The following is a 115,343-nucleotide window of genomic DNA, read 5'->3' as shown; positions in this document are numbered from 1 at the left end:
GCTGGCGCTGCGCCGCGCGATCGTCGCCGCGCTCGCCGGGGTGCTCGGCTTCCTCGTCGCCCTCGGCGGGCTGCGCGACGCCGGGCACGCCTACGAGGGCTTCCTACTGATCATCGCCTACTGGATCGGCCCCTGGCTCGGCGTGATGCTCACCGACCTGGTCCTGCGCCGCGGCCGCCTCATCACCGCCGCCGAGGTGATGCCCGGCCACCGGCGTTGGCAGGGCGCGACGGCGATGGCGACCGGCATGGTCGTCTCGATCGCCCTGTTCTGCAACCAGTCGCTGTACGTCGGCCCGATCCCGTCCGCCGTGCCCGCCATCGGCGACATCACCTTCGTCGTCGGCTTCCTCCTGGCGGCCCTGCTGTACGCCTTCCTCCCCGGCACCCGCCCCACCGCCTCGGTGCCTGTCGGAGAACTTCCAACCCGTTGACGTGTCAGGTGATTTGCCGGGGGTGAAATCTAGGGGTTGCCCGCCCACAGGCTATAGGCGACAACCATGTCGCGTCTGGCGAGAGCCTTGATAAGCGCCACGACAGCGGTGTTTCCGTCGCTTGTGATGAAACAAATGGTAGAGCCCGTTGCCCCTTTTGACTGGTTTAAATGCTGTTAGCGCAGGTTGCAAGATCCGCAGTCTCAAAAGGCGGGGAGGTATCCGAAGATTCGGGACACGAGAGAAGGACGACGGCTCTTCAGGAAGGGGGTGCCGCCGTCGGTGTTGAGCTGATCGCAGGCTCTTGGCCTGTCGACGCCCCTTCGTTGACAACGATCATTGTGGCCACGAGGGTGGTCAACGCACCGATCATGGCCGCGATGATCGCGATAACAAGGGCGGTATTCCGTGGAGGCTCGGAATCCGGAGTGTCCGGGCCCGGCGTGTGGAAAGGCGGAGGTGTGGACATGGCCCTACATCATTCTGAAACGTGGGGTTGGTGTGGTGGATTCGCTGAACAGCGCCATAAGCAGTACTTCGTGAAAGACGGCTGAATCTCCTGTTAATCTAGGCCCAATTTAGCATGATATGATCGGTTTTGCGAGTTATCAACTCAGGGTGAGGCGGGTTCACGCAGCGAAACAATGCCTGCGGGCTCGGTGACGTCGCCGCCAAATGAGCCGGCGCAGGTGATCCGTGAGACCAGTGGCGTCGCCCGAGCGCTCGGCGATGCTCCAGCGGCTCCAGCGGCTCCAGCGGCTCAAAGCGGCGCCTGCGGGGGCGGAACCCGCCGTGGGCCCGTCGGGTCGTGAACCGCACGTGTTGAACACGTGGCCGCGCGTTCACCCGCCGTTTCAGGCGGTGTAAGCGTGCGGGGCTACGTTGATCGCGTCGTGAACAGGTCTGTGACCGGCGTGGAGAGCAGCGGGCGACGCCACGTGCGGGAGGAGCGGTCGGCCGTCGCCTGGGCGGAGTCCCCGCTGCAGTTGCTGTGCATCATCGAGGCACGGTACGCCGGGCTGGTGGGCGCCGGGACGCGGGTCGTCTGCCGCCCGGGGCTCGCGGCGCTGCGCCGTACCCGGGCCGAGCTGAAGCGGCTGGACCTGCCCGACGGGCTGGAGCTGGTCACCGGCGAGGACGGGATGCCGCGTCCGCGCCGCGACGCCGCCTGGGTGTTCGGCGACGCCTTCTCCGGGCGCGTCCAGCTCACCTGGCTCACCGGCGATCCCGGTCGCGTGGTGCTCGTCGACGACGGGCTCGCCACCATCCACCTGCTCGAACTGCTCGCCGCCGACCGCGTGACGCCGCTGCTGCGCGCCCGCGCCCGCGCCGGACTCGGCCGCCGGGCGCTGGGACTCGCCGCCGCGTTCCGGCTGCGCGCGGCGGCCCGGTCCGGTCGCCTCGCCGTCTTCACCGCGCTCCCCGTCCCCGCCGCCCTCGCCGAGGCCGTGACCGCACGCGGCGCGATCCTTCGCACCCACGACTTCGGCTGGCTGCGCTCGCAGCCGGCCGCCCATCCCCCGCCCGACGAGCGCACGGTCGTGCTCGGCACCTCGCTGGTACGCAACGGCCTGGTGCGCCGCGACCGCTACCTGGACTGGCTCGGCAGGCTGTCCGCCGAGGAGCCGGTGGCGTACTACCCGCACCGTCGCGAGGAGCCCGCCGACCTCGACCGCATCGGCCGCATGCCCGGCGTCGCGCTGCGCGAGACCGGCGCCCCCGTCGAGATGACCCTGCGCGACCTGGCGCCCGGCCAGCGCGTGGTGAGCCTGCCGTCCACCGCCGTGACGTCCCTGCGCGTGCTTCTCAGGCCGCGGGGCGTGCCGGTGGACGCGGTCGAGGTGCCGGGCGACTGGTGGACCCCGCTCGCCACCCCCGATCTCCGTTCCCATCTGCAAATGTTCGCCCATCACGACTCGGGGGTCACCGGTTGAAAGTCCTGGCCGTAGCCGACTCGGACTCCTATTTGAAATGGGCCGCCGGACTGCTCGACGAGCTGCCCGCCGGCTGGACGACCCGTCTCACGGTGGTCCGCACGCCGATCGCGCCCTCACCCGACCAGATCCGCGCGGCCGTCAGCGGCACCCGCTCGGCGCGCGGCGCGAGCGGCGGCGGGACCGGTGGAGCGCCGGACTCCGACGCCGAGTACGGGCTGCCTCCGGCGGTGTCGGCGCGGGCGCTGCACCGCATGGCCGAGCGAATGCGCCCCGACATCGTCCTGGTCGCGTGCACCGGCCCGGTCGTGGACGTGCTGGTCGCCGAGGTGCTCGGCGACCTGCTGCCGCGCCCGGTATTCGTCACCGGCCTGCCGGGGATCTCCATCCCCGCCACCGAGAAGGCCTGGCTGTTCCGCAGCGGCTGCGACCTGTTCATCGTGCACAGCGGGCGCGAGGTGGAGGAGTTCTCCCGGATCGGCAAGGACCTGGGCGCTCAGGGCTCGGTCGCGCTGGCGCGCCTGCCGTACCTGGACCACGGCGCGCGGGGGAGCGCCGAGCCGACCACCAGCCGTCATCCCGTGCCGGTCGCTCCCCACGGGGAACCCGGTGCGGGCGCGGCCCTCGGTGAAGTGCACGACATCGGCCGGGAGGGTTCGGACACCGTTTGGGGAGTGCGCGACAGGGTGATCTTCGCGACGCAGGCGAAGGTGCCCAAACGGCGCGAGGAGCGTGAGCGCATCCTGCTCTCGCTGGCGGAACTCGCCGCCAATCGCCCCGACCTGAAGGTGGTCGTCAAACTGCGCGCCCGCGACGGCGAGCGGCAGACCCACAACGAGCGCCACCCCTACGACCGGCTGTGGCGCGGCCTGGTCGCCGAGGGCCGGGTGCGTGACGGTCTGCTGACCTTCGCCGCCGGGCCGATGCACGAGCACCTGACCCGGGCGGCGGGCTTCGTCACGGTCAGCTCGACCGCGGCGCTTGAGGCGATCCAGCACGAGGTGCCGCTGCTGATCCTGTCCGACTTCGGCGTCAGCGCCGAGATGATCAACGTGGTGTTCGAGGGCAGCGACTGCCTGGGCACCCTGGACGACCTCGCCGCCGGCCGCTTCCGCACCCCGGACGAGGGATGGTGCCGGTCCAACTACTTCCACGACCCCGCCGCGAACGACGTGGTCGCCCAAATGACCGCCCTGGCCGAGCGGTCCGCGGCGGGCCTGCTCGCCCCCGCCCGCTCGCTCCTCGACGGCCCCGCCCACGCCGCCGCCCGCCGCCGCGCCCGGCTCCGCCTGGAGATCCCGCCCCGGGTGCTCCGCGTCGGCTACCGCGCCAAACGCCGCATGCGCCGCTACCTCAAAGCCCTGGGGTGACCTCCGCGGAAACGGGCGGCGGGCCCGGGGCACGCGCCGGCATGCCCCGGGCGGGCGCAGAAGACGAGGTCGAAGGCGCCCGGGCGGTCGAAGCCGAGCAGGTCGGCGCGGACGAAGGCCGGACGGCGCGTTCCGGACGCGAGCCGTGCGCGGGCGAGCGCCCGCCCACCAGCCGGTCGAGGCGATCCACCGTCGGCCGCGGCTCACTTCCTCTTTTGCGAGAAGTAAGGTCACGGAAGACATCCATGGAGGGATTACATGGTTATGTTGACGAGATGCCCGGTGAGCCATTGAATCGACGGTCGGGGAGACCGCGGAGGAGGGCGGGATGGTCGTTTTCGCGCACGTCAGTGACACCCACTTCGACGGCGGCGAGCGGGCCCGGGAGCGGGCCGAGCGCGTGATGGCCTTCCTCAACGGCCTGCCCGTGCCCCTCGACGCCGTGCTCGTCACCGGGGACATCGCCGACCACGGGTTGCCGGAGGAGTACCAGGAGGCACGCAAGGTCCTCGCCACGCCGTACCCGCTGATCACCTGTCCGGGCAACCACGACGTGCGGGCGGCCTATCGGGAGGTGATGCTCGCCGACGACGGGCCGGGCGGCGGCGACGAGCCGGTCGATCGCGTGTACCGGGCCGGCGGCGCGGTCTTCGCCATGTGCGACTCCACCATTCCGGGACGACACGACGGCATGCTGCGGGACCAGACCCTCGAGTGGCTCGACGGGGTCCTCGCCGACACCCCGCACGACACGCCGGTGTTCGTCTGCTTCCACCACCCGCCGCTCGTGTTGCACGCCCCGCACGTGGACGGGATCCGCCAGTTCGGCGAGGAGCGCCTGGCCGCGGTGCTGACCCGGCACCCGCACGTGGCCGCCGTGCTGTGCGGCCACGCCCACACCGCCGCCGCCTCCACCTTCGCCGGCCTGCCGCTGATCGTGGCCCCCGGCGTCGTCTCCACCGTACGGCTCGCCGTCGAGGACGGCACCGTGGACCTCGACGCCCCGCCCGCCGTCGCCATTCACGTCCTCGACGACGACCGCCGCCTGGTCACCCACTACCGCCCGATCGTCACGAACCTTCCCGCAGGTTGACGCCCATCCCCGCCATCGGCCATCGCATCCCGCGCTCCCCGGAATGGACTCGCCCCACCCGCCGGTCGGCACGGCGGCGTTGCGCGGCCGGGCGGAGGATCAGCGTGCGCAGTTCGTCGGCGATGACCGCGCCGACCCGGTGGACGAACGTGTCCGGGTCGTCCGGCGACGCGGGGATCACTCGGTCCACGATGCCGTCGGCGTACAGGTCGGCGCAGCCGATGCGCTGCTGACGGGCGAGTTCCGCGGCGCGGTCGGGAGTGCGGTAGAGGATGGCGCTCGCGCCCTCGGGGGGCAGCGGGGAGAGCCAGGCGTCGGGTGCGGCCACCACCCGGTCGGCGGGGAGCAGGGCGAGTGCGCCTCCGCCGCATCCCTCGCCCAGCAGTACGCACAGCGACGGCGACGGCAGGGTGACCATGTCGTGCAGCGTGCGGGCGATCTGCCCGGCGAGGCCGCCCCGCTCGGCCGCCGCCGACAACTCGGCGCCCGGCGTGTCCACCACGGTCACCAGGGGCAGGCCGAGTTCGGCGGCGAGGCGGATGCCTCGGCGGGCGGCGCGCAGCGCGCCCGGTCCCAGCGGCAGGTCGCGGCGGGCGTGGTCCTCGGCGACCACGACGCAGGCGATGTCCCCGAAACGGGCCAGCGCGATGGTCACCGGGCCGGAGACCTCCCCCTCGGCGCTGCCGGGCAGCGGCACCACGTGCGTGGCCGCGACGCGCAGCAGGTCTCCGGCGCCCGGCCGGTCGGGTCGCCGGGTGCGTTCGACCGCCTCCCAGACGGCCTCGGCCTCCAGCGGCGTCCCGACGGGGACCCGGCCGGCGCCGGGCACGTCCGGGCCCGGGCGGCACATCACGTCGAGGACGCGGTGCACGAATTCGCGCAGGTCCGGCAGCGGCAGCACCGCGTCGACGAGGCCGTGCTCGTGCAGGTGCTCGGCGGTCTGCACCTCGTCGGGGAAGTCCTCGCCGGTGAGCAGTCGGCACACGCGCGGGCCGAGGAAGCCGACCAGCGCGCCCGGCTCGGCCATGGTGAGGTGTCCCAGCGAACCCCACGAGGCGAACACGCCGCCGGTGGTCGGGTGCCGCAGATAGACCAGGTACGGCAGGCCCGCGGCCCGGTGCGCCGCCACCGCGTCGGTCACCGCGACCATCTGGACGAACGCCGCGGTGCCCTCCTGCATGCGGGTGCCGCCGGACACGGGCGCGGCGAGGAGCGGCAGCCCGCGGGCGGTGGCGGCGCGGACCGCGGCCACGACGCGGCGCGCGGTGCCGACCCCGACCGACCCGGCGAGGAACCCGAACTCGCCGACGAGGGCGGCCACCGGGCGGCCGTTGATCGTTCCCTCGCCGGTGACGATCGCCTCGTCCCGCCCGCTGTCGCGGCGGGCCCGGTCGAGGACCTCGCGGTAGCCGGAGAAGACGCCGGTGTCGTGCCGGACCGGCCTGTCCCAACAGGTCCAGCTTCCGGGGTCGAAGACCCGCTCGATGAACGCGGCGGCGTCGGCTCGCGCGGTCATGACGCCTCCCGGTCCTCGGCGTCGAGCCAGGCGCGGATCGCCTCGCCGTGCCGGCCGAGGGTGGGCGGCGGCAGGTGATCGGCGCGCCCGCCGTCGTCGAAGCGGACCGGTGGGCCGGGCAGGGTGATCCGGCCCAGCGTGGGATGCTCCACGTCGAGCAGCAGGCCCTGTGACCTGGTCTGCTCCCACGTGTACACCTGGTGCAGGTCGCGGACCCGGCCGGCGGGGACGCCGCACGCGTCGAGACGGGCGAGCAGTTCGTCGGCGGTGTGCCGGGAGAACGCCTCGACGATCGCGGCGGTGACGCGTTCCCGGTCGCGGACCCGCTGCGCGTTGTCGGCGAATCCCTCGGCGTCCGCGGGGAGCCCGAACTCCTTGGCGAACCGCCGCCACAGCGTCTCGGAGCCCACCGCCACCTGGATCGCCCCGTCGGCGCAGGGGAACATGCCGTACGGGCAGATCGACGGATGGCTGTTTCCGGTACGGCCAGGAAGCTCCCCGGCCACGGTGTACCGGGTGCCCTGAAAGGCGTGCACGCCGACGATGGCGGACAGCAGGCTGGTGCGGACGACGTCGCCGACGCCGGTGCGGTCCCGCTTGCGCAGGGCGGCCACGACGCCGTACGCGCCGTACACGCCGGCGAGAAGGTCGCCGATGGGGACGCCGACCCGGGTGGGCTCGGCGTCGCCGGTGAGCGACATGAGCCCGGCCTCGCCCTGGGCGATCTGGTCGTATCCGGCGCGGCCGGCCTCGGGGCCGTCGTGCCCGAACCCGGTGATGGACAGGATCACCAGGCGGGGGTTGAGCTCGCGCAGCCGGGGCACGCCGAACCCCAGCCGGTCGAGCACCCCGGTGCGGAAGTTCTCCACCAGGACGTCGGCGCGCCGCACCAGGCGGGTGAGCAGGTCCTTGCCGTCGTCGGTCTTGAGATCGAGGGTGATCGACTCCTTGTTGCGATTACAGCTCAGGAAATAGGTGGATTCGCGGCGGTCGTCGGGGCCGACGAACGGCGGCCCCCAGCGGCGGGTGTCGTCGCCGCCGGGGCTCTCGACCTTGATCACTCGGGCGCCGAGGTCACCGAGCATCATGGCCGCGTGCGGCCCGGCGAGCGCCCGGGACAGGTCGACGACGAGCACGTCCTCCAGCGGTCCTCCGGATGCCCCCATCATCCGCCTCCTTCGGAAACGCCGGCGCCCGCCGCCGCGAAGGCGTCCGGGGGCCGTGTCGCGTACCGGGTCGCCTCCTCCAGCGCGCGGGCGAACCGCAGCGCGGTGAGATCGCACCGAGGCCCGGCCACGATCTGCACCCCCACCGGCAGCCCCTGTGCGGTGAACCCGGCGGGCAGGCTGAGCGCGGGCAGCCCGGTCGCGGTGATCAGATAGAGGTGCCGCATCCAGTCCAGGTACGACTCCATCGCGGTGCCGCCGACCGTCTCCGGGTGCCACCGCTCGGCGTCGAACGGGGCGACCGGGACGCACGGCATCACCAGCACGTCGTACCGGGTGAAGAACTCGGCGACCCGCGCGATCAGCGCGGAGCGGGCGATCTCGGCCCGTCCCAGCGCCGCGCCGTCGAGCTCAAGACCGGCCCGGGTGTTGGCGGCGGAGAACTCGTCGAACACCTCAGGCCGCTCCCGCAGCAGGTCGCCGTAGGCGGTCGCGTAGTACCAGGCGCGCCACGTCAGGAACGCCTCGCCGGCCCCGGCCAGGTCGGGCTCGTCCTCGGTGACCTGCGCGCCGAGCCCGTCGATCACCGCGCCGAGCCGGTCAAGCACCGCGCGGACGTCGTCGTCGAGCGGCAGCCCGCCGATCGCCGGCGCCCACGCCACCCGCAGCCGGGACACCGCCGCGTTCATCGGCGGGGCGAACCGTTCCGGCCCCGCCTCGACGCTGATCGCGGCGCGCGGGTCGGGCCCGGCGACCGCCGACAGCAGCAGCGCCAGGTCGTCCACGGTGCGGGCCATCGGCCCGGCCACCACGTACGGGAACCAGGCGGTCCGGGTCGGCAGGAACGGCACGAGGCCGGGCGACGGCCGCATCCCGACGACGTTGCAGAACGCGGCCGGGATGCGCAGCGACCCGGCCATGTCGGTGCCGGTCGCGAGCGGGATCTCGCGGGCGGCGAGCGCCGCCGCCGAGCCGCCGCTGCTTCCCCCCGCCGACCGCGACGGATCGTACGGGTTGCGGGTGACGCCGAACAGCGCGTTGGCGGTGTGCCCGCCGGTGCCGAACTGCGGGGTGTTGGTCTTGCCGACCATGACGGCCCCCGCGGCGGCGGCCCGCGCGACGATGAGCGAGTCCTCGGCGGGCACGTGGTCGCCGAACGCGGCCGAGCCGTACGTGGTCCGCACCCCGGCCGTGTCCAGCAGGTCCTTGTGCAGGATCGGCAGGCCGTGCAGCGGCCCGAGGCGCTCGCCGCGGGCGCGCCGCTCGTCGGCCCGGCGCGCCTCGTCGTGCGCGCGTTCCGCCGAGAGCGTGCACACGGCGTTGATCGCCGGGTCGCGCTCGGCGATCCGGTCGAGGTGGGCCCGCAGCACCTCGCGGGCGGAGACCTCGCCGTGCCGGAGCATGGCGGCGAGCTCCACCGCGGTCAGGTCCGCCAGGGAGATCCCGCGGCGGGCCTGACCGGGGGCGCAGGGGCGGCGTCGGATCACTTGGCGCCCCCGCCCGCGGCGACGTGGGCGTGCAGCAGGGACGGGCTGAGCGGCACCGACCGCAGCGGCGGCAGGTCGAGCGGGCGCAGCGCGTCCTCGATCGCGGACGCGATGACCTGGGCGACCGGGATGGTGCCGGCCTCGCCGACGCCCTTGATGCCGAGCGGGTTGAGCGGCGACGGCGTCTCCTGGTGGAGGATCTCGATGTGCGGGATCTCCGTGGCGTACGGGATGAGGAAGTCCATGAACCCCGCGTTGCGCAGTGCCCCGTCCTCGTCGTAGTCGAGCCACTCGTAGAAGGCGCCGCCCATGCCCTGGGCGACGCCGCCCGCGACCTGCCCCTCCACGATCATCGGGTTGATCATCTTCCCGCAGTCGTGCACGCACACGTAGCGGTGCACGGTGATGCCGAACGTCGTCGGGTCCACCTCGACGATCGCGCCGTGCACCCCGTACGCCCAGGTGGCGTGCGGCGGCGAGTAGTAGTCGACGTCCTCGATGCCGGGGTGGGCGCCGGCGGCGAGCGGCGGGCCGTCGCTGCGGGCGGCGGGCGCGAACTGGGTGGCGCTCTGGGCCGCCTTGTTGAAGGCGTACCGCAGCGGGTTGCTCGCGGTGGCGACCTCGGCGAGAGTCACCCCGTGCTCGGGGGAGCCGACGACGAACGCGCGGCCGTCCCCGAGCTCGATGTCGTCGGGGTTCGCCTCCAGCATGTTCGCCGCGGCGTGGATCACCTGCCGGCGCACCTTGACCGCGGTGTTGTGGATGGCGCTGCCGCTCACCACCGCGGCGCGGCTGGCGAAGGTGGCGACGCCCCAGTCGTAGGCGCCGGTGTCGCCCTCGACGACGATCACGTTCTCCGGCGAGGTGCCGAGCTGGTCGGCGACGATCTGCGCGAACACCGTCTCGTGGCCCTGCCCCTGCGTGGTGAGCCCGGTGTTCACGTACACCTTGCCGGTGATCGGGTGGATCCGGATGTGGCCGCCCTCGTACGGGCCGAGGCCGGTGCCCTCCACGTAGAACGACAGCCCGAGTCCCAGGTAGCGGCCCTCCTGCCAGGCGGCCTTCTGCCGCTCGGCGAAGGACTGCACGTCGAGCGTGTCCATGAGCGTGTCGAGGGCGCGTTCGTAGTCCCCGGAGTCGTAGGTGACGGCGAGCCCGTCCGCGAAGATCAGATCGGGCCGCGTGTACGGGAACTCGTCGGGCTGGATGAAGTTGCGCCTGCGGATCTCGAACCGGTCGATCCCGAGGTCGGCGGCGAGCTGGTCCATGGCGCGTTCCAGGGCGAAGTTCGCCTGCGGACGGCCGCAGCCCCGGTACGGCGTGACCGGCACCGTCGGCGTGTACACGCAGGAGAACTCGACCTCCACGTTCGGGATCCGGTACGGCCCGGCGATCTGGCAGGCGGCGACCTGCGCGACCGCGATGCCGTACGGGATGAACGCGCCGGTGTCGTGCAGGAACCGGTCCCGCAGCCCGAGCACGACGCCGTCCTTGGTGGCGGCGAGCTCGATCTCGTGGGTCTGCCCGCGCTCGTGCGTCATGTGCACGAAGTTCTCGGCCCGGTCCTCGATCCACTTCACCGGCCGCCGCAGGTCGCGGGCGGCGAACGGGACCAGCACCTCGTTCGCGTACGGGAAGTGCACCTTGGGGCCGAAGCCGCCGCCGACGTCGGGGGCGATGACCCGGACCTTGTGCTCGTCGAGGTCGAAGAGGCTGGCGAGCGCGCCGCGCAGGCCGATCGGGGCCTGGGTGCCGTCCCACACGGTGAGCTCCTGGGACACCTCGTCCCAGCGGGCGGCGGTGGAGAGGCACTCCATCGGGGCGGCGGTGCCGCGTTCCACCCGGACCCTCACCGTGGTGACGTGGTCGGCGGCGGCGAACGCCGCGTCGGGGTCGCCGGACCGCTGGGCGAGCCGGGCCGCGATGTTGCCGGGGACGTCGGCGTGCACGAGCGGGGCGCCCGGCTCGGCCGCCTTCTCGTAGTCGACCTCCACCGGCAGCGGCTCGTAGCCGACCTCCACGAGGGCGGCGGCGTCCTCGGCGATGTACCGGTCCTCGGCGACGACGAACGCGATCGCCTGCCCGACGTAGAACACCTCGTCGCGGGCGAGCGGGTACTGGGTGCGGCCGTGGGTGATGCACGGGTGCGGAATGAGCAGCGGCATCGGCACGTCGAGCGCGCCGATGTCGGCGTGGGTGTAGACGCGCAGCACGCCGGGGACGGCGAGCGCGGCGGACACGTCCACGTACGTGATCCTGGCGTGCGCCACGGAGCTGCGGGCGAACGCGCCGTGCGCCGCGCCCGGCAGCGGGAGGTCGTCGACGTACCTGCCCTTGCCCCGGATCAGCCGGTCGTCCTCGTTGCGCTGCACGCGGGCGCCGAACTGTCGTGTGGACACCTGCGTCACCCTCTCTCGTCGGGGGTCATTTCGGGGGTCTCGTTGACGGTCTCATCGGGGGTCTCGCCGGCCAGCTCGGCCGCGCGCCGTACGGCGGAGACGATGTTCAGGTAGCCGGTGCACCGGCAGATGTTGCCCGCGATCTGCTCGCGGATGTCGTCGTCGGCGGCGGTGCGCAGGTCGTCGCGCTCGGTGATGAGGTGGGCGACCGACATGAGGAAGCCGGGCGTGCAGAAGCCGCACTGCAACGCGTGGCACTCCTTGAACGCCCGCTGCACCGGATGGAGGGTCCCGTCGTCGGGGGCGAGGCCCTCCACGGTGCGCACCCGGTGGCCGTCCACCTGGACGGCGAAGGTGAGGCAGGAGCGGGCCGGCTCGCCGTCGATGTGCACGGTGCACGCGCCGCACACGCCGTGCTCGCAGCCGACGTGGGTGCCGGTGAGCCGGAGCCGGTGCCGCAGGAAGTCGCTGAGCAGCAGCCGCGGCGGCACCTTCTCCCGCACCGTGGTCCCGTTCACCTCGACCTCGATCTCCACGAGGTCGTCGGGGCCGTACTCGGTCGCCTCGGCGGCGGTCGTCGTCTCGGTCATCGCCTCTCGCCCGTTCTGCTCAGCGCGGTCCGCAGGGTCTTCTCGACGAGCCCGGCGAGCACGTGCCGCCGGTAGGCCGCCGTGGTGGTGCTGTCGTCGGAGACGGTGACGGCGTTCTGCGCGAGCCGTCCCGCCTCCGCGAAGACATCGGGGCCGGGGGTCCGCCCGGCGAGCAGTTCCTCGCACTCGGTCAGCACGACCGGTACGGAGGAGACGCCGCAGGCGGCGAGCCGGGCGCGGCCGATCCGGCCGTCGTCGTCGAGCAGCAGGGTGACGGCGACCCCGGCGACGGCGAAGTCGCCGTGCCGCCGCGCGAACTCGCCGAACGCCCAGCCCTCGCCGGGTTCGAGCGCGGGGAACTCCGCCTCGACCAGGAGTTCCTCCGGCTCCAGCGAGGTGGTGAAGATGAACTCGAAGAACTCGGCGGCGGGGATGACGCGCCGCCCGGCCGGGCCCTGCGCGGTGACGGTGCCGCGGGTGGCCGACAGCAGGGCGGGGAGTTCCGCCGACGGGTCGGCGTGGGCGAGGCTGCCGCAGATCGTGCCCCGGTTGCGGATCGCCGGGTGGGCCACGTGCCGCAGCGTCTCCCGAATGAGCGGGTTGGCGGCGAACACCCCCAGGTCCCGCTCCACCGCGCGCTGGCGGGCCATGGCGCCGACGCGTACCGAGCTCCCGGCGACGTCGATCCGGTCGAGTCCGGGCACCCGGCCGAGGTCGATGACGACCTGCGGGTTGGCGAGCCGGAAGTTCATCGTCGGGATGAGGCTCTGGCCGCCGGCGAGGATCACGGAGTCCTCGGCCTCGGCGCGTACGGCGATCGCCGCCGGTAGCGAGGCCGGCACCGTGTATCGGAAGCCGGATGGTTTCACGGGGTCACACCTCCGAGGGTCGCGTGCGCGGTGTTCCTGGCCATCACAGCCCCTTGAGCACGTCGTTGAACTCCGGGTAGCTCAGCGGGGAGGTGGTGAGCAGTTTGTCCTTGTTTGAGGTAGTCATCATGTCTTGGAACACTTTGTTTTCGAAGGTGGGCTTTCCGCCCTCCAGTACGGTCCGAACCGTGCGCCCGGCGAGCAGCCCGGTCTCGGCCGCCGAGTAGTAGCGGGTCGCGGCCAGGTACGGCGTGCCCAGCCAGTCGAGCATCTCGGCGTCGGCGTCGCTGGTGACGTGCGTGATGTTGGTGATGTTGTTCTGCTTCAGGTAGGAGGCGATGCCGTCGCCCATGGCCGCGGCGTAGGACACGATCGTCGTGGCGTCGGGGTGCGCCTGGAGCGCCCGTTCGACCACCCCGATCGCCTTGGTCCGGTCGAAGTACCCCTGTTCGCGGACGACTATCGTGAAGTCGGTGCCGTCGAGCGCCTTGTCGAGCCCCTGGTCGATGCGCTCGGAGAAGCCCTGACCGACCACGCCCTGGACGACGATGACCTTGCCGGGCTTGGCGTTCGCCTTCAACCACTCGCCGATCATGGTGCCGCCGCCGATGGAGTCGACGAAGGAGACCCCGGCCACGTATTCGTCGAGCGGTCCGGGCGCGGCCCACAGCGCGATCGCGGAGGGGATGTCGGACTGCTTGGCCTGCTTGACCCCGGTGAGCACGGTGTCGACGGTGTTGGGCAGGATGACCAGGCCGTCCACCCCTTGGGAGATGAGGCTCTCCAGGTTCTTCAGCTCGGTCTGCACGTCGAAGTTGGCCTGCACGACCTTGAGCTGGTACTCGGTGCCCTCCATGGCCTTGGCCACGCCCTGCGTGACCTGCTTGGTGTACTCGACCAGGCCGTTGAGGGAGACGCCGATCGTCTTGCCGGCGCCGACCGGGCCGCCGCCGCCCTGCGCGGTGGTGCCGGCGTCGCCGGAACCGCACGCGGCGAGGATGGGGGAGATCAGGCCGAGGCCGCCGAGGCCGAGCGCGCCCGCGAGGACTGATCTGCGCGTGGGGGCGGAAGAGGGCGTGGTTCGCATGGTGACTCCATCAGGTCGCCGCGGCCGTGGGGCGGCGGCGCGTTGAACGGGGGGCGATCTTGGGCCGGGTGGCGGTCCCGCTGGTTTTGGGTACGGCGAGGGGTGGTGACGGAGTGGGTTTGAGGTGTGGGTCAGAGGTGTGGGCCAGAGGTGTTGGTCCTGACGCGTGAATCTTGAGGTGTGGGCGCGTCCCGGCGTCAGGCGCGGAGGCGGACCCGGCGTCGCCGCCGGTACTCGGCGACGGCGGTGACGGAGACGGCGGCGATGAGGATCGCGCCGAACACGAACTGGTCGTAGGAGTCGGGCACGTTCAGGAAGGTGAGCGCGCTGGTGACGACGCCGAGCACGAGCACGCCGAGGAGGCTGCCGAGCATCGAGCCGCGGCCGCCGGCGAGCGAGGCGCCGCCGAGCACGATGGCGGCGATCACCATGAGCTCCAGGCCGACCCCGGCGCGCGGGTCGCCCGCGCTCACCCGGCCGGTGATCACGACGGAGGCGAGCCCGCAGAGCGCGCCGTTCATCACGAAGATCACAATCTTGGTGCGGGTGGTGGCGACGCCGGACAGGAAGGCGGCCTCCTCGTTGGCGCCGAGGGCGAACACGTTGCGCCCGAAGCGGGTGAAGTGCAGCAGCACGCCGCCCGCGACGAGGCAGAGCAGCCAGATGAGCACCGGCCCGCGCAGCCCGGGAAGCACGTCGCCCTGCATCCAGTCGAGCCCGTCCGGCACCGAGATCGGGGTGCTGTCGGCCAGCGTGAGGGCGATCGACGAGAAGACGGCGAGCCCGCCCAGGGTGAGGATGAACGGGGGCACGTTGAGCAGGGAGACGAGCAGCCCCCAGATCACGCCGACGACCGCCCCGACCACGATGGGGATGATCAGGACGAGCGCCGATGGAACGTTCCCCAGCACGAGCTTGGCGGTGATCACGCTCCCGACCGAGACGAGACTGCCGACCGACAGGTCGAGTTGGCCGCCCACGAGCAGGAACGTCTGCCCGACGGCGAGGATGCCGAGCACCGCGCTCGCCACGAGCATGCGCTCGATGTTCCCCGTGGACAGGAAGGCGTCGTTGTTCGCCGCGGCGATGGCGCACAGGCCGACCAGGATGGCGATCAGCGGCACGTAGACATACAGGTGCTCCCGTACGGCGGGGGTGACGACCCGGCGCGCCGAGGCGGTCCCCGCGCGGCGGGTCGTGGTCGATGTGGTGTCCATGTCAGGCCCCCAGCTCCAGCTCGAAGATCCGGTGCTCGGTGGCGTGCTCGCCGTCGATCTCTCCGACGATCCGGCCGTCGCGCATCACCAGGACGCGGTCGGCGACACAGCGGATCTCCTGATACTCGGTCGAGAACAGCACCACCGCCCGGCCCTCGGCCGCGCACCGTCGAAGTAGCCGGTAGATTTCGAATTTCGATGGGATGTCCACTCCGGCGGTCGGCTCGTCGAGGATGAGCACGTCGCTGTCCACCTCGAACCACCGGGCGAGGACGACTTTCTGCTGATTTCCGCCGCTGAGCGCCCCGACCGGGCCGCGGACGTCGGCCATCTTCACCGCGAGCCTGCGGCAGGCGCTCTCGGCCCGCTTGACGGCGTGCCCCGGGTGGTAGAACGGGGCACGGGTGAGGCCGTTCTCCGCGAGCAGGGCGTTCTCGACGATGGAACGGTCGAGCATCAGCCCCTCCCGCTTCCGGTCGGCGGGCAGGAAGGCGACGCCGGCCGCGGTGGCGGCGCGGCGCCCGCGGCGCGGCCCGCCGTGCACGCGCACGGTCCCCGAGGTCGGGGTGAGCGCCCCGGCGGCGAGCAGGGCCACCTCGCGGCTGCCGCAGCCGACCGCGCCGGTGACGGCGAGCACCTCGCCGCGCCGCGCGGTGAAACTCACCGAGCGCACCGCGCCGCCGAAGCCCACCCGGTCGAACTCGACGGCGACGTCGCCCGGGGAGGTGTCGCCCTCGTGCACGTCCTCGCGGCGCAGCGAGACCTCGTCGCCGAACATGTGGCCGACGAGGGCGGCCGGGGTGACGTCGGCGACGAGCCCTTCGGCGACCTTGGCGCCGTCGCGCAGCACGGTGTAGTCGTCGGCGAGCTCCATCACCTCGTCGAGGTGGTGGCTGATGTAGATGACGGCGATGCCGCTGTCGCGGATCTGCCGTACCACGCGGAACAGCTGCTCGATCTCGGCGCGGTGCAGGCTCGCGGTCGGCTCGTCCATGATCACGCACTTGGCCTCGGCGCAGACCGCGCGGGCGAGCTCCAGCACCTGCATCTGGGCGACCGTCAGCGTCCACGCGGGGGCGTGGGGGTCGAGGTCGGCGCCGACCCGGGCGAGCCGTTCCGCGGCCTCCCGGGCCGTCGCGCGGGCGGTGACGAGGCCGAACCGCCCCGGTGTGGGGCCGTCGAGCAGCACGTTGTCGGCGACGGTGCGGGTGAGCGCGATCTGGCGTTCCTGGTGGAGTACGCGGATGCCCGCCGCCTTGGCGCTGCGGGGGGTGAGCTGCATCGGGACGCCGTCCAGCAGGACGGTCCCGGCGTCGGGCCGCACCGCTCCGGAGGCGATCTTGATGAGCGTCGACTTGCCGGCCCCGTTCTCGCCCAGCAACGCGTGCACGCGGCCGGGATGGGCGGCGAGTGACACGTTCTTGAGGGCGCGCACACTGGTGTAGGACTTCTCGACGTTGCGCAGTTCCAGCGTGGCGGTCATGACATCCTCAATGTTCGCCTAGCGGATACGATGTTCGTCTGACGGTGATGTGAAGTCTTGGGCCGGATTCGTGCGGTGTCAAGGGTGAAATATGATCCGCCCGAAACCGGCCGTCCCTGGTACGAGGGCAGCACGAAACGCCGTTACCCCAGGCCACGCCGCCGCACCGCGGACGTGGCCCGACAACGGCCGGGAAGAGGCGGCGGGACGCCCGCCTTTCAGGAACGCGGCGCGGCGTTGCGCATCGGCTGCCAGCCGAGCCCCAGCGACAGCGCCTGCGTCAGCCGCAGCACGGTGTCGACCACGACGGCCTCGTGCGGACCCTCGTCCAGATGCGTCCGCGACACCACCGCGCACACCGCCGCGACCACTTGGCCGTCGGCGTCGAACACCGGCGCCGACACCGACCCGGTGAACGTCTGCACATCGCCCACGGTGCGCGCGAACCCCTGCCGGCGCACGGTCGCGAGGATCTCCCGCAACCGGTCGGGGTCGGTCACCGTGCTCGGCGTGAGGCTCACCAGGCTCCCGCTCAGGTAGTCCTCGATGAACTCCTCGGGCGCGTACGCGAGCAGCACGTGCCCCTTGGACCCGGTGTGCAGCGGGAAGTGGTAACCGTACGTGGTCCGGGTGATGATCTCACCGGACTGCGCCTCGTGCGAGTACAGCACGACCGCCATGCCCTCGCTGCGCTCCACGAGCTGGAACACCGCGAACGGCGCGTCCTGGGAGGCCCGGGAGAGCATCGGCATCGCCAGGTCCAGCAGGCGGTGCCCGACCAGGTACGTCGAGCCGAGCAGCCAGGTGCGCTTGCCGATGCGGAACACCCCGCCCGCGTCGCGCTCCAGGAACTCGTCCTCTTCGAGCTGGGTGAGGGTGCGGTGCAGGGTGGCCCAGGACATGCCCAGCGCCTCGGCGGCCTCCGAGGCGCGCATCGGGCGCCGGGCGAGCAGTTCCATCACCCGCAGCGCGCGGGACACCCCCTGCAGCCTCGGCTTCGCGCGCGACGCAGACGACGACGCTCCCGCGTCCGAACTGCGGCGTCGCGTCACGGTTCCCCCACTTCCCCGGCACCGGAACCCGGCCGCGCGATCCCGCGGCCGGCAAGCGTTTGTGATTGTACGCACCCGGCGGCAGCGCACGGGACCGAACCATCCGGCCCCGTGCCGCCTCGGCGAAACGCCCTCGGGTCATGTCGCGGCGGTCGACGCGGCCTCCGCCGGCGCCGCGGACCAGTCGTCGGGGTCGCTCCACCCCTCCGGCCAGACCAGCCCGCCGTCGCTGCGCACCTTCCGGTAGTACTCGCCGCGGTCGAACATCGGCAGCGACTCCCGGTCCCGCCGCCGCCGCTCCCGCAGCCGCTCGGTGGCCTCGACGTCGACCGTGGCGTCCGCGTCGCCGGCGTCCGGGGTGAGGATCACCCCGTAGTCGGCCTCGGCGGCCTGCCTGGTCACCAGGCCGCAGCGCACGTCGTAGGCGACCAGCTCGGGCTCCCGCTCCAGCGGGTCGCCCCAGCCGCCCCCGCCGGAGGTCCACAGCCGCACCACGTCGCCGGCCCGCACCGGCACGTCGTCCACCATGCCGGGCAGCGAGCGCACGTTCCCGTCGGCGTCCTCGATCGAGACCCCGTACGGCCGGCCGGCGAGGCCGCCGTTGACGCCGTAGGGGGAGAGCTCGGAGCGGTCGGCGTTGGACAGCAGCATCGAGTCGCGCAGCACCCTGACCCGCTTGTCGTAGCCGAACCCGCCGCGGCGGCGGCCCGCGCCCGCGGAGTCGGTGCGCAGCGCGAGCCGTTCGACCATGACCGGGTAGCGCTGCTCGGAGAACTCGGCGGGCAGGTTGCGGGAGTTCGGCACGATGTGCACCACGTCGCTGCCGTCGGCCCACGGCCGTCCCGGGCCGCCGCCGCCGAGCACCTCGCGGAACAGGCTCAGCCGTCCGTCCGCCTCCCGGCTGTGCAGGCCCCAGATGCGGATCGTCTCGTGGTCGGCGGGCATCCGGCCCCCCGTCGCCTTGGCGAGCGCCCCGGCGAACACGCCCAGCGACCGGATCAGGATGAAGAACCGCAGACCGGTGGGGCGGCCGAAGTGCGGGGTGACCAGCGTGCCCTTCTCCGGGAACACCACGTCGATGACGTCGAGCACGCCCTCGTTGATGTCGATCTCGGCGGCGCGCTCCGGCGAGTCGGCGAGGCACCGCAGCACCGGCCCCATCCACTTGCGGACGAAACGCCCCTCGCAGTAGTCGATCGCCCAGTTGATCGGGCCCTCGGCCTCCGGATCGGTGCCGGTGAAATCGAGGATGATCTTCTCGGGGGTCTTGGTCATGGTCAGGCGCAGCGCGTACAGCTTCCGGGTGAACCCGTCGCACTCGATGTAGTCCTCGAACGTGTACACGCCGTCTTCGATCTTGGGGAGCAGCTCGGACCGGATCGTCGCCGCGCAGTTCTCGATGATCGCGTCGAACGCGCCCTCCAGCGCCTCCACGCCGTACCGGTCGGCGAGCTCGATCAGCCGGCGCGAGCCGAGCCGGCAGGCGCCGATCTCCGAGTCCAGGTCGCCGCGCAGATGCTCGGGGAGCCGGGAGTTCCGCTCGATGATCCGGAACGCCTGCTCGTCGAGCACGCCCTTGTGGTAGAGCCGGATCGGCGGCACCACCAGGCCCTCGCCCCACTGGTCGCGCACCTGGACCGGCAGGCTGCCCGGCACGCACCCGCCCACGTCGTCGTGGTGCCCGAACACCTGGGCGAAGCCGAGCAGGCGCTCGCCGTAGAAGATCGGCACCGTGGTGCACAGGTCGGGGATGTGGCCGCAGGAGCCCGCGCTGTTGTACGGATCGTTCCAGAAGAACACGTCGCCCGGGTTGATGTCGTCGCCGAAGAACTCGAAGATCGGCTCCACCAGCGAGCCGTACGAGCGGCCTGTGAGCTTGCGGCCGCGCGCGTCGTACAGGCCCACCCGGTAGTCGTGCTGGTCGCGGATCATGGGGGAGCGGGCCGCCCGCTCCACCGCCGCCTCGATCTCCACCTCGGCCGAGCGGATCGTTCCGGTGATGACCTCGAGTTCGATGGGTCCAAGGGGGGATGTCATGCCGACCGCCTTCTCATGATCAGATTGCCGAACCCGTCCACCGTCGCCGACCAGTCGTCGGGCACCACCGTCGTCGCGCCGTACTCCTCGACGACGCAGGGCCCCTGGACGACGGCGCCCGAGCCGAGGGCGTCCCTGCGGTACACCTCGCACTCCCGCCGGCCCTCGCCGCGCCAGTACACCGGGCGGCGCGAGGCCGCCTCGGGCGCGCCCTGCGCGGCGGGGATCGAGGCGAACGCGGGACGGTGCAGCTGGCCGATCGCCTGCACCCGCAGGTTCACGATCTCTATGTCCTGCCGCCCCTCGTAGGAGAAGCCGTAGACCCGGTGGTGCTCGGCGTGGAACGCCGCCGCGACCGCGTCGAGCGCCTCGGCGCCGGACGGGCCGGACGGCAGCGTGATCGAGACCTCGTAGCCCTCACCGACGTACCGGACGTCGGCGCCGCGCACCACCTCCACGCGGGCCGCCTTGACCCCCTCGTCGGCGAGCTCCTTGCGGCCCGCCTCCTCCAGCTCGGCCCAGACGTCCGCGACCGCGCCGGCGACCTGGGCGCGGGCCTTCTCCGCGCCCGGCACGAGCTGGACGAAGGTGCGCACGTAGTCGCGCTTGACGTCGGTCACCTGGAGGCCGAACGCCGACAGGTTGCCCGGGTTGGGCGGCACGAGCACGGTCCGCATGCCGAGGAAGTCGGCGACCTCGGCGGCGAGCAGCGGACCCGCGCCGCCGAACGCGACCAGCGTGTACCCGCCGGGGTCGCGTCCCTTCAGCGTGGACACCTGCCGGATCCCGGCGACCTGCCCGGCGACGGCGACCTCGAGCACGCCGGCCGCCGCCTCCTCGGCGCTCAGCCTCCAGTTCGAGCCGAATTCCTCGAACGCCGCCCGCGCGGAGTCGACGTCGAGCGCGAGGTCGCCGCCGACGAGCGCGGTGGGGAGCCGGCCGAGGATGACGGCCGCGTCGGTCACGGTCGGCCGGTCGCCGCCCCGCCCGTAGCAGATCGGCCCGGGCACCGCGCCCGCGCTCTTCGGCCCGACCTTGAGCGCGCCGTTGGGACCGACCCAGGCGAGCGAGCCGCCGCCGGTGCCCACGGTCGCGATGTCGATCATCGGGACCTTCACCGGATAGTTCTCGATCACCATCTCATTGGTGAGCCGTACGGTGAGGTCCTCGATGAGGGCGACGTCGGTGGAGGTGCCGCCCACGTCGAGGGTGATGATGTCGCGGAGCTCGGCGGCCCGCGCCGCCTCGATCGCGCCGAGCACGCCGCCGGCCGGGCCCGACAGCAGCATGGTGACGGGCTTGTCCCCGGCGGCGCGGGCGCTGACCACGCCGCCGTTCGACTGCATGATCAGGAACGGCAGGTCGCCGGACCGTTCCCGTAGCCGCCGGTGGGCGCGATCCAGATAGGTCCGGCAGTACGGCTTGACCATGGCGTCGAGCAGGGTCGTCATGGCGCGCTCGTACTCGCGGTACTCGGGCAGGACCGTGCTGGACAGCGAGACGAACAGGTCGGGGTGGGCCTCGGCGAGCAACTCGCCGATGCGCCGCTCGTGCACCGGGTTGGCGTAGGAGTGCAGCAGGCACACGCCGAGCCGGGTGACCCCGCGGGCGACCAGGTCGTCGGCGGCGCGGAGCACCGCCTCCTCGTCGAGCGGGCGGTGCACGCGGCCGTCGTAGGTGAGTCGTTCGGGCACCTCGCGGACCAGGTGCAGCGGGACGATCCGCGGCGGCTTCACCCAGAAGAAGCTGTTGCCGTACCCGTCGGGGACCGACTGCCGGGCGATCTCCAGCAGATGGCGGAACCCCTCGGTGACGAGCAGGCCGATGCCTTCGAATTCGTGTTCCAGGACGGCGTTGGTCGCCGTCGTCGTGCCGTGCACGACCATCTCGACAGCGTCGAAGTCGGATCCGGCGAGGGTGAGGACCTTGCCGACGCCGGTGAGCAGCGCCCGGCTGGGGTCCTCTCGATCACTTGGTGTCTTGACGACGTGAACGGCGCCGCTCACCCCGTCGATCCCGATCACGTCGGTGAACGTGCCTCCGGTGTCCACCGAGACGCGCAACGTACCGGCCACGGCTCTCCTATTGACTCTTGTCCGCTAGGCGGACATGATATCCACTGAGAGGACGGTAGCTACAGGCTCAGCACGATGTCAACGGGCCTCTCACCACGGACCTTCAGCATCAGGCGATCCGCTGAGCGGATGTCATATCTGATGAGCGGACCGCGTCGCGGCCGTCGCCGGCACCGGGAGAAACGCATGAAACTGGAGCAGGAATTCACCATCCCCACCGAGGTGAGCCGCGCCTGGGAGGTGCTGCTCGACGTCTCACGAATCGCGCCCTGCTTCCCGGGCGCCACCCTGACCTCCTTCGACGGCGACACCGTCGCGGGCGCGGTGAAGGTGAAACTCGGCCCCGTGCTCCTCAACTACAAGGGCACCGCCCGGTTCACCGAACGCGACGACGCCGCGCATCGCGTCGTCATCGACGCCGCGGGCACCGACGTCAAGGGCAACGGCACCGCCCGCGCCCAGGTGACCGCCGCCCTCCACGAGTCCGCCCCCGGTCGGACCACCTGCACCCTCGTCACCGACCTCGCCATCACCGGCCGCCCCGCCCAGTTCGGCCGCGGCATGATCGCCGAGATCGGAAACAAGATCCTCGACCGCTTCGCCGCCAACCTCGCCGCCAACCTCGCCGACAGCCTCGCCAGCAGCCTCAGCGCCGCCGACGCCCCGGCTCCGGTGGCGGCCGCCGCCCCAACCCCCGGCCAAACCGCCGAAACCCCCCAAACCCCCGACCCGGCCCCGGACGGCCCGCGCCGCCTCGACGGCGCACCCGCCTCCGCCTCACCCGCCTCGGAGGCCGAGGCCCTCGACCTGCTCGCGCTGGCCCGCGGCAGCGTCGCGAAACGCGCAATCCCCCTGGTCGCGGCCCTCGCCGTACTCATCGGCGTCATCATCTGGTGGGCCGGCAGGTAACCCCCGGACCGCGACGGCCTGTGACGTGTTCACGCCCTGCGGTGGTAAGCAGAAGGGAGTGGGAGGGGATCACCCCCTCCCACTCCCGCATGGCAGGTGCCGCCCTTCCCGGGCCGCCTGCGACCTGGTCGTGGCGCTGCCACGGCCACGACCTATCGGGCACGTCCTGTGTCGGCGATCGTGGTCACAGCCACGGCCACGTCGCGTTCGCGCCCGCCTCCAGCAGGGGGATCAGGCGGAACGAGGCGTCGGAGAAGCCGCCGAACTCGTGGCGGTTGCGCGAGCCGGTCGGCATCGCCGCGTGGCGGTAGCCGACGAGGTTGTAGCCGTAGATCGGGATGTGGGCCGGGACCGCGTCGGTGACCTCGCGGTTGTAGTAGCCGGTCATGGTCTGCATGTCGGACATGATGACGACGCGGTCGTGGTTGTTGTACGTGCGGCGGAGCGAGTCGGCGATCTGGGTGCCGTGGCCCACCTCGCCGATGCGCTTGCAGAACCGGTCGATCTCCTTCAGCACCGAGGCGCCCGTGCGGATGCGGTGCGCGAAGACGCCGTCGGCGAAGCCGTACAGGTCCACGCTCGCGCCGCGGGCCGCCAGGGCGACGCCGAACAGGGCGGCGGCCTGCACCGGCGTGACCGTCGAGCGCGCCGAGACCGTGCCGGTGGACATCGACGCCGAGGTGTCGACCAGGACCAGGGTGCGGCCCTTGAACGCCGGCAGGTTGCCGGTCGCCAGGGTCAGTGCCCTGTCCAGTGCGTGTCCCCACCGCGGCGACGGGGCGGTGCGGAAGGCCGAGTAGAAGCGGAACGGGAGCTGGCGCGAGCGTGCCACCTCGTCGGGGTCGGCGAGCTTGGCCGCGATCCGCTCGGCCACTTCGTCCGGGACGCCTGCCTGGTCGAAGTTGCGCAGGTTGCGGAGAAGCGCCATGTAGCCCATCGACGGGATGACCGCGGTCCACGCCTCGGCGTCCATCGGGCTCTGGAGCCAGCCGGCGAGGGCCTCCCAGGTGATGCCGGCGCGGGTGAGCCGGTCCACGTCGGCGAGGGCCGCGCGGCGGGACTCGCGCGGCAGCGCCATCAGGGACGCGCGCTCGCGCAGGACGCGCAGGCGCTCCGGGACGGGCTTGTCGCGCTCGTGGCGGCGGTCGAGGGCGTGCTCGAACAGCTCGCCCTGCCACGGCTTGTCGGGGGCCGGGGCCGGGTGGACCAGGTCGATCACGTCGCCGAAGCGGAAGCCGCGGGTGTCGCCGTCGTACTTGGCGAGCGAGCGCTCGGTGTAGAGGCGGCGGACCGCGTCCGCGACGCCGCGCTTGATCGGCTTGGGCAGGGCGCGGCCGTGGTTCGCCGTCCAGTACGCCAGGGCCTCGCCCGGCTCGTCGGCGCGCTGCAGGACGGACGCCACGAGCCGGCGGTTCGCGCCGTTCAGGCCGGCGGTGAGCCGGGCCGCGACCGCCTCGAGGGCGGCGACGATCGGCGCGGTGCGCATGTTCGCGGTGCCGCGCAGCCACGGGAGGAAGTCGGCGAGCCACTCGACGTCCTCCACGGCCACCTGGTGGACCAGGCGGCGGAAGCGCTCGTCGCGGTCCCGTGCCTTCTCGTAAAAGGTGTCCTCGCCGACCATGTTCGACACCGCCAGCAGGAAAAGCTCGCTCTTGACGTCGCGCGCGTAGCCGGGGGCGCCCTCATGGGTGCGGCCGGACGCGACCGTTTCGGTCGTGACAGGGCTGGACACCGATGCCCGCTTGAAAAGCTTGTTGAACTTTGCCATGACTGACGAAGCCCCCCTTCTGCCGGTCGTAGTGGAAATGGTCGAGAGGAGGCCCCCGCCCATGGAAGAACGCCCGAGGTCGAAGCGGTGAAGCCGCTGCTCTGCCATTGAGCTACACGGGCAGGAGAGCCCGTGACCGGATTCGAACCGATAACATCTCATTACCAGTGAGAAGTAGGCCTCGCCTGCGCACCGGGCGGTCTCCCATGGTGGCATCCCCTCCCGAGATCGAAGTGACGGCGGACGCCCGTCCATCGGGCACCAGGCCCGTGTGGTGGGCCTGCGCGGAATCGAACCCCGAAGTAACCGCTGTCCGCGCACCGGGAGGTGCGTATTCTGTTATGCCTCTTCCCGAGGTCGGGGTCGGCGGCGGGCTTTTTTAGACAGACGCTCTATCCACGCTGAGCTACCGCCCGCTGACGGATGGGCGGGATTTGAACCCGCGACCATCTGTAGCCGAAGTATCCGCTGCCTTCGCACCGGGAAGAGTTTATTCGATTGTCGGACGCCTCAGAGTTCGGAGCGGCGCCGGTTTGCTTTCTCCCTGAGTGTAAAAGAAGTAACCGGAGCCTTCGCACCTGAGGCTGATGACAACCATACATATCGCTCGGTCGTGGCTCATCTGATTTTTTTGGCGCCGACCGGAATCGATTGCCTCCCTCGTCGCCGGGACAAATCACCCGACCGCATGTCAAGATCCTCTGTACCGGCGCCGCCACGACCGCGCTCCGGTCGCCTGTGACGTCGGCAACCGCGCCGACGCGCGTACCCCGCGGCGCCCGGCCGGTCGGGCCCGGTCGCGAGGGCGGGGGCGAGGGCGGGGAGGAGGCGCGGGCGACGTGCGGCGACGGGTGAGATGGCTCAGGGCGGTGGCTCGTCGCGCCTGGGGCGGTTTCGCCCGTCGCGCGTTGTGCGACCTGGCCGAGGCGGGCGACGCGGAGGCGCTGGAGGCCGTGCTTGAGGTGGCGCGATCGCGTCGCGGTCGCGGCGACCGCGACCCACTGCTGGGCTGGGTCGCCGCGCGGTGGGTGCGCCACCGGGACGAGCGGCTGCGCGCCGTGGTGCTCGAGACGGGCGCGGTGGCGCCCGGGTACGGCGACGCCGTGATCACGCTGGGCCTGCACGGGCGGCTGGCCGAGGGACCGGTCGGAGCGATCGGCGACCGGGTCGTGGCGTGCCTCGACGACCCGGACGAGACGGTCCGCGCCAATGCCGGGAGAGTCTGCGAGACGGCCACCGGCACTGCACTGGACATTCTGTGGCGTTACGCCGCCGCCGGAAGGCGTCCCGAGCTGGTGGACCCGCTGATCGCCAACCCCGCGCCGCTCTCCGAGGCCGCGCTCGCCTGGGCGTGGGTGACCTGGCTCGGCGGCGACGACCCCCCGGTGACCTTGACCGAGCGGCTCAGCGTTCCGGCGAATCCCGCGCCCGAACATTACTCGTCGATCTCACCCGCGGGCACCCTGCTCTGGTCCGCCCACCGGCAGAGCATGATCGTGCTCGGCCTCGCCAAGCCGGCCCGGCTGCTGGCCGCCGTGCTGGCCCCGGGGACGCCGGAGCATGTGCGGGAGCGGGCCGCCGTCGGCTGCGTCCGGCGCGACCTCATCCCCGCCGACCCGGTTGAGCGCGCCCTGGTGCTGCTGTCCGCGGGCCAGGGTGAGCGGTATCGCGAGTCGGATCCGGACGGCTCCCTGCTCGCCGCCCGCTACCCCGTCCTGTCACCCGCCCGGCGTGCCCTGCTGCGGCGGGCGATGCTCCGTACCGGGGAGATCGCACTCCTGACGGCGGTGACCGGCGGCCCGAAGCGGTGGACCGTGGCCGAGCGCGCCGCCGCGGTCGACCGCCTGGCGACCCTCGGGGAGTGGGAGGAGATCTGGCGGATGTTTCCCCGGCTCCCGTTCGAGGAAGGGCTGGAGGCCGTGCGGCGCATCCGCGATTGGCGTCCGCCGCCGCCCGACGACGAGCTGTTCGACCTGCTGACCGAGCCGCCGCCGACCTGGAACCCGCTGGTCATCCCCGACCCGGGCCTGCGGGAGACGCTCGGCACGTTCAGCGCGGGCGGCACGCGCCTGATCCTCCTCGACGGCTTCAAGGACCTTCGCGACGGCGTCGTCGTCCGGATGTACGCGATGCCGGACGGGACGCCCCTGCCGTCCCCCGACTGGCCCCCCGTCAAGGGCGGTGGCCACCTGCTGGGGGCGGCCCCGAACGGGCCCGGCTTCGTCGCGGTCGCCCAGGGCAACCGTCTGCTGTTCGGCAACCAGATCCTCCGTGAGATCGACGTATCCGGGCTTGCGACCGCGTACGCCTTCCACTCGGTGGCCGCGGAACGGCGCACCGGACGGCTGGCCCTGCTCGGTGACAGGGACGTCGTGCTCGCGAGCCGTACGGGCCGGGCGCTGGCCACGATCCCGTTGGACGTCGAGATGTGGTGGTCGGGCGCGTGCCCGTTTCATGTCGCGTTCCCGGGGGACGGCCGCCTGATCGTCGTCGCCCACCGGCCGGGGGGCGAGCTGATGCTGCAGGAGTGGGCCTTCGACGCCCGCCGGACGCCCGTGCGCGTCACCCGCCGCGACCGCACCGCGTTCCGGCCGCGCGGCATGGTGAGCCCGGGCCCCCGGGCGAGCCTCGCCCGCTACGACGGCGGGGACAGGATGGCCGTGGCGGACCGTGGCACAGTGCGCTTCTTCGACACGGCCACGCTCACCGAGATCGACGAGCCACGCGTACCGTCGTCGCCCAAGGCCCATGTGTGGTCGGTGTGGAGCTCGCCGGGCGGGGAGTACCTCGCGATCCACACCTCCGCGGGCGTCGAGGTGCACGGTCCCTTCTCCCGTGGCGCGGAGCGGATGCTCGCCCGCCCGCTCGCCGAACTGGGCCCCGCCGAGCTGAGGACGGTGGCGCGTCTGCGCGGACGGTTCCCCGACCGGCATCCCAAGGGATGGCGGCTGCGCCTGCTCCAGGAGTGCCTGGAACGCCGGATCCGCGCCGCCGGAGTCACCGCCCGCGAGGGCGATGCGTGAGGGCGATGCGTGAAGGCGGTCGTCAAGCCGGAGAGATCGCAGTCTGCAGGACGCCGGCGGCGCTGACCAGGGCCGCGGTCACGCTGCCGCCTGCGAGCATGCGCAGGTCCGTCGAACGCAGGAAAGGTCCCCGAGGGCGGAGGGCAAGGGCGACGACCACCCCGCATATCAGGGCGACGGTGGGAAGGAGCGAGTGCTGCTGGAACCCGCGGACCACGCACACGGCCGCCACCGAGGTCGCCACGGCCACCGCCAGGGGGCCGAGGAGCCCTCGGGCGCTGCGGCCGAGCAGGGCGGCGGACGCGGCCAGCATCGCCACGGGCGCGAGCGCGATGGCCGCCATGGTGGCCAGCGAACTGGCGGTCGCCGCCGAAGGAAGGGAGTCGGCCACCGCCGTGAGGACGAACATCGCGGCGGCCGACAACACCAGCGCGCAGCCGTTCCCGCCCAGCATCCAAGGCGGCGGTGGCGCCGCCCTGGTACGCCGGAGCAGTTCCCAGGTGACCCCCGCGATGTAGGCGGCCACGACACACAGGAAGATCGCGTGATACCACCCGATCCAGGAGAAGGTGTGCGCCCGGACCAGCATCCAGTTCACCCTCGGGGCGGGATCGAGCAGCCAGGACGCCTGGGCGGCGGCCCCCGCCGCGCCGCCCGCCGCGGCGACGAGCCACCTCGACCGCGACCGGCCCGGATCCGGCAGGAGCGTGACGGCCCTGGTGAGCCCGTAGATCACCGCGGGCAGCAGGATCAGGTCGCCCACGGTGCCGCTCCAGTACCGCCACATCCCCGGCTCGGGGAAGCGCCCGACGAGTGAGGCGACGGCCATCACCCCGAACCCCGCCACAAGGCAGACCGCGGCGGCGAGGCGCGCGTGCGGCATGGCGGGGGAGGTGACGCTCATGAGGGCCTCGCGGGTGGGGGTGGGACGGGTGTACGGCGCGGAGGAGGGTGACCGGGGTGCCCTTCCCGGGCTTTCCGGACTTCCCGGACTTCCCGGACTTCCCGGATTACGCGTCCGGCGCCCGCCGGAGCGCTGCCGTGATCGCTGGGGACGAATACCTCGTCGAATGTACCGGCGGTTTCACCTTGGTGCTCACCCGGGTTGTTCACCGGGTTGCTCATCGGCCGTAGAGAACCCGGGCACCGCGGATCCTGGGCGGACCGGCGGGGTTGGCGTACTCGTACCAGGCCCGCAGGCACCAGAGGATCTGGCCGCGCCGGGCGGAGCCCTCGTCGATGCCGATGTTCCGCTCCTCCTTGGGAGCCCGCCTGCCCGCCTCGCCCTCGCCGTACGGGCCCTCCTGGACCAGTCCGACCTCCGCCTCGGGCGCCGCGCGCTTGACGTACCGGTGCAGGGCGTCGAACGAGCGATCGCCCAGTTGCCTCCACCAACTGGTGGGGGCGGGCAGCGGGCGCGGGAACACCGAGCGCACCGCCTCGTCGACGCGTACCAGCCAGTCGATCGTGTCGGCGGCGTCCTTGGACGCGGCCAGGCTCTTCAGCCACCCCACCACCTTGTCGTGATACTCCTTGCGCGCCTGTTCGTCCGCCAGGGACCGGGCGCTCGGGCCGGGCAGAGCCGACGTACACAGGTTCCGGTCGAGTTCGACGGCGTTGAGCACGTCGCTGATCACCAAGGCCACGTTTCGATAATGGTCGAGCGCTTCGGGGCCGAGCGCCTGCGCGACGTCGTCCCGGATGCCTTCCGGAGCGCGGAGCTCGTCCGCCGACTCCGGAGCCAGCCGCTTGACCTCCTCCCGTCGGCGTTCGGCCTCCTCGGCCGGCAGCCGCAGCAGGGCGGCGGCCGCCCATGCCGGATCGCCGGGGGCGGTCGGCCCCTCGTCGAGCCATCGGGCCGAGGCCTTGTCGTCGAGCAGCCTGCCGGTCAGCTCGGCGAGCCACGCGGGCACCTCGGCCTGGTCGGGCGCGGGTGCCTCGGCTTCGTCGGGCGCGGACGTCTCGGTCAGGTCGGGTACGGGCGTCTCGGCCTGGTCGGGCGCGGGCGGCGTGTCCGAGTCGGAAGGCGGCGTGCCGGGCCGTGCGCGGAGGAGGCGGGCATCGAGCTCGTCGCGGAGGACCTTGGCCGCGCGCAGCACGGATTCGTCCTCTCCGCCGTAGCGGTAGATCCGAAGCGAGAGGTTGGCCGTCAACCGGGCCAGCGCGTTACGGGTGAACCTGCCGAGCTCCGACCGGGGGGCGTCCAGAAGGGTGTCGAGCGCGTCGAGCAGCGGGTCGGTGGCCATCAGTGCTCCCCGGTGAACGGATCCCAGGACGGGCGCCAGTTCGGCAGGCCTTCGTCCATCCGGGCCGCGTAAACCGAGCCGGTCACACCGTGCAGCACCTCGACGCTCGTCGCGGGCAGGTAGTCCGGATACCCGGCCACCACACGCAACCGGCCGGTCTCGTCCAGCGTGGCCCAGTGCCGCAGCGTGTGCCGGACCCGGTGGCTCTCTTCCGGGTACGGCGCCGCGACGGAGCCGAGGTCGATGCGCTCGCCGTCCGCGCCGATCGCCACGAACCGGTAGCCGCCCGCGGGCGCGAGGGGCAGCGCCGTGGCGGACACCACGCCGCGGACCGACGGCGCCTCCATGACCAGCTCATAGAACATGTGCGGGAAAGCGACCTCCGGATCGGGGTCCAGCCTGCCGAACACCGGCACCGCCTCGCCGTCGGCGTCCATGACGTGCACCGACAGCCCCCGGCCGACGATGTCGCGCAGCATGTCGGGTCCCAGGGACATGCCGTCCGTCGCGCCGTCCACGATCAGATGGCTCTGCGTGCCGTGGCGCAGCAGGATGGTGGGGTTGAGCTCCTGGTCGATCTCGAACTGGAAGTACACGTCACGCACGGCGGGGTCGAGGTCGCCGATCCGGCTCTGGTAGCGGAAGCGCCCCCATTCGATGGACTCGCCGCCCTCGATCCTGCGGTGCACGCGGATGTCCGGGCGCAACGGCATCCAGCGGCTGCGGGCCCGCAGCCGTCCGTGCCGGTCGCCGATGTCGAACTCCGCGCCGGAACCGATGAGCTCGGTGGCGACGGAGTCGTTGTCCACCAGGTCGAAGCCGCCGGGCACGGTCAACAGCAGATTGTCGATCTCGATGTCCAGCACGTCCTCGCCCTTGGCGAGCCGTCCCATGTCGAGCGCCTGATCGCGGTCCACGGCGCTGTTGTCACGCAGGCTCTGCGCCCAGCAGGCGCCGATGGAGGTGGCGGGCTTGGCGTAGTCGGTCTCCACGATCAGCGCGGCCGGATTCCAGACGATCGGGCGCGCCGTGCCGTCGTCGACGTTGAGCTCGGCGGAGAAACGCCTGAGCACGGTGTCCTTGACGATCGCCATCTCGCAGGACTTGCCCGACAGGGCGATGCAGTCGAGCACCTCACCGGTCGAGGTTCCCAGCCTCGACCGCGTCAGGTCGGCCGCGAGCGCGACGGCCGTCCCGATGATCGGAGCGGCGAGCCTGGCGAAACCCTCCTGATCGAGGCGTACCTGCTCCGGCTTCAGCTTGCCGACGTTGTCACGGCGGTCGAACTTCTGGGGAAGCGCCCCGGCCAGGTCGCTGAGCCGGGAGGCCGGCAGCTCCCAGGCGTCGCCGCGGCCGAGCTGGTGCTTGGCCTTCTCCGCCTCGGTCCACAGCAGGTCGAAGGCCGCCTGCCCGCCCGCCCCGGCGTGCGTGGGCAGCAGGTCCCGCAGCGCCTGCGCGACCGCGGGAGGCGCGGGAGACGGGTCGGCGTTGCCGAGGATCAGGTCCGTGAAGCGGGGGCGCAGGCCCAGGTGACGCCCGCCGTTTCCGGCCGGCGGCGCGTCCAGCGCGTCCACGATCAGTGCCTTGAGCCAGTAGAAGATCTTCAGCGTGAGCAGGTCGCCGCCGAGCTGGGGGTGACCGGTGGAGCCGAGGACCCGCGGACGCAGCAGGTAGTGGCGTCCCTGGACCAGCGGGTCCAGGCCGGGCACCGGGCGGGTGAGATCGTGCAGCTCCAGCAGGAGCAGGGCGATGTCGGTGGTGCCGCCGCCGATGTCGATGACCAGCAGGTGCTGGTGCCACATCCGCTTGCCCGGCACCGGGCGGCAGCGTGCGCGGAACGCCTCGATGCCGGCCTGCGCGTCGCCGCCGAAGTCGCGCATCAGGAAGAACAGGGCGGCGGCGACGGCCTCGTCGTAGTCGATGTGCGCATCGAGCGGGGAGCGCAGGCCGAGCGCGTCCGCCACGAGCTCGCGCAGCCGGTGGCGGGCCCCGGCGGGCGTGGTCGTGGGGTAGGTGACCACCACCTGCTCCACGCGCCGTCCGGCGATCTGCGCGTCGGGGATTGCGTCCGCGTACTCCTCGACCCTCCTGGCCAGGTCGGCGTAGGCGGCGGCGAGGAGGAGGTCGCTGTCCCGCGCCCAGCCGTCCCGCCGTACGTCGAGATCGTCAGGGAGCCGCTCGGGCGCGATCAGCCTGCGCTTGAGCCCCCGGCACAGCCGGGCGTCTCCGTCGTACTCCAGCGGATCCACCAGCAGCGGCCCCTCATCCCGCTCCGGCGGCACGGCGAGCACGCTCGGGATCTCCTCCGACCTTTTGGGGCTGAGGGTGAGCGCCACCCGATCCAGCTTCAGCGAGGACAGCGGCGGAACCCGGAACGCCTGGTCGTGCACCTCGTGCAGGCGGGGGATCAGCCAATCGCCCAGGTCGCCCTCCAGGGGCAGGTTCTCCAGCTCCCAGGACACCGCGTCGAGCAGGGCGCCGCGCGGGGCGTCGGACGCCGACGTGGCCTGCTTCTCCAGATGCGCGGCCAGCTCGGCGCAGTCGGCGAAGGGACCGGTCGTGACCCCTTCGCGGGACAGCCGGTCGTTGACGCCCTCGACCAGCGTCCGCTTCACGGATTCGTTCGGCCAGCTCAGCCTCAGCAGTTCGGCCATGCGGCGGTGGGCCTCCGCGGACCGGCCGGGATCCATGCTGCGCAGGGGACGCCGGCGGTCGTGGAACAGCGTCGCGGTGGCGGCCGACGTGCCGAGATCGATGGACAGCGTGTAGAGCCTCTCGGCGCCGTCCAGCGGCGGGCGCAGCGGCGTCCTTCTGGTCGGCTCGGGTGTCTGGTGCATGCCTCTCCTTAACGATCGTCAGAAACCGGGTCCGCCTATGCCGAAGGACGTGCCGTGACGGCCGCCGCCCGTGTTCATGTGCTCGTCCTCGTCGAGCAGGTCGCCGTAGCCGTCCGAGACGGCGCCCGCGTCGGGCCGGGGCGCGCGGATGCGCCCGAGATCGCCGGGCGTCGGCACCTTGCGGTCCAGGTGGTCCACCGCGGCGGCGAGGCGGCCGTGCAGGTCGGAGAGCACGCGGGCGACCCTGCTCTGCACGGTGTAGGTCATGGCGTTGGCGAGGTCCCTGCGGAGCTGGAACAGGCGGCTCTGGTGCCTGCGCGCCGCGGTCTGCTCCTGGGCCTCGGCGTGCCGGCCGAAGGCCGGGTGCCAGGGCAGCGCGTGCCCGGCGGCCAGCGGGAAGTGGTGCTCGTCCGGGATGAGGTCGCCGCCGCCGGCCGCCTCGATCGACTCGCGCAGCGCGCCGGGCACCCACTGGCGCGGATTGGTCAGGTAGCCCAGGAGCAGCAGGCGCCGCGCGCCGCCGTCGCGGGGGTCGAGCAGGGCGAGCCGATCTTCGAGCAGGCCGCGGGTGCGGGGATCCTCCAGCAGTTCGCGGGCGGCCCGCACCGCCTCCTCGCACTCGGCCACCCACCGGTCCACGGCCTCGGCGAGCAGCTTGAACGCCTCCTGATGGACCTCGGCGAGACCGTTCAGGTACGGCTCGCGCAGGCCGTCGGTGGTGTCGTCGGCATCGTCGTCGGGGTCGTCGTCGGTGATGCCGGGGAACCGGAAGCCGCCGGCGGCGCGGGGCCCGATGGTGCCGTTGACGCTGCGCCGGAGCGTCTTCGCCCACTGCTCCCAGAGGTAGACGTCGTTGATGGCGGCGTGGCGTACGTGGTCGAGCAGGGGCCGCCCGTCCGGCAGGGTGAGCACCGCGGGGTCGCCCAGCCGCATGATCTGCTCGCGCATCGCCGACGACGCCCGGGTCAGCTCGCGGACCACGTGGGCGAGGCGCTCCTCGTCCCTGTCGGCCGAGGACCCGCCGGTCTCCAGCCGGTGCAGGCGTTCCAGCCGGTCGCGCAGGTCGCGTCGCAGCGCGCGGCACTCGCCCACCAGGATGCGTACGCCGTGCTCGCCCAGATGCGCGGCGATCCGCCGCCGCAGCGACTCGATGCCGCCGTCGTCGGCGTAGGCGGCGAGCGCGCGGGCGATCCCGTGCTCGGGCGCGTCCGCGTCCCCGGCCGCGTGCGCGTGCAGCGCGGCCGCCACCGGCCGCCACCGCTCGGCCCGTTCCCGCGTCTCGGGATTCTGGTGGAACACCGCGCAGGTCAGCACCGTCCGCTCCGGGTGCCCGCCGCTGAGTTCGCCGGCCGCGCGCAGCAGCGAGGCCAGCTCCTCGCTGCGCTCGCGCAGGGCGGCGAGCGCGACCGGGGAGCCGACGGGGATCGGTTCGATCACGTCGAAGTGGTTTCCGACCACCAGCAGGGAGTCCCGGAGCAGCTCGCGCGACCGGCGTCCGCCCTCAAGCAGCCCGCGCAGCCGCGCCGGGCCGACCGTCTCGGCCTGCCGGGCGTTGACCACCACGGCGATGCTCGTGATGCGGCGCAGCTCACGCCGGCTGAGGAACTCGTCCCTGGCCCCGCCCAGGGTGTTGAGCCCCGGGTGGTCGCACAGCTCGATGCCGCGAGGGTCGCGGACGGCGGACAGGTCCCACAGCCGCTCGGGCATCTCCACCTGGTAGGTGACCCGCCGGACCAGGGGGAAGACCTCGCGCAGCGTCTCGGCGGTCAGGTCGGCGTCCGCGGGCAGCGGCGCGACGAACCGCCGTTCGGGGAAGTCGGCCGGGATGTCGCGGGAACCGCCGATCTCGACGGCCCGCTCGGGCAGGGCGGGATCCACCGCGTGCTGCGGGCCGGGGTCGGACGCGGGGAGCAGGCGCGAGCCCCGGGCCACCGCGTCGCGCAGCTTGAGCAGCTCGTACACGTGGGCGCGGACCTCGGCGTTGGCGTGCGGGTCACGCCACAGCGGGCGTGCGAACTCCTCCAGCCGCTCCCAGCCATCGTTGATCGGGTTGTAGTTGCGCAAACCACTGATCGGGTACGGCAGGCGGCATTCCCTCACCACCGCCTCCAGTTTCGCCATCACGAAGGCGGCGCACTCGGCGACGGCGTCCAGGGACAGGAAGCCGATCCAGGCGGCCGTCACCCGGGGGGCTTCGCCGTACGGGACCGGCAGCACCCGCACCGCCGTCACGTTGCCGGTGGTCGGCGCGCCGGAGACCTTGAGCAGCTCCGGCATCCGCAGCACCCGGGCCAGCAGGCGCGACTTGCCCGCGTTGAAATCGCCGACGAACCCGAAACTCTGGCGTTCCTTGCTGCGTTCGACGAGTTCCGCGGCGATCCGCTCGGTCTCCTCCCGCGCGACCCGGATGTGTGCTGGAACGTCGGCCGGTCGGTCACGCAGCCGCCGCAGCACCTTCTCGCCATACGACCGCAGCCGCTCCAGCTCGGCGTAGTCATCGGCCATGTCCTGCTCCATTCGTTCCTCCGGGACCCTGCATGTGGTCGATGCGCCAGGAGTGGCGCCAGGTCTCGCGGCTCTTGGCGGTGTCGTATTCGAGCCAGTCGCGTTCGTGGTCCAGGTATCCGCGCAGCTTGTCGCGGTTGACGAGCCGGTTGAACCGATCCCGCTGCCTGCGGCCGTAGAGCGTCCACCGGTTGAGGACCTTCATCGTCAACGGCATCAGGTCGATGGCCACGAACAGGCCGCGCAGCAGCCAGGGCAGCGAGACGATCGCCCAGTTGCCGCGGTTCTTGTCGAGGAAGGCCGACAGCCCACGCAGATGGGCGAGCCATCCGTCGTTGCCGCGGATGGCGTCGATCTCCGCCTTGAGCTCCGGATACTTCGCGAGCGCCTTCTCGTCGCCGCTCTTCAACGAGGTGATCTGCTCGTTGAGGGTCGTTATCTGTTTGTTCAGCTCCTTATCTTGCTTCTTTGTCGAGTTGTTGATCGTCTTCCATAGATTCTGGGCTTCTGTGTAGTCGTCCTTGTTCGCCTTCGCTACCGAGCCATTTCCGATCAGACCGGTGCCGGACGTGCCTTTGCGCTCCTCGACATACACATCCCGGAATCTCTCAACGTCTTTCTTGGCGTCGTCGCGCAGCTTCTTATTGGCGTCGAGTTGCTCCTTCACGTCGCCGCGCCGGGACTCCAGCCTTGTTATGACGCGTTGTCGCGCCGCGTTCGCCTCGGCCTCCTGCACGTGGGCGATCTCCTGCGTGATCTCCGGCCGGAAGATCGTGAGCACCAGCGCGTCCCCGATGAGCCAGGCCACGAGGATCGCGACGGCGATCCGCGCCCCGAAGAAGGTCAGGCGGCCCGCCTTGGCGGGCAGGGTGTCGGCGCCGTACGAGGGCTCGCTCACGATGGACCGATCCAGCGAGAAGATGAGCACCGCCCAGAACGCGGCGGCGACCACGATCAGCGGATGGAAGCCATCGTTGATGATCGTGATGTATATCGTGCAACTGACGCCGGCGAGCAGCGCCACCAGCAGCACGAAGACCCCGAGCATGCTGTAGCGGTACGTCTCGGTGCGCGAGGCGAGATCGTGGGGATCCGTGGCCCCGCACCAAAGCAGGATTCGTGTGATCGGCCCGACCCGAGGCTGCCCGCGCTCCTTCATGGTCTCCCCCCATCCCCGTCGTCGCTTTCATCGTGAGCGAGGACGTCTTGGGAAACATCGGGCGTGGAACCCAACCCGGGGCCCGCCGCTTGGGGTGTTGCCCCCAAGCGGCCGTCAGTTCTCGGTTTTCAGCTTGGCCAGCATCGGCGCGACGCGCTCCGGGTAACGCAGACGGCCGGTGACGTACAGGGCGAACAACAGACGCTGCTCGGTGGACGCGTTGGTGATGCCCACCCGGTCCAGCGCGTTGTCGATGTGGTTGGTGATGGTCTTTTCCGACAGGTCGCCGAACGCTTCGGCGATCTCCTTGCGGCTGTACCCGTCGGCGTACATGTCCAGGACCCTCAACTGCTGCTTGGTGAGCCTCTTGGCGACCTCCTGGTGCGGCTCGGCGACCTCCTGGTGAGGCTCGGCGACGGGCGGCACGATGCCGAGCAGGTTGAGCCGGTCCAGCCCGTTGCGGCGGCACTCCTCGCGGATGACCAGGACCTCGGCGGCGAACCGGTCGGCCGAGATGCCGACGATGTCGATCGCGATCTCGATGGGGTGGCCCATGACGATCTCGTCCAGCAGCCGCAGCTGGGTGTCGCTGAGCGAGATCGAGTCGCTGCGTGCGGCGTCGATGAGCGCGTTCGCCAGATTCGGCTCAAGGTACGGCTGCGCGCGGTGCGTGAACACCAGGGCGTCCGAGATTCCGTTCGGGTGCACGCTCTTGTACAGCACGGCGTGCGCGCCCAGCGCCCACGCGCCCACCTTGGTCTGCCAGTCGTCGCGTGCGGTGATCACCACGATTCGGTAGTTACGCAGCAGGCGCATGACGTCCTCGGCCGGGCTGTCGGTCAGCAGGTCGAGCAGGCACACGTCGAAGATCGCTCGTGACCGCAGCAGCGCGGTCGCGCTGCGCTCCTCGGCCACCACCGTGAACCGGGGGTCGGCCTGCAGATGCCTGACCGCGCCCTCCCGGGTCAGATGGTGATCCTCCACCACGGCCACCCGAATCGGATCGTTCACCTCGGGTCCCCTCCCTGGTCCGGACGTACCTTCAGGATCACCGTCGAGCCGTGCTCCGACGATGAGACGCACAGGTCGCCGCCGAGGGCGCGCAGTCGTTCACGATGCCTGGCCAGGCTGTTCAGCCGCACATCCGGCGGGAAGCCGGGCCCTAGGTCGCGGACGGCGATGCTGACGAGGTCGCCGTCCACGTCGGCCCGGATGAACGCCCGGTCGCAGCGGGCCCGGGTCACGACGTTGAGCAGCACCGCGCGCAGGGCGCTCTCGAGCGCGTCCAGCACGGCCTGCGGCACCTCGCCGTCGCGTTCGCGGAACGCCTGGGACAGCAGCGGCTCCGCCACCAGGCCCAGCTCGGCGGCGTCGCGGATCTCGCGGTGCACGGTCTCCACCAGCCCCAGCCGCTCGGCCGGGCGTCCGGTGTCGATGAAGGCCCGCAGCCGCGCGTGCTCTTTGAACAGCAGACCGCGCAGGTGCTCGAACTCGCCCGCCCGGCCGCAGTCGTGCTCGGCCACGCGGTGCACGATGTGAGCCCAATGGTTGTGCAGCTCGTCGGTGAGCTCCCGGTGATGGCGCTCCTCCGCCGCGCGCCTGCTCAGGTCCGACAGGTCCGCCGCCGACCGGCGCAGGAACGAGGTGCCCCGCTCGATGAGCACGGCGAGCGCCACGAACCCGCTCAGCGCGATGATCGTCTCCGAGCGCAGCAGATCCGCCGGATTCGCCAGCGCGATCGCGACGATGTACGTCGCGGAGATCGCGGCCGTCCCGGCGATCAGCACCGGCGGGCTCTTCGCCAGGGCCGCCCCGCTGATCTGCCCGGTGGTCCAGATGACCAGGGGCGCGAGCACGCTCGTCCGGTCCGTGGGCGGCGCGGCGACGGCGGCCAGCGCCAGCATCACCACGCCGGTGCCCACCTGCATGAGCGCGGTCCGCGCGCCGCCGTACTCACGCAGATGGATGAGCCGCGCCGTGAGGGCGACCGTCTCCGCTCCGGCGAGGACGACGATGACGATTCCCACCCAGACCGGGGTGAGGCTGCGCACCATGGCCGGCGCCGTGCCGAACCACTGCAGGACGTGCAGCGCCCGGTATAACAGCAGGATTTTGGCGAATTGCCACTCCATACGCCTGTCGGCGAAGCGGTATTTCTCGGCCAGCTCGTCATGCCGCGCAGCCCGCTGCGGCCGGCTGACCCCCCGTAGAATTCGGTTCGTGCCGAGCATCGACGCTGTTTCCCCCACAAAGTCAAACGTTTCATTCCATAATCGCTTGAAACGTAAACTTGGCGGCGGGCGTCGGCGCGCGGGGGCGGTTACGGGCGGGCGGTGAGGCGGCGGCGCAGGCGGGACAGGGTGCCGGCGGACTGCGGCGCGGGAGGCGGGGGCGCGGGGGGAGGCGGGATGAGGTCCAGGGCCCACAGGCGCCGGCGTTTGAAGTAGCGCTCCGGGCCGTTCGCCTCGACGTAGGCGGCGGCCAGGTCGCGCAGGTCGGGGTGGGCGTCGGACTGCATGCAGTAGCCGACGGCGGCCACGAGGTCCGGCAGGTCGATCGGGGGCGGGTCGGTGAGGGTGCCGTCGGGGGCGAGGCGCGGCACGGTGGCGTCCACGATCGTGGCCGGGACGCGGTTGCTGTTCTCGTACGGCGTCAGCCGATCCAGGATGAGCTCCCCGCCCAGGGTGGCCGTGGGCAGGCCGAAACAGCGGTCGGCCGTGGCCAGGGCGGTGGAGAAGCACCCGGCGACGAGGGCGGGACGCAGCGCGGCGAAGTAGACCTCGGCCGGGGTCGTGTCCGCCGCGATCGTGAGCCGTACGCCCAGCTCCTCGGCCATGCGGCGGACCCGCCGGGCGTGGCCGCGACCGGCGGCCGGGTGGGGCTTGAACACCACCGAGGCGTGGCCGCGGGCCCGGACGCCGCGCAGCAGGTCGGCGTGGAGCGCGTCCTCCTCGGCGGCGGTGAGGATGTCGAGGGCGGACAGGTACTGCCCGAGGATCATGGCGACGCCGCCGTCCGCCGTCTCGTCGGGACCGTCCGCCGGGACGGCCCCCGCCACCTGGTCGATCACCGCCCGGAAGGCGTCGTCAGGGATCGGCTCGGACGGCACGCCGTACTCGGTGAGGAGCATCGGGACCAGGCCCGGCACCAGGTCGAGGTGGAGCAGGCGGGTGATCCGACCGGCGATCTCGGCGGGCAGCGGGTCGCGGGTGGGGCCGTAGCTCATCAGGCCGTCGGCGTACACGGTGATCGGGCAGTCGCGCAGCAGCCCCGCGATCGTCCGGGCCGGGGGGACGGCGATCGACTCGACGACCAGCTCGTCCGGGGCGTCGCCGAGCCCGAGATGGGAACGCAGCAGGCGGCCGATCATCGGCACCTCGATGATGCGGGCCCGCCAGTCGGACGGGTGCAGCGGGGCGATGATCTCGTTCCATGACCGGATCTCGTCGAACCGCCCGCGCAGCGCCGCGAAGCCCGGCGTCTCGTCGAGCGCATAAGTGATCTCCGGGATGGCGGCGTTGTTCGACACCAGCAGGATCCGGCGCTCCGGGCGCGGGCCGAGCCGACCGGCGTCGATCGCGGCGGCGAGCGTCATCGCGCCGAACAGGGTGGAGGTGTAGCAGAGCTGGATCACGGCGTCTCCCGGGCCGGGCGGAGGCGGGGCAGGTCGGGGACCACCTCGCGCAGCGCCTGCTCGCGTTCCGGCTCCAGCTCGTCCAGGGTGCGGGCGAGCATGTCGGCGGGGACGCGGCGCAGGATCCGGGCGGCGGCCGCCTCGAAGCGGGCCCGCAGCTCGGGCGTGAAGCGGTCGGCCAGCTCCAGGTGATGGGCGAGCAGCGCGCACAGGCTGCGCGCCGCCTTCGGCAGGAACGACGGGTCGTCCGCCAGGTCCGTCAGCACCATGTCGAAGGCGTCGAAGAAGTGCAGCTGCCGCTCGTCGCCGATCTGGGTGAGCGAGCCGGGCACCTGACGGCGGTAGAACACCCCGGCGAGGGACACCACCGCGTAGCTCGCCGCGTGCCGGTGCAGCCGCCAGATCCACGGCCGGTCCTCGGCGGTGTGCAGACGGCCGGGGAAACGCAGCAGGTCGCCCAGGTCACGCCGGTAGATCCCGGCCCACGCGTACGGGTAGTCGACCATCGTCTTCGAACGGGCGGGCAGGATGCCGTCCCGGGGGTCGTGCACCACGCCGCGTCGCGCCTGCGGAGCCCGGTGCACGACGCGTTTGCGGCCCTCCACCTGCACGTGATCGACGCGCACGAAGTCGCAGCCGAGCCCGTCGATGGCGGCGACGAGCTCGGCCAGGTAGCCGGGGGCCAGCCAGTCGTCGCCGTCGAGGAAGGTGACGTACCGGCCGGAGGCGAGCGACAGCCCCAGGTTGCGGGCGTCGGCCAGGCCGACCGGCGCGTCCTTGCGCAGCACGGTGAGGCCCGGCAGGGCGGAGCCGGGCCCTGCCAGGCCCGTCTCGGGCCCCCGGAAGCTCTCGACGATCTCGGGGGTGGCGTCCTTGGAGCCGTCGTCCACCACCACGAACTCGAAGTCGCGGCGCGCGTTGCGGGTCAGCGAGGTCAGACAGTCCCCGATGTACGGCTCCGCGTCCCGCACCGGCACGATCACCGACAGCGTGATCAAGGGCTACACCGTCACTCGGCGCAGCCGGGCCTTCGGCGCGAGCTCGCCGGGGTAGATCCGCTTGACGCCGTCGCCGAGGGCGGTCTCGATGATGCGGATGTCCCGCACCAGGTGCTCCAGGCCGGCCGGCTCCAGGGAGGCCGCCTGGTCCGAGCCCCACATCGTGCGGTCGAGCGTGATGTGCCGCTCCACCGCGACCGCGCCGAGCGTGACCGCCGCCAGCGAGATCTGCAGGCCGCGCTCGTGCCCCGAGTAGCCGACCGGCACGCCGTACCGCTCCTGCAGCGTGACGATCGTGCGCAGGTTCGCCTCCTCGGGCGGCAGCGGGTACGTCGAGGTGGCGTGCATGATGATCAGCCGCGACGTGCCGAGGATCTCCACCGCCCGGTCGATCTCGTCCAGGGTGGACATGCCGGTCGACAGGATGATCGGCTTGCCGGTGGCGGCGAGCGCCCGCAGCAGGGCGTGGTCGGTGACCGACGCCGACGCCACCTTGTGCGTCACCACGTCGAGGTCCTCAAGGAACTCCACCGACGGCACGTCCCACGGCGAGGCGAACCAGTCCAGGCCGCGTTCGGCGCAGTACTTGGCGATCTGCCGGTACTCGTCGACGCCGAACTCGACCCGGTGCCGGTACTCCAGGTACGTCATCTCGCCCCACGGCGTCTGCCGGATCTGGTCGCGCTGCTCGGGCGGCACGCAGATCTCCGGGGTGCGCTTCTGGAACTTCACCGCCTGGCAGCCCGCGTCCGCGGCCACGTCGATGAGGCGGCGGGCGATGTCCAGGTCGCCGTTGTGGTTGATGCCGATCTCGCCGATCACGTACACCGGCCGGCCGGGCCCGACCAGCGCGTCGCCGATCCGCACCGCCGCGCCCTTGACCCGCAGCGCCGGGTGCGGCGACGCGGGCGCCTCGGCGGCGTCCTCGCCGATCTCCGGCCGGGCGGCGAGCACCCGGTCGCACAGCTCCCGCACCGCGCCCGCGCCGCCGGGCCGGGTGAGCACGACGCGGGCCGCCGCCCGCACCTTCGGGTGCGCGTCCGGCACCGCGATCGGCCAGCCCACCAGGGCCATGCAGCCCAGGTCGTTGACGTCGTTGCCGACGTAGGCGACCCGCTCGGGGTCCAGGCCCTCGATGCTCATCCAGTCGCGCAGCGCCGTCTGCTTGGAGGCCAGGCCCTGCAGCACCGGTACGCCGAGCTTGCGGGCGCGGGCCGCCACCACCGAGTTCTGCTCGGTGGACAGCACCAGCAGCCGCACGCCCGACCGCTTGAGCAGGGACACGCCCATGCCGTCGGAGCGGCTCACCGCCACCACCTCGCGGCCGTCCTGGTCGACGTACGCGCGGTCGTCGGTGTGCACCCCGTCGAAGTCGGTGACCACCGCGTCCACGTCGATCGGCGACGGCTCGTCCACGAACGGGGCGAGGGCGCGCACCATCTCCAGGTCCTCGGGGGTGTCCACCTCGATCGCGTGCCGCGCCGGGACCGGCTGGACGGCGACGCGGCCGAAGAAGCGGTGCCCGTGCTCGGCGAAGCCGTCCGCGCGCATCACGTAGAAGGCGCCGGTCTCCCGGTAGCTCGGCTCCCGGTCCTGCCGCCGGGGGCGGTGCGCCGGATCGTGGTTGACGCCGGTGACGCCGGAGCCGTCGGGCCCGGTCCACACGAACTCGTGGGTCTCAAGCCCGGAGAACACCACGTCCGCCTCGCCCGCCAGCACCCGCGCGACCGCCGCGTCGAGGTCCGCGGGGGCGATGAAGGCGCTGGTGCACTGCACCAGGACGATCACCTCGGGCTCGCCGGGCTCCAGGTCGTCCATGGCGGCGATCCGTTCGAGCGCGTGCGCCACCGCCGACTCGCTGGAGGCGGTCTCGCCGCTCAGCTCGGCCGGTCGGTTCACCACCCGCGCCCCCGCGGCCTCGGCCGCCTCGGCGATCCCGGCGTGGTCGGTGCTCACCACGACCTCGTCGATGAGCTCGGCCCGCAGGCAGGAGCCGACGGCGCGGGCAACCAGGGGGACGCCGCCGACCTTGGCGAGGTTCTTCAGCGGAACACCCGCCGAACCGCCGCGGGCAGGGACAACGGCCAGGACTCGCACAATGAACTCCTCGAAGAGGTACGCGCTCGAAGTGTTCAAGCACGCTAGCCACCGGCGGGTCCGGAAAGTCATGCGTGAGCTGAACGGCCCGCGTCGCTCCTGTTAAATCTCGGTACGCCCTAGCGGCCACGTCGCCGGCCGTTCGACCATGCGGTCGCGCGGCGCCGCGACGTATCGTCAGACTTCCTCGTCGAGTTCGAGATAGTCGATGGCGGAGTCGCCGTCTTCCACGCGGCGCAGCCGGATGTCATCCGCCCAGGCCAGCGCGAACAGCCGGATCCGCCGGATGTCGTCCGCGCCCAGCCCATAGGCCTCGTACGCCTCGTCGGGGTGGTGCTCGATGGAGTCGAGGCGCAGGAGCAGCTCGCCGACGGAGAACTCCTCGTCGTGCAGAGCGCACAGGCGCTCAAGTTCACGGTACGGATACATATGGGCCACCGAGGCGACGTCGATGAAGTCGCGGGGCAGGCCGCGGCCGTGCAGGGCGCGCATCTTGAGGGCGACGGCGTCGTCGAGGCCGATGACGGGGCACAGGTCGGTGAACAGCGGCCGGTCCTGCAGTGCCTCGCGCAGCAGGTCGAACTCGACCGCCTGCCCGCTGATCGGGTCGGTGACCGTCATCCGGCCCATTCGCGGGGTCACCTCGATGATCCGCACCTCGTATCCGGCCCGCCGGAACTCCTCCGCCACCTCTGCCGCGACTTCGGGAAGGGGGATCTCGCAGGCGGTGGCGAAGTCCAGATCCTGGCTCGGCCGGTCGGTTAAGCCGTGGGCTTTCATGGCGTAGCCCCCGGCCAGGAACAGACCGAAGCGGCGGCAGGCCGGTTCGGCGTCGCGGAGCACACGCAGGTGGAAGGGGGTCATCTTCACGACCCCAGGTTACTGATCGCTTACCTTGAGTTCAGGGAAACGTGACTCCCACAGGCGGCGGTAGCTCGGGCCGACCATGGTGCGCAGCGTGCGCCACATGTCCACCAGGTAGGGACGTGCGAGCAACTCCTCGATGTCGTCGCGTTGCCCCTCCACCAGCACGAGGTGGTAGAGCATCAGCCGTAGCGAGGGATCGTTCACGTCGAACGTCCGCATGCCGGACCAGGCCACGTGCAGCGGCACGGTCACCTCGCCCGACTGAGGCCCGCGCAGGTCCGCCAGCGAGGAGGGCACCCGCTCGGACAGGTCGGCCGAGCGGGGGACCAGTGGGGATGCCGGACGCATGACTCCAGTATGCCGGTGGATCGGCGGCGGGTGGGATCCGTACCTGGTCATGACGATGCTTCGGGTGGGTCGTGCCCCGGCGGCTGAGGAGAGAGGGACGGCGTTCACGGGATTCCAGCCACCCAGGGCGGGGACGCCCCCGCGCGCCGGGGCGGGGCTCGGGCGTCAGGCGGGCTGGACGAAGACCGCGACGGTGCGGGCGGGGACGGTGAGCGTGCCGGTCGCCGGGTCGAAGGCGGAGCGTTTCACTACGGCGTCGGCGGAGTCGGCCTGGATCGGGTGGAGGGCGAGCGCGGCGCCCTTCAGCGCGTCCACCGTCTGGCCCTGGTCCCGGGGCGTGGCGTTGAAGACCACGGTGATCGACTTCCACTTCGGGTCGAGGCCGGTCGCGTCCAGGTGCATGGTGATGACGCCGGGGGTCTCGCCCGAGGTGCCGCTGAGCGGGAACGACAGGCGCTTTTGCACCTCGGCGGCCGTGCCGAGCGCGAACGCGGGGGAGGAGCCGCGGATGCGCAGCAGCTCGCCGAAGCGGTCGCGGGCCGCGTCGATCGCCGCGCAGCCGGGCTTCAGCGCCGGATCGGCGAGCAGCGGGCGGGCGTACGGCCATTTGGCCTCGTTGCCGGCCTTGGGCGGGAGGCCGCCGCCGAAGCCGTTGCCCGCCGCGCAGTCCCACAGCAGCCGGTTGAACCAGTCGCCGGAGTCGTAGCTGTTGCGGTCGAGGGACTTGGACCGCAGCCGCTCGCTGCCCGCGTGCACGAACGCCGTGCCCTGGCCGAGCAGCACCGTGGCCAGCGACAGCGTCTGCATGCGGACCCGGTCGTCCATCGACGTGGCCTGCGGCAGCTTGTAGGCGAGCGCGTCGTACAGGGTCTCGTTGTCGTGCGCGTCCACGTAGGTGACGGCCTCGCCGGGGGCGGCGGTGTAGCCGGCCGGGGAGCCGTTGTAGTCGATCTGTGAGCCCTTGACCTCGCGGCCATCGGAGGCGGTGAACGTGTAGTCCTTCAGGTTGCCGGTGAGGCCGACCTTGATCTGGTCGTGGTGGCGCAGCAGGCGGGCGCGCCGCTGCTCGGCCGAGCCGTTGACCGGCGCGCCGTTCGGGTCGCCGGCCAGGCCCGACCCGAAGCCCTGGACGCGCGGGTCCTCGTCGAACGGGCCGCCGCCGCGCACCGCGTCGCGCAGCCGGTCGTTGAACGTGCCGACGCCGGTCCCTGCCATGTTCGCCTGGGTGGCCTGCTCGAACCGGGCCCCGCCGGCGATCTCGCCGAAGTCCCAGCCCTCGCCGTACAGGATGATCGACTTTCCGTCGACGCCGTCCTTGGCGACGGTGAGCGCGTCGAGGGCGCGGCGGACGGCGAGGATGTTCGCCTTGGGATGGTGGCCCATCAGGTCGAAGCGGAAGCCGTCCACCTTGTACTGCCTGGCCCAGGTGACCACCGAGTCCACCACGAGCCTGCCCATCATCGCGTGCTCGGGGGCGGTGTTCGCGCAGCAGGTGGAGGTGGCCACCGTGCCGTCGTCGAGGAGCCGCTGGTAGTAGCCGGGCACGATGCGGTCGAGTACGGCGCGCTCGTCCTGGCCGGAGGAGTGGGTGTGGTTGTAGACGACGTCCATGACCACGCGCAGCCCGGCGCGGTTGAGGGCGGCGACCATCGCGCGGAACTCCTTGATCCGCGTGTCGCCCTGCGGGTCGGTGGCGTAGGAGCCCTCCGGCACGGTGTAGTGCAGCGGGTCGTAGCCCCAGTTGAAGGAGTCCTTCGCCGCCGTTGTGGCCACGCACTCCTGCTGCCGGTCGGAGTCCGGCGGCATCGACGCCAGGTCGCAGTCCGGCTCGGCGCGGTCGGCGCGGCGCTCGGGCACGGTGGCGAAGTCGAAGACGGGCAGCAGGTGGACGTGGGTGAGGCCGTCCCGCGCGAGCCGCCGCAGCTCCCGCATGCCCGCGCCGTCGCCGGTGAAGGCGGCGTAGGTGCCGCGCAGGTCCTGCGGCACGGTGGCGTCGGAGGCGGAGAAGTCGCGGACGTGCAGCTCGTAGATGGAGGTGACCGGGCTCGGCTTCGGCTTGGCGAGCGCGTCCCAGCCGGGCGGTTTGAGCGCGGGGGATGACAGGTCGGCGAGGCGGCTGCGGGTGGAGTCGGCGGCGAGGGAGACGCTGTAGGGGTCGGTGACCTCGTTGGTGACGATCCTCCCGGCGGCCGGGGCGAACACGGTGACGAGGAAGGTGTAGTGGCGGCCCCGCCAGGACGGCGGCGTGGCGATCGACCAGACGCCGGTGGCGTCGTCGCGGCGCATCGCGTGCACGCCGCGGCTCGCGCCGGTCGCGGAGCCGTACAGGGCCAGCTCGACCTTGCGGGCGGTCGGCGCCCACACCGAGAGCCGGTCCCCGGTCGGGCCGAGGGGCGCCTTGACCGCGTCCGCGTAGACGTCGTCGAGGACGCCGGGGAGTTGCACGCCGGTCGCGGCGAGCAGCGCGCCGGTGGCGGCGCGCTCGACGGCGACGACCTGGCCGCGCAGGGCGTCCTTGACCAGATGCGCGTCGCGGGGGTCCACCGTCAGCGCGGCGTACGGCGCGGCCCCGCCGAACAAATGCGGATATTTGCTCTTTTGGGCGTCCATGGGCGTGCCGGGGCCGAGCCGGAGCAGCCGGATGTCCCCGCGCAGCTCGCCGTCGGCGTAGCTGATGTCGCCCTTGGGGGAGTACGCCAGGAAGTGCCGCGAGCCGCCGGAGACGTCGGTCTTCCAGGCCACGGTGCCGCGGTCGATCCACTGCGCCCGCGCCTTGGCGAGGTCCACGTCGGCCGCCCGGGAGGCGGGCTGCGGCACCAGGCGTCCCTCGGCGGCCGCCAGCAGCCACACCTCGTGGCCGTCGTTCACCACGTCGAGCGACTGGTCGGCGGGCAGGTCCTTCTCGTCCCCCTTGTGAATGATGTACGCCAGACCGGTCGCGCCGGGCGCCAGCGGCACCCGGAAGTAGACGCCGAAGCCGTCCCGCCCGGCCGGCGCCAGCGGCGTCGCCCAGTCGGTCGGGGTCGCCGCCCCCGTCCACACGTGCAGGCCCCAGCCCTCGTAGTCGCCATCGGGCCGATGGTAGTGCAGCACCGCCGTGTTCTCGGCGGACGCGCGGGTCGGATGGATCGTCTCCGAGCCCGAGCCGACGTAGGCGTCCGGCTGCTCGGCCGGGACGAACGACTGGTCGGGGCCGGGATCCTTCAGGTCGCCCTTGTGCACGATGAAGTTGAGCGGAACCGCGGCGTTCTTCAGCGGCACCTTCCAGAACGCGCCGTACTCGTCGGTCCCGTCGGGCGGGCGCGGGCTCGCCCAGTCGGTGCCCGCGCCGTCGGCGATCGCGTCACCCCACAGATGCAGGCCCCAGCCGTCGTACGCCCCGTCCGGGCGACGGTAGTGCACGGTGGCGTAGCCCTGCGCGGCGGCGCGCGAGCCGTACACGTCCGCTCTGCCCTGGACGAGCCACACCTCGCCGGCACGGGCGGGGTTGACGACGCGGTCGCCGCCGTCCTTGTCGTCGCCCTTGTGCACGACGAGCCCCACGTTCGCCGCGCCCGGCTTGAGCTTGATCCAGGCGAAGCGGCCGAAGGCGTCCTCGCCCTGGAACGCCACCGGGGAGCCCCACTCGGTGGGCTCGGCGACGTCGCCCCACACGTGCAGGCCCCAGCCGTCGTAGCCGTCGGCCCGCTGGTAGTGGACGACCAGATGATCCCGCTTCGTCACCGGGTCCGGGCCGGGCTCGGCGGGCTCCGGGCCCGCCGTGGCGCTCGCCGACGCCGACGCCAGACGCCCGGCCGAGTCCTTCACCACGGCCTTGTAGGTGAGCGTCGTGCCCTCCGGGATGCCCGACAGGTCGTGGAACACCCGGAAGGTACGGCCCGCCGGGGTCGCGTTGGGCGCGTCGTCCACGCCCAGCACCCGCCAGCCCTCGCCGCCGACCTTCACCGCGAACGTGACCTGGTCGAAGCCGTCGCCCGGCACGGCGGCGACGATCGGGATCCGGCCGTCCTCGGCGGTGCCGCGCACCTGCTCGCCCGGCAGCGTGATCGACACCTCCGGCCCCCGCGCGGGAGCGGCGATCCCGGCCGAGGCGCGGTAGACCACCGCCGACAGCGCGGGGACGGTCACCGTGATCTTCTTGTCGGCGCCGGAGACGGCCGTCTGCGCGGCCTCGCCGTACACCTTCGCGAAGGACATCCCCGCCGAGTACGTCGGCACCTGGACGGTCGCCGGCCGCTCGGCGTTGTTGATCGCGACCACGTACTCGACGCGTTCCTTCGCCCCGATCCGGGAGAACGCGTACACCCCGCCGGAGACGAGCCGCTCGATCTGCGCGCCGTCGGCGAGCGCGGGGTGCCGGTCGCGCAAACCCGCCAGCGCGGAGATCGCCCGGTAGAGCGGGTGCGTGGTGGTGTGGTTGTCCCGCGCGTGCGTGGCGTCGGTGCCGATCAGGTCGTCGTCGAGGTAGTCGGGCACCTTGGAGGCGAACAGCGTCTGCCGGGCGTCCTTGTCGCCGCCCGCGCCGGTGAAGCCCTGCTCGTCGCCGTAGTAGATCACCGGCTGGCCCCGGGTGAGGTACATCAGCTCGTGCGCGAGCCGGTCGCGGGCCAGCAGCTCGGCGTCGTCCGCGCCCGGGTTGTCGCCGGCGATGAAGTGCCCGATGCGGCCCATGTCGTGGTTGCCGAGGAACGTCGGCAGCGAGGCCGCGTTGGAGTCGGCGTCGGTGTACAGGTCGTCGTCGGCGTACAGGCGGGCCAGCCGGTCGGCGCCCGCCCCCTGCCCGGCGTACGCGCGGGCCGCCTCCTGGAACGGGAAGTCCAGCACCGCGTCCATGCCGCCCGTGGTCGAGTACCGGGAGGTGAACGACGGCTCGCCGCTGAACACCTCGCCGAACATGAAGAACCGCTTGTTGCCGTGCCGCGCGGCGTGCTCGTGCAGCGCGGGGGAGAAGCGCTGCCAGAACTCCATGTTCACGTGCTTGGCCGTGTCGATGCGGAAGCCGTCGATGCCGGTGTCGCGTACCCAGGTCCGGTAGATGTCGATCATGCCGTCGACCACCTCGGGCCGCTCGGTCCACAGGTCGTCGAGGCCGAAGAAGTCGCCGTACTCCGAGCTTTCGCCGGTGAAGATGGAGTCGCCCCGGTTGTGGTACATCGTCGGGTCGTTGAGCCAGCGCGGGGTCTTGGCCTTCGGCCCGCCCGCCGCGTCGGAGACGACCGGGGTGTACGGAAACGAGCCGGGCCCGACCTTCGGGAAGTCGCGGCCCGCGGCGAAGTCGCGGTCGTCGAACGGGCGGCCGGACGCGTCCACGTAGGGGTAGGCGCCCTTGGAACGGTACGCGTGGGTCTTCTCGGCGTAGTCGATGACGTCGGCGGTGTGGTTGGTGATGATGTCGAAGAAGACCTTCATGCCGCGCTTGTGCGCCTGCGCGACCAGCTCCTTCATCTGGGCGTTGGTGCCGAGGTGCGGGTCGATGCGGGTGAAGTCGGTGATCCAGTAGCCGTGGTATCCGGCCGAGACGTCCGCGCCGGACCCCTGCACCGGGCGGTTGACGAACGCCGGGGTGATCCAGATCGCGGTGGTGCCCAGGCCCTGGATGTAGTCGAGGCGCTTGAGCAGCCCGGCGAGGTCGCCGCCCTGGTAGAAGCCCTTGTCGGTGGGGTCGAAGCCGGTCTTCAGCCGGTCGCCGGACAGGCCGCCGGTGTCGTTGCGGGGGTCGCCGTCGGCGAACCGGTCGGTCATCGCGAAGTAGAAGCGCTCGCGCGTCAGGTCCTCGCGTAACGCGTCGCGGGCGAGCCCGGCGTCCTCCGGGTCGGCGACGCGGCGCGGCCCCGACGTCACGGCCTCGCCGACCGCGGCCCCTTGCACGGCGACGGCCTGATATGTGGCCTGGGACGTTGCCTGGGACGTTGCCTGGGATGTGGTGTGGGACGCGACCTGGGACGCGGCGGCCGGGTACGGCACGGCGGCCAGCGGGGCGAGCAGCACCGTCAGGGCGGTGAGCCGAGCGAGAACACGGGAAAGCGCGACCATGCGCACCGCCTTCAGGGTTGACGGCGTGGGGGTTGAGTGTTTCGCGTGCGTTGCCCGGAAGTTACTTACCTGACGGCATCCGGCGCAAGACCTTGCTGAAATTTCCTGAAATCTTGCTTTACCCGAGCGTGATCGAAGGGTCGCTAAGGTGAGCCGCGTTGCGAAGCTGAAGATGCGAGTGTGATTTTGATGACTACTGGGTCACGTGGTGCGAAGTGGCTCGGTGCCGCCGTCGCCGCCCTGGTCGTGGCGCCGCAGATGTGGGCTCCGCCGGCCGCCGCGCTGAGCCGTGCCGGGGACGCCCTCGCCCACCGAGCGGGCACGGCCCGGGCCGCCGGCCCCGTGCCCCCGCAGGCGGCGGCCGCGGCGGGCCGTACCTTCTATGTCGACTCCGCGAAGGGGTCCGACGCCGCCGCGGGCACCAGCCCCGCCACCGCGTGGCGCTCCCTGGACAAGGCCAACGAGGTCGACCTGAAGCCGGGCGACAGGCTGCTGTTCAAGCGGGGCGGAAGCTGGAAGGGCACGTTGACGATCTCCGCCAGGGGCACCGCGAACCGCCGGATCACGATCGGCGCGTACGGCACGGGCCCCCGGCCGAAGATCAGCGGCAGGGACGGCGACTGCGTCATCGTGACCGGCTCCTACATCCGCGTGACCGACCTGCGCGCCAGCGACTGCCAGTGGGCGGGCTTCCAGCTGCGCGGGGACCGCAACGAGCTCGTCGACGTCTACGCCGACCGCAACATCGCCGGCGTCCTGGTGGCGAGCACCTCCTCGCACAACGTGATCCGGGACAGCGCGATGATCGGCAACAACCGCATGAGCGTCAACGACGAGGAGGAGGACAACGACTCCGGCGCGTTCGGCATCCTGCTCAACGGCGACGACAACCTCGTCACCGGCAACCTGATCACCGGCAGCTTCGCCAAGAGCCGCGACTACGTCTTCGACGGCGCCGCCGTCGAGGTCTACAACGGCGACCGCAACACCATCAGCTTCAACGTGTCACGGGACAACGAGACCTTCACCGAGCTCGGCCACGAGCCGGGCCGCACCGCCACCGGCAACCTCTTCGTCGGCAACGTGGTGACCTCCGCCAAGCGGCGTGGATCGTTCCTCATCACCCGGGGGCCGCGCAACGACGCGCTGGGCCCGGTCTGGGGCACCGTCGCCGTGCACAACTCGGTGTACCTGACCGCCCGCGACACCATCGGCGTCTCCTGCTACGACGGCTGCTCGCCCAAGGTGCTCAAACTGCGCAACAACGTCATCAAGGTGGGCGGCGTGACCGGCGACGAGGACGGATCGGGCATCGACGACGGCGGCGGCGTCTACTGGGGGCGGGTGCACCGCTTCAAGCTCGGCCCCCGCTCGGTGCGCGCCGACCCCCGCTTCCGCAGCAGGACCGACCTGCGGCTGCGCCCCGGCTCCCCGGCGCTCGGCCGCGGCCTGCGGCTCGGCCCCTCCTGGTACGGCGGGCCGTCCCTGGTCCGCGACATCTCGGGCGCGAAACTCAGCCGCTCGCCGAACCCGGACGCGGGAGCGTTCCAGCAGCGCTGACCGGACACCGGCGGCCAAGCACGCCGGTCCAGCGCCGGGCGAACGCGATGGGCAAACGCGATGGTCAAGCGCGTTGGCCAAACGCGGCGGTCAAACTTCGTGCAGAATACGGCCTAACAGTCGACCCCGATCTTGTCGGTGACATATTCCAGACATGGAGCTGGCACAAACCTGAAATGTGTATACGCCAGGCTTCTGTGTCGTTGGGAGGTGATGGGGATGTTGCTGCGGTTCCGGGTGTCCCTGCCGGACCGGCCGGGGGTGCTGGGGCAGGTCGCCCGGGCGTTCGGGGTCCTGGGCGCGGACATCCTCCAGGTGACGGTTCTGGAGCGTGAGGCGGGCCGCGCCATCGACGACTTCACGGTCTCCTGGTCCGGCACGCTTGGGGTGGAGGAACTGCGTGAGCGGGTGAGCGTGGTGCCGGGCGCACGCGTCGAGGGCGCCTGGCCGACCAGGGAGTCGCCCGGGGCCAACCCCGAGTACGACCTGCTCGGCCACGTGGCGGCGGACCCGGAGCGGGCGTTCGTGACGTTCGTGGACGCGATGCCCGACCTGGTGAGCGCCGAGTGGGCGGCGGCCGTGGACGCGGTCTCGGGGGAGACGGCGCACGCGAGCTGGGCCGCGCCGGAGAATCTCGTGCTTGAGGACCTGCCCCCGATGCGGCCGACGGCGATCAGCGAGGGCTCCGTGCACATGATCGCGGTGCCCGTCGCCGAGGCGGCCCTGCATCTGATTGTGGCACGGTCCCAGGGCCCGGCCTTCCACCGCGTCGAGCTGGACCGCGTCGTACGGCTGGTCGAGATCGTCTCCCTGCTGGCCCGCCCGGCGGCGAGCCGTACCATCGCCCAAGCGTGAGGGCCCACGGCGTGCGGGCCCACGGCGCGAGGCCAAGGTGTGAGGGCTCAAGGCGCAGGGTTCAGCGGCGCGGCGGGTCGATGCGCGCGCCGTCCGGCGTGAACAGCAGCATCTTGGCGAGGTCCACCGAGACGCGGGCGTGCTCCCCGGCGCGCCAGACCGGCCGGGAGCCGAGCCGGACGATGAGGTCGGCGCGGCGGTGCGAGCCGCTGGCGTTCACCGGCGGCGGGTCGGGCTCCTCGTGCGTGCCCGACAGCAGCCTGCGCACGAGCGCCTTCGCCCTGGAGCCGCCGTTCGCCGCGCCGTCGCCGTGCCGTCGCCGGTCGGGCGGCTCCGGCACGGGCACGGCGGGCAGCCCGGCCTCCAGGTAGGCGAGCCACTCGTGGCCGTGGTACTCCAGCGTGCGTACCCGCCCGGCGAGGCAGGGGCCCTGGTCGACGCCCGGGGGCAGCGGGGCGAGCCCGTCGGGGCGGATGCCCACGATGATCGAGTTCCCGACGTGCCGGGAGACCGCGTACGCCCGGGGATCGGTCCACGGCATGATGATCTGGTGGAGGCCGAAGTCGAGCAGGATGTACTGGTTCTGCGGCGTCCGCACCACCGCCTCCAGCAGGTTGAGCTGCTGGGAACTGAGGAACGAGGCCACGAACGCGGTCGCCGGGTCGTTGTAGATCTGGCCGGGCGTGCCGACGTCCTGCAGCACGCCCCGGTTGAGGATGGCGATGCGATCGGCGAGCGCCAGCGCCTCGACCTGGTCGTGGGTGACGTACACGGTGGTCACGCCGAGGGCCCGGACCAGGGAGGAGATCTCCATCCGCAGCTCGGTGCGCATGCCGGCGTCGAGGTTCGACAGCGGCTCGTCCATCAGGAACAGCGAGGGCTGGCGCACGATCGCCCTGCCCATGGCGACCCGCTGGCGCTGGCCGCCGGAGAGCGTGCCGGGCCGCCGGTCGAGCATCTCGTCGATGTGCAGCGCGCGGGACAGCTCCACCACGCGCTCCTTGACGTACCCCGGGTCGGCCTTGGCGATCTCCAGCGGGAAGGAGATGTTGCCGCGCACGGTGCGGTGCGGGTAGAGGGCGCCGTTCTGGAACACCATCGCCACGTCCCGGTCGCGGGGGGCGAGGTGGTTGGCGTACTCGCCGTTGAGCCACAGCTCGCCGCTGGTGATGTCCTCCAGGCCGGCGATCATGCGCAGCAGGGTGGACTTGCCGCAGCCGGAGGGGCCGAGCAGGACCAGTAGTTCGCCCTCGCCGGCCTTCAGGCTGAGTCGATCGACCGCGAGGTACCCGCCCGGGTACACCTTGCTGACGTTGTCGAGGACGACGGTGCTCATGCTGTCTCCCCGCTCATGGCTCTCTCCTCGCCCGCGGGCCGGCGGGTGCCGGGGGTGGACTCTGCTTGCCCGCCGAGCACACGTACTCGAAACGGCGATGCACGTGGTTGATGAGGTAGTACATCGCGTCTCAGGCGGCTTTGTCCATACATGCCGTAAGAAAACGCTCATCTCCTGGATACATGCCTCTTACAGGTGAATGTTCCTCGTGGAACGCCACATGCAGAGGCGATGCGCGGGTGCCGTGACGAGCCCGTCGCGACCGTGGCCGACTCCCTTGGTTGCAGGGAAGGTCACGACTTTGCAGAAAGTTTTCGCAAGGTCTTTCATACGGTTCACATCCCTGTTACGTTCCGCCTACCCCGGTTCGGTGCGCGAGCGATGCCGTGGGCCACGACCGAACGACTCAGAACGATCAACGACGAGGAGTGGACATCATGCGGCGAGTGTTAACAGCCGCGGCGGCAGCCGCCGCGCTCGCACTGGCGATCTCCGCCTGTGGCGGCGGCCAGGGCACGGGCGGTGCGGCCGCGCCCGCGGCGTCCGATCCCGCCTCCGTCTCCGGCACCGTGACCTGGTGGGACACCTCCGACGCGACCACCGAGGCCCCGGCCTTCAAGGAACTGATCGCCGACTTCCAGGCGAAGTACCCCAAGATAAAGGTCAACTACGTCAACGTGCCGTTCGCCGACGCGCAGAACAAGTTCAAGACCGCCGCGCAGGCCGGCTCCGGCGCCCCCGACGTGCTGCGCACCGAGGTCGGCTGGGTCGCCGAGTTCGCCTCGCTGGGCTACCTCGCCCCGCTGGACGGCACCCCCGCCCTGGACAAGCCCGAGGACTTCCTGCCCGCGCCGGCCGCCAGCGGCAGGTACAACGGCAAGACCTACGCCGTCCCGCAGGTCACCGACACCCTCGGCCTGCTCTACAACGTCAAGCTGCTCAAGGAGGCGGGCCACGACCGGCCTCCGGCCACGTTCGCCGAGCTCAAGCAGGTCGCGCTCGACGTCAAGGAGAAGACCGACGCCGAGGGCCTGGCGCTGAACGTGGACGCCTACTTCCTGCTGCCGTTCATCTACGGCGAGGGCGGCGACCTGCTCGACGTCGCCACCAAGAAGATCACCGTGGGCTCGCCGCAGAGCATCGCCGGCGTCAAGATCGTCGAAGACCTGATCACCTCCGGCGCCGCCGCCAAGCCCGCGATCCAGGACAGCTACACCAACGCCGAGACCGCCTTCAAGGAGGGCAAGGCGGCGATGATCTTCAACGGTCCGTGGTCGAACACCGACAACCTCGGCGGCAAGGTCTTCAAGGACGACCCGGACAACTTCGGCATCGCGCCCGTCCCGGCCGGCTCGGTGAAGGCCGGCGCCCCCACCGGCGGCCACGACTACGCCGTCTACGCCGGATCGCAGAACCTTGCCGCCTCGTACCTGTTCGTCCAGTTCATGGCCTCCGCCGAGAGCCAGGCGAAGATCGCCGGCAAGCTCGGCCTGCTGCCCGCCCGCGCCTCCGCCTACGACCTGCCCGACGCCAAGTCCAACGACATGATCGGCAAGTGGAAGGCGCCGATGGACAAGGCCGTGGACCGGCCCTGGATCCCCGAGGGCGGCCAGCTGTTCCAGCCGCTGCTTGAGCGCTACCAGAAGCTCGCCGGCGGCGAGGCCACGGCCGAGCAGGTCGCGCAGGACACCGCCAAGGCGTACCAGGGCCTGCTCAAGGGCTGGAGCCTCTAGCCGATGACGGCGAACCTGGTCGAGGGCGCGACCGCGGGCGGCGACGTCGCCCGCGGTCGCGGCCGGGCACGCGGCCACCGGCCGCCGGGCCGGCTGCGGCGCTCGCTTGCCACCCACTGGTACGCCTGGGCGATGTGCGCCCCGGTCGTCATCGTCACCGCGGTGCTCGTCGGGTACCCGCTGGCCCGCGGCGTCTACCTGTCGCTGACCGACGCGACCGAGGCGAACATGGGCCGCACGATCGGGATGAACGTGATCCCGTCCACGTACGAGTTCGTGGGCCTGCGCAACTACGCCGAGATCCTCGGCTCGGCGGAGTTCCTGTCCCGGCTCGCCTGGACGACCGTGTGGACGGTCGCCTGCGTGGCGCTGCACTACGGACTCGGGCTCGGCCTGGCGATGCTGCTCAACCGGCCGATGCGGCTGCGCTCGTTCTACCGGGTGCTGCTCGTGCTGCCGTGGGCGGTGCCCGCCTTCGTGTCGGCGTTCATCTGGCGCTACCTGTTCAACGGCGAGTTCGGCGTGCTCAACGCCATGCTGCGGGCCGTCGGGCTGCCCGGCGTGAGCTGGCTCGACGACCCGTTCTGGGCGAAGGTGTCGGTGATCGCGGTGAACGTCTGGCTGGGCGTGCCGTTCATGATGCTCGCCCTGCTCGGCGGCCTGCAGGCGATCCCGCGCGAGCTGCACGAGGCCGCCGAGGTGGACGGGGCGTCGCCGTGGCAGCGCTTCCGCAACATCACGCTGCCCGGGCTGCGGCCGGTGTCGAGCACGGTGATCCTGCTCGGCACGATCTGGACCTTCAACCAGTTCCCGGTGATCTTCCTGCTCACCCGGGGCGGGCCCGCCGGCTCCACCGAGATCATGGTCACGTACGCCTACCGGCAGGCGTTCGAGGGCATCCGGAACTACTCCGGCTCGGCCGCCTGGGGCGTGGTGATCCTCGCCCTGCTCGTCGTGATGGCCGTCGTCTACCGCCGGGCGCTGCGCCGGCAGGGGGAGGTGTGGTGATGACGACCGCGAACCCGGCCGTACCCCCGACCCCGACCTCGACCCCGGCCTCGGGTGCCCCGACCCGGGCACGCCGTCCGCGCGGCCGTTCCTCACGCGGGCCGCTCGCGTCGGCGGCGCTGCACCTCACCCTGATCGCCGCCTGCCTGGTCTCGGTGTTCCCGATCGCCTGGCTGATCCTCACCTCGATCAAGCCGAGGGACGCCTGGCAGTCGAGCACCGTCGAACTGTTCAACAGCCCGACGCCGGCGAACTACGCCCAGGTGCTGGGGGAGACCGGCTTCCTGCGCTGGCTCGCCAACTCGCTGATCGTGTCGGCGCTCACCACCGTGATCAGCGTGATCATCTCCGCGGGCACCGGCTACGCGATCAGCCGCTTCCGCTTCCCCGGCTTCCGGTCGATCATGTGGATGCTGCTGATCACGCAGATGTTCCCGGTGGCGATCCTGATCGTGCCGATCTACAACCTGATGGCCGGCCTCGGGCTGATCAACCAGCTTCCCGGGCTCGTCATCGCCTACCTCACCTCCGCCGTGCCGTTCTGCGCCTGGATGCTGAAGGGCTACTTCGACACGGTGCCGGTCTCCATCGACGAGGCGGGGCGGGTGGACGGGCTCACCCCGTTCGGCACCTTCTGGCGGCTCATCCTGCCGCTGTCGAAGCCGGGCCTCGCCGTCGCCGCGTTCTACTCCTTCCTCACCGCCTGGGCCGAGGTGGCGTACGCGACGGCCTTCATGACCGGCGACGACAAGTACACTCTGGCCGTCGGGCTGGCCCAGTTCGTCGGCCAGCACAAGGCCGAGTGGGGGCTGCTCACCGCCTCCTCGGTGCTGATCGCGGTCCCGGCCGCCATCGTCTTCCTCTTGGTGCAGCGTCACCTGGTCACCGGCCTCACCGCCGGCGCGACCAAATCATGACGCGGGTCATGACGCGGGCCGGACGGCGGCACCGGCCGGAAAAGGCGGCGACCCGTGTTGATCCGGCCGGTAACCTCCCAGGACGTGCTAACAAAGTCTGGTATCTGAGTAATCGGGGGACGAATATGACCGAGCTTCTCGACGAGGCCCGCCGTCGCCGGGAGGGCGTCGCCGCCGGCTGGTGGCGCGACGCGGTGATCTACCAGGTGTACGTGCGCAGCTTCGCCGACGCCGACGGCGACGGGGTCGGCGACCTGCTCGGCGTACGCAGCCGCCTGGGCTACCTGGCGGACCTGGGCGTCGACGCCCTCTGGGTCACCCCGTTCTACACCTCGCCGATGGCCGACTTCGGCTACGACGTCGCCGACTACCGCGACGTCGACCCCGTCTTCGGCACCCTCGCCGACGCCGAGGCGCTCATCGCCGACGCGCACGCCCACGGCCTCAAGGTGATCTTCGACGTGGTGCCGAACCACACCTCCGACCGCCACCCCTGGTTCGAGCGCGCGCTCGCGGCCGGGCCCGGCTCGCCCGAACGGGAACGTTACATTTTCCGCGACGGCAAGGGCCCGAACGGCGAGCTGCCCCCCAACGACTGGGAGTCGATCTTCGGCAGCACGGCCTGGACCCGGGTCGCCGACGGCCAGTGGTACCTGCACCTGTTCGCCCCCGAGCAGCCCGACCTCAACTGGGAGAACCCGCAGGTGCACGCCGAGTTCGAGTCGATCCTGCGGTTCTGGCTCGACCGCGGCGTGGACGGCTTCCGCGTCGACGTCGCGCACGGCATGGTCAAGGCCCCCGGCCTGCCCGACATCGGCCGCGCCGACCAGACCCGCATGCTCGGCACCGAGGTCCTGCCGTACTTCGACCAGGACGGCGTACACGAGATCCACCGCGCCTGGCGGCGGCTGCTCGACTCCTACGGCGACGACCGCATCGGCGTCGCCGAGGCGTGGGCCCCCACGCCCGAACGGCTCGCCCGCTACGTGCGCCCCGACGAGCTGCACCAGGCGTTCAACTTCCACTACCTGCAGGCCGACTGGGACGCGGCGGCCCTGCGCGCGGTCATCGACGAGTCCCTCGCCAGCGCCGCCCCCGTCGGCGCCCCCAGCACCTGGGTGCTCTCCAACCACGACGTCAAACGCCACGTCACCCGGTACGGCGACGGCGCGCTCGGCCTGCGCCGCGCCAGGGCCGCCGCCCTGCTCACCCTGGCCCTGCCCGGCTCCGCCTACATCTACCAGGGCGAGGAGCTGGGCCTGCCCGAGGTGCTCGACCTGCCCGAGGAGGTGTGCCAGGACCCGCAGCGGCTGCGCGGCCCCGAAGCCGGCCGCGACGGCTGCCGCGTCCCGATGCCGTGGGAGCGCGGCGACCCCCCGTACGGCTTCAGCCCGCCCGGCATCACCGGCACCTGGCTGCCCATGCCCGCCACCTGGGCCGCGCTCAGCGTCGAGACCCAGCGCTCCGACCCCGGCTCGATGCTGTCCCTGTACCGCACGGCGCTGCGGCTGCGCCGCGAACGCCCCGAGCTCGGCGACGGCCCGCTCACCTGGCTGCCGTCCCCGCCGGGCACCCTGGCGTTCACCCGCGGGAACAACCTGGTCTGCACGGTCAACCTCACCGCCGAGCCCGTCGACCTGCCCCGCCCCGGCGCCCTGCTGCTGTCCAGCGTCCCGATGACCGCGGACGGCGCGTCCGCCCACCTCCCCGCCGACTCCGCGGCGTGGTGGATCAGCGAAATTGCGTAGAGTAGCCACCGTGACCAACGCCCGTCTAGCCGACATCGCAGCCCAGGCCGGGGTCAGCGAGGCCACCGTGAGCCGCGTGCTCAACGGCAAGGCGGGCGTGTCCGCGGCGACCCGCCAGGCCGTCCTCACCGCCCTCGACCTGATGGGCTACGAGCGCCCGCAGCGCCTGCGCCAGCGCAGCAACGGCCTCATCGGCCTGGTCACCCCCGAGCTGGACAACCCCATCTTCCCGGCGTTCGCCCAGGCGATCGAGCGGGCGCTCACCCAGCACGGCTACACGCCCGTGCTGTGCACCCAGTCCCCCGGCGGCATGCAGGAGGACGACTTCACCGAGCTGCTGCTGGAGCGCGGCGTCACCGGCATCCTGTTCGTCTCCGGCCTGCACGCCTCCACCACCGCCCGCGTCGACCGCTACATGCGCCTCACCGACCGCGGCCTGCCCATCGTCCTCATCGACGGCTACAACGAGACGATCAAGGCCCCGTTCGTCTCCCCCGACGACCGCCACGCCGCCCGCCTCGCCGTACAACACCTGGTCGACCTCGGCCACGAGCGCATCGGCCTCGCCGTCGGCCAGCGCCGCTTCGTCCCCGTCATCCGCAAAATGGAGGGCTTCCGCCAAGCGATGTCCCAGCTCCTCGGCATCACCGACTGCGATGACCTCATCCAGGACTCCCTGTTCACCGTCGAGGGCGGCCAGGCCGCCGCCCAGGTCCTCCTCGACCGCGGCTGCACCGGCATCGTCTGCGCCAGCGACCTGATGGCCCTCGGCGCCATCCGCGCCGCCCGCCAGCGCGACCTCTCCGTCCCCGGCGACGTCTCCGTCGTCGGCTACGACGACTCCCCCCTCATCCCCTTCACCGACCCCCCGCTCACCACCGTCCGCAAGCCCATCGCCGCCATGGCCCAGGCCGCCGTCGCCTCCCTCCTGGAGGAAATCAACGGCATCCCCTCCCGCAACATCGAACTCGTCTTCCAGTGCGAACTCGTCGTCCGCGGCTCCACCGGCTCCGGCCCCCTCGTCAACCGGTAGCCAAGGGCGTACAGCGGTCGATGATCGGTGCGCTGTATCACGGCGATGTCGCCGACTCAGATCATTCGGCCGGGCGACTGTGATTCCACGCCGTGCTGAACAGCAGGTGCGCGTAGTCGTACATCAGGCCCGGGCGGTGGGCGATCAGGCATGGAGATCGCCGCCCGTGTTCGTCCTGCCGATACATGGTGAGGTAGGCGACGTCGTCGGTGAGGATGACCCGATGGAGGTTGGGAAGGTCGTAAAACCGCAACGAGATGTTCTCCCGACATCGCGCTACCTGCCGTATGTACGCTGCGTTGATGCGCACCTGTTGGCTGAGCAGACCGGGAGAGAAACCCGGATCCACGCGGCTCATCTCCGCCTCACGCCGGGACAACCAGGAGCCGGGCCCGAGATCGGCGTCGGGAAGCAGAACCTGAATCGACTCCAGCCGACCGTCAGCGGCGTCCCATACGGGCGCAAAGCCGTCGCGGGTCAGTTCGTTGCCGCGCCCCGCGAGCACTCGGACCCATCGGGCACGAGCCAGGTCGGCCGCCAGATGCGGCGCGGCCATGTGCTGGTGAGGAAGAACACGGCGGATGCCGAGGCCGGTGAGCCGGGAAAGGAGCGCCAAGGGCCAGCGGCGGATGTGTGTGGAGAACACCCAGCTTCCGGCCACGGCCAGCGCGCTGGCCAGGATGGAGCTCACCACGCCGAGCAGGATCTCGTCCATCCTGTCTCCTTCTGCGAGCCGCGAGGGCGAGCAGCTCAGCTTCTGGGAATCGGCAGGTAGGGAAGCAGAGCGCGCAGGATGGTGGCCGCGTGCCGGGCCGCCAGGTCGTGGTGGTCATAGCCCTTGTTCTGGCTGGCGTCGTCGGAGATGCCGCGAACGACGACCCAGCCGCGGACCTGATGGGGGCCGTCCTGCTCGTGGAACGCCTGGGTGAGGCCGCCGGCCTCCATTTCCACTCCGAGAGTCTTCTCGTTGTAGGCCTTGAGATATCGGACGATCTCCGACTTCGCGTCGGCGATCACCGCGTCTCCCGATCCGATGAGCCCTCTGTGCACCCGGAAGTCGTGGGCGGCACTGTGGCCGTCGAGGGCCCGGAACGCGGACGGCTCGCCGTGATCGGTAAAGAAGGAGTTGACGGCGTGCCCGACCATCGCCGGGGATTCACGCTCCTCGCCTCTGCGCAGCCGTCCGCGAGGTGTCTCCTTCCGCAGGTCGTAATAGACCACCCGGGTGGTGATGACTACGTCGCCGATCGCGATGTCCGTGCCGATGCCGCCCCCGATTCCGGTCAGCGCGATGATGCTGGGGTTGTAGTGCCGACGCAGATAGTCAAAGGCGACGACGGGCGAACGCTGTCCCATCGACAACGCCTGAAATGAGGCGACCCGGGTGGTCACGCCACCTTCCTCGACGGTGCCCTCGAAGAACGTCAGAGTGCCGGCATGGACCCGGTGCAGGTCGAGGACCTCGCGTACGGCCCTCGCCTCCTCGCTGAGGATCGTGATCACGCCGACATCGGCGTGGCCCGTGCGCCCCGGTTCCTTGCCCGGGTCATCTGTCCTGGCCTGTCCTTGGTACCCCACGTTGACCGTCGCCCCCGGCCCGACGGCCGACTGGCTGACGTTCACGGTGCCCCCGTGGTTGGCGATGCCGCTGTTGCCGTTCATGACTGGCCTCCCTCGCCTGCCGATGGTTGTCCTTGACCGCCGTCCGACTCGCGGACGTCCATGCGAACCTGCGCGTGCGGCCCCACTGCCGACTGTTTGATCTCGGTCTTCCCGCCCATGTTCAGCACGCCGGTGTTGATGATGCTGGCGGCCCTCCTTCTGAATCCGGAGGTGTCGATTTCGTGCGCTTCGAGAAAATCCTCGGTGGCCTTGAGCAGGCGCTGCTCGATGAGTTTCACGTGGTCATGAATCGTGACCTTGTCCAGTTGGGCGTGCTCCCAGGGAGTCGACGCCTCCTCGCGGACGCTGAGGCGTGCGCCGATGGCCATGCCGCGCCGGGGCTTGACGAGACGGGTCTTACGCGCCCGTATCGCCCCCAAGAGGAGCATGGGTGCCTCCGCCAGCCGCCATGCCTGCGCGACCTCGGTGGGGAGGTTGAACAGTCGGCGCAGGATGGCGCGCAGCACCGCGCCCGCGCCGCTCTCCGCGAAGGCGTTGAGCACCTGGTACTCGGCGGGTGTTCGGGTCAGCGCGCACGCGGCGAAGTCGAGGCTGAGGGCTCGGCCCTTGACGGTCACCCGCAGGAAGACCGTGGTGACCAGTTCACCGGTTGCGCTCGCCGAGATTTCCAGAAAGTGGTGAACGGGACCGTAAGGATCGTCGATGGCCGGGTCGATGTCGTCTCGGCCGGACGGGTCCTCCAGCCAGACCGGGGACGCCTGTACGTCGGCCTCATCCACGTATAGGCGATCACGGATGGTGAAGCCGCGCAGCCCCATCGGATCCTCGGTGTCGCCGATCAAGGCCATCGCCCTCCTGAGGAACGCGACGAGTTCATGCGCTCTGAAGGGCGGTGTGGCGTGTTCCAGCACGGACATCGGCACATGCCCGGAGGGGTTCCCGGCGTCCTGTGCCCGGCGTAGGAGCGGCACGGTGAGCGGAGGAAGCCATCGGTGCACGAGCACTCCCGCGCCGACGAACGGGGTGTGGTCCTCGTCGGTGAACGCTTCGGCGTCGTCGAGCGTCGCGTCCACCTCACGCTGTTCCGAGGCGTGCCTGCGGTAGACGACGTAGCGGTGAAACTGCTGATCCTTGATCGCCTGGAGGCGACGGGTCAGCGTCTTCGGCTCCAGTGAGGCTGTCCGGTACATGCGGTTGAGGCAGACCTGCTGGGCCGCGCCGTGCCCGCCCACCGCGAGGGCGATCAGCAGCGAGAGGAGGATCGTCGCCCTGGTCATCTGGTCCGGGGAGGCCTGGGCGAGCCCGGCGACCAGGAGCGGTGCCAAGGCGAGGACCGCGCATCCCAGTGCGGTGAGCCGCAGGAGCCGTTTGTGATATCGCAGTTCGTCCGACTCGCTCCGCCACCTGGTTCGTCGCAGCCATTTGTCCATCGTCGCCTTCGCCTGCAGGGGCAGCATCGCAAGCCCGCTGGTGATCGCCTGACGCGACAGGCGCAGGCATCCCAGCACGCAGGCGGTGGAGAAAGCGGCGGGAGGGTGGACAGCCACCCCGATCGCGATGGTTCCCACGACGCACAGGTGCTGAAGCATTTCCAATGTCCAGGCGCGCCAGGCATGGACCACGACGGGTACCAGGTCGAACCCGTACGACGGGGCGACCAGGTGGTTGGTGTCGTTGTGCACATGGCGGAGGACCATGTCGCGCAGGGCCCGGTCCCGGTAGACGCCTGTACACAGGTGCCGACCAGCGGCGTCCTTACGAAAGGCCGGGTTGATCTCGCGCTTCGCGAGCGTCGAGGAACGGGCCATGTCGCCCTCCCATACCCCTTTAGGTCTACTCGACCATAAGTCACCGCGCTTTTTTGGGTCAATATGACTTTTAGTAGGCTGGCTGGATGGAGCACAAAACCGGCTGGCTACCGGAGGCATCAGTCCATGTGACCGTGGACCTGGTGATATTCACGGTCCGGCAGGACCGGTTGCACGTTTTGTTGATCGAGCGGGGCGACGAGCCTTATCGAGGCTTGGCGGCGCTACCTGGCGGTTTCGTCGCCGAAGACGAGACTCTCGACGAGGCCGCCCGGCGAGAGCTTCGGGAAGAGACCAGGCTCGACGGCGATGCGCTGCATCTGGAGCAGTTGCGTGCTTACAGCGATCCTGCGCGCGACCCGCGCGGCAGGATCATCACAGTGGCCTACCTGGCGCTCGGCCCGAACCTGCCCGTGCCGGTCGCGGGCACCGACGCCGCGGCGGCGCACTGGACGCCCGTCTCATCCGCCCTGGACGGCGACATACGGTTGGCCTTCGATCATGCCCGGATACTGCGTGACGGGCTGGAACGTGCTCGGTCGCAACTCGAACACACGACCGTCGCGGCCGCCTTCTGCTCAGAACCGTTCACGGTGGGCGATCTGCGCCGCATCTACGAGGCCGTGTGGGGCTTCAAGCTCGACCCCAGCAATTTCCGCAGAAAGGTGACCCGTACCGAAGGGTTCCTGCAGCCGACAGGCGACCGGCGCCTTCCTGAGATCGGACGCCCAGCCGCCCTGTACCGTAGGGGACCCGCGTCCCTGTTGGTGCCCCCGCTGTTGAGGTCGAGCGAGGATCCCGCCGTATCGCAGGGTGACAATCTGGTGGAGGCGACTGGATAGGCGAGGCATGCGTACTCCAGCGATGGCGAGCGTGCGTGCGGAGGGCGGTTGAACAAGGCGAACCGGGATAGCGATGTGTGGGATGTGGTGGTGATCGCCGGGGCGGGGGTGGACACCACCGTGTACGTGCCGGAGCTTCCGCTGCCGTACGCCGAGACCTATGTGGTGCCGCCCGTGATCGACCGCATCGGCAACACCGGCAGCGGGGTCGTCCTCGGGTGCGGCGCGCTGGGGCTGCGGGTCGCGCTCGTCGACCTGCTCGGAGAGGATCCGCAAGGGGATCTGGTCAGGGCTCATCTGGAGAGCCGGGGCGTGGAACTGGTCTGGCGGGCCGTGCCGGAGGGGACCCGGCGCAGCGTGCTGCTGGTCGGGCCCGACGGGCGGCGCACGTCGTTATTCGACCCCCGGCCGGCTCCCGGACGCCGCCTGCCCCGCGAGCTCTACCTGCCCCTCGTCCGTACGGCACGGCACGTGCACGTGTCCATCGACGACGCCGCCCGCGACGTCTACGCGGACATTTCCGACATCGGCGTCCCGGTGTCCACGGACCTGCATGACTGGGACGGCGAGGAGGAGCATCACCGGGACTTCGCCTACAACTCCGATCTGGTCTTCCTGTCCGCCGCGAAACTGCCGGACCCGGAGTCGGTGATGCGCGACATCCTCGCCCGAGGCCGGGCGTCGGTCGTGGTCTGCACGGCGGGCGCCGAGGGATGCCACGTGCTGGTGCCGGGCTGGGAGCGGGCGCGGCGCTTCCCCGCCGTACCGCTGCCCGGACCGGTGGTCGACAGCAACGGCGCGGGGGACGCCTTCGTCTCGGGCTTCCTCTACGGGCGGCTGTCCAGTCGGCCGCTCGAGGAGTGCGTACGGCTCGGCGCCATCGCCGGCGCCCACGCGTGCACCGTCCGGGGAACCCACGAGAGCCCGATCGACGAGCGCACGCTCCTCGATCGGTAGAACCGACGCGCGATTCCCCCAGATCGCGGAGCCCGCAGGGCCCGCGAGGCCGATTCGCCCTGCTTCGGTGGCGAAAGCCGCGCGGACAGCCGCCGCCGGAGCCTGCGACGCCGCACTCCGCCGCCGAAAGCGCTGGTGCGTGACGACGGTTGGCCGTCAATCGGCGGTTCCGGGGGCGGGTGCGGCGTGTTCGGCGGCGCGGCTGACCTGTTCCCAGGCCGCCCAGGTCTCCATCCGCCGCCGGGAGATGTCGAAGGCCACGTCGTAGACCATGCTGCCGAGCAGCAGTCGCAGCGGCGGGTCCTCGCTGTCGACCAGCTTCAGCAGCGCCTCGGCGGCCAGGCGCGGCTCGCTGTCGATCGAGCTTTCGGCCCACTGCTTCTCCAGTTCGGCGCGCAACGGGCCGTACTCCGGCAGAGCCGACGTCGTCGTCATGCTGGTGTAGAGGTCGGTCCAGTAGCCGCCGGGCTGGACGATGCTGAGCTTGACGCCGAACGGGGCGATCTCCATCGCCAGCGCCTCGCTCATGCCCTCCAGCGCGAACTTGCTCGCACTGTACATGCCGGTGCTCGGGAAGCCGCCCAGGGCGGCGATGCTGGAGATCTGCACGATATGACCGGACGCCTGGGCACGCAGGTGCGGTAGGACGGCCTGGCAGACCCACATCGCGCCGAAGAGATTGACGTCCAGTTGGGCGCGTGCCTCGGCCTCGGTGAACTCCTCGATCATGCCGGAGGACATGGTCCCGGCGTTGTTCACCACGATGTCAAGCCGGCCGAAATGCTCGACCGCGCTGTTCACCGCGGCGAACACGGCGTCGCGGTCGGTCACGTCCAGGGGAAGGGCGAGGAGCCGGTCTCCGTACCGGTCGTCGAAGTCGTCTCGCGCGACGGTACGGGCGGCGGCCGCCACCTGATCGCCGCGCTCAAGCGCGGCCAGCGCGAACGCACGGCCCAGGCCGCGGCTTGCTCCCGTGATGAACCAGGTGCGGGAAGGGGCGGCATCCGAGGTGCGCATACGCGAAGTCCGATCCGTCGCGGCTTGGAGCGTGACAATCCGTGTCGCCGTGAATGGTAACCACGTCGGCCGACACTCAACCGCGTACGCCACCCCGGCGGCGCGAGGAGCAGGCTGACCGGGTCGCTTATCGGTGTTTGTCCAGTGGCGGACGCGCGACCGTCCGGCCCGGCCCTACGCGAGAGGGCCGGGACGGACGGTCGGGTCAGGGGCCGTGGCGGCTCGGCGGGTCGGGACGCCGTACGGTCAGCGCAGGTCCGCCGCCTCGCGGGCCAGTTTTTGGATGAGGGTGTAGTCACCGGCCGCCAGTGCGTCGCGCGGGGTCAGCCAGGAGCCGCCGACGCAGCCCACGTTCGGCAGGGCGAGGTACTGCGGCGCGGTGTGTGGGGTGATGCCGCCGGTTGGGCAGAAGCGGACGTCGGGGATGGGGCTCGCCAGCGACTTCAGGTACGGCACGCCCCCGGCGGCCTCGGCGGGGAAGAACTTCAGTTCGCGCAGGCCGCGTTCGGCGAGGGTCAGCACCTCCGAGACGGTCGCGGCGCCGGGGAGGAAGGGCAGGCCGCTGTCGAGCATGGCGTCCAGCAGGGTGGGGGTGACGCCGGGGGAGACCAGGAAGCGGGCGCCGGCGCGGACGCAGGCGTCCACGTCGGCGGGGGTGCGTACGGTGCCCGCCCCGATCACGGCCTCGGGGACCTCGGCGGCGATGCGGCCGATGGCGTCCAGCGCGCAGGGGGTGCGCAGGGTGATCTCGATGGCGGGGAGGCCGCCCGCGAGCAGGGCGCGGGCGAGCGGCACCGCGCGGTCGGCGTCGTCGATCACGACGACCGGGATGACGGGGGCGAGGTCGAGCAGGGTCATGTGAGGGTCACTTTCACATCGTTGTTGCCGCCCGCGATACCCGGGCCTTTCGTCGCGCCGTCGTCGGAGGATGCGTGGAACGCCATGGGGCCGTTGGGCCGGGAGCCCGGGGTGTCGCCGGGGTCGGCCGCGGTGGAGCGGTCCGGAATGTCGGCGCATTCGGGCCGGTGGGGCCGTCCGGGCGTGGTTCCGGGATCCGTGCCCGTCGCAGGGCCGGTCGCAGGGCCGGTCGCAGGGCCGGTGGCAGGGCCGGTCGCAGGGCCGGTGGCAGGGCCGGTGGCAGGGCCGGTCGCAGGGCCGGTGGCAGGGCCGGTCGCAGGGCCGGTGGCAGGGCCTGTGGCGGGGCCTGTGGCAGGGGTGGCGGCCGGGGTGAGGTGCTGGGCGAGCCAGGCGGCGGCGCCGGTGAGGGCGGGCTGCTGGGCGACGATGAGGCTGGTGGAGATGGAGGCGAGGTAGTCCGACAGGATCGGGTGGATCTCGAAGCGGCGGCGGAAGTCGCTGGCGCGTACGCGGTCGGCGATGCGCGGGAGCACGCCGCCGCCGAGGTAGACGCCGCCCCGGGCGCCCAGGGTGAGGGCCACGTTTCCGGCGAAGCCGCCCAGGAGGCCGCAGAAGACCTCGATCGTGCGTACGCACAGCGGGTCGTCCACCCGGGCCACGATCTCCGAGGCCGGCGGGGAGTCGGTCGTCACGCCCTCGACGAGGGCGAGGGCGTGGTGCAGGCGGGTCAGGCCGGGGCCGGAGATCAGGTGTTCGGCGTCGACGTAGGCCATGCCGTCGGCGCGCAGCGCCCGTACGACCTCCATCTCCAGGTCGGTCACGGCGGGGGCCGCGACGTGACCGCCCTCGGCGGGCACCGGCACCCAGCCGTCGCCCGCCGGGACGAGACCGGCCACGCCCAGGCCGGTGCCGGGGCCGAGGACCGCCTTGACCATGCGCGCGGCGGGCGGGGGGCCGCCGAGCGGCTCCAGGTCGTTCCCGGCCAGGGACGGCAGGGAGAACGCGAGCGCCTCGAAGTCGTTGAGCAGGTGCGCGCCGGGGAGGCCCAGGTCGCGGACCGATCCATACCAGCCGGCGTTGGTGAGCCGGTATCGGTCGCCGTCCACCGGCCCGGCGATCGCCAGGCACGCCGCCCCCGGCCGAACTCCGCCCCCGTACAGGTCGAGATAGGCGGCTACGGCATCGGGAAGCCCGTCGTACTCGGCGTCGGGCAGCACGGCGATCGCCTCGGGGGATCCGCCCGGCCGTCTCACCAGGCCGAAGCGGGCGTTGGTTCCGCCCACGTCGGCGACCAGCCAGGGACTCTCCGCGGAAGGTACTGCGTTCAACCTCGAGCTCATTCGCGACTTTCTCCACCGTTGAGGGCAAAGACGCCCGCGCCTTGTTCGGCCGGTCCCACCGTACGGCGAAGCGCGCCGAAAAGCTCCCGACCGGTCCCCGTCCACCCGGCGGCGGTCCGCTCCTCGGGGAGCGGCGCGGGCTCCCGCACGGCCAGTTCGGCGGCGGCGACGAGCACGTCGAGCGTCCCGGCGGTGGAGTCGAGCCGGATGACGTCGCCGTCGCGGACCAGGGCGAGCGCGCCGCCCCGCGCGGCCTCGGGCGACAGGTGGATCGCGGCGGGGACCTTCCCCGACGCCCCCGACATGCGCCCGTCGGTGACGATCGCCACCCGCTGCCCGCGGTCGAGCAGCGCCCCCAGCGGGGAGGTGAGCTTGTGCAGCTCGGGCATCCCGTTGGCGGCCGGCCCCTGGAACCGGACGACGGCCACGAAGTCGCGCCCGTCCAGCTCGCCGGCCTCGAACGCCCGCAGCAGCGTCGTCTGGTCGTCGAAGACCAGCGCCGGGGCCTCGATCACCAGGTGCTCGGGCCGTACCGCGGAGACCTTGGTCACCGCCCGCCCCAGGTTGCCGGTGAGCATGCGGATGCCGCCGTCGGGCGCGAACGGCTCGGCGACCGCCCGCAGCACGCCGGGGTCGTCGCTCCCCCCGGCGCGTTCCTCCCAGATCAGCTCTCCTTCCTTCAGCGCCGGCGCGCAGCGGTAACGGTCCAGGCCCGGTCCGGCGACGGTGAGCACGTCGCGGTGGAGCAGCCCGGCGTCGAGCAGCTCGCCGATGAGCACGGCCATGCCGCCCGCGGCCTGGAAGTGGTTCACGTCCGCCTCGCCGTTGGGGTACATGCGGGTGAGCAGCGGCGTCACGGCCGCGAGGGCGGCGAAGTCGTCCCAGGTCAGCTCGATCCCGGCGGCGGCCGCGACGGCGATCAGGTGCATGGTGTGGTTGGTGGAGCCGCCGGTGGCGAGCAGCGCGACGACGGCGTTGACGATCGCCTTCTCGTCGACGACCCGCCCGATCGGCGTGTACTCGTCGCCGTGCGCGGTGATCTCGGTCACCCGCCGCCCGGCCGCGGCGGTGAGCGCGTCGCGCAGCGGCGTGCCCGGGTTGACGAACGTCGCCCCCGGCAGGTGCAGGCCCATGACCTCGACGAGCACCTGGTTGGAGTTCGCGGTGCCGTAGAAGGTGCAGGTGCCGGGCGCGTGGTAGGACCGGGTCTCGGCGTCGAGCATCTCGGCGCGGTCGATGCGGCCCTCGGCGTACGCCTGCCGGGCCCGGGCCTTGGTCTTGTTCGGCAGCCCGCTCGGCATCGGCCCGGCGGGGACGAGGATCGCGGGCAGGTGGCCGAAGTGCAGCGCGCCCACGAGCAGGCCGGGCACGATCTTGTCGCAGACGCCGAGCAGCAGCGCCGCGTCGAACATGTCGTGCGACAGCGCGATCGCGGTCGACATGGCGATGATGTCCCGGCTGAACAGCGACAGCTCCATGCCGGCCCGGCCCTGGGTGATGCCGTCGCACATGGCGGGCACGCCGCCCGCGACCCGGGCGACGCCGCCGGCCTCCCGCACGGCCGCCTTCAGCGCCTTCGGATAACTCTCGTACGGCTGGTGCGCCGAGAGCATGTCGTTGTAGGAGGTCACGATGGCGACGCCGGGCCGTACGGCGCCGCGCAGGGCCAGCCGGTCGAACGGCGAGCAGGCGGCCATGCCGTGCGCGAGGTTGGCGCAGGCCAGGTCGCCGCGGGCCGGTCCGCTGCGCCGCGCCTCCTCGCCCGCGGCGGCGATCCGCTCCAGGTACGCCGCGCGGGTCTCGCGGCTGCGCGCGGCGATGCGTTCGGTGACCTCGGCGACCATCGGATTCATCGCTGTGCTCCCACAAAGCCCGAAAACTAAGGACAAGACGGACATTAGCGCCTAGTTTCGCTCTACACAACCCCACTTTGGTTAGTTAGGATGACAAAAGTTGAACTTCGGCTTCCGGAACGGAAGGTATGGTTGACTTGATCGTTGCCGACTTCCGGGACCGGGCATGACTCGACGAACCGCCTCCGCTCTCGCCACGAGCGGCGACGTGCTGCGGCTGATCCGCACCGGCGAGGCCGTCACCCGCGCCGACATCGGGCGCGTCACCGGGCTGTCCCGCCCGGCCGTCACGCTGCGCGTCGGCGAACTGCTGGAACGCGGCCTCGTCGTGGAGGACACCGAGGGACCCTCCACCGGGGGGCGGCCCCCGGTGCGGCTCTCCTTCAACGCCTCCGCCGGGGTCGTGCTCGCCGCCTCGCTGGGCGCGAGCCGTACCCAGGTGGCGGTCTGCGACCTGAGCGGCGAGCCGCTCGCCGGCACCGAGGAGGAGATCGACGTCGAGAAGGGACCCGACGTCGTCCTTCCCATGATCATGGACATCTGGTCGGGCATGCTCGGCGACCGGCCCGTCTCCGACGTGTGGGGCGTGGGCATGGGCGTGCCCGCCACCGTCGAGTTCGCCGCCGGGCGCACCGAGAGCGTGCGGGTCATGGCGAGCTGGACCGGCGTGGCGATCCCGCCGGTCATCCGCGAACGCTTCAACGCGCCGGTCTTCGTCGACAACGACGTGAACGTGATCGCGATGGGCGAGCACCGCCGCGCGTACGCCGACGAACTGGACGACCTGCTGTTCGTCAAGGTGTCCACCCGCATCGGCGCCGGGGTGATCGCGGGCGGCGGCATCCTGCGCGGCGCCCTCGGCGCGGCCGGGGAGATCGGGCACATCCCGGTGCGCGACGGCGGGGGAGTGCTGTGCCGCTGCGGCAACATCGACTGCGTCGACTCGCTCGCCAGCGCCACCGCGATCCTGCGCGACCTGCGCGCCAAGGGCCGCGACGTCTCCTCGCTCGCCGACGCCGTCGCCCTGGTCCGCGCCGGCGACGCCGAGACCATGGCCGTGGTACGGCGCGCGGGCCGGCTGCTCGGCGAGGTGGTCGCGAGCGCGGTCAACCTGCTCAACCCGGCCGTGGTCGTGCTCGGCGGCGACGTGGTGGAGGCGTTCCAGCCGCTGGTGTCGGCCGTCCGCGAGGTCGTCTACCGCCGCTCCACCGCCCTCGCCACCCGCAGCCTGCGCATCGAACGCAGCGTCCTCGGCCCGGCCGCCGGGATCGCGGGCTGCGCCTACATGGCCCTCGACCACGTCCTGTCCGCCGACGCCGTGGACATCGCGCGCTGACCCCGGCCCCGCGGGCGCGCACATCGGGTTCGCGGCGATGGGCGACGCGCCCCGGACCTCATGACCGGCGCTGCCGGTCCGGGCTTGACGGCGGGGGCATCGCGTCGACCCGATGCCCGGACCTCACCGCCGGGTCCGCCTGGTTCGCGCGGTGCTCCACTCGGCGGAGCCATCTCCGGCGCAGGCGATGCGGGTAATATTGCGCGATTCGTGGCCCTGGCGTCCCCGTACGTCAGGAGTGGCCGCACAGCAGGCGGTGCAGGGCGTGCTCCAGGGCGTGCCGGTTGGCGGCCGGGGACGGCCACGGCACGCGGACCAGGGTCGGCTCGTCCAGCCCTTCGCGAAGCGTGACGCCGTAGCGGTCCAGCTCCCACAGCCACACCTCGCCCTCGACCGGCCTGCCGAGCAGGCGGGCCGCCACCGGTCGCAGCGGCTCCCGGTGGGCGTTGTTGATGTGGTAGAGCAGGCGCTCGGCGTCCCGCAGGAACGGGTCGGGCTCGGCCGCGAGATAGTCCTCGGCGTCGAGGATGCCCGTCTCCTGCGCGGTCAGGTAGACGACGAAGCCGACGTCCAGGCGCAGCAGCCTGGGCGCGGACGGGTCGCCGGGCCGCTCCAGGGCGACGAACAGGTCCTCGTCGGGGCAGCGCTCGGCGATCGCGACCGCCGTCCGCCGGATCTCCGCCTCGGGTACGGCTCGCGCCCATCCCTGCGCCTTGAGCAGCCCGCGCAGCCGCGCGACGCCCCCGAGGTCGCGCATGCAGCTCAGGTCGACGGTGACCACGGCCTCGTCGTCCCCGGCGATCATGTGCAGCGTCTCGTCGGGCTTGACCAGCAGCACCGGCCGCCCGAGCTCGTCCACGCCGCCGCGCGCCGGGCCGGCCGGGAGCGCGGAGCCGGTGAGCGAGACATGGGTCGGGGCCGCCGTGGCGGCCAGCGAGCGGACGCGTTCGGGCGTCGGCGGAGCGGCGACGGGCTGGCGCATGGAGTTCTCCTTGAGGACCTGGGCCAGTAAGCTAGGTTAGGCTTGCCTAACTAAGTCTTACCTAAGCATAAAGAGGTATACATGCGCTACACGGGTCCCAAGGTGCGGTTGTCGAGGCGGGCGGGCGTGCCGCTGACGCGCAAGGCGGTGCGCTACTTCGAGGCCCGGCCGTACCCGCCGGGGGAACACGGGCGGAAGACCAGCCGCCGGAACGCGGGCGACTACGGCACGCGCCTGATGGAGAAGCAGAAGCTGCGCTGGTACTACGACGTGTCCGAGCGCCAGTTGCGCCGCTACTGGGACATCGCCCGCCGCCGTCCCGGCCGCACCGGGGCCGAACTGGTGTCCCTGCTGGAGTCCCGGCTCGCCTCCCTGGTGCTGCGCGCCGGCCTCGCCCCGTCGATCTACGCGGCCCGCCAGTACGTCAACCACGGCCACATCACCGTGGACGGCCGCAAGGTCGACATTCCCAGCTATCTGGTCAAGCCGGGCCAGGTCGTGGCCGTCCGGCCACGGTCGCGCGCCATGCAGCCGTTCGTCGCCGCCGCCGAGGGCGTGTACGCCGACGACCGTATCGCCCCCTACCTCGACGTCAACCACGCCGAGCTGCGCTTCACCCTGCTCTCCCGGCCCGAGCGCGAGCAGATCGCCGTACCGGTCGATGAGCAACTGATCGTCGAGCACTACTCGCGCTGAGGCGGGCGGGCTCAGCCGAGGGCGCGTGCGATGAGGTCGGCGAGGACGTCGGGGTCGATGCGCTCGCCGGTCAGGTGGGAGAGGTTCTCCTGGTAGAGCAGGACCACGGCGAACGTGGCGGCGGCGGCCTCCAGGCGGGCGGCGTCGCCACGCGAGCCCGGCAGGGCGAGTTCGAGCGCGAAGCGGGCGCGGCGCACGATCTCGCTGTTGAGGTGGCGCAGCCGCTCGCGGACCGTGCCGTGGGTGTCGGCCTCGCGGAACAGGATGCGCCGCATCGCCGGCGAGGCGCGCAACGGCACCCGCCGGGCGAGCAGCGCCAGCATGCTCGCCGGATCGCCCTGCTGCGTCCCGACCTGGGTCCCGACCTGGTCGTCGCGCAGCACCTCGACGTCGGTGCGCTCCTGCACGAGCGTGACCAGCACGTCCATCTTGCGCGGGAAATAGTGGAAGACCAACCCCTTGGGCACGCCCGCCTTCTTGGCGATCTGTGCCGTCGCGGTGGCCTCGTACCCCGCGACGGCGAACAGCTCCTCGGCGGCGTCCAGGATCCTGGTGCGCGCGTCGGGCCCGTCACCGCCGGTCCCGGACCGCCTTCGGGTCCGGGACCACACGGAAGAGCCGATCACGCGTGCGCCGGAGTGCCGCTCCTGGTCTGCAGGGCTGTCCACAGCCCGACGATAACGGTCACGCCGCCGGTAATCCACGCCGTCCAGGCGGCGGCGAGGTCACCGTCGTAGCCGAACGCCCACGGCGAGACCAGCAGCAGCGCCCCGAACGCGGCGGTGACCCAGGAGCTGGCCCCGCCCGCCCCGAGCAGCGACCACAGCGCGGACACCGCGAGCAGCGCCCCGAGCACCAGCAGCGGCTGCGCGGCGGCGTCCGAGTCCGCCGCCCAGACGAACGTGGCGACGACCGCCACCAGCCCGGCGACGAGCGCGACGAGGTCCGACAGTCGTGAGGGTTGCATTCCGACCTCCCAAGGCGACGGGAATGGTGCCTTATCTCGACCATCCGCTTGATTGACCGCCCGGTCAACAAACCCGTAGGTCAGCATTACCTGACCTGCGCGTCGGTGCGTATCTGACGCCGTGACCCGGTCATCGCGGACGCGCGCCGGGCCGATGTCGGTGCCGTCCGGCACCATGCCGATCGTGACCGACGGCGTCACATCGACAGGGACGCACTGAGAGGGACGCATTGACAGGGACGCACTGGCAGGACTGAAGGAGGTCCCTTGGGAGGGCGACGTGCGCCCCGACGGCCGTCACGAGATACTCCACCTGCCTGGCGACGCTCGGCGGGCGGTGAGCGGCCGTAACGAACGGCGCGCTCGCGCCGCACGGCGCTGAGACGGCGGCCACCCCGTCATCGGGGCCGCCGCCGTCCCGCCGGGAAGGACGTGAGGTGCCGTCCCGGGCCCGATCCCCGGCCGCGTCAGGGTCCGGGGGATCGGGCGACGTTCTAGGCCGGCGCCCGGGTGCTCAGCGCGAAGACCTTGATGTTGGGGATGGCGGGGCTGGTGAACCAGGCCGCCTCGCGGGCCGGATCGACGGGCAGGCTGACGTGCCAGATGCTCACCTTGCGGCCGTCGGAGGTGCCGTTGGTGTTGTAGCGGGTGTCGGCGGTGAGCGCGGTCTCCTCGCCGAACCGGGCCGTCCTCGCCCAGTCGGTCACCTTCAGCGGGGCGGTCGAGGTCGTGCCGTCGGTGTAGGTGATCGTGATCTCGGTCTCCTGGTCGCCGTTGACGGCGGTGACCAGGAGCTCCAGGGACGCGTAGCGGCCGGGGGTGAGGTAGGTGCGCTGGCCGCGCAGGCTGTGGAAGTTGCCGGCCGTACCCGTGGTGGCGGGGATGAGGTAGTCGCCGCCCGCCACGGTCCGCATGCCCGGTTCGGGCAGTTGCTCGGCGGGGAAGCTCCAGTTCTTCCCGTCCAGGTTGCCCTGCTGCTTGGCGTCCGCGGTGGCCACGCCGTCGATGTCGTACTGCAGGTGCTGGGCGCAGAAGGAACCGGAGGGCTCGCAGGCGGCGGGCAGGTTGGGGATCGGGGTGGCCGCCGCCGGGACGTGGTCGACCGGGAGGTCGGCGGGCTTGGTGGCCCACGAGGTGTTGGGGGTGGGGCCCACGTTCACCAGCACCTCGCCGCCGCGGTTCGGCAGGGACTCCGGCAGCCAGGAGCGGCTGTACGGCCTGCCGTCGACCCGTACGCTCTGCACGTAGATGTTCTCCGCGGACGCCTGCGGCGCGACCACCGTGATCGTGGGGCCGCCGTCGCGCTTGATCCACGCCTTGCGGAACATCGGGCTGGACAGCAGCATCTCGGCGCGGCTCGGCGTCTGCGGGAACATGCCGAGCGCCGCGAAGACGTACCAGGCGGACATGGTGCCGAGGTCGTCGTTGCCGGGCAGGCCGCTCGGGCCGGTCTTGTACACCAGCGACGCCATCGCCCGCACGGTCTCCTGCGTCTGCCACGGCCTGCCGAGCGCGTTGTACAGCCAGGGGACGTGGATGCCGGGTTCGTTCGTCGGGTCGTAGCGGAAGCCGTCGCCGCCGGTCGCCCACGAGCCGTCCGGGCGGTGGAAGAACGCGTCGAGGCGCTCGGCGGCCTGCTGCCTGCCGCCCATCGCCGCGGCGAGGCCGGACACGTCGTGCTGGACCATCCAGGTGTAGGTCGCGCTGGTGCCCTGGGCGAAACCGGTCTCGGAGGTGGTGGAGAACGGCCAGCGCCAGGTGCCGTCGGCGTCGCGGGCCTGCTGCCAGCCGCCGCCGGGGGCGGCCGAGGGGTTGAACGTGTTGCGCCACCAGGAGGCGCGCGGGATCAGCTCCTTGTAGGTGCGGGTACGGCCGAGCCGCTTGGCCCAGTCCGCGAGCGCGAAGTCGGCCGTCGAGGCCTCCAGCGTCTCGGCGGCGCCGCCCCAGCAGTGGCAGGTGTCGTGCGGGGCGTAGCCGAGCCGCAGGTATTCGGCGAGGTTGGGGCGCTGGCCCTCGCACTGGCCGGGGCAGCCCGCGTCGGACAGGCCCGACGGGTGCGGCACGGTCGCCTGCCGTACCAGGGAGTCGAAGGCGCCGTGCACGTCGAAGTTGCGCACCCCGAGGGCGTAGAAGTTGGCCAGGGTCGGCGCCGAGGGGTCGCCGGTCATCACGTGCGTGGGGCCGTTGACGTGGATCCAGCGGTCCCAGACGCCGCCGTTCTGCCGGGCCAGGTTGTACAGCGACTGGGCGAAGTCGCCCGCGACCTGCGGTTCGAGCAGCGCGAGCAGCTGGGTGTGGGCGCGGTACTGGTCCCAGCCGGAGAAGTTGCCGTACTGGACGCGCTGGCCGCGCTCCAGCCGGTGCACCTTGCGGTCGCTGCCGAGGTAGGTGCCAGCGACGTCGCTGGCGATGTTGGGCTGCAGGTAGGAGTGGTACAGCGCCGTGTAGAACTTGGTGAGCTCCTCGTCCGACCCGCCGGAGACCTTGATCGAGGAGAGCCGGTCGTGCCAGGCGCGGCGGGCGGCGGCGGCCACCGAGGCGACGTCGTCCCACGGCTTCACCTCGTGCTCGAGGTTCTGTTTCGCGGCGGCGAGGCTGGTGTAGGAGATGCCGATTTTCACGCGTACGTCGGCGTCCTTGGAGGTGTCGAATCCGACATATCCCCCGGAGCCTCGGCCGGCCCGGTCGGCGCCCGTGGCGTATCCCTCGCCGCCGCCCGCCGTCGTCGCGCCCGGCCGCAGCTCGTCGTTCACCCAGGTGCCGTAACCGGAGAACGCATGGTCGAACGTGGCGACGAAGTGCAGCCGGTAGTAGCTCCTGCGGTTGTTCACCCCGCCGTTCGCGCGCCGCCCGCAGAACGCGCCGGTCAGCACCGACCCGGTGACGGTACGGCGGGCCGGATCGATGGAGATCTCCGCGTCCTCGCTGCCGTTGAGCGAGTTCGACACGCGGAACAGCAGGTTGGCGGGGGAGCCCTGGGGGAAGGTGAACTCGCCCACGCCCGCGCGGGCGGTCACCGCGAGGTCGGCCTTGGCGCCGGAGTCGAGAGTGACCGTGTAGCGCCCGGGGCGCGCGGTCTCGTTGGCGTGGTTGAAGTCGGCGGCGTAGATCGCGTCCCTGGTGTCCGCCGTCGGCGAGGAGGAGACCTCGCCCACGTACGGCATGATCGGGACGTCCCCGGCGGCCCCCGGCGCACAGCCCGCGCCGTTGACGTGCGTCAACGCGAAGCCGCGCAGCCGGGTCGTGGTGTAGGAGTATCCGTTGGCGGCCGGGGCGCTCGTCTGGTCCCCGGACGTGTTGGTGGGGCTCCAGGAGATCATGCCGAACGGCACGACCGCGCCGGGATAGGTGTTGCCGCCGCCCGCCGTGCCGATCAGCGGATCGGCGTAGCGGACGGGGTCGAAGACGGGGCTGGAGATGGGGGCGGAGGCGGGGCTGGAGACGGATCCGGAGGCGGAGGCGGGCGAAGGGTCGGCGACCGCGGGAGCGGTGCCGACGAGCACTCCGGCGCCGGCGACGGACCCGGCGACCGCGGTGGCGAGCAATGATCGAAGAAGGGGCACAAGGCGATCACACCGCCTAACTTCGATCACTGCAATAACGTTACTATAAATAAACTTTGCTGTAAGAAGTCGGTCGGGTAACGGTGTCGTGGGGGAGCGGCGTTGTCGGTTGCGGCCGATATGTTGATGGGTCCTGATTTGTGACGTCGCAGGTCAGGGCCGGGATGGGGCGCGAAAAATGTCGGTGGCGGCTGCCATCATCGGACCATGAGCGACTCACCTCCCATCACCGTCCTCGCCGACTCGGCCGCCTACGCCGAGGCCGTCCAACTCGCCGTGGACGCGGCGGCGGCCTACTACGGCGACGGCACCTCCCCCCTCGACGACGACGCCTACGACCGCCTCGTGCGCGGCATCGCGGCGTACGAGCGGGAGCACCCCGACGAGGTGCTGCCCTCCTCGCCGACCGGCAAGGTCGCCGGCGGCGCCGTCACCGGCGACGTGCCGCACACGGCGCCGATGCTCAGCCTCGACAACGTCTTCGGCGCCGAGCAGCTCGCCGACTGGGCGGCCTCGCTGGAGCGCCGGCTCGGCCGCCCGGTGACATCCTGGAGCGTGGAGCCCAAGCTCGACGGCCTGGCGATCTCCGCCCGCTACCGGGAGGGCCGCCTCGTCCAGCTCGTCACCCGAGGGGACGGCACGGCGGGGGAGGACGTCTCGCACGCCATCGGCACGATCGTCGGCCTCCCGGGGACCCTGGCCGACCCCGTCTCCGTCGAGCTGCGCGGCGAGGCCATGATGACCACCGAGCAGTTCGAGGCCGCCTGCGCCAAGCGGCGGGCGCACGACGGCACCACCTTCGCCAATCCGCGCAGCGCCGCCGCCGGCACCCTGCGCACCAGGGAGCGCCCCTACGTCTGCGAGCTGACCTTCTTCGGCTACGGCGCGCTGCCCTACCCTGACGACGACTCCGAGCTCGCCGCGCGGCTCCGCGAGCTGCCGCACAGCCAGATCATGGAATGGGTCGCGGGCCAGGGCGTGCAGACGACCGCCGCCACCCCGGTCGCCGGCATCGTCGCCGAGACCCTGGAACAGGTGCAGGAGCGCGTCGAGCGGATCGCCGCCGCGCGGGCCGGGCTGAGCTTCGGCATCGACGGCATCGTCATCAAATGCGACCTCGCCGCCGACCAGGCGGAGGCCGGGGTCAGCTCGCGTGCCCCCCGCTGGGCCATCGCGTACAAGCTGCCCCCCACCGAGAAGATCACCAAGCTGCTCGCGGTGGAGTGGAACACCGGCCGCACCGGCATCATCGCCCCCCGCGCCGTGCTCGAACCCGTCGAGCTCGACGGCAGCGTCGTCACCTACGCCACCCTGCACAACGCCGCCGACATCGCCCGCCGCGGCCTCATGCTCGGCGACTCGGTCACCGTCTACAAGGCCGGGGACGTGATCCCGCGCGTGGAGGCCCCCGTCGTCCACCTGCGCACCGGCGACGAACGCCCCATCCCCATCCCGCAGACCTGCCCCACCTGCGGCGACGCCATCGACACCAGCCAGGAGCGCTGGCGCTGCGTGCGCGGCCGGGCCTGCCGCGCCATCGCCTCCATCAGCTACGCCGTCGGCCGCGACCAACTCGACATCGAGACCCTCGGCGAGAACCGCATCGCCCAGCTCCTCGCCGCCGGATACATCACCGACTTCGCCGACCTGTTCTACGTCACCCGCGACCAGCTCCTCTCCCTGGAGCGGATGGGCGAGACCAGCTCCGACAACCTCCTGGCCGCCATCGAGAAGGCCAAGTCCAAGCCGCTCAGCAAGGTCTTCTGCGCCCTCGGCGTGCGCGGCACCGGCCGCTCGATGAGCCGCCGCATCGCCCGCCACTTCGGCACGATGGAGGCGATCCGCGCCGCCGACGCCGAGGCCATCCAGGCGGTCGAGGGCATCGGCCCGGAGAAGGCCCCGGTGATCGTCGCCGAACTCGCCGAGCTCTCCGACGTCATCGACAAACTGATCGCCGCCGGCGTCAACATGACCGAGCCCGGCTTCCGCCCCCCGTCCCCCTCCGACGCGTCCCCCGAGACCACCGGCACCCCTGGGACCACCGGGACTTCCGGAACCCTTGGGACCCTCGCGCCGGACCTCCCGCTGGCGGGCATGTCGGTGGTCGTCACCGGCGCCATGACCGGCCCGTTGGAGTCCCTGTCCCGCAACGAGATGAACGATCTCATCGAACGCGCGGGCGGCAAGGCATCCTCCAGCGTCTCCGCCAAGACCTCCCTGCTGGTGGCGGGCGAAAAGGCGGGCTCCAAGCGCACGAAGGCCGAGTCCCTGGGCATCCGCATCGTCACACCCGAGGAGTTCGCCGAACTCGTCGCCGATGTGCTGTGACCATCCGCCGGGGACCGCTCTCCGGCCGGTTCGCGCGCTGCCACCGTCGTCCGGTGCCGTGGCCGCATCGCGTGGAGGGGTTCGCCGAGCCTGTGCGGGGCGTCCTGGGGGTCGGTCCGCCCGGCCGCCGTGTCTGCCACCGGCTCAGACTCAAAAGCTTGGTGACCATTTCACCCCAGCCATCACCGTACGGGAGGCAGCCCGGTCTTAGCTGGGCATCGGGGGCGAGGAACGCCGCGGCGTACAGGGAGGCTTGTCATGAAGATCGTGGTGATCGGCGGCACCGGACTGATCGGCTCGAAGGTCGTGACGATGCTCGGCGAGCAGGGCCATGAAACGGTGGCGGCATCGCCGAGGACCGGCGTCAACTCCCTCACCGGCGAAGGACTGGCCGAGGCGCTGGCAGGCGCGTCCGTGGTGATCGACGTGTCGAACAGTCCGTCCTTCGAGGACGCGGCGGTTCTGGAGTTCTTCGAGACCTCCACCCGCAACCTGCTCGCCGCGGAGGTGGAGGCCGGGGTGGGCCATTATGTCGCGCTGTCGGTGGTGGGGGCCGACCGCCTGCCCGACAGCGGCTACCTCCGGGCGAAGGTCACCCAGGAGCACCTGATCGAGAAGTCGTCGATTCCGTTCTCGATCGTGCAGGCGACGCAGTTCTTCGAGTTCGTCCCCGCCATCGCCGACGCCGCCACGCAGGGCGACACCGTCCGCATGCCGCCCGTGGCCTTCCAACCCATCGCGAGCGACGACGTCGCCCGGGAGATCGCCCGGATCGCCGTGGGCTCCCCGCTGAACGGCAGGGTCGAGATCGCCGGCCCCGAGCGATTCCGCATGGACGAGTTCTTCCGGGACGCCCTGCGGACCTGGGGCGATCCCCGCGAGGTCGTCACGGACCCGCACGCCCGCTACTTCGGCGCCGAACCGGGCGAGCGCTCCCTGGTGCCGGGCGACGGCGCGATCCTCGGCGGGACCAGGTACGCCGACCGACCGGGCGGGGCCACCCGCGGGTAGCGCACGCGCGGCCGTACGGCCGGATCGGCGAGAGTGTCACCCACCGTCGTCCGGTGCGATGATCCGCCACGCCGACGTGAGCAGCGTCCAGCAAAGCGTCCAGGAAAGCGCCCAGGAATAGGTCCACGAGTAGGTCAAGGAATGGGAGGACCTGGGCGGCCCGAGTGGGACGCCCGCGCGTCGCTCGACCGGTGGGGGTCCGGGCGGACCGCCGTCCGTGGAGCGGCGGTGATCAGCGTATTGCCGGCCGCCGCCTCGGCCGTGCGCGGATGCCCGGCAGGCAGGCGGATGAGGGCGTCGGTTCGGTGACGGAGGGCATACGAGGACCTCCTATTGTTCGGATGGCGTACTTTCGATCTCAAGTTACGAAAAGTGATCAGGGTTGTCCATGCTGTTTTCGTTGGGTGGAAGTCGGCCTCCCGACCTCGTGAAGTCCTGAAAACACGAGGTGTTGGCACCTGCGAGAGCCCGACGACCGCTCTTGACGCCGATGCGATCGTGACTTAACGTTCAGATTCCGCACACTGTGATCGCTTGTTGAACATATCTGGAAGCATTCCCGCCCACCCTTCGGTGGCGCCCAAAGCAGAGCGCCCGCAGCCGCGAAGACGACTCCGGCGGGATCCCGAGCACCTCGGGTGGATTCACCTCGCGTTGACCGTCCCCTGAGGTGGTGGCCTCGGCGCGTCAACGCACGAAAGCCCCCACGCAAGCCCGAAGGAGTCACCGTTGAAGGCACGGCTTCTCCACTACGGCAGATTGCTGTTGTCGTCGTTCATCCTGTTCATCGTCGTCGTCACGGTGCTGTTCTTCCTGCTCGAACTCGCACCCGGAGACCCGGTGCAGGCGCTCGTGGGCGACGTGCCGCTCACCGACGAGTTCCGCGATCGGATCATGGCCGCGTACGGCCTGGACAAGCCGGTCTGGGAGCGTTACCTGATCTACCTCGGCAACGTGCTCAGCGGGGACCTCGGCTACTCGTTCGCCACCAACGCCGAGCCTGTCCTGGACATCATCCTCAGCCGCGCCGGCAACACGCTCGCCATCGCGGTGCCCTCGTTCCTGCTGTCCACCCTGGGCGGGCTCGTGCTGGGGACGATCGCGGCGCGCACGCGCAGGCGCTGGCTCGACGGCGGCATCTCGGGCTTCGCCGTCGGCCTGTTCTCCATCCCGAACTTCTGGTTCGGCATGTTGCTGATCATGGTGTTCTCGATCAGCCTCGGCTGGCTGCCGACCCACGGCAAGAGTCCGTACGGCCAGCCCGGCATCCACTGGGAGTACATGGTGCTCCCGATCATCACGATGGCCACCACCGAGCTGGCGTACAAGGCCCGGATCGCCCGCTCGGCGGTGATCGAGTCACTGGGACAGGACTTCATCGACACGGCGCGGTCGAAGGGGCTGTCGGCTCGGCGGGTGCTGTGGCGGCACGCCCTGCCGAACGGCCTGCTGCCGATGGTCACGGTCTCCGGCTACAGCCTCGGCTTCATCCTGGCCGGCTCCGTGCTCGTCGAGCGGGTGTTCGGCTGGCCGGGGATGGGGCTGCTGTTCGTCGACGCCATCGAACGGAAGAACAACATGCTCGTGCTCGGCATCACGATCGTGCTCACCGTCACGATCATCGTCGTCAACATCATCACCGACGTGGTCTACGGGATCGTCGACCCCCGGCTGCGCGCCGGCTTCGCACCCAAGAAGCCCAAGAAGGAGGTGACGGCGTGACGCGGCAGCAGGCGACCCAGGCGACCCAGCAGACGCAGGAAATTCAGGAGACTCCCACGACGGGCGGGTCCTCGTCGCCACCTCGCCCCGCCCCGACTCCGGCGTCCAGGCGTCCCCGCGGGGCCCAGAGCGCGGCTTGGCGCGCGTTCCTGCGCAGGACCTCCACCCGGGTGTTCCTCCCGCTTCTGATCATGTTCGTGCTCGTCGCGGTGATCGGCCCGTTCTTCGTCGGCGACCCGGTGGCGACCGCCCACCCGAAGCTGCTCCCGCCCAGCGCGGAGCATCCGTTCGGCACCGACATGCTCGGCCGCGACTACCTCGCGCGGGTCGTGTACGGCGGGCAGATCTCGCTGCTGGTCGGCTTCAGCGTCGCGGTGCTCTGCATGACGTTCGGACTGATCGTCGGCGGCCTCGCCGGATACCACGGCGGCTGGATCGACACCGTCATGGTCAAGATCGCCGAGTTCTTCCAGGTGCTCCCCGGCCTCGTGCTCGCGCTGGTCGCGGCCGCGCTGCTCGGCTCGAACGTGCTCATCATCACCGCGATCCTGGCGATCACGATGTGGCCCGGCGTCGGCCGGATCGTCCGGGCCGAGGCGATGCGGATCTCCAAGCTCGGCTACGTCGAGTCGCAGAAGGCGGCCGGCTTCCACGGCATCCGCATCCTGGTGTCCGACGTGATCCCGAACGCCATGCCGCCCGTGCTGGTGGCCACGACGATGACCGTGGGACGCGCGATCCTCATCGAATCCGGCCTGGCGTACATCGGGGTCGGGGACCCGGGCAACCCGAGCTGGGGCTCGCTGCTGAACGACGCGCAGTCCTACATGCGGGACAGCTGGTGGCTCGCGTTCCTGCCCGGCGCCTGCATCTTCCTCGTCGTGCTCGCCGTCAACATGCTCGGCGACGCCCTCAACGACGCGTTCAACCCGACGATCGGGAGGGTCAAGTGAACGCCGCGACGAACGCCCCCGCGGACGACGTGCCGCTCGTCTCCGTGGCGGGACTGCGGGTCGTGCTGCCGACGGGGGAGCGCAGCGAGGTCGAGGCGGTCCGCCGCGTGGACCTGGTCATCCGGGACGGCGAGCGGGTCGGCGTCGTCGGAGAGTCCGGCTCGGGCAAGTCCGTCACGGGGCGGGCCATCGCCGGCCTGCTGCCGACCTCGCCGCGGGTCCGGGTGTCGGGATCGATCCGCGTCGGCGGGCGGGAGATGATCGACGCCCCGCCCGCGGCATGGGACGAGATCCGGCGCACCCGCGTCGGCATGATCTTCCAGGATCCGCTGACCTACCTGAACCCGACGATGCGCGTCGGCAAACAGGTCGCCGAATCCATCCCCGCGGACAGGGAGGGCGGCGACGCCGCCCGGACCAGGGCGGTGCACCGCTTCCTCGAACAGGCGGGCCTGGAGAACCCCGCCGAGGTCGCCGCCAGGTTCCCCCACGAGCTGAGCGGCGGCATGCGCCAGCGTGTGCTGATCGCGATCGCCATCGCGAAACTGCCCAGCCTGATCATCGCCGACGAGCCGACGACGGCGCTCGACGCCACCGTCCAGCAGCGCGTGCTGAAGACCCTCGACGCCACGGTCGCCGAGCTCGGCACCTCCCTGATGCTGATCTCGCACGATCTCGCCGTCGTCGCGGGCATGACCGACCGCATCTACGTCATGTACGGCGGGCGCGTCGTCGAGGACGGCCCCACCGAGCAGGTGCTGCACGAGCCGCGGCACCCCTACACCCGGGCGCTGCTGCGCAGCGTGCGCAGCCTCACCGACGACGGCGTGGACCTCTACTCGATCCCGCCCGAGCTGCGGCGCGAGCTCGCCGAGGAGGTGGCCGATGCTTCTTGAGGCCAGGAACGTCTCCAAGACCTTCCGGGCGGGACGGCGGACGCCACCCGTGCGCGCCGTCCGCGACGCCACGCTGCGCGCCCGCCCGGGCGAGTTCGTGGCGATCGTGGGGGAGAGCGGCAGCGGCAAGAGCACGCTGGCGCGCATCCTGCTCGATTTGATCCCGCCCAGCTCCGGCTCCGTCGAACTGGACGGCGTGCCGATCACGGCGATGACGAAGAAGGAGCGCGTAGCGTACCGCCGTCGCGTGCAGGCGGTGCTGCAGGACCCGGCGGGCTCGCTGAACCCCCGCAAACGGGTCGAGCAGACCATCGGCGAGGTGATCCGGCTGCATCGCATCGCGACCACCCGCGCGCAGGTGCGCGAGCGGATCCGCGAGGCGCTGCACCTGGTCGGCATGAACCCCGCCGAGGAGTTCCTCGACCGCTTCCCCCACGAGCTCAGCGGCGGCCAGCGCCAACGCGTGCTCATCGCCCGCGCGATCGCCCTGAACCCGCAGATCATCGTGGCCGACGAGGCCGTCTCCGCGCTCGACGCGTCGGTGAAGGCCGGGGTGCTGCGGGTCATGGCCGACCTGAAGGACCGCCTCGGCGTCGGCTACGTGTTCATCACCCACGACCTCCCGGTCGTGCGGAAGGTGGCCGACCACGTCTACGTCATGCGCTCGGGCGAGATCGTCGAGGAAGGCCCCAAGGAGACCATCTTCGCCGAGCCGTCGCACCCCTATACCCGGACCCTGCTGGCAGCCGCGCCGGTGCTGCGGTAGGCACGCCGCGACAACCGGACATCCCGAATTTTCCGGACATCACGGTACGCGAGACCCGCGCGGGGCTCGCGTGGAAAGGCGAACCACCGTGAAGACCACCGTGAAGACCAACGCGAAGACCACCGCGAAGACCAACGCGAGGACAACCAGGACGAGACGCGGCGCAGTGCTCGCCGCGCTGATGGCGGGAGTGCTCGTGCTGAGCGCCTGCGGCGGAGCGGCCGGCTCCGGCGACAAGGTGTACGTGTACGCGGTCAACGGCGATCCGATGACCGTGGGGTTGAACGCCCAGTTCGTCGGCGGCACGTACCCGATCCTGTTCAGCGCCCAGCTCATGGACACCCTGATCTTCATGTCGGACGACTACAAGCTGTCGCCGGGCCTGGCGAAGGAATGGGAGGTCAGCCCGGACGGCCTGGAGCTGACGCTGCGGCTGCGCGAGGGCGTGAAGTGGCACGACGGCAAGCCGTTCACCGCCGAGGACGTGAAGTTCAACTTCGAGGAGATCATCCCCCTGCAGACGTACGGCGCCATGCTCGCCAAACGGATCAAGTCGGTCGAGATCACCGACCCGTCCACCGTCGTGGTGCGCCTCAAGCAGCCCTTCGGCCCGCTGCTGGAAACGGTCTCGCAGCAGTTCATGCTGCCCAAGCACATCTACGAGGGCACCGACTACGTCACCAACGAGGCCAACAAGAAGCCGATCGGCACCGGGCCGATGAAATTCGGCTCCTACACCCCCGGCCAGGAGGTCGTGCTCGTCAAGAACCCGGACTACTGGGGCGAGAAGTCCCAGGTGGACCGCGCCGTCTACACCGTCATGGCCGACCCCAACAGCCGCGCGGAGGCCCTGTTCGCCGGCGAGATCGACGGCGGCGTGATCGACCCGTCGCAGCAGGGGCGCGTCTCCGCCGACCGGAACACCCGGTTGCTTGAGCACGGGATGTTCCCCCAGGTGGTGACGACGATGTTCAACTCGCAGAGCCGGTACCTCAAGGACCCGGCCGTCCGCGCCGCGCTCTTCGCGGCGTACGACCGCGCCGCCATCGCCAAGACGGCGATGTCCGGCATCGGAAAGCCCGCGACCGGGTTCGTCCCGCCCGAGTTCGGCTGGGCGGCCAACCCCGACGTGAACTTCGACAAGAAGTTCCCCCGCGACATCGCGGCGATCAACAAGGCCCTCGACGAGGCCGGCTTCAAACGGGGACCCGACGGCACGAGGTTCACGCTGAAGATCCTCTACATCTTCACGCTGACCGAGGTCGCCGCGACCGTCCAGATGGTGCAGTCGATGCTCAAGGAGGTCGGCATCGCCACCAGACTCGAAAGCGCGGGCGGCGCCGTCTACAGCGAGAAGGTGTACGCCAAGGGCGACTTCGACCTCGCCTTCGTGCGGACGACCATCGGGCCCGACCCGAGCCTCGGCATCGCCAACTGGTACCAGTGCAACAAGCAGCGCAAGCCGGGCTCCAACCCCACCGGCGTATGCGACCCGGAGATCGAGGCCGCCGCTGCCGCCGCCCTCGACACCAACGACAGGACCAAACGCGCCGAAGCCCTCAAGAGGCTCCAGGCCCGGGCGGAGAAGCTCATGTTCTACGCCCCGATCGCCTGGTTCAACGGCGGCTTCCCGACGATCAACACCGCCCGCTGGCAGGGACAGGACGCGCCGCGGGTGATGGCGGAACGCGTGCCCTGGTCGAAGATGACGCCGGCTCAGTGAGAGCGAGGAGCCCTGTGCCCATGCGAAGAAGGACCAAGAGAACACGACGCGCCGGAGTGCTCGCCGCGCTGATGGCGGGCGCGCTCGCACTGAGCGCCTGCGCCGGCGACGCCGGCGCCACCGACACCGTCTACGTGCAGGCCGTCGGCGGCGACCCGATGACCCTGGGGCTGAACGCGCAGTTCGTCAGCGCCCCGATCTCGCAACTGTTCAGCTCGCAGATCATGGACCCCCTGATCCGGATCTCCGACGACTACAAGCTGTCGCCCGGCCTGGCGAGGGAATGGGAGGTCAGCCCGGACGGCATGGAGTTGACGCTGCGGCTGCGCCAGGGCGTGAAGTGGCACGACGGCAAGCCGTTCACCGCCGAGGACGTGAAGTTCAACCTCGAAGAGATCGTCCCGCTGCAGACGTACGGCGCCATGCTCGCCAAGCGGATCAAATCAGTCGAGATCACCGACCCGTCCACCGTCGTGATGCGCCTCAAAGAGCCTTACGGCCCGCTGCTGGAGACGATCGCGCTGCAGTTCATGCTGCCCAAACACGTCTACGAGGGCACCGACTACGTCACCAACGAGGCCAACAAGAAGCCGATCGGCACCGGGCCGATGAAATTCGGCTCCTACACCCCCGGCCAGGAGGTCGTGCTCGTCAAGAACCCGGACTACTGGGAGGGCGAGGTGCGGGTCGACCGCGCCGTCTTCACCGTCATGGCCGACCCCAACAGCCGTGCGGAGGCCCTGTTCGCCGGTGAGATCGACGAGGCCGTGCTCGACCCCTCACAGCAGGAGCGCGTCTCCGCCGACGAGAACACCCGGCTGCTCAAGCACGGCATGTTCCGCCAGGCCGTCGTCATGATGCAGAACACCAAGAGCCCCCGGCTGTCCGACCCCGCCGTACGCGCCGCCGTGTTCGCCGCGCTCGACCGCGACGCCATCTCGAAGATCGCGCTGTCGGGACTGGGCACCCCCGCCAACGGCTTCTTCCCGGAGTCGCCGGCCTGGGCGCTCAACCCCGACATCGACTTCGCCAAGACGTTCCCCCGCGACCTCGTCGCGATCAACAAGACCCTCGACGAGGCCGGCTTCAAACGGGGGGCCGACGGCAAGCGGTTCACCTTGAAGGTGCGGTACATCACCCCGCTGAGCGAGGTCGCCAAGACGGCCGAGATGGCGCAGTCGATGCTGGCGGAGGCCGGCATCGGCACCGAGCTCGTCGGCACCTCGGGCGCGGTCTTCAACGAGAAGGTGTACGCCGACGGCGACTTCGACCTCGCCTTCCTGCGGACGAGCCTCGGAGCCGACCCGAGCCTCGGCATCACCCGCTGGTACGAGTGCAACGAGCGGAAGATCGCCGCGGCGAACCCGTCCGGCGTCTGCGACCCCGAGATCGACGCCGCCGCCGCCACCGCCCTCGGCGCCAACGACCAGGCCAAACGCGGCGAGGCCCTCAGGAAACTGCAGGCCCGCGCGGAGAAGCTGCTGTTCCACACGCCGCTCGCGTGGTTCGACGGCGCCTACTCGACGATCAGCACCGCGCGCTGGCAGGGCCACGACACGCCGCAGGCGCCGCCCGAGCGCAAGCCCTGGCTAACGATGACGCCGAAGAAGTAAGCCCGCACGATCCAGGCACCCGGTCTCACCTTCGTCCACCCACGTGAAACGGAAAAGCATGGCCCTGCCGCTCTTCGACACCCACGCGCACCTGATCTCCGACGACTGGGACACCTACCCGCCCAGGCCCCTGCGGCCCGACCTGCCGACGCCGAAGCGTACCGACTTCACGGTGACGGCCGAGGCCCTGATCGCGATGATGGACGAGCACGGCGTCACCGAGGCGTGCCTCGTGCAACGCGGTCACCTGTACGGATACGACAACGGCTACATCCTCGAATCGGCCCGGAGGTATCCCGGCCGGCTGCACCCGGTGGTGATCCTCGATCCCCAGGACCCGGCCACCCCCGGCCGCTACCGCGACATGGTCAAGAACGACCACGTCCGCGGCTTCCGCATGGCCCACACCCGGCCGTGGATCCTGGACACCGCCTGGGTGAGCTCGCCGCAGTCGATGGAGGTGTGGAAGGCGTGCGCCGACCTCGGCACGCCCATGACCCTGATCCTGTTCATGAAGCAGCTTCCGTACCTGCTGCCGCTCATCAAGATCATCGCACGACGCTTCCCCGACCTGCCGATCCTGCTCGACCACGGAGGCATGCCGTACGGCATGACGCAGTACGAGGTCCGCCTCGCCGAGGAGGCCGGCGAGGAGGTGCGGCTCCCCGGCCCGCCGCACTTCGGCATCGACCAGACGATCGAGATCTTCACCGACATGCCGAACGTTCACTTCAAGATCACCGAGATCAACATGGAGCGGCTGGTCGCGGAGAACGTGCGCCCCGCCCATATCATCCGGCGGATGGTCGACAGCTTCGGCCCCGACCGCCTCATGTGGGGCTCGGATGTCGGCCAGAGCACGCTGTGGAGCTACGCCGAGAAGGCGGCCATGGCCCGCGCCGCCGCCGACTTCCTGACCGAAGAGGAGGCGCGCAAGTTCCTCCACGACAACGCCGCCCGCGTCTACTCGCGCGCCGGCTGAAGGAGCGAAGGTGATCCGGAGATTCAGCCCGCCTCGCCCCGCCAAGGACCTGGAGCACGCGATCGTCTACCGCCGCGACGACGAGTTCTGCGGCTGGCCGTACACGATGGGCTTCTGGGAGACGGCGTCGGGCGAACTCGTCGCCAACTTCCTGTCGATGGCCGCCGACTACGGCGACCCCGCCGCGCTCAGCCACGACCGGCTCGGGGAACGCCGAGGCCGCGGCAGTCGCATGGTGACGGTCCGGTCCGCCGACCGGGGGTACACCTGGGGGGAACCCGAGTTCGACGTTTCCCCGCGTCCCACTCCGGCGGCCGAGGACGCCCCTCGCGATCTGTCAGCCTGGGGACCGTTCGACTACCTGGACCGGAACGTCCTGGTCGGCACCAGCAGCATCGACTTCGGCAAGCCCGGGAGCCGCTCCTTCGTCCGCGTCTCCACCGACGCCGGTCACACCTGGACGCCCTCGGTCGAGCTCCCGCTCGACGGACTGCACTCCCTGTCGGCGATCAACTCGGCGACGGTGCGCCCCGACGGCCGCTGCCTGCTGTTCCTCACCCTGATCAGCGAGGACGGCTGGAACCGCCGCCCGCTGGTCTACGGCAGCACCGACGACGGCACCGAGTTCCACTTCCTGTCCTTCATCACCCCGGAGCGGGACCCCTACGCGGCGGCGGAAGGAGACTGGACGACCACCTACCGCTTCGGCGGCCACCGCTGGTTCTACCCGCGCGCCGTGATGCTGCCGACCGGCCGCCTGCTGTGCACGCTCCGCTGCCAGCGCGACCCCACCGGCGTCATGTGGACCGAACTGTTCCACAGCGACGACGGCGGCCTGACGTGGGAGTTCCTGTCCCGGGTCAACGACTTCGGAGCGCCGGGCAGCCTGGTCGCCATGGCGGACGGCCGGCTGGTCGCCGTCTACGGCTACCGCCTCAAGCCGTACGGCATCCGCGCCGTGGTGAGCGAGGACGAGGGCAGGACCTGGGGCCCGGAGATCATCGTCCGCGACGACGGCGGCAGTTGGGATCTGGGCTACCCGAACGCCTTCGAGGCCGAACCGGGCCGAATCGGCACGATTTATTACTTCAACCGCCGCGACGACCCCATCCAGGCCAACGGCGGAGTCCGGCATATCGCCCGCAGCACTTTTGTACCGGAGTGAGCGGCCCGGAGTGAGCGGCGCGGCGGCACGAAAACGACGGGAGAGAAGGGTGATTGCCCAGGAGCAGAGGACGATCGACGCCCTCGCGCGCGACGTGACACGGGTGGAGTCGCTTCGCGCCGTCAAGAATCTGCAGCGCGGCTACGCGCACTACAGCCAGTTCGGACAGTGGTCCGCGATGGCCGCCCTCTTCGCCGCCGATGGCATCCTGCGGTGGGGCGAGGAGATCATGACCGGACGCGGGGCGATCAGAACCTGGTTCGAAGCCCGCGAAGGCGCCATGAACGGCCGCGCCCCGGGCACACTGCACACCGAGATCATCGACGAGCCGCTCGTGAACCTCTCGGCCGACGGGCACACGGCCAAGGCCCGCTGGATGACCATGCGCTTCCTCGGCGACGGCAAGGGGACGGCCCGCATCGAAGGCGGCGTCTACGAGAACGACTACGTCCTCACCGACGGACGCTGGCTCATCGCGACCATGAACTACCACCCGCAGTTCGAAGGCGACTACCACGACGGCTGGACCAACGTCGGCGGCCGGGACCTGCCCCGCGTACCGATGCACTTCACCAGCGACGAGGCGGGAATCCCGATCCCCGCCCCGATCGGGGACCCACCCCCCAGCGGCGCGACCATCGAAGAACTGGCGGAGAGAATTCGCAGGTTGAACGACGAAGACGCGGTCCGCAACCTGCAGAACGCCTACGGCTACTACGTTGACCGCAAGATGTGGACCGACGTGGTCGACCTCTTCATCGAGGACGCGGTCGTCATGATCGCCGGCGTGGGCGAGTACAGGGGACGCGCGGGCGTCCGCCGCGCCATGGAACGCATGGGACCGGAGAACCTCACCTACGGCCAGCTCAACGACCACATGATCTTCGACCTCATCGTCGAGGTGCTGCCCGGAGGCCGGGAGGCGCTCAGCCGAGGCATCGAACTGGCCCTGCTGGGCGACGCGACCAAGCGCGAAGGCGCCTGGGAGTTCTCGGTATTCCGCAACCGCTTCATCAAGGAGGACGGGCTGTGGAAGCTGAAAGAGATATCGCTGACGCCCCTCATGCGTGCCGACTACCGCGAAGGCTGGGGCAACGGCGGCATCTCCCCGCCCACCGACCACGGCGCGCAACGATCACCTGCGCCAACCGGCGCCATCCCGGCCTTCCTTGACCAGACAACCGTTGAACGTGCGCTCTCAGGCGAGAAGCCCGCGAACCAAACAGGCCTCGCGCCGTACGACCTGGCCGACCTCGCCCGCCGGCTCGCCCGCTCCCAGGCGTACGACGGAGTGGAGAACGTCTCCTCCGTCTACGGCTACTACCTCGACGATTTCCAATGGTCCGACATGGCCGCGATCTTCGCCGTGAACGGCCACAAACAGTCGCCCTTCGCGGGCTATTACGTCGGCCGCGACCGAATCATCGGCGCGGCCAACGCGAACTGGGGCCCGTCCCCCGAACGCCGCAGCGCCATCTCCTTCCACTGGCGCACCCAACCCGTGATCCACGTCTCGCACGACGGCCGCTCGGCGAACCTGCGCACCCGCCTGTTCCAGCCGCGAACCTCCAAGGACCCCGGCAGCACGTCGAAGCACTTCTACATGGGCGGCCTGCACGGCGGAATGTACCCAAACGACCAAGCCGTACTGGAGAACGGCATCTGGCGGCTCTGGAGCCTGACCATCGACGAGCACTATTTCGCGTCCCCCGACTGGAAGGGCGGCTGGGCCTCGGCCGCGCCGCGACCGCAGGACGAGCCACCCCCACCCCCGAGCCGCCTCCTGAGCACCTATCCGCCGGACATCCCGCTCACCGACCTGGGACGACGGCAGGATGGCTTCCGCGGTGGAACGGGCAAGCTCATCGAGTGGCCCGCCATCCTGCCCATGTGGTTCCACTACCGCAACCCGGTGAGCGGACGCGTTCCAGAGAACTTCTGGCCCGACTGCGTGCCATGCGAAAAGGCTCCCCACATCCGCATGACGGCACATGGCTACCAGAAACCCCCGAACGGTCCCGAGATCGACGGGGTGGACCTCACCTAGCCAGGGCGGTGCGCGGCCGGTCGGTCCGGCCGGAAGCTATTCGCCGACCTTCTTGCCGTAGAGCATGACGCGTGTGTCGGCCGGAACGCGCTTGCCCGCGGCAGGCGTCTGACGGACGACGACCCACCCGCGATCGCCGAGTCGGATGCCGCCCCGGCCGGTGGCCTTCTTGCCGGACAGATGGCGGAGCCCCGCCGCCCGCATGACTTTCTGCGCGGCCTGAAATTTCATGCCGACGACGTTCGGCACCACTTTCTTCTTGGCGCCGAACGTCACGAGCGCGGAATCGTCGAAGGAGGGCCGGATTCCGGCCGCGTCGCCGACGGCCGCGGCCGAGGTGGTCGTAACGTCCATGGTAGGAGCCGGGGAGGCAGAGGCCGGGGTCGTGCCGTAGGCGGCGGCCAGCAGGGCGATGGCGAGCACGGCGGAAATTCTGGATGACATGGCGCCTCTCTCGAATCAATGGCTGTGAGCGCGGAGATTTTATTTACCGCGCGTCCGCCGTGCGGGTGGACCGGCGAAGTCAGGAGAGGCCGCCGGGTGGCTACGGGGCGGACAGGCCGGCGGCGGCGCGGCCCGAGATCAGCAGTTCGGTGGTGAGCCGGATGTGCGATTCGGTGAGTTGTGCGGCGAGGTCGGCGTCGCGGGCGATGGCCGCCTCCATGATCTCGCGGTGCTCGCGGGCGACGTCACGGTGAACGCGGGTCTGCTCGGGATACGACCAGCAGCGGTACACCTCGGAGATCGAGCGGAGCCGAGCCGCCGTCTCGACGAGGTACACGTTGTCGCAGCCTCCCAGGATGGCGCCGTGGAACGCGTCGTGGGCGGCCAGCCACTCCTCGGGGATGTCGTCGCCTGTGGCGGTCTCGCTCGCGCGGGCCAGGGCGTGGTGCTTGGCGACGACATCGGTTTCCCAGGTGATGTCGCCCTGGGCGACCGCCTGCCGCGTCACCAGCGTCTCGATGGCGACGCGGGCGTCGGTGAGCTGCGTCAGCCGCTCGACCGAGACGTCGATGACCCGGAACCCGCGCTGCGCCTCGGACGTGGCCAGCCCCTGCTCGACCAGTCGGGGGAGGACCTCGCGCAGCACGCCGGTGCTGACCTTGTAGCGCTCGCCGAGATCGACGAATCCCAGCCGGGTGCCCGGGGCCAACCGGCCGTTGAGGATCTCGGCGCGGATCAAGCCGAGGACGACGTCCGCGCGGGTGGGGTTCGAAGATCGGGTACGGCGCGCCATGACGGCATTTTAGCAAGGTTCCGGAAGTTGATCGCCGATAGGAAACCTTGTGAGAATTTCGAAATAGCGTTGACATTTCTACCGAGGGGATGCCACCGTGTGAGTGGCATCACGGCTCGGGTCGTCGTCCCGACGGCCTCGTCACAGGAAGGCGTGCACGTGCGCATTGCAACCCGGTCCGGTCGAGCGGTCATGATCTCTCCTGACGCCGCGCGGCTGGTCGACGTCGCCGAAGCGAGCGGGGGACTCTTCGGCCCGGACCCGCGCGGGCTGTACGACGCCTGGGACGAGTTCACCGGCTGGGCCGCGGGCGCCTCGATCGACTTCGCCGCGGACGGCACGCCGGTCGTGGTCGAGGAGCTCGGCCCTCCCTCGCCCGACCCGCGGCAGGTCTTCGCGATCGGTCTCAACTACCGCGACCACGCCGACGAGTCGGGGATGGGGTATCCGGACTCGCCCGCGACCTTCACCAAGTGGGTCGGCAGCTTCACGGGCCCGGTGGGCGACCTCGTGCTTCCCGCCGCGACCGTCGACTGGGAGGCCGAGCTCGTCGTCGTCATCGGCCGTCGTGCCGCGCGTGTCGCGGCGGCCGACGCGTGGTCGTACGTCGCCGGACTGACCGTGGGACAGGACTACTCCGAGCGCACCCTGCAACTGGCCGGTCCGGCTCCGCAGTTCTCGCTCGGCAAGTCGTTCCCGGGATTCGCGCCGCAGGGTCCGTGGCTGGTCACCCCGGACGAGGTCGCCGACCCGGACAATCTCGCGATCGAGTGCCGGATCAACGGCGAGATCATGCAGAAGAGCGCGACCGGTCGACTGATCTTCTCGGTTCCCGACCTGGTGGAGCGGCTGTCGTCGGTCGTGCCGTTGACCCCGGGGGATGTCATCTTCACCGGTACGCCGGCCGGTGTCGGCGGCGCCCGCAAGCCCGCCCGGTTCCTCAAGGCGGGCGACGTGGTCGAAACGACCATCGAAGGCATCGGCACCCTGCGCCAGGTCTGCGTCCCCGCCAACTGACCACCCGAGAGAAGGAACCTCTCATGCCGCTGCACAGACTGACCAGCATCACCCTGGGCGTGCCGGACGTCCCGAGCACGGCCGCCTACTACGCGGACTTCGGCCTGACGCCCGTCGCGCCGGACCCCAACGCGCCGGATGTGGCGCGGTTCCGCTCCGCCGACGGCGGCGAGCAACTGGCGATCGCCTACGCGCCGCGGCGCAGACTGCTCGACCTCGGCGTCGGGGTGGACGACCCGGACGACCTCGACCGGGTGGCGCGGGCGTTGGAGCGACTGGGGGTCGAGACCGTGCGCTCCGCGACGTCGGTGCAGGCCACCGACCCCGGCACCGAGGTACGGGTCCGGGTGGAGATCGCGCCACACGTCGAGGCCGAGCCGCACCCCGTCCCGGCGTACAACGCACCGGGCGTGACCGCCCGCGAGAACGCGCGCGCCGACGCCGTCCTGCGCGAAGGCCCGGTCCGGCCGCGCAAGCTCGGCCACGTCGTCCTGGGCTCGACCGACCAGGAGGCGTCGCAACGCTTCTTCATCGAGGGGCTCGGCTTCAAGGTGAGCGACACGGTCAAGGACATGGCCGCGTTCCTGCGGTGCTCGACCGACCACCACAACGTCCTGGTGCAGAGCGCGCCGGTGAGCCTGCTGCACCACACGTCCTGGCAGGTCGACGACGTCGACGAGGTGGGACGCGGCGCCGCGGCGATGCTCGCGCAGGACCCGGGGCGGCACGTGTGGGGGCTCGGCCGGCACGCGATCGGGTCCAACTTCTTCTGGTACCTCAAGGACCCGGCCGGCAACTTCTCCGAGTACTACTCCGACCTCGACTGCATCGTCGACGACGCCCTGTGGCAGCCCAGCGTGTGGGAGGGGGCGCGGTCGCTCTACGACTGGGGCCCTCCGCCGCCGCCGTCGTTCCTCGCCCCCGAGGACCTCGCCGCCCTCATGACCGGATCGCACTCCGCGTGACCGCCGAGCCGCCCGCACCGGGAGGCTCGGCGGGCGGGCCGCTGAGGACGCCCCCCGCGTCCTCGCAACAGTAAGGAGAACCACATGACCGAGCAGGTCACGCCGTCAGCGCGAAACGTCTTCGTCCCGCACGCGTTCCCCGAGAAGCAGGTCGACCTCGGCGAGGTCGTCCTCAACTACGCCGAGGCCGGCACCCCCGACAAGCCCGCGCTGGTCCTGCTCCCGGAGCAGACCGGGTCGTGGTGGACCTACGAGTCCGCCATGGGCCTGCTCGCCGAGAACTTCCACGTGTACGCCCTCGACCTGCGGGGCCAGGGACGCAGCACCTGGACCCCCAAGCGGTACAGCCTCGACAACTTCGGCAACGACATCGTGCGCTTCATCGCGCTCGTCGTCGGCCGGCCGGTGATCGTGGCGGGCAATTCGTCGGGCGGCGTGCTCGCGGCCTGGCTCTCCGCCTACGCGATGCCCGGCCAGATCCGCGGCGCGCTCTGCGAGGACCCGCCCTTCTTCTCCTCCGAACTCACGCCGGCCTGCGGGCACTCGATCCGCCAGGCCGCGGCTCCGCTGTTCGAACTGTTTCGCAACCACCTCGGCGACCAGTGGTCGGTGGGTGACTGGGCCGGGTTTGTCGCGGCCGCCAAGGCGTCGCCGTTCGAGATCACGAGGTTCTTCCCGACGGGCGACGAGCCACCGCAGAACCTCAAGGAATACGACCCCGAATGGGCGCGTGTCTTCTTCGAGGGCACCGTCGCCCTGCACTGCCCGCACGAGCGGATGCTGGCGCAGGTGAAGACGCCCGTGCTGATCACCCACCACGTGCGCATGATCAACCCGGACACCGGCGAACTGCTGGGTTCGTTGTCCGACCTGCAGGCCGAGCGGGCGCAGGCGCTCATGCGCGGCGCGGGCGTCCAGGTCGACTACGTGTCGTTCCCCGACGCGGCCCACATCATGCACGCCACGGACCCGGCCCGCTATGCCGAGGTCCTGACCCAATGGGCGGCGAAGCTGCCGGCGGGCGCGTGAACGTCCCCCGCCACGACGGCGACCTGTTCAACGAGCGGACGCCGTCCTGGTGACCACCCCGTCGTCCGCGCGCGAGGTCGAAGCCGGTCCCACACTCGCCCCTGGCGGAGCGCGGCTCGTGGGGCCGGCGGCCTCGCCCCGGCACGCGGCCCGTACGGCGGTCACCCCGCGCCGATGGAGACACACGAGGTCATCGAGGGTCGCCCGATCGGCGTTCGGCACTCCTGGCGCGGCGGGCTTCGGGCGTCCCGCAAGTGCGTCAAGGCGCTGACCGCGACATCCGACCGGCCCAGCCGAGGCGTCCGGTCCGCGGATTCGAGCCGGACGCCGGGTGGCCGCCGCTGCCGCCGTCCCGACGGCATAAGCGACGCACGGCACCGTGCAACGAAGGAGCAGCACATGCGTTTCGACGAAGCGACGCCCCTGTACGACGTCATCGTCGTCGGCTACGGACCGGTCGGGCAGGTCCTGACCAACCTGCTGGCGCAGGACGGCCATCGGGTGGCCGTCATCGAGCGCCAACCGGAACTCTATCCGCGGCCCCGCGCGGTCCACTTCGACCACGAGATCCGCCGCGTCCTGGACCGGCTCGGCGTCGTCGCCGGCCTGGGCGACGACGTGGTCGAGTTGCGCAGCTACGAATGGCGGGGCGCGGACGGCGAGCTGATCCTCGAACTCAAGAACGACACGATCGCGGCCAGCGGTCACGCGTTCAGCCACCTCTTCTACCAGCCCGCCCTGGAACGGGCGCTGCACGAGCGGGCACTGCGCGCGCCGTCGGTGGACCTCATGCGCGGCTGGGAGACGGTCTCGGTCGCGGAGACCGACGGGATCGTGACGGTCACCGCCGAGCGCACCCGCCCCATCGGCGCGGGCGAGCTCGAACTCACCGGGGAGCGCATCCACCTGCGCGGCCGGTACGTGGTCGGCGCCGACGGCGCGAACTCCCGGATCCGCGCGCTGTCCGGCATCGGCGAGGTCGACCTTGGCTTCTCCGAGCACTGGCTCGTCGTCGACGTCGGCTTCCCCGATCACCAGGTCGCCGAGCGGCTCTTCGACCGGCTCGGCGACTCCTGCCAGTGGTGCGATCCGCGCCGTCCGCACATGTCCGTGCGGGTCGGCCGGCACCGCCGCCGCTGGGAGTTCATGCTGCTGCCCGGCGAGGACCCGGCCGAGTTCGCCACGGACGAGGCGGTGTGGCGGATGCTGGAACCCTGGGTCGGCCCGGCCGACGCGACGCTGGAACGACACGTGGTCTACCGGTTCGCCGCTCGGCTCGCCGAGCGGATGCGGCTGGGCGCCACCCTGCTGGTCGGCGACGCCGCCCACGTCATGCCCCCCTTCATGGGGCAAGGGCTGTGCTCGGGCGTACGGGACGCGGCCAACCTGGCGTGGAAGCTCGACCTCGTGCTGCGCGGCGTCAGCGACGCGGCGCTGCTCGACACCCTGACCGAGGAACGCTACGAGCAGAACCTGCGCACCATCGAGGTCTCGGTGCGGATGGGCAGGGTGAGCTGCACCCTCGACCCCGCGGCCGCGCGCGGCCGGGACGAGGCGTTCCGCACCGGCCGGGTTCCGCCGCCGGAGCCGATGCCGGGGCTGCGGGGCGGAATCCGCCACCGGCCGGCCGGCACGGACTCCGACCCGCTCGCCGGAACGCTCGCCGTACAGGGGCTCATCGGCCGCGACGACCGGCGCGGGCTCGCCGACGCCGTCGTGGGCGACGGATTCTGCCTGATCAGCCGCCACGGCGTCGATCCGGGCCCGGCGGACGCGCTCGGGATCCGGCCGCTCTGCCTCGACCCGGCCCACCCGGACGGTTACACCGATCTCGACGGCAGGCTGACGGCCTGGCTCGACGCGAGCGGGGCCGAGGCCGTCCTCGTCCGCCCCGACTTCTACGTGTTCGGCTGCGCGCCCACGGCCGCCGACGTGCCCGCGCTCCTCGCCGACCTCCGCGACCAGGTCCTGACCGGCCGGAAATCCCCCATCTCCCCCCAAATGGAGGCTCGATGACCAGCGGCGCGGCCACCACCCGCGCCGGGGGCGTCCCCACCCCCGTCGAAGCGGTGATCCCGCTCGCGCAGCGGCTGAGCGCCGCCGAGCACCCGTCCGGCAGGCACCGCGAGGTCCTACGCGGCCACGCCGAGCCGCTGTTCCACCTAGTCACCGCGACGACGACTACGCGTACCCCCGACGTGGTCGTGACCGATGCCGAAATCGAGGTGGTCTGATGCGCTTCGCGACCGTGGAGGAACCGGACGGCACGATCCGCTGCGGCGTCGTCGACGGGGACACACTGTGGCGCCTGCCGGCCGGGACGACCCTGCTCGACCTGCTGCGGACGGGCACCCTGACCGCGTCGAGGGCCGACGCCAACGATCCCGTCCCGCTGGCCGGCCGACGGCTGCTGCCGCCCGTCGAGGCGCCGACCGTGCGCGACTTCGTCGCGTTCGAGGAGCATGTCGAGGGCATCGCCGGCACCGTCGACGAGGCCTGGTACGCGGCGCCCACCTTCTACTTCACCAACCCGTACGCGCTGGTCGGGGCACACGACGACGTCGCGGTGCCCCCCGGGTGCACCCGCCTGGACTTCGAGCTCGAGGTGGCCGCCGTCATCGGAACCGCCGGGTCCGACCTGACCCCGGAGCAGGCCCGCGACCACATCGCCGGGTACACGATCCTCAACGACTGGTCCGCACGCGACCTGCAGTTCCGCGAGATGGCGGTACGGCTCGGCCCGTGCAAGGGCAAGGACTTCGCCACCACGCTCGGGCCCGTCCTCGTCACCGCCGACGAACTGGAGCCCTACCGCGACCCCGACGGCTTCCTCGCCCTCGGCATGACCGTCGCGGTCAACGGCGCCGAGATCGGCCGCGACCTGCTGTCGAACATGGCCTGGCCGTTCGAGGACCTCGTCGCGTACGCCAGCCGCGGCACCGCGGTCCGCCCAGGGGACGTCCTGGGCTCCGGCACCTGCGGCAACGGCGGCTGCCTCGCCGAGTTGTGGGGCCGCGGCCGCGACGACCTCCCGCCGCTGCGGCCCGGCGACGTCGTGGAGATGACCGTCGAGGGGCTCGGCACGATCCGCAACACCGTCGTCGCCGGTCCGGATCCGCACCCGATCCGCCCCGCCCGACCCCGCCCGCGCACGCGACCCGCCGTCCCCCCGATGAGGTCCCACGAGCCCACGACACGGCCGGACCGCCACGCCGGTGGAGCCTGTGGCATACCCGCCGAATCCTTTCTGCCACGTCAGAACCGTCATCGTCAGGAATACGGCGACTGAACAATGGCACGGGTTGACACTTGGCGCTTACCGGGTCAATGATCAGTCGGTGATGCTTCCTCGTGTTAAAGCCGAGCATGCCCCATACCGTTTATCGGATTCACGCGTGCGGATAGGCGGAGACATCTACGGCATCGCCTCCGAAATCGAGGACCCCGGCGGGCTGGCGTGGGCGGCGCTCAATCTGATGGATGGGACCCGCACGCAGGACGACATCGTGGACGCGCTCACGGCGCTTTTTCCCGAACTGCCCGTCACGAGCGTGGCGAGGATCGTGGACGCCCTCGTACGATCCGGGCACATCGAGGATGCGAATTCGGCGGCGCCCGAAGAGCTGACCCCACGGGAGCAGGAGCGTTATCTCCGCAACCGGGACTTTTTCCGATGGGTGGACCTCAGCCCGCACGGGAATCCGTGGCATCCTCAGCTTCGCCTGAAGTCCGCGCGCGTGGTGGTAATCGGCCTGGGCGGAACCGGAACTCACGCCGTCTGGTCCCTGGCCGCCGCCGGAGTCGGGCGTGTCCACTGCGTGGACTCGGACACGGTGGAACTCTCCAACCTGAACAGGCAAATCCTCTACACCGAGGCGGATATCGGGCGGCGGAAGGTGGACGTGGCACTTCGCCGGCTCAAGGCCGTGAATTCGGATATCACGATCACCGGCGAAAACCGCCGTATCGACGGCCAGGAGGCACTGCTCCCACTGCTCGCGGACTGCGACGTCCTCGCGCTCTGCGCCGACGAGCCGCGAGGAGAGGCGGGCCTGCGGCACTGGGCGAACCGTGCCTGCCTGTCCGCCGGAGTGCCCTGGGTGGGCGGAGGCTACAGCGGGCCGCTGGTCAGCACGTGTGTCACCGGACCTGGAGGCCCGTGTTTCGAGTGCCTGCAGCACGCCGCGGAACAGGAACGGCGCCGAAAAGGCCACCCGGCCACCGCGGACTTCGGCTGGCCCGGAGTGCTCGCGACCACCGCGGCCCTTTCCGGCCAGCTCATCGCGCAGGCGGTGATTTCTCTGCTCACGGAGATTCCCCGCATAGCCCCCGGCTACCTGACAGGAATCAATGTAATCGCCCCTGACCAGCATTTCTTCGTACGCCCCGAACGGCGCGCCGACTGTCCTGTTTGTGCATCGTGACCTGATCCGGTCAAATTGTTGACGGTGAGTTCCCTGTTACCCGATCATCGTCATGCAATCACCAACCGGTCAGGAGGCGTCATGAATCTGGAAGAGAACATCCCCTACGAGAATGAACAAGAAGAAGTGGAGTCCTTACCGATCGTGATCCGGCGGCTGGACAAGGTCGAGACCACCGGCTTCCCCCTGAGCAACAGCACCGGGAATTAAGCGTTCCTGACTCATCCGGGCGGGCGATGGTCCGCCCGGACCCCTCCGCCTTCCGAAAGAAAATGGAATTCCCCCATGCAGGACCCGTTCCACCGCAGCAGAGAGGCGCCGCGCGTCCACCCGTCCGCCAAGGACCATCGGGCGCATTCCGTTGCGAAATTCGAGACGGCAAACGAAATCGATTGCTTCGAACGGGGAATCCCCTCCCTGCCGCGGCCGAGGCTCGGGTGAACCGGTGAACTCGGTAGAGTTCCACACGTTCGGGACCCGCCGGGACGGCGACGAGTGGATTATCGGCCGGGTGGGCTCGGACCAGTTCATGGTCATACCCGCGGAGGGATTACGGGCGATCGAACTGCTCCGCGAGGGGGCCTCCACACGGGAGGCCCGGGAGCGTCTGCGGGCCGAGACCGGAAGGCTGCTGGACGTCGAGTCCTTCGTGGCCGGGCTGGCCGAGTCGGGCCTGGTGGCGCGCATCGACGGCCGTCCGATCGACACGCCGCCGTTGCCCGAACCGACGTTTCCCCGCCTCCGCCCGCATCACGTCCGATGGACACAGCACCTACTCGTGCACCTCGGCCTCGCCGCCGTGATACTCGCGGGTCTGGTCGTCTGCCTGCTCGACCCCGGCATCCTGCCCGGCTGGCGCACGATGATATGGAGCGAGCACGGCTCCCTCGTGATCCTCGGACAGATCGCGCTCGCGTGGCTTCTGGTCCTGCTGCACGAGTTCGCGCACCTGGCCACCGCACGCGCCGCCGGAATCCCGGGCACGATCAGCCTGGGCACCCGTCTGCAGTTTCTCGTCGCGCAAACGAACGTGACCGGAATCTGGCTGTTACCCTTCCGCGCCAGGGCCACCGTCTACCTCGCCGGCATGACCCTGGACGCCACGATCTGCGCCGCCGCACTGGTGTTGATCTTCCTCTTCGGGCCGCATCCGCTGCTGTCGATGCTGGTGCTCACCGAACTGGGCTGCCTGCTCGTCCAGTTCCTGCTGTTCATGCGCACCGACATCTACTTCCTACTGCAGGACCTCACGGGTTGCCGGAACCTGTACGGCGACAGCACCGCCTACCTGCGCCATCTGATCAGCATGCGCGGACATCCCGACCCCCTTGCCCGTCTGCCCAAACGAGAGCGCGTAAGCATACGCGCCTACACCGTGCTGCTGGTCGCGGGCACCGCCGCCTCCCTCGCCTTCGCCGCGGCCGTCACCCTACCGCTCCTGATCTCGCTGGTCGCCACGGCGGCAGGCACCCTCATGACCGGTCCCGACCTGATCGCGCTCCTGGACGCGACCGCGGTACTGGCCCTCACGACAGGCATGGAACTGCTCTGGGCCCGCGCCTGGCTACGCCGCCACGGCCACCGCATACGCGCACTCCTGTCGCGAAAGGCACGTCCCCCGGCGACGACCGCCGATCGCGACCTGCCGGGCACCTCACACGGCTGACCACGCCCCCGATCGCCCCCGATCTCCCCCGGTCGCCCCACGGGAACAGTTGGTCGCGGTCGTTGCCGCAGGCGGCCGGGCAGGCTCAGGCAGTCGACGAGCGCGTCAGCCGCTGACCCATCGAGCACGGGCGGTTCCTACTGCGCTGGTGGCGGTGGCTGCGAGCGGTCGAGGTGAAGTGGAACCGGGGACCTCGGCGGAGGCTACCCGCCCGATCGTCTTAGCCCGATGGAAGCGGGTGGGGGCGCAGGATCATGAGATTGCCCTCCAGCCTCGCCGCCATGGCAAAGGGAAACCGGTCCACCTCAAGGCACAGTTCGACGTCCTTCGGATGGATCCCTTGATAGCCGCGGCGCACACCCTCGACGAGGTCGGCTGCGGCACGCGACTGTGCCGCACGATGAACGAATCTCGCCGCGTCGACGCCGCCACCGGTGATTCTCTGAGCGATGTATTGGGCACAGGCGGCGTCTTCGTCGGCTTTCCCGTCGTCACCGGTGATCACGAACGTGACGTCACGCGGTTGCCTTGCAAGCAGGAACCGGGCCGTCGCCTCGGCCACCACGAAGCTCGCGCACAACACCAGCGACGCGTCCTTGACCGCGTGGGCGCCGACGGTCCCGGCCGTTGTCTTCTGCACGATCGTCCGGCCCGCGACGGCGGCCGACCGCAGCAAGGCCGGCGAGTTGACCATGTCGAAGCCCGGGGCGGGCGGCCCGTCTTTCAGCGTCACCCAGTCCGGATTGCCCGCCTTCAGGTCGAGGGCCTCATCCAAGGACTCGGCAAGAACGATCTTCTCGGCACCGCGGGCGAACGCCCAGGCGGCCACGGTGAAGGCGCGCATGACATCAATCACGACCGCCGCGGCCGGGACCGTTGCCAACTGCGTGGTACCAACGAATCGAAGGTCCATGCCGCACATGATCGTGCATGTCCTTCAGGACGCCAGGTTTTCGTCCGGCGGACCGCAAAGATTACTTCTTGGTCCGGAAGATGATTCTCGCCGCCACGACCGAGACCCTGGAGACCATGCCGACTCCGGCTGTGAAGCAGGAAACCCAACCCGCGAGGGTTGGGCTCCCCGGGCTGCAGCCGTGGGAGAAAGTCAAAGACAGACTCGCCTAGAACGGGAAAACGAGTCGGCGGTCTTCCACGCGGTCGTAGATGGCGCGCAACCATGGCTGACGAACTTCTGGCAGTCGCGCCAGCGTGTCGAGGAACAACTCCCGATCGGGGCGGAACGGGATGGACGGCAACGGCGGCGGACGATCATCGCGGTAGACGTCGTGAGGCAGCCCGCCCGACGCGGGATGGAGCCGTCGATTCCGATTGAAGGCCAGGTACATCCACACATCGGCGGGCAGCGGCACCGATGCCCCGGCACCGGACGACCACATGTCCCCGGTTCGCGGATGCAGCGGAACCAAGGCGATGTCCGGAGCCGGGCCGTGCAGGCCCGGCCCGGCCAGGGCCAGACTCTTCACCGGTGGTCCCGGCGGCAGCAGTGCGTCGAGCGCCGAACGGAACACATCGGCGACAGGACCGGTGGAAACCGCGACGCGCGTACCGTTCGAAACCGCCAGCAGGTGGGCCAGCGCCACGCCGATCGCCGCCACCCACACCGGATTCCACGCCCCGATCCGCTCGACCAGTGGTAGCTCCCGCTGCTCCTTCAGCAGTTCCTCCCAGGCGAGCGCCCGAGGGGCGGGCGCACCGGCGTCGAGAGGGCGCACGGCACGCGGATCGAGCCAAACCACCTGCCAGTACGAGCAATCATCAATGAGGGTGGCCACGGCACGTCCGCACCGCGCGCACGCCAGGTTCGGCCCGTCCCTGCCGTCCAGGCCGCAGCACAAGCCGTCGCATCGCTCCGGGATCACAACCGTTCCGCGGATGTCGCCCGGCGCGACCGCGACCGCTCCGGATGGCCCGTACGACAAACTGTAAACGGGCGCGTACACGCCGCGGGCTTCTGCCTCCTCCGAGCCGATCTCCTCCCACCGTAGCCACGGCGGCCCGAAGGGCTGTGGGTCCACCGCATAGGTTCCCGGCTCCAAGAGCGGGGGCAGTAGTTCGTGGCCGTACTGTTGATGAGCGTGGACGGGGAGCGCGACCTGCGACAACGCCCCGGTCAGCGAGGCCCCACAGCCCGCGCACACGAAGACGGTCATGACCCTCCCGCACCACAGCGCACTCAGATCATTTTGTCGCAGAGGAGTCTGTGGGGAGATCGAAGTCCCCACAGAACCCGAGGCGATTCAACGCCTTTTGCCCTGATATTTCTAGTGAATTGTCTAAAGGCGTTCCCCACCGGAGACTTCGATCACCTGGCCGGTGATCCACGCGCTTGAGTCGCTCAGCAGGAACGAGATGACGCGGGCGGCGTCCTCGGGCTCGCCGATGCGGCCGAGCGCGATGCCCTCGGCGATCGCGGGGATCAGCTCGGGCATCTTGGTGAACGCGTCGTCGGAGATGCGGGTGCGTGTGGCTCCGGGCGCCACCGTGTTGACGCGGATCCCGCGTCCGGCGAGTTCCTTGGCCCAGAATCCGGTGACCGTATGCAGCGCTCCCTTGGCGGCGGCGTAGGCCGAGTATCCCGCTGAGACGCGGCTGGGCAGCGCCGAACTGGAGCCGACGTTCACAATGGCCCCGTTGTCCGCGAGGAGCGGCAGAAGGCGCTGGGTGAGAAAGTAGGGGCCTTTGAACAGCACGTTGTGGAACCGGTCGAATTCTTCCTCGGTGATGTCGGCGAACATGGCGGGGCCGCCAACGCCCGCGTTGTTGACCAGGTAGTCGAGCCGCGCACCCTCCCAGCGGATCGCGAGTTCGGCGCGAACCTGGCTCACGAAATCGTCCAGGCCGGCGATGTCGTTCAGGTCAAGCGGGAGGCTGGTGGCCGTGCCGCCCTCGGCCTCGATCTTGGCGATCGTGTCGTCGCCCTCACTCTTGTGGGAGCGGTAGGTGGTGATGACGCCGATTCCTTGCTTCGCGAGCTCAAGTGCGGTGGCCTGGCCGATGCCAGCGCTTCCACCTGTGACGAGTGCGACGGCCATGTGACGCTCCACTTCAAAAGAGGACTCTGGGCTCCTTCCATCCAAGGGGGCGAACCTGTTCCGACCGTAGACCAATACACCCGGATACTTGCCTAATCCTCTCTGCGACGTCAGAACTGTGCGCATGGTCGCGCGCCCGGTAGAATGCGGTGGCCATGTCACCGCCATCACCTTGCGGCATCCTCGGATCGCTCTACCGAATGTGGCGGTAGACGTCGCGGCGATTGCCGACGGCCAGAACCCACACGATCAACTGGCCGTCCTCAATGGTATAGATCACGCGATAGTCGCCGACTCTCAGCCGCCAACGGGCGCTGTGCCCTTGAAGGGCCTTGATGTCGAACGCCGTGGTGTCCCCTTTGTCCATCGCCTTTTGCAACTCGGTAAGGCGGTGCAGGATTCGCAGCGCATCCGAACGGGGAATTTTGAGCATCTCCCGCTGAGCATGCGGCGCGAAGCGCGTGACGTATCCCACGGGAGCTCAGCTCGGATTGTCCCGCAGCAGAGCGGCCATCTCTTCGAGCGAGACCGACCCTTCCATGCCTTCGGACTCCGCTTCGTCGGCCAGTTGGTTGAGCCATGCCTCTTCGGCGTCTTCCGCGATCTGGCGCAGACGCACGTACTCATCGATGTCGATGACGATGGCCTCCTGCTTGCCGCGCCGGGTGATGATCGTCGGGGTTTCGTCCCGGCGGGCGCGATCGATGACATCCGCCAGGTGGCTGCGGACCTCCGCCATGGATTCGATCAACGGGTCTCCCATGTCATGAGTGTAACAGATGTACATATCGCCCTTCGTTCGGCCATTGCCTGGGAGGTACCGGGGCAAGTGACAAGCGCAGCGTTGATCAATTGAGGCGGGTGGCGAGGGAGTCGGCGGCGTCGCGGACGGTGGGGGAGTCGATTGTGGTCAGGGTGTATCGCAGATCGGTCAGGAGTTTGTGGGTGCGGCCGGAGGCGATGGTGGGGAGGTCGTCGAGGGTGGCCTGGGTTTCGGCGGCGGCTTCGTCCGCTTGCCCGGCCAGGGCCAGGCTTTGGGCGTATCGGAGGCGGTAGTTGATTCGGTTGCGGACGTAGGCGGGGCCGAGTTGGTTGAGACCGGCGTGGTAGTAGGGGGAGGCGGCCTGGTGGCGGCCGGCCTCGGTGTAGAGGTGGCCCTGGGTCAGGTTGATCTCGGCAGGGCCGTAGAAGCCCACCCATTCCGGTGCCGGTCGGCCACGGCCCGCCTGGTCGAGCAGGCGCATCCCGCGGGCGAGTTCGCCCTTGGCGAGGGCGTGATCGCCCAGCATGGCGAGGGCGCGGGCCTCGCGTATCGCGATCAAGGACTGCAGTTTGGGTGAGCCCAGGGTCTCCGCACGGTGGCGGGCGGCCTGGAGGAAGTCGTAGGCCTGGCGGGGGCGGTTTTCGTAGATGGCCTGGAGGCCGAGCTGGGACAGGGCCTGGGCGGTGAGGTCCTCGTCGTTCAGCATGGCGGCGGTGGCCAGCGCCTCGCCCCAGTAGCGCCGGGCTTGCTCCTGGTGTCCGGAGTCGAAGCTGAGGAAGCCGCACATGGACGCCATTTGGCCTGCCAGTTGGCGGAGGCGGTGCCCGATCGACGTCGGGTAGTCGCTGACGTCGATCACGTGGCGGATGTGGTTGAGGTGCTGGATCGCCAGGGGGAGTACCCCGACGCTGCCGTGAACGGTGTCCAGGGTACGCAGCGCGGCCATGCCTGCGTGCAGGTCCTGGAGGTGGACGGTGCCGACCGCCGCCGGGGCGGTGGATCCGGGGATCGCTGCGATGGCGGCGGTGCCCATTGTGGCGGTGACAAATGTCCGTCTTTTCACGTCTGTTTCCTCTTCCCCGTTATTGGGGGTGGGGGATGTATATGTGTTTGTTTCTCCGTGCGGGGAGGGCGGGAAACCCAATTCGGTGGGTGGGACGCCGAACATGGCGTGCAATACGCGGCAGGAACGGGGGTGGGGGCGGGGAGGGTTGGGGGCGCGCCAGCGGCGGAACTGGCGGTCGGTGATGGTGAGGGGCTCGCCGATCAGGCGCGCGGCCTTGGCGAGCTCGGCCAGGAAGATCGCGGGGCGGGTCCAGCCGCGGTCGTGGCAGGCCTGGTCAAATGGCGTTCGCTGACTGGTCATGGGTCCCCCTTTTCGGTCGCCGAAACCACTGTAGTCGGACGATTACCGAGTGGCGGGTGGTGATGCTGAGAAATGTCTTCGGGAAATTCCGAGGACATGTCCGCTACGGGTGGATGTCGGGCGGTTTTCTATGCGGCGTGACCGAAACAGGAAAGCGTGTCCCCGGCTTCGAGGCGGGGGCGGACGGTGGGCGTGGTGAGGGCGCGCAGGCCGTGGAGGAGTGGCAGCTGTCGGTGCTGCGGCACACCTATCCCGGGTGGCGAATCCGGCATGTACGGCAAGGCGCGGGCGGATGGTGGGCGACCAGGAGGGTGCCTCCGACGGCGGAGGAGCGGGAGGCGGGAGTCGTGCCGAGCATCGCCAGGGCGGACGCGCCGGCGTTGGCGGAGGCGCTGGCCGTACAGGACGACATCTGTCACCGGCTGCGGTGGCCGGAGGAGGCCGAGCCGGGCACGGAGCGGCCGGGGCGGCGGGTGACCAGGGTGTTCGCCGCGGAGCGGGCCTCGGTGGCGGAGGCGCGTCGGTGGATGCGTACGGTCCTCGACGGGCATTCTCGGCGGGATGACGCGGTGTTGCTGCTGTCGGAGGCGTTCGCCAACGCGGTCGCGCACACCCGTTCCACCCGGATCGAGGTGACCGTGCTGACGGGGGAGGACGGGGTGGTCGCGGTGCAGGTCGCGGACCAGGGGTCGGAGACCGTCCCGTACATGTGCCGGTGCGTCCGGGATGAGATGGCCGAGTCGGGGCGGGGGATCGGCATCATTCGGGCGGAATCGGAGCGGTGGGGATTCACGGAGGAGCCGGCGGGCGGTTTGCTCTGGTTTGAGCTGGCGCCCAAGCCAAGCGGGCTGCGGAATGCGGCGCAGGCGGTGTTCTCGCCCGCCGGGCTTGGGTGAGCTGCGGCGTAAGGCAGGGCGGTCTTCCATCGGGATGGGCAGACCTGCACATGGCCGACCTCGGCCGGGGTGACTCCGGGTGATCCCGGCCCCCACGCCCACGCTGTACGCGTGCGCACGGCCGTCTACGGCCGGGGTGACTCCGGGTGATCCCGGCCCCCACATCCACGCCGTACGCGTGCGCATGCCCGACCTCGGCCGAGGCAACGGCGGGTGCCTGAGCCCTCTGCGGGGGTGCGGGCGCCCGCGCCCGGCCCCGGCTGGGATGCTGGAGACCATGTCGGCTCCGCTCTGGATCGTCTCCGGCCCGGTGGGGGCGGGGAAGTCCACCGTGTGCGAGTTGCTGCTCGCCCGGCTCGACCCCGTTCCGGCGCTGCTGGACAAGGACACGCTGTACGGGCGCTTCGTGTCGGCCACGCTCGCCGCGTACGGCAGGCCCGAAGGCGAGCGGGAGGGTCCTTGGTACGACGAGCACGTGAAACGTCATGAGTACGGCGGTTTGACCGATACGGCTCGCGAGATCCGCGCCCATGGTTGCCCGGTGATGCTCACCGGTCCCTTCACCAGCCAGGTGCACGACGCAGGGCTGTGGGATCGATGGGTGGAGGAGTTGGGCGGGCCGGTCGTGCACTTGGTCTGGATCCGCAGCGACGGCCCGACGCTGTGGCGGCGGCTGGTGGATCGGGGACTGGCCAAGGACGCCAAGAAGCTCGAAGCCTTCGACGACTACCTGAGGAACATCCGGGTTGACGAGCCGCCCGCCGTACCCCATGTCGAGATCGACAACCGGCTCGGTGCCCCGCCGCTGCGTGAACAGATCGATCGATGCCTGCGGCAGTGGCGCGAGGCGGGATCGTGAACGCACGCGGCCGGGCGGTCTGGATCAGGTCGCGGACGAGGCGGCGGCGGGCGGCCCGCATGGTGAGGCCGCGTCCGCCGCCGGCCCGGACCGTCACGAGGGCTTGCGGAGGAAACGCCTGATCAGTGGCCAGGCGAGCACGATGACGATGATGACGTAGATGACGGCGGAGACGGGACCGCCGAGCAGGCCCGACAGTTCGCCGCCGGACAGTTGCAGCGCGCGGCGGCCTTGGAGTTCGGCGCGTGGGCCGAGGATCACGCCGACGATCAGTGGCAGGACCGGCAGGCCGAAGCGGCGCATGCCGAAGCCGAGCAGGCCGAGCGCGAGCAGCAGGATCAGGTCGAACGGCTGGGCGTTTACGGCGTAGGCGCCCATGGAGGCGAAGAACAGGATGCCCGCGTACAGATAGGGACGTGGGATGCGTAGCAGGCTGGCCCACGCGGGGGCGAGCGGCAGGTTGAGGACGAGCAGCAGCAGGTTGCCCAGGAACAGGCTGGCGATCAGCGTCCAGACCAGGGTCGGCTGGCGTTCGAACAGCAGTGGTCCCGGCTGGATGCCGTAGGACTCGAAGGCGGCGAGCATCACCGCGGACACGGCCGAGGTGGGCAGGCCGATGGCCAGCAGCGGCACCAGCGTGCCCGCGGCGGAGGCGTTGTTGGCGGCCTCGGGGCCTGCGACGCCTTCGATGGCGCCGTGGCCGAACTCCTCCGGGCGTTTGGCCAGCCGCTTTTCGACGGCGTACGACAGGAAGGTGGGGATTTCGGCGCCGCCGGCGGGCAGGGCGCCGAAGGGGAAACCGAGCGCGGTGCCGCGCAGCCAGGGCCGCCAGGAACGTCTCCAGTCGTCGGCGCCCATCCAGGGGGCTCCGACCGGGACGACGGGGGCGGGCCTGCGCCGCAGATGCGCGGCGACCCATAGGGCCTCGCCGACGGCGAAGACGCCGACGGCGACGACGACCACGTCGATGCCGTCGGCGAGTTGCGGGATGCCGAGCGTGAGCCGCTGCTGCCCGGTGACGCCGTCGATGCCGATCGTTCCGATGACGAGCCCGATCAGCAGGGACGCGAAGCCGCGCACCCGGGAGGCGCCCAGCGTGGCCGACGCGGCGACGAAGGCCAGCAGCATGATGGCGAAGTAGTCGGGCGCGCCGAGGCTGATGGCGAAGCGGACCACGACGGGGGTGACGAGCACGAGCGCCAGGGTGGCGATGGTGCCGGCGACGAACGAACCGATCGCCGCGGTCGCCAGCGCCTGGGCGGCCCGGCCCGCCTTGGCCATCTTGTTGCCCTCGATGGAGGTGATGACCGAGGCGGACTCGCCGGGGGTGTTGAGCAGGATGGAGGTCGTGGAGCCGCCGTACATGCCGCCGTAGAGGATGCCGGCGAACAGGATGAAGGCCTGGGTCGGGTCCAGGCCGTAGGTGATCGGCAGCAGGAGCGCCACGGTCATGGCGGGGCCGATGCCGGGCAGTACGCCGACGGCGGTTCCGGCGATCACGCCGATGAGGGCGACCAGCAGGTTGCCGGGGGATACGACGTTGGCGAAGCCGCCGAGCAGGAGATTCAGATTGTCGATCACAGGATGCCTTGCAGCACTCCGGCCGGCAGGTTGACGCCGAGGCCGATCGCGAACGCGTAGAAGGTGATCAGGGACAGGGCGACGGCGATGAGCAGACCGCGGACGTGATGCCGGTTCCCCAGCGCGAAGGCCGATCCCCAGAACAGGATCGTGCCGCTGATGACCCAGCCCAGCCAATCGATCAGCGCCGCGTTGAGCAGGAAGGAGCCGATCAGCAGCAGCACGGTGCGCCAATCGACGCGGGTGGACAGGTCGACGTCCTCACCGGCCTCCGGCTCGCCGCGACCGCCGCGGGCCACGTCGACGCCGTACGCGATCGCGACCACGAGCAGGCACACGCCCAGCAGGATGGGGACCGGGCGGGGCCCGATGGGGTCGTTGCCGCTGGTCAGATGGGCGATCCGGGTCGCGTCGGCGATCACCAGGAGGCCCGCGGCGGCCAGGGCCGCGCATACGCCGTACTGCGCGCGGTCCCGGGCCCGCGGCGTGTCGCCCGGGCTCATGCCAGCCCGAGTTCGGAGAGGATGGCGGCGACGCTCTTGTCCTGCTCGGCGAGGTAGGCGGCGAAGTCCGCGCCGGTGACGAAGGAGTCGGTCCAGCCGCGCTTGGTCAGCTCGGTCTTCCACGCCTGCGAGTCGTGCATCCGGGTGACGGCGTCGATCCAGGTCTTCTCGTCGGCGTCGCCGATGCCCGGCGGCGCCACGATGCCGCGCCAGTTGGTGAACAGCAGGTCGATGCCGGACGCCTTGAGCGTGGGCACGTCCTTGATCACGTCGATCGGCTCGGCGCTGGACACCGCGAGGACGCGCAGGGTGCCCGCCTCGACCTGGTCGAGGAACTCGCTGTAGCCGCTCACGCCGAAGCCGACCTTGCCGCCGAGGATCGCGGGCAGCAGTTCGCCGCCGCCGTCGTAGGAGATGTAGTTGACCCGTTTGGGCTCGATGCCGACGGCCTTGGCCAGGCGCATCGCCAGCAGATGGTCCGGACCGCCGGGAAGGGAGCCGCCCCCGACCGCCACCTTCTTCGGGTCCTTCTTCCAGTCCTTCACCAGGTCGCCGATCGTCCGGTACGGCGAGTCCTTGGCGACCACGATCGCGCCGGCCTCCTCGATGAGCTTGGCGATCGGGGTGGTCTGGGTGAGCGTCGCCGCGGACTTGGAGGTGTAGGAGGCGCCGACCACGCCCAGGCCCATCAGCATCGCGAGCCTGCCGTTGCCCTTCTCGTTGATCATGCGCTGGAGGCCGACCGTGCCTCCCGCGCCGGGCAGGTTGAACACCTGGATGCCGGAGGTGATCCCGGTGTCCTCCATGACCTTGGCGGCCGTACGCGCGGTGGTGTCGTAGCCGCCGCCGGGAGTGTTGGGCACCATGATGCGCAGCCCGCCGAAGGGCTCGCTCGCCGCGCTCGCGCCGACGGCCGCGCCGTCCTGTTTCCGCGCGGTCGCCCCGCAGGCGCCGACCGCGACCATCGACAGCGCCGCCAGGACGCCGAGCAGAATGCCGATACGACTTCTCACAGTGGTCTCTTTCGCATGGAGAAACGCAGCGCCATGATTATGCGAATGCGCCCGACGTGCCGTCGTCCTTGTGTGACCAGCGGAGATTGTGTTCATTATGTTCATAAGGCGCCGCCGTCCGACCCTGGCCGGAGAGATGCTGATCCTGCAGCTGGCCATCGTGGTGGTGGTCCTGGTCGCCGTCGGCGCGATCTCCCTGGCGCAGTCGGCGGCCACGTTCGACCGGGTCGAAGGACGGCGGGTGACGGCCTTGGCCGAGCAACTGGCGTGGAACCCGCTGCTGCGCGCCCAGATCAACGGGCCGGCGCCGCGTGAGGTGCTCGCCCCGCTGCTGCACTCGACGCTGACGCAGTCGGGCGTCACCTCGGTGACCGTGGCCGACGTCCACGGCAGGATCGTCGGCTCGACCGACACCACCCTCCTGGGCGCCGCGCTGCCGCTGGGCGACCCGGGCGTGGCCCGGGGGCGCGGGTGGTCCGGCCACCTGGTCATCGACGGAACCCTGGAGGTCGCCGCCCAGGTGCCGGTCCTGGACGACGCCGCGGGCAGCCGCGGCCGCCACCTCGGCACGGTCTCGATCGGCGTGGCCGTCCCTACCGCCGCGGAACGGCTGGTCGGCGCCTCCTCCTACCTGCTGACCTACCTCGGCGTCGCCAGCCTGCTCGGCGGGCTCGGCTCGTGGCTGCTGGCGCGGCGGATCAAACGCCAGACCCTCGGCATGGAGCCCCGCGAGATCGCCGGCCTGGCCGAGCATCGCGAGGCCATGCTGCACGGCATCGCCGAGGGCGTCATCGCGCTCGACCAGCAGCGCAGGCTCACCATGGTCAACGACATGGGCAGGACGCTGCTGGACCTGCCCGAGGACTGCGTCGGGATGAGCCTGTCCGCCCTGGGCATCGAGGGCCGCCTGTACGACGTGCTGGCCGGCGTCGACGAGGCCCGCGACGAGATCGCCATCCACCGAGGGCGCGTGCTGGTGATGAACCGCATGACGATCCGCACGGACGGGCGCCGCCTCGGCACCGTGACCACCCTGCGCGACCGCACCGAGCTCGCCCAGCTCGAACGCGAACTCGGCTCCTTCCGCAGCTCCACCGAACTGCTGCGGGCGCAGGCGCACGAGTTCGCCAACCAGCTTCACGTCATTTCAGGGCTCATTCAGGTCAAGGAGTACGACGAGGTCGTCCGCTATATCCGGGCCATTCGCGAACACCGCGAATCACTCGATTTGAACCTCGGCAGCCGCATCGGCGACACCTCCGTCGCGGCGCTGCTGATGGCGAAATTCTCGCTCGCCGCCGAACGCCACGTCGAGCTGCGCCTGTCCGACCGCACCGCGCTGGACCGTCTCGACCCGCTGGACGCCGCGGACGTGGCCACCGTCGCCGGCAACCTCATCGACAACGCCATCGACGCCGCCTCCGGGACCGCCGGCGACGCCTGGATCGAGGTCGAGCTGCGCCAGGACACCTCCAGCGTGGAGATCGTCGTGCGCGACTCC

The 115,343-nt window shown here is 70.9% G+C and carries 89 protein-coding genes and 1 tRNA gene (2 of these 90 only partly in view); 40 read left to right on the top strand and 50 right to left on the bottom strand.

Annotation, left to right across the window (positions count from 1 at the left end; genetic code table 11):
* The 4 genes from AB0K60_RS16710 to AB0K60_RS16695 form a co-directional block, all read left to right on the top strand.
* Positions 1-433, top strand: the final stretch of a protein-coding gene (locus AB0K60_RS16710) for a cytosine permease (protein WP_364054749.1). 998 nt of this gene lie to the left of the window's left edge; 433 of the gene's 1,431 nt are visible here — the last part of the coding sequence; its start codon lies beyond the left edge, outside the window; it ends in the stop codon at positions 431-433.
* Positions 434-1,326: 893 nt separating this feature from the next.
* The gene (locus AB0K60_RS16705) at positions 1,327-2,367 is read left to right on the top strand and encodes a hypothetical protein (RefSeq protein WP_364054746.1); all 1,041 of its coding nucleotides are present in this window, start codon (positions 1,327-1,329) and stop codon (positions 2,365-2,367) included.
* Positions 2,364-3,737: a DUF6716 putative glycosyltransferase gene (locus AB0K60_RS16700; RefSeq protein ID WP_364054743.1), complete on the top strand. Its 1,374-nt coding sequence runs from the start codon at positions 2,364-2,366 to the stop codon at positions 3,735-3,737. Before AB0K60_RS16705 ends, AB0K60_RS16700 begins: the two co-directional genes overlap by 4 nt.
* A gap of 328 nt (positions 3,738-4,065) precedes the next feature.
* Positions 4,066-4,830, top strand: coding sequence for a metallophosphoesterase (locus AB0K60_RS16695; protein WP_364054740.1), 765 nt, complete (start codon positions 4,066-4,068; stop codon positions 4,828-4,830).
* Here the strand turns inward: AB0K60_RS16695 and AB0K60_RS16690 are convergent.
* From AB0K60_RS16690 to AB0K60_RS16635, 12 genes are all read right to left on the bottom strand, one after another.
* Entirely contained in the window at positions 4,808-6,346 is a 1,539-nt protein-coding gene (locus AB0K60_RS16690; protein ID WP_364054737.1) for a carboxyl transferase domain-containing protein, read from the bottom strand. The two genes, AB0K60_RS16695 and AB0K60_RS16690, sit on opposite strands and share 23 nt — an antisense overlap.
* A complete protein-coding gene (locus AB0K60_RS16685) occupies positions 6,343-7,512 on the bottom strand; it encodes a CoA transferase (protein ID WP_364054871.1) in 1,170 nt (389 codons plus the stop codon). The genes AB0K60_RS16690 and AB0K60_RS16685 overlap by 4 nt, the downstream gene beginning before the upstream one ends.
* A complete protein-coding gene (locus tag AB0K60_RS16680; RefSeq protein WP_364054734.1) occupies positions 7,512-8,999 on the bottom strand; it encodes an amidase family protein in 1,488 nt (495 codons plus the stop codon). The genes AB0K60_RS16685 and AB0K60_RS16680 overlap by 1 nt, the downstream gene beginning before the upstream one ends.
* Positions 8,996-11,398, bottom strand: coding sequence for an aerobic carbon-monoxide dehydrogenase large subunit (gene cutA, locus AB0K60_RS16675; protein ID WP_364054731.1), 2,403 nt, complete (start codon positions 11,396-11,398; stop codon positions 8,996-8,998). The genes AB0K60_RS16680 and cutA overlap by 4 nt, the downstream gene beginning before the upstream one ends.
* Before the next feature lie 5 nt (positions 11,399-11,403).
* On the bottom strand, positions 11,404-11,988 hold the full coding sequence (locus AB0K60_RS16670; RefSeq protein ID WP_364054728.1) for a (2Fe-2S)-binding protein: 585 nt from the start codon (positions 11,986-11,988) through the stop codon (positions 11,404-11,406).
* Positions 11,985-12,857 (bottom strand): FAD binding domain-containing protein, encoded by an 873-nt coding sequence (locus AB0K60_RS16665; RefSeq protein ID WP_364054725.1) that lies wholly within the window; start codon positions 12,855-12,857, stop codon positions 11,985-11,987. Before AB0K60_RS16665 ends, AB0K60_RS16670 begins: the two co-directional genes overlap by 4 nt.
* A gap of 43 nt (positions 12,858-12,900) precedes the next feature.
* Positions 12,901-13,944: a sugar ABC transporter substrate-binding protein gene (locus AB0K60_RS16660; RefSeq protein WP_364054722.1), complete on the bottom strand. Its 1,044-nt coding sequence runs from the start codon at positions 13,942-13,944 to the stop codon at positions 12,901-12,903.
* A gap of 197 nt (positions 13,945-14,141) precedes the next feature.
* Positions 14,142-15,161, bottom strand: a complete 1,020-nt coding sequence (locus AB0K60_RS16655; RefSeq protein ID WP_364054719.1) for an ABC transporter permease — start codon at positions 15,159-15,161, stop codon at positions 14,142-14,144.
* A 1-nt stretch (position 15,162) separates the two neighbouring features.
* The gene (locus AB0K60_RS16650; RefSeq protein ID WP_364054716.1) at positions 15,163-16,644 is read right to left on the bottom strand and encodes a sugar ABC transporter ATP-binding protein; all 1,482 of its coding nucleotides are present in this window, start codon (positions 16,642-16,644) and stop codon (positions 15,163-15,165) included.
* Between the two features lie 218 nt (positions 16,645-16,862).
* Positions 16,863-17,624: an IclR family transcriptional regulator C-terminal domain-containing protein gene (locus AB0K60_RS16645; RefSeq protein ID WP_364054713.1), complete on the bottom strand. Its 762-nt coding sequence runs from the start codon at positions 17,622-17,624 to the stop codon at positions 16,863-16,865.
* A 210-nt stretch (positions 17,625-17,834) separates the two neighbouring features.
* Complete coding sequence (locus tag AB0K60_RS16640) at positions 17,835-19,733, bottom strand: hydantoinase B/oxoprolinase family protein (RefSeq protein ID WP_364054710.1); 1,899 nt, start codon at positions 19,731-19,733, stop codon at positions 17,835-17,837.
* Complete coding sequence (locus AB0K60_RS16635) at positions 19,730-21,808, bottom strand: hydantoinase/oxoprolinase family protein (RefSeq protein WP_364054707.1); 2,079 nt, start codon at positions 21,806-21,808, stop codon at positions 19,730-19,732. The genes AB0K60_RS16640 and AB0K60_RS16635 overlap by 4 nt, the downstream gene beginning before the upstream one ends.
* 186 nt (positions 21,809-21,994) lie before the next feature.
* Here AB0K60_RS16635 and AB0K60_RS16630 point away from each other — a divergent pair, with 186 nt between their 5' ends.
* Positions 21,995-22,717: an SRPBCC family protein gene (locus tag AB0K60_RS16630; RefSeq protein ID WP_364054704.1), complete on the top strand. Its 723-nt coding sequence runs from the start codon at positions 21,995-21,997 to the stop codon at positions 22,715-22,717.
* A 184-nt stretch (positions 22,718-22,901) separates the two neighbouring features.
* Here the strand turns inward: AB0K60_RS16630 and AB0K60_RS16625 are convergent, their stop codons facing one another.
* Both AB0K60_RS16625 and AB0K60_RS16620 read right to left on the bottom strand, forming a co-directional pair.
* Positions 22,902-24,485 (bottom strand): TROVE domain-containing protein, encoded by a 1,584-nt coding sequence (locus AB0K60_RS16625; protein ID WP_364054701.1) that lies wholly within the window; start codon positions 24,483-24,485, stop codon positions 22,902-22,904.
* Between the two features lie 127 nt (positions 24,486-24,612).
* A tRNA-Ser gene (locus tag AB0K60_RS16620) sits at positions 24,613-24,683 on the bottom strand.
* A gap of 641 nt (positions 24,684-25,324) precedes the next feature.
* Here AB0K60_RS16620 and AB0K60_RS16615 point away from each other — a divergent pair.
* On the top strand, positions 25,325-27,508 hold the full coding sequence (locus AB0K60_RS16615) for a hypothetical protein (protein ID WP_364054699.1): 2,184 nt from the start codon (positions 25,325-25,327) through the stop codon (positions 27,506-27,508).
* A 22-nt stretch (positions 27,509-27,530) separates the two neighbouring features.
* Here AB0K60_RS16615 and AB0K60_RS16610 read toward each other — a convergent pair whose 3' ends face one another.
* The 13 genes from AB0K60_RS16610 to pulA form a co-directional block, all read right to left on the bottom strand.
* Positions 27,531-28,412, bottom strand: coding sequence for a hypothetical protein (locus AB0K60_RS16610; RefSeq protein WP_364054697.1), 882 nt, complete (start codon positions 28,410-28,412; stop codon positions 27,531-27,533).
* A 217-nt stretch (positions 28,413-28,629) separates the two neighbouring features.
* Positions 28,630-29,754 (bottom strand): hypothetical protein, encoded by a 1,125-nt coding sequence (locus tag AB0K60_RS16605; protein WP_364054694.1) that lies wholly within the window; start codon positions 29,752-29,754, stop codon positions 28,630-28,632.
* Complete coding sequence (locus AB0K60_RS16600) at positions 29,754-32,591, bottom strand: hypothetical protein (protein ID WP_364054691.1); 2,838 nt, start codon at positions 32,589-32,591, stop codon at positions 29,754-29,756. The genes AB0K60_RS16605 and AB0K60_RS16600 overlap by 1 nt, the downstream gene beginning before the upstream one ends.
* Positions 32,592-32,609: 18 nt before the next feature.
* Positions 32,610-35,096 carry a hypothetical protein gene (locus tag AB0K60_RS16595; protein WP_364054688.1) on the bottom strand — a complete coding sequence of 829 codons (2,487 nt, stop codon included), beginning with the start codon at positions 35,094-35,096 and terminating at the stop codon, positions 32,610-32,612.
* Positions 35,086-36,255, bottom strand: a complete 1,170-nt coding sequence (locus AB0K60_RS16590; protein WP_364054685.1) for a DUF4407 domain-containing protein — start codon at positions 36,253-36,255, stop codon at positions 35,086-35,088. Before AB0K60_RS16590 ends, AB0K60_RS16595 begins: the two co-directional genes overlap by 11 nt.
* A gap of 114 nt (positions 36,256-36,369) precedes the next feature.
* Positions 36,370-37,266 carry a LuxR C-terminal-related transcriptional regulator gene (locus AB0K60_RS16585; RefSeq protein ID WP_364054682.1) on the bottom strand — a complete coding sequence of 299 codons (897 nt, stop codon included), beginning with the start codon at positions 37,264-37,266 and terminating at the stop codon, positions 36,370-36,372.
* Positions 37,263-38,387 carry a hypothetical protein gene (locus AB0K60_RS16580; RefSeq protein WP_364054679.1) on the bottom strand — a complete coding sequence of 375 codons (1,125 nt, stop codon included), beginning with the start codon at positions 38,385-38,387 and terminating at the stop codon, positions 37,263-37,265. The genes AB0K60_RS16585 and AB0K60_RS16580 overlap by 4 nt, the downstream gene beginning before the upstream one ends.
* A gap of 188 nt (positions 38,388-38,575) precedes the next feature.
* A complete protein-coding gene (locus AB0K60_RS16575; RefSeq protein WP_364054676.1) occupies positions 38,576-39,889 on the bottom strand; it encodes a polysialyltransferase family glycosyltransferase in 1,314 nt (437 codons plus the stop codon).
* Entirely contained in the window at positions 39,886-40,887 is a 1,002-nt protein-coding gene (locus AB0K60_RS16570) for a glycosyltransferase family 2 protein (RefSeq protein ID WP_364054673.1), read from the bottom strand. The genes AB0K60_RS16575 and AB0K60_RS16570 overlap by 4 nt, the downstream gene beginning before the upstream one ends.
* 3 nt (positions 40,888-40,890) lie before the next feature.
* On the bottom strand, positions 40,891-42,984 hold the full coding sequence (locus AB0K60_RS16565; RefSeq protein WP_364054670.1) for an N-acetylneuraminate synthase family protein: 2,094 nt from the start codon (positions 42,982-42,984) through the stop codon (positions 40,891-40,893).
* Positions 42,985-43,161: 177 nt separating this feature from the next.
* Positions 43,162-43,848 carry a nucleotidyl transferase AbiEii/AbiGii toxin family protein gene (locus AB0K60_RS16560; protein ID WP_364054868.1) on the bottom strand — a complete coding sequence of 229 codons (687 nt, stop codon included), beginning with the start codon at positions 43,846-43,848 and terminating at the stop codon, positions 43,162-43,164.
* A gap of 15 nt (positions 43,849-43,863) precedes the next feature.
* Positions 43,864-44,199, bottom strand: coding sequence for a hypothetical protein (locus tag AB0K60_RS16555; protein WP_364054667.1), 336 nt, complete (start codon positions 44,197-44,199; stop codon positions 43,864-43,866).
* A gap of 165 nt (positions 44,200-44,364) precedes the next feature.
* Positions 44,365-50,232 (bottom strand): pullulanase-type alpha-1,6-glucosidase, encoded by a 5,868-nt coding sequence (gene pulA / locus AB0K60_RS16550; RefSeq protein WP_364054664.1) that lies wholly within the window; start codon positions 50,230-50,232, stop codon positions 44,365-44,367.
* Positions 50,233-50,421: 189 nt separating this feature from the next.
* Here pulA and AB0K60_RS16545 point away from each other — a divergent pair, with 189 nt between their 5' ends.
* Both AB0K60_RS16545 and AB0K60_RS16540 read left to right on the top strand, forming a co-directional pair.
* Positions 50,422-51,792 carry a hypothetical protein gene (locus AB0K60_RS16545; RefSeq protein WP_364054661.1) on the top strand — a complete coding sequence of 457 codons (1,371 nt, stop codon included), beginning with the start codon at positions 50,422-50,424 and terminating at the stop codon, positions 51,790-51,792.
* 219 nt (positions 51,793-52,011) lie between these two features.
* Positions 52,012-52,647: an amino acid-binding protein gene (locus AB0K60_RS16540; protein ID WP_364054658.1), complete on the top strand. Its 636-nt coding sequence runs from the start codon at positions 52,012-52,014 to the stop codon at positions 52,645-52,647.
* A gap of 61 nt (positions 52,648-52,708) precedes the next feature.
* Here AB0K60_RS16540 and AB0K60_RS16535 read toward each other — a convergent pair whose 3' ends face one another.
* Positions 52,709-53,983: an ATP-binding cassette domain-containing protein gene (locus AB0K60_RS16535; RefSeq protein WP_364054655.1), complete on the bottom strand. Its 1,275-nt coding sequence runs from the start codon at positions 53,981-53,983 to the stop codon at positions 52,709-52,711.
* A 437-nt stretch (positions 53,984-54,420) separates the two neighbouring features.
* On the opposite strand from AB0K60_RS16535, the gene AB0K60_RS16530 reads away from it, so the two are divergent.
* From AB0K60_RS16530 to AB0K60_RS16510, 5 genes are all read left to right on the top strand, one after another.
* Entirely contained in the window at positions 54,421-55,716 is a 1,296-nt protein-coding gene (locus AB0K60_RS16530) for an extracellular solute-binding protein (RefSeq protein WP_364054652.1), read from the top strand.
* Positions 55,717-55,719: 3 nt separating this feature from the next.
* Positions 55,720-56,724, top strand: coding sequence for a sugar ABC transporter permease (locus tag AB0K60_RS16525; protein ID WP_364054649.1), 1,005 nt, complete (start codon positions 55,720-55,722; stop codon positions 56,722-56,724).
* Positions 56,724-57,641, top strand: coding sequence for a carbohydrate ABC transporter permease (locus AB0K60_RS16520; protein WP_364054646.1), 918 nt, complete (start codon positions 56,724-56,726; stop codon positions 57,639-57,641). Before AB0K60_RS16525 ends, AB0K60_RS16520 begins: the two co-directional genes overlap by 1 nt.
* A 125-nt stretch (positions 57,642-57,766) precedes the next feature.
* The gene (locus tag AB0K60_RS16515) at positions 57,767-59,389 is read left to right on the top strand and encodes a glycoside hydrolase family 13 protein (RefSeq protein ID WP_364054643.1); all 1,623 of its coding nucleotides are present in this window, start codon (positions 57,767-57,769) and stop codon (positions 59,387-59,389) included.
* A 10-nt stretch (positions 59,390-59,399) separates the two neighbouring features.
* The gene (locus AB0K60_RS16510; RefSeq protein WP_364054640.1) at positions 59,400-60,422 is read left to right on the top strand and encodes a LacI family DNA-binding transcriptional regulator; all 1,023 of its coding nucleotides are present in this window, start codon (positions 59,400-59,402) and stop codon (positions 60,420-60,422) included.
* A 61-nt stretch (positions 60,423-60,483) separates the two neighbouring features.
* Here the strand turns inward: AB0K60_RS16510 and AB0K60_RS16505 are convergent, their stop codons facing one another.
* The 3 genes from AB0K60_RS16505 to AB0K60_RS16495 are packed head-to-tail and all read right to left on the bottom strand — an operon-like array spanning position 60,484 to position 63,853.
* On the bottom strand, positions 60,484-61,137 hold the full coding sequence (locus tag AB0K60_RS16505) for a hypothetical protein (protein ID WP_364054637.1): 654 nt from the start codon (positions 61,135-61,137) through the stop codon (positions 60,484-60,486).
* A gap of 35 nt (positions 61,138-61,172) precedes the next feature.
* Positions 61,173-62,084: a hypothetical protein gene (locus AB0K60_RS16500; RefSeq protein WP_364054634.1), complete on the bottom strand. Its 912-nt coding sequence runs from the start codon at positions 62,082-62,084 to the stop codon at positions 61,173-61,175.
* Positions 62,081-63,853, bottom strand: coding sequence for a hypothetical protein (locus AB0K60_RS16495; RefSeq protein WP_364054631.1), 1,773 nt, complete (start codon positions 63,851-63,853; stop codon positions 62,081-62,083). The genes AB0K60_RS16500 and AB0K60_RS16495 overlap by 4 nt, the downstream gene beginning before the upstream one ends.
* 86 nt (positions 63,854-63,939) lie before the next feature.
* On the opposite strand from AB0K60_RS16495, the gene AB0K60_RS16490 reads away from it, so the two are divergent.
* Together AB0K60_RS16490 and AB0K60_RS16485 are read left to right on the top strand one after the other, a co-directional pair.
* Positions 63,940-64,695: an NUDIX domain-containing protein gene (locus tag AB0K60_RS16490; protein ID WP_364054628.1), complete on the top strand. Its 756-nt coding sequence runs from the start codon at positions 63,940-63,942 to the stop codon at positions 64,693-64,695.
* A 48-nt stretch (positions 64,696-64,743) separates the two neighbouring features.
* Positions 64,744-65,652, top strand: a complete 909-nt coding sequence (locus AB0K60_RS16485) for a PfkB family carbohydrate kinase (protein WP_364054625.1) — start codon at positions 64,744-64,746, stop codon at positions 65,650-65,652.
* 156 nt (positions 65,653-65,808) lie between these two features.
* Here AB0K60_RS16485 and AB0K60_RS16480 read toward each other — a convergent pair whose 3' ends face one another.
* The 4 genes from AB0K60_RS16480 to edd form a co-directional block, all read right to left on the bottom strand.
* Entirely contained in the window at positions 65,809-66,669 is an 861-nt protein-coding gene (locus tag AB0K60_RS16480) for an SDR family oxidoreductase (RefSeq protein WP_364054622.1), read from the bottom strand.
* A 246-nt stretch (positions 66,670-66,915) separates the two neighbouring features.
* Complete coding sequence (locus AB0K60_RS16475; protein WP_364054619.1) at positions 66,916-67,527, bottom strand: bifunctional 4-hydroxy-2-oxoglutarate aldolase/2-dehydro-3-deoxy-phosphogluconate aldolase; 612 nt, start codon at positions 67,525-67,527, stop codon at positions 66,916-66,918.
* Positions 67,524-68,855 carry a glucokinase gene (locus tag AB0K60_RS16470; protein ID WP_364054616.1) on the bottom strand — a complete coding sequence of 444 codons (1,332 nt, stop codon included), beginning with the start codon at positions 68,853-68,855 and terminating at the stop codon, positions 67,524-67,526. The genes AB0K60_RS16475 and AB0K60_RS16470 overlap by 4 nt, the downstream gene beginning before the upstream one ends.
* A gap of 8 nt (positions 68,856-68,863) precedes the next feature.
* Positions 68,864-70,720 (bottom strand): phosphogluconate dehydratase, encoded by a 1,857-nt coding sequence (edd, locus tag AB0K60_RS16465; protein WP_364054613.1) that lies wholly within the window; start codon positions 70,718-70,720, stop codon positions 68,864-68,866.
* Between the two features lie 166 nt (positions 70,721-70,886).
* On the opposite strand from edd, the gene AB0K60_RS16460 reads away from it, so the two are divergent.
* On the top strand, positions 70,887-72,056 hold the full coding sequence (locus AB0K60_RS16460; RefSeq protein ID WP_364054610.1) for an ROK family transcriptional regulator: 1,170 nt from the start codon (positions 70,887-70,889) through the stop codon (positions 72,054-72,056).
* Between the two features lie 232 nt (positions 72,057-72,288).
* On the opposite strand, the gene AB0K60_RS16455 is transcribed toward AB0K60_RS16460, so the two are convergent.
* On the bottom strand, positions 72,289-73,038 hold the full coding sequence (locus AB0K60_RS16455) for a DUF2470 domain-containing protein (protein WP_364054607.1): 750 nt from the start codon (positions 73,036-73,038) through the stop codon (positions 72,289-72,291).
* A gap of 81 nt (positions 73,039-73,119) precedes the next feature.
* Between AB0K60_RS16455 and rpsD the strand changes: the two genes are divergently transcribed.
* Entirely contained in the window at positions 73,120-73,734 is a 615-nt protein-coding gene (rpsD, locus tag AB0K60_RS16450; protein WP_364054604.1) for a 30S ribosomal protein S4, read from the top strand.
* Positions 73,735-73,745: 11 nt separating this feature from the next.
* On the opposite strand, the gene AB0K60_RS16445 is transcribed toward rpsD, so the two are convergent.
* The 3 genes from AB0K60_RS16445 to AB0K60_RS16435 all read right to left on the bottom strand — a co-directional run bounded on the left by AB0K60_RS16445 (position 73,746) and on the right by AB0K60_RS16435 (position 78,264).
* Positions 73,746-74,402 carry a helix-turn-helix domain-containing protein gene (locus AB0K60_RS16445; protein WP_364054601.1) on the bottom strand — a complete coding sequence of 219 codons (657 nt, stop codon included), beginning with the start codon at positions 74,400-74,402 and terminating at the stop codon, positions 73,746-73,748.
* Positions 74,357-74,701 carry an SPW repeat protein gene (locus AB0K60_RS16440; RefSeq protein WP_364054598.1) on the bottom strand — a complete coding sequence of 115 codons (345 nt, stop codon included), beginning with the start codon at positions 74,699-74,701 and terminating at the stop codon, positions 74,357-74,359. Before AB0K60_RS16440 ends, AB0K60_RS16445 begins: the two co-directional genes overlap by 46 nt.
* A 494-nt stretch (positions 74,702-75,195) precedes the next feature.
* A complete protein-coding gene (locus tag AB0K60_RS16435; RefSeq protein WP_364054595.1) occupies positions 75,196-78,264 on the bottom strand; it encodes a GH92 family glycosyl hydrolase in 3,069 nt (1,022 codons plus the stop codon).
* A 207-nt stretch (positions 78,265-78,471) separates the two neighbouring features.
* Between AB0K60_RS16435 and ligA the strand changes: the two genes are divergently transcribed.
* From ligA to AB0K60_RS16380, 11 genes are all read left to right on the top strand, one after another.
* Positions 78,472-80,592: an NAD-dependent DNA ligase LigA gene (gene ligA / locus AB0K60_RS16430; RefSeq protein WP_364054592.1), complete on the top strand. Its 2,121-nt coding sequence runs from the start codon at positions 78,472-78,474 to the stop codon at positions 80,590-80,592.
* 258 nt (positions 80,593-80,850) lie between these two features.
* Positions 80,851-81,603: an SDR family oxidoreductase gene (locus tag AB0K60_RS16425; protein WP_364054589.1), complete on the top strand. Its 753-nt coding sequence runs from the start codon at positions 80,851-80,853 to the stop codon at positions 81,601-81,603.
* 729 nt (positions 81,604-82,332) lie between these two features.
* Complete coding sequence (locus AB0K60_RS16420) at positions 82,333-83,325, top strand: ABC transporter permease (protein WP_364054586.1); 993 nt, start codon at positions 82,333-82,335, stop codon at positions 83,323-83,325.
* The gene (locus tag AB0K60_RS16415) at positions 83,322-84,278 is read left to right on the top strand and encodes an ABC transporter permease (RefSeq protein WP_364054583.1); all 957 of its coding nucleotides are present in this window, start codon (positions 83,322-83,324) and stop codon (positions 84,276-84,278) included. Before AB0K60_RS16420 ends, AB0K60_RS16415 begins: the two co-directional genes overlap by 4 nt.
* Positions 84,275-85,174 carry an ABC transporter ATP-binding protein gene (locus tag AB0K60_RS16410; protein WP_364054580.1) on the top strand — a complete coding sequence of 300 codons (900 nt, stop codon included), beginning with the start codon at positions 84,275-84,277 and terminating at the stop codon, positions 85,172-85,174. Before AB0K60_RS16415 ends, AB0K60_RS16410 begins: the two co-directional genes overlap by 4 nt.
* On the top strand, positions 85,164-85,940 hold the full coding sequence (locus AB0K60_RS16405; protein ID WP_364054577.1) for an ATP-binding cassette domain-containing protein: 777 nt from the start codon (positions 85,164-85,166) through the stop codon (positions 85,938-85,940). The genes AB0K60_RS16410 and AB0K60_RS16405 overlap by 11 nt, the downstream gene beginning before the upstream one ends.
* Positions 85,941-86,028: 88 nt before the next feature.
* A complete protein-coding gene (locus AB0K60_RS16400) occupies positions 86,029-87,663 on the top strand; it encodes an ABC transporter substrate-binding protein (protein WP_364054574.1) in 1,635 nt (544 codons plus the stop codon).
* Between the two features lie 20 nt (positions 87,664-87,683).
* A complete protein-coding gene (locus AB0K60_RS16395) occupies positions 87,684-89,276 on the top strand; it encodes an ABC transporter substrate-binding protein (protein WP_364054571.1) in 1,593 nt (530 codons plus the stop codon).
* Between the two features lie 58 nt (positions 89,277-89,334).
* Positions 89,335-90,258: an amidohydrolase family protein gene (locus tag AB0K60_RS16390; protein WP_364054568.1), complete on the top strand. Its 924-nt coding sequence runs from the start codon at positions 89,335-89,337 to the stop codon at positions 90,256-90,258.
* A 10-nt stretch (positions 90,259-90,268) separates the two neighbouring features.
* Positions 90,269-91,423, top strand: a complete 1,155-nt coding sequence (locus tag AB0K60_RS16385; RefSeq protein ID WP_364054565.1) for a sialidase family protein — start codon at positions 90,269-90,271, stop codon at positions 91,421-91,423.
* 49 nt (positions 91,424-91,472) lie between these two features.
* Positions 91,473-93,470: a nuclear transport factor 2 family protein gene (locus tag AB0K60_RS16380; protein ID WP_364054562.1), complete on the top strand. Its 1,998-nt coding sequence runs from the start codon at positions 91,473-91,475 to the stop codon at positions 93,468-93,470.
* Positions 93,471-93,506: 36 nt separating this feature from the next.
* On the opposite strand, the gene AB0K60_RS16375 is transcribed toward AB0K60_RS16380, so the two are convergent.
* Positions 93,507-93,893: a PASTA domain-containing protein gene (locus AB0K60_RS16375; RefSeq protein ID WP_364054559.1), complete on the bottom strand. Its 387-nt coding sequence runs from the start codon at positions 93,891-93,893 to the stop codon at positions 93,507-93,509.
* A gap of 121 nt (positions 93,894-94,014) precedes the next feature.
* Positions 94,015-94,707, bottom strand: a complete 693-nt coding sequence (locus AB0K60_RS16370) for a GntR family transcriptional regulator (RefSeq protein WP_364054556.1) — start codon at positions 94,705-94,707, stop codon at positions 94,015-94,017.
* A gap of 192 nt (positions 94,708-94,899) precedes the next feature.
* Between AB0K60_RS16370 and AB0K60_RS16365 the strand changes: the two genes are divergently transcribed.
* From AB0K60_RS16365 to AB0K60_RS16325, 9 genes are all read left to right on the top strand, one after another.
* Positions 94,900-95,724 carry a fumarylacetoacetate hydrolase family protein gene (locus tag AB0K60_RS16365; RefSeq protein ID WP_364054553.1) on the top strand — a complete coding sequence of 275 codons (825 nt, stop codon included), beginning with the start codon at positions 94,900-94,902 and terminating at the stop codon, positions 95,722-95,724.
* Between the two features lie 23 nt (positions 95,725-95,747).
* Positions 95,748-96,689, top strand: coding sequence for a VOC family protein (locus tag AB0K60_RS16360; RefSeq protein ID WP_364054550.1), 942 nt, complete (start codon positions 95,748-95,750; stop codon positions 96,687-96,689).
* A gap of 84 nt (positions 96,690-96,773) precedes the next feature.
* Positions 96,774-97,718, top strand: a complete 945-nt coding sequence (locus tag AB0K60_RS16355) for an alpha/beta hydrolase (protein WP_364054546.1) — start codon at positions 96,774-96,776, stop codon at positions 97,716-97,718.
* A gap of 399 nt (positions 97,719-98,117) precedes the next feature.
* The gene (locus AB0K60_RS16350; protein ID WP_364054543.1) at positions 98,118-99,734 is read left to right on the top strand and encodes a bifunctional 3-(3-hydroxy-phenyl)propionate/3-hydroxycinnamic acid hydroxylase; all 1,617 of its coding nucleotides are present in this window, start codon (positions 98,118-98,120) and stop codon (positions 99,732-99,734) included.
* Positions 99,731-99,952 carry a hypothetical protein gene (locus tag AB0K60_RS16345; RefSeq protein ID WP_364054540.1) on the top strand — a complete coding sequence of 74 codons (222 nt, stop codon included), beginning with the start codon at positions 99,731-99,733 and terminating at the stop codon, positions 99,950-99,952. The genes AB0K60_RS16350 and AB0K60_RS16345 overlap by 4 nt, the downstream gene beginning before the upstream one ends.
* Positions 99,952-101,007: a fumarylacetoacetate hydrolase family protein gene (locus tag AB0K60_RS16340; protein ID WP_364054537.1), complete on the top strand. Its 1,056-nt coding sequence runs from the start codon at positions 99,952-99,954 to the stop codon at positions 101,005-101,007. The genes AB0K60_RS16345 and AB0K60_RS16340 overlap by 1 nt, the downstream gene beginning before the upstream one ends.
* A 52-nt stretch (positions 101,008-101,059) precedes the next feature.
* The gene (locus AB0K60_RS16335; RefSeq protein WP_364054865.1) at positions 101,060-102,142 is read left to right on the top strand and encodes a HesA/MoeB/ThiF family protein; all 1,083 of its coding nucleotides are present in this window, start codon (positions 101,060-101,062) and stop codon (positions 102,140-102,142) included.
* Positions 102,143-102,223: 81 nt separating this feature from the next.
* Positions 102,224-102,352: a hypothetical protein gene (locus AB0K60_RS16330; RefSeq protein ID WP_364054534.1), complete on the top strand. Its 129-nt coding sequence runs from the start codon at positions 102,224-102,226 to the stop codon at positions 102,350-102,352.
* Positions 102,353-102,587: 235 nt separating this feature from the next.
* Positions 102,588-103,808, top strand: a complete 1,221-nt coding sequence (locus tag AB0K60_RS16325) for a hypothetical protein (RefSeq protein WP_364054531.1) — start codon at positions 102,588-102,590, stop codon at positions 103,806-103,808.
* Between the two features lie 220 nt (positions 103,809-104,028).
* Here the strand turns inward: AB0K60_RS16325 and AB0K60_RS16320 are convergent, their stop codons facing one another.
* From AB0K60_RS16320 to AB0K60_RS16295, 6 genes are all read right to left on the bottom strand, one after another.
* The gene (locus AB0K60_RS16320) at positions 104,029-104,721 is read right to left on the bottom strand and encodes a 2-phosphosulfolactate phosphatase (RefSeq protein ID WP_364054528.1); all 693 of its coding nucleotides are present in this window, start codon (positions 104,719-104,721) and stop codon (positions 104,029-104,031) included.
* 208 nt (positions 104,722-104,929) lie between these two features.
* On the bottom strand, positions 104,930-105,979 hold the full coding sequence (locus AB0K60_RS16315) for a hypothetical protein (protein ID WP_364054525.1): 1,050 nt from the start codon (positions 105,977-105,979) through the stop codon (positions 104,930-104,932).
* Between the two features lie 123 nt (positions 105,980-106,102).
* Positions 106,103-106,861, bottom strand: coding sequence for an SDR family oxidoreductase (locus AB0K60_RS16310; protein ID WP_364054522.1), 759 nt, complete (start codon positions 106,859-106,861; stop codon positions 106,103-106,105).
* Between the two features lie 193 nt (positions 106,862-107,054).
* A complete protein-coding gene (locus AB0K60_RS16305; RefSeq protein WP_364054519.1) occupies positions 107,055-107,336 on the bottom strand; it encodes a type II toxin-antitoxin system RelE/ParE family toxin in 282 nt (93 codons plus the stop codon).
* Between the two features lie 6 nt (positions 107,337-107,342).
* The gene (locus AB0K60_RS16300; RefSeq protein WP_364054516.1) at positions 107,343-107,624 is read right to left on the bottom strand and encodes a type II toxin-antitoxin system Phd/YefM family antitoxin; all 282 of its coding nucleotides are present in this window, start codon (positions 107,622-107,624) and stop codon (positions 107,343-107,345) included.
* 85 nt (positions 107,625-107,709) lie between these two features.
* Positions 107,710-108,990, bottom strand: coding sequence for a hypothetical protein (locus tag AB0K60_RS16295; protein WP_364054513.1), 1,281 nt, complete (start codon positions 108,988-108,990; stop codon positions 107,710-107,712).
* Positions 108,991-109,127: 137 nt separating this feature from the next.
* Here AB0K60_RS16295 and AB0K60_RS16290 point away from each other — a divergent pair, with 137 nt between their 5' ends.
* A complete protein-coding gene (locus AB0K60_RS16290; RefSeq protein WP_364054510.1) occupies positions 109,128-109,886 on the top strand; it encodes an ATP-binding protein in 759 nt (252 codons plus the stop codon).
* A gap of 277 nt (positions 109,887-110,163) precedes the next feature.
* On the top strand, positions 110,164-110,745 hold the full coding sequence (locus AB0K60_RS16285; RefSeq protein ID WP_364054507.1) for an AAA family ATPase: 582 nt from the start codon (positions 110,164-110,166) through the stop codon (positions 110,743-110,745).
* Positions 110,746-110,838: 93 nt separating this feature from the next.
* Here AB0K60_RS16285 and AB0K60_RS16280 read toward each other — a convergent pair whose 3' ends face one another.
* From AB0K60_RS16280 to AB0K60_RS16270, 3 genes are read right to left on the bottom strand one after another with little or no spacing between them, the layout of a single operon-like run.
* Complete coding sequence (locus AB0K60_RS16280; RefSeq protein WP_364054504.1) at positions 110,839-112,326, bottom strand: tripartite tricarboxylate transporter permease; 1,488 nt, start codon at positions 112,324-112,326, stop codon at positions 110,839-110,841.
* On the bottom strand, positions 112,323-112,829 hold the full coding sequence (locus AB0K60_RS16275; protein ID WP_364054501.1) for a tripartite tricarboxylate transporter TctB family protein: 507 nt from the start codon (positions 112,827-112,829) through the stop codon (positions 112,323-112,325). Before AB0K60_RS16275 ends, AB0K60_RS16280 begins: the two co-directional genes overlap by 4 nt.
* Positions 112,826-113,842, bottom strand: a complete 1,017-nt coding sequence (locus tag AB0K60_RS16270; RefSeq protein WP_364054498.1) for a tripartite tricarboxylate transporter substrate binding protein — start codon at positions 113,840-113,842, stop codon at positions 112,826-112,828. The genes AB0K60_RS16275 and AB0K60_RS16270 overlap by 4 nt, the downstream gene beginning before the upstream one ends.
* 136 nt (positions 113,843-113,978) lie before the next feature.
* On the opposite strand from AB0K60_RS16270, the gene AB0K60_RS16265 reads away from it, so the two are divergent.
* Positions 113,979-115,343, top strand: partial view of an ATP-binding protein gene (locus tag AB0K60_RS16265; protein WP_364054495.1) — the 5' portion only. Its footprint extends 225 nt past the window's final position; 1,365 of the gene's 1,590 nt are visible here — the first part of the coding sequence; the start codon lies at positions 113,979-113,981; its stop codon lies off the right edge, out of view.

The sequence above is a fragment of the Thermopolyspora sp. NPDC052614 genome (genome assembly GCF_040678635.1).
In the GTDB taxonomy this organism is placed as follows: domain Bacteria; phylum Actinomycetota; class Actinomycetes; order Streptosporangiales; family Streptosporangiaceae; genus Thermopolyspora.
Note: the sequence above shows the minus strand (reverse complement) of the source record. Positions and strands in the feature narration are given on the sequence as shown.

Excerpts from the sequence above, each read along its gene's own strand:
- AB0K60_RS16695 (WP_364054740.1), top strand. The coding sequence starts at position 4,066 with ATGGTCGTTTTCGCGCACGTCAGTGACACCCACTTCGACGGCGGCGAG.
- AB0K60_RS16690 (WP_364054737.1), bottom strand. The coding sequence starts at position 6,346 with ATGACCGCGCGAGCCGACGCCGCCGCGTTCATCGAGCGGGTCTTCGAC.
- AB0K60_RS16685 (WP_364054871.1), bottom strand. The coding sequence starts at position 7,512 with ATGGGGGCATCCGGAGGACCGCTGGAGGACGTGCTCGTCGTCGACCTG.
- AB0K60_RS16670 (WP_364054728.1), bottom strand. The coding sequence starts at position 11,988 with ATGACCGAGACGACGACCGCCGCCGAGGCGACCGAGTACGGCCCCGAC.
- AB0K60_RS16660 (WP_364054722.1), bottom strand. The coding sequence starts at position 13,944 with ATGCGAACCACGCCCTCTTCCGCCCCCACGCGCAGATCAGTCCTCGCG.
- AB0K60_RS16655 (WP_364054719.1), bottom strand. The coding sequence starts at position 15,161 with ATGGACACCACATCGACCACGACCCGCCGCGCGGGGACCGCCTCGGCG.
- AB0K60_RS16650 (WP_364054716.1), bottom strand. The coding sequence starts at position 16,644 with ATGACCGCCACGCTGGAACTGCGCAACGTCGAGAAGTCCTACACCAGT.
- AB0K60_RS16640 (WP_364054710.1), bottom strand. The coding sequence starts at position 19,733 with ATGACATCCCCCCTTGGACCCATCGAACTCGAGGTCATCACCGGAACG.
- AB0K60_RS16630 (WP_364054704.1), top strand. The coding sequence starts at position 21,995 with ATGAAACTGGAGCAGGAATTCACCATCCCCACCGAGGTGAGCCGCGCC.
- AB0K60_RS16625 (WP_364054701.1), bottom strand. The coding sequence starts at position 24,485 with ATGGCAAAGTTCAACAAGCTTTTCAAGCGGGCATCGGTGTCCAGCCCT.
- AB0K60_RS16610 (WP_364054697.1), bottom strand. The coding sequence starts at position 28,412 with ATGAGCGTCACCTCCCCCGCCATGCCGCACGCGCGCCTCGCCGCCGCG.
- AB0K60_RS16605 (WP_364054694.1), bottom strand. The coding sequence starts at position 29,754 with ATGGCCACCGACCCGCTGCTCGACGCGCTCGACACCCTTCTGGACGCC.
- AB0K60_RS16600 (WP_364054691.1), bottom strand. The coding sequence starts at position 32,591 with ATGCACCAGACACCCGAGCCGACCAGAAGGACGCCGCTGCGCCCGCCG.
- AB0K60_RS16595 (WP_364054688.1), bottom strand. The coding sequence starts at position 35,096 with ATGGCCGATGACTACGCCGAGCTGGAGCGGCTGCGGTCGTATGGCGAG.
- AB0K60_RS16590 (WP_364054685.1), bottom strand. The coding sequence starts at position 36,255 with ATGAAGGAGCGCGGGCAGCCTCGGGTCGGGCCGATCACACGAATCCTG.
- AB0K60_RS16580 (WP_364054679.1), bottom strand. The coding sequence starts at position 38,387 with ATGGAGTGGCAATTCGCCAAAATCCTGCTGTTATACCGGGCGCTGCAC.
- AB0K60_RS16560 (WP_364054868.1), bottom strand. The coding sequence starts at position 43,848 with ATGACCCCCTTCCACCTGCGTGTGCTCCGCGACGCCGAACCGGCCTGC.
- AB0K60_RS16555 (WP_364054667.1), bottom strand. The coding sequence starts at position 44,199 with ATGCGTCCGGCATCCCCACTGGTCCCCCGCTCGGCCGACCTGTCCGAG.
- pulA (WP_364054664.1), bottom strand. The coding sequence starts at position 50,232 with ATGGTCGCGCTTTCCCGTGTTCTCGCTCGGCTCACCGCCCTGACGGTG.
- AB0K60_RS16545 (WP_364054661.1), top strand. The coding sequence starts at position 50,422 with ATGACTACTGGGTCACGTGGTGCGAAGTGGCTCGGTGCCGCCGTCGCC.
- AB0K60_RS16540 (WP_364054658.1), top strand. The coding sequence starts at position 52,012 with ATGTTGCTGCGGTTCCGGGTGTCCCTGCCGGACCGGCCGGGGGTGCTG.
- AB0K60_RS16535 (WP_364054655.1), bottom strand. The coding sequence starts at position 53,983 with ATGAGCACCGTCGTCCTCGACAACGTCAGCAAGGTGTACCCGGGCGGG.
- AB0K60_RS16530 (WP_364054652.1), top strand. The coding sequence starts at position 54,421 with ATGCGGCGAGTGTTAACAGCCGCGGCGGCAGCCGCCGCGCTCGCACTG.
- AB0K60_RS16525 (WP_364054649.1), top strand. The coding sequence starts at position 55,720 with ATGACGGCGAACCTGGTCGAGGGCGCGACCGCGGGCGGCGACGTCGCC.
- AB0K60_RS16520 (WP_364054646.1), top strand. The coding sequence starts at position 56,724 with ATGACGACCGCGAACCCGGCCGTACCCCCGACCCCGACCTCGACCCCG.
- AB0K60_RS16515 (WP_364054643.1), top strand. The coding sequence starts at position 57,767 with ATGACCGAGCTTCTCGACGAGGCCCGCCGTCGCCGGGAGGGCGTCGCC.
- AB0K60_RS16505 (WP_364054637.1), bottom strand. The coding sequence starts at position 61,137 with ATGGACGAGATCCTGCTCGGCGTGGTGAGCTCCATCCTGGCCAGCGCG.
- AB0K60_RS16500 (WP_364054634.1), bottom strand. The coding sequence starts at position 62,084 with ATGAACGGCAACAGCGGCATCGCCAACCACGGGGGCACCGTGAACGTC.
- AB0K60_RS16495 (WP_364054631.1), bottom strand. The coding sequence starts at position 63,853 with ATGGCCCGTTCCTCGACGCTCGCGAAGCGCGAGATCAACCCGGCCTTT.
- AB0K60_RS16490 (WP_364054628.1), top strand. The coding sequence starts at position 63,940 with ATGGAGCACAAAACCGGCTGGCTACCGGAGGCATCAGTCCATGTGACC.
- AB0K60_RS16480 (WP_364054622.1), bottom strand. The coding sequence starts at position 66,669 with ATGCGCACCTCGGATGCCGCCCCTTCCCGCACCTGGTTCATCACGGGA.
- AB0K60_RS16475 (WP_364054619.1), bottom strand. The coding sequence starts at position 67,527 with ATGACCCTGCTCGACCTCGCCCCCGTCATCCCGGTCGTCGTGATCGAC.
- edd (WP_364054613.1), bottom strand. The coding sequence starts at position 70,720 with ATGAATCCGATGGTCGCCGAGGTCACCGAACGCATCGCCGCGCGCAGC.
- AB0K60_RS16460 (WP_364054610.1), top strand. The coding sequence starts at position 70,887 with ATGACTCGACGAACCGCCTCCGCTCTCGCCACGAGCGGCGACGTGCTG.
- AB0K60_RS16455 (WP_364054607.1), bottom strand. The coding sequence starts at position 73,038 with ATGCGCCAGCCCGTCGCCGCTCCGCCGACGCCCGAACGCGTCCGCTCG.
- rpsD (WP_364054604.1), top strand. The coding sequence starts at position 73,120 with ATGCGCTACACGGGTCCCAAGGTGCGGTTGTCGAGGCGGGCGGGCGTG.
- AB0K60_RS16440 (WP_364054598.1), bottom strand. The coding sequence starts at position 74,701 with ATGCAACCCTCACGACTGTCGGACCTCGTCGCGCTCGTCGCCGGGCTG.
- ligA (WP_364054592.1), top strand. The coding sequence starts at position 78,472 with ATGAGCGACTCACCTCCCATCACCGTCCTCGCCGACTCGGCCGCCTAC.
- AB0K60_RS16425 (WP_364054589.1), top strand. The coding sequence starts at position 80,851 with ATGAAGATCGTGGTGATCGGCGGCACCGGACTGATCGGCTCGAAGGTC.
- AB0K60_RS16405 (WP_364054577.1), top strand. The coding sequence starts at position 85,164 with ATGCTTCTTGAGGCCAGGAACGTCTCCAAGACCTTCCGGGCGGGACGG.
- AB0K60_RS16395 (WP_364054571.1), top strand. The coding sequence starts at position 87,684 with ATGCGAAGAAGGACCAAGAGAACACGACGCGCCGGAGTGCTCGCCGCG.
- AB0K60_RS16390 (WP_364054568.1), top strand. The coding sequence starts at position 89,335 with ATGGCCCTGCCGCTCTTCGACACCCACGCGCACCTGATCTCCGACGAC.
- AB0K60_RS16370 (WP_364054556.1), bottom strand. The coding sequence starts at position 94,707 with ATGGCGCGCCGTACCCGATCTTCGAACCCCACCCGCGCGGACGTCGTC.
- AB0K60_RS16365 (WP_364054553.1), top strand. The coding sequence starts at position 94,900 with ATGATCTCTCCTGACGCCGCGCGGCTGGTCGACGTCGCCGAAGCGAGC.
- AB0K60_RS16360 (WP_364054550.1), top strand. The coding sequence starts at position 95,748 with ATGCCGCTGCACAGACTGACCAGCATCACCCTGGGCGTGCCGGACGTC.
- AB0K60_RS16355 (WP_364054546.1), top strand. The coding sequence starts at position 96,774 with ATGACCGAGCAGGTCACGCCGTCAGCGCGAAACGTCTTCGTCCCGCAC.
- AB0K60_RS16350 (WP_364054543.1), top strand. The coding sequence starts at position 98,118 with ATGCGTTTCGACGAAGCGACGCCCCTGTACGACGTCATCGTCGTCGGC.
- AB0K60_RS16345 (WP_364054540.1), top strand. The coding sequence starts at position 99,731 with ATGACCAGCGGCGCGGCCACCACCCGCGCCGGGGGCGTCCCCACCCCC.
- AB0K60_RS16340 (WP_364054537.1), top strand. The coding sequence starts at position 99,952 with ATGCGCTTCGCGACCGTGGAGGAACCGGACGGCACGATCCGCTGCGGC.
- AB0K60_RS16335 (WP_364054865.1), top strand. The coding sequence starts at position 101,060 with ATGCTTCCTCGTGTTAAAGCCGAGCATGCCCCATACCGTTTATCGGAT.
- AB0K60_RS16330 (WP_364054534.1), top strand. The coding sequence starts at position 102,224 with ATGAATCTGGAAGAGAACATCCCCTACGAGAATGAACAAGAAGAAGTG.
- AB0K60_RS16320 (WP_364054528.1), bottom strand. The coding sequence starts at position 104,721 with ATGGACCTTCGATTCGTTGGTACCACGCAGTTGGCAACGGTCCCGGCC.
- AB0K60_RS16315 (WP_364054525.1), bottom strand. The coding sequence starts at position 105,979 with ATGACCGTCTTCGTGTGCGCGGGCTGTGGGGCCTCGCTGACCGGGGCG.
- AB0K60_RS16310 (WP_364054522.1), bottom strand. The coding sequence starts at position 106,861 with ATGGCCGTCGCACTCGTCACAGGTGGAAGCGCTGGCATCGGCCAGGCC.
- AB0K60_RS16300 (WP_364054516.1), bottom strand. The coding sequence starts at position 107,624 with ATGGGAGACCCGTTGATCGAATCCATGGCGGAGGTCCGCAGCCACCTG.
- AB0K60_RS16295 (WP_364054513.1), bottom strand. The coding sequence starts at position 108,990 with ATGACCAGTCAGCGAACGCCATTTGACCAGGCCTGCCACGACCGCGGC.
- AB0K60_RS16285 (WP_364054507.1), top strand. The coding sequence starts at position 110,164 with ATGTCGGCTCCGCTCTGGATCGTCTCCGGCCCGGTGGGGGCGGGGAAG.
- AB0K60_RS16275 (WP_364054501.1), bottom strand. The coding sequence starts at position 112,829 with ATGAGCCCGGGCGACACGCCGCGGGCCCGGGACCGCGCGCAGTACGGC.